Source organism: Bacillus sp. FS02 (assembly GCF_024398395.1).
Classification (GTDB): Bacteria; Bacillota; Bacilli; order Bacillales; family Bacillaceae; genus Bacillus; species Bacillus altitudinis.
Genome location: NZ_CP074101.1, coordinates 230,687 through 346,029, shown reverse-complemented (window position 1 = coordinate 346,029; position 115,343 = coordinate 230,687). Strand labels below are relative to the sequence as shown.

Here is a 115,343-nt window from a genome sequence, read left to right as displayed (position 1 = left end):
ACACCGCTTGGTCAAAGAAATCAAGCCATTTTAGAACTACTTTATGCAACAGGTATGAGGGTCAGTGAGTTATGTTCATTAAAAGAATCTGATCTTGATTTATCGATGGATACAGTGCTTGTACATGGGAAAGGCAGCAAACAGCGGTATGTACCTTTCGGATCTTATGCACATGAAGCGCTCTCCACATATTTAGAGGATGGAAGGCAGAAGCTGAAAGTGAAGGGAAAGGATCGTGCTGATTCACATGTGTTTTTGAATCAGCGCGGAGCTCCTCTTACAGATAGAGGCGTTCGATTCATTCTAACTGAATTAATGAAAAAGGCGTCTGGCACATTACATATCCATCCACACATGTTAAGGCACACCTTTGCTACGCATCTTTTAAACGAGGGAGCGGATTTAAGAAGTGTTCAAGAACTTCTCGGTCACTCAAATTTATCATCAACACAGGTGTACACGCATGTATCAAAAGATTCTTTAAGAAAAACGTACATGTCTCATCACCCAAGGGCTTTTAAACGATCCTAAAAGGAGGTTTTTTCATGTCATCATTTCATGCAACCACAATCTTTGCCGTTCAACATAAAGGAAAAAGTGCGATGGCTGGAGACGGTCAAGTCACTTTTGGGCAGGCTGTCGTCATGAAACACACAGCAAAAAAAGTGCGCCGTCTTTTCGGAGGCAAAGTACTCGCAGGTTTTGCTGGTTCAGTTGCAGATGCATTTACACTCTTTGAGAAGTTTGAAACGAAGCTTGAAGAATACGGTGGTAACCTAAAACGAGCAGCTGTAGAACTGGCGAAAGAATGGCGGAGTGACAAGATGCTCAGACAGCTTGAGGCCATGCTTATCGTCATGAATAAAGAAAGCATCCTGCTCGTATCTGGAACAGGAGAGGTCATCGAGCCAGACGATGGCATTTTGGCTATCGGGTCAGGCGGCAACTACGCGCTTAGCGCCGGGAGAGCACTCAAAAAACATGCAGGTGACCATCTCTCAGCTCGAGAGATTGCAAAGGCGGCTCTTGAAACGGCCGGAGAAATCTGTGTCTACACGAACGATCAAATCACTTTAGAAGAGCTTGAATAGAAAGGACATGAGACGTATGGAGAAAAAGCCGTTCACCCCAAGAGAGATAGTTGAAAAGCTCGATCAGTACATTATTGGTCAGCTTGATGCGAAAAAAGCAGTGGCGGTGGCTTTAAGAAACCGTTACAGAAGAAGTCTTTTACATGATAAGCTAAAGGATGAAGTCGTTCCTAAAAACATCTTAATGATTGGTCCGACAGGTGTGGGGAAAACAGAAATTGCCCGCAGAATTGCAAGGATTTCTGGTGCACCTTTCATTAAAGTGGAAGCGACGAAGTTTACTGAAGTTGGATATGTCGGACGTGACGTAGAATCAATGGTCAGAGATTTAGTGGAAACAGCAATCAGACTAGTCAAAGAAGAAAAAATGAAGGATGTTCAAGAAGAAGCGGAAAAACAAGCAAACAAACGGCTTGTTCATCTACTTGTTCCTGGAAAGAAAAAAAGTCAGTCTGTGAAAAATCCTTTTGAGATGCTGTTTGGTGGTTCTGATGCTGATGAAAGTGATCGAGATCACTCAAGTGAAGAAGTAGAGCTTGAGTCGACGAGAAAACGCATTGCGCACCAGCTGGCGATGGGTGAACTTGAAGACCATTACGTCACGATTGAAGTTGAAGAGCAGCAGCCTTCCATGTTTGATATGCTTCAAGGCTCGGGTATGGAGCAAATGGGTATGAACATGCAGGATGCGCTTAGCAATCTCATGCCTAAAAAGAAAAAACGCAGAAAGCTGACCGTCAGAGAAGCGAGAAAAGCGTTAACTGCTGAGGAAGCTTCAAAACTGATTGATATGGATGAAGTCGGTCAGGAAGCCGTGCAAAAAGCAGAGCAGCAAGGAATCATCTTTATCGATGAAATCGATAAAATTGCCAAAAGCGGTGGTGCATCGTCTGCAGATGTTTCTCGTGAAGGGGTTCAACGTGATATTTTACCGATTGTAGAAGGTTCCACTGTGATGACGAAGTATGGGGCTGTGAAAACAGATCATGTTCTATTTGTAGCAGCAGGCGCTTTTCATATGGCGAAACCCTCGGATTTGATTCCAGAGCTTCAAGGGCGCTTCCCAATCCGTGTAGAATTAGATAAATTAAGTATAGAAGACTTTGTGAAAATCTTAACGGAACCAGATAACGCGTTATTAAAGCAATATAAGGCTTTACTTGAAACAGAAGGTATATCTCTTGAATTTTCTGACGATGCTATTCATAAGATTGCCGAAGTGGCTTATCACGTCAATCAGGAGACGGATAACATCGGTGCAAGAAGGCTTCACACCATACTTGAGAAGCTGCTAGAAGAGCTCTCATTTGAGGCGCCTGATATTACAATGGAAACAGTGACTATTACCCCTCAGTATGTAGAAGAGAAGCTAGGAAAGATTGCAAATAACAAAGACTTAAGTCAATTTATACTTTAACAAATGAATAAAGTAATCTAGGAGGATCATTATTATGGCGTTACTACAAAAAACAAGGATTATTAACTCGATGCTGCAAGATGCAGCGGGGAAACCGGTTAATTTTAAAGAAATGGCAGAAACACTGAGAGATGTCATTGATTCAAACATTTTCGTATTAAGCAGAAGAGGGAAGCTTCTTGGCTACTCCATTAACCAGCAGATTGAAAATGCACGTATGAAAAAAATGCTGGAAGATCGTCAGTTCCCTGAAGAATATACAAAAAGCTTATTCAATGTCCCTGAAACATCTTCAAACCTTGACATCAACAGTGAGTACACAGCTTTCCCGATTGAGAACCGTGATTTATTCCAATCAGGTTTGACAACGATTGTGCCAATCATCGGAGGCGGAGACCGCTTAGGGACGTTAATCCTTTCTCGTTTGCAAGATACATTCACAGATGATGATTTAATTCTTGCTGAATACGGCGCAACAGTTGTTGGAATGGAGATTCTTCGCGAGAAAGCGGAAGAAATTGAAGAAGAAGCAAGAAGTAAAGCGGTTGTTCAAATGGCGATCAGCTCTCTTTCATATAGTGAGCTTGAAGCGATTGAGCATATCTTTGAAGAACTTGATGGAAACGAAGGGCTGCTTGTGGCAAGCAAGATTGCTGACCGTGTAGGAATCACTCGTTCAGTGATCGTAAACGCACTTCGTAAATTAGAAAGTGCAGGCGTTATTGAATCTCGTTCTCTTGGAATGAAGGGAACATACATCAAAGTATTAAACAACAAATTTTTAATTGAACTTGAAAATTTAAAATCTCACTAATCAAAAAACCCTTTTCGGCCGAAATAAACGCTGAAAAGGGTTTTTTTGTATAAAAAAAGAGGATTTGTCCGAAAAATGACACTCTTTTTTCCAAGAAACCCCTTACAATTCTGTAGTGCTTTGAATCTAGGTCTTTATACCTATTCGTAAAATAGATATATATTACGAGTTTTTTTTACAATTACATCATAGACTTTAATCCTATTATTTCTTACAATGAACATATGGTTTTACAAATCTCGACATGATTAAATGGAATGAAATACATATGATTGGAGGTATATGGTTTTGGATATATTTTCTGGAACGATAAGCAACCTTGAGAATGCCTTGGGCAGAGCGAATGTTAAGCAAAAAGTCATAAGCAATAATATCGCGAATATAGACACACCGAACTACAAGTCTAAAAAAGTTGCATTCCACGACATGCTAAATGATGCGTCAATCAAATTAGATGCTAAAAAAACATACCAAGGTCACATTGATTTTTCTAAAACAGGGTCTAATTATTCAGTTGTTTCGAGTAACCGTACTTCTTATCAAGAAAACGGAAATAATGTCGATATTGATCAAGAGATGAGTGAACTCGCTAAAAACCAAATTCAGTATAATGCGTTGGTTGAAAGAATGAGCGGAAAGTTCAATTCTCTTAAAACAGTTTTGACAGGAGGTAAGTGATGTCAATTTTTTCAGGCGTTAACGCTTCGGCCTCAGCATTAACAGCACAGAGGCTCAGAATGGACGTTGTATCCTCGAACCTTGCGAATATGGATACAACAAGAGCTAAACAGGTTGATGGCAAGTGGGAGCCTTATAGACGCAAGCTCGTCACATTACAGCCGTCAGGTGAATCATTTTCATCTATATTGAACTCAAGCATGAATTCGAGCGGCAAATTAGGAAACGGCGTCAAAGTAACAAAAATTACTGAAGACGAAACTCCATTCAACCTTCAATATGATCCTACAAATCCCGATGCCAATGAAAATGGATATGTTCAAACACCAAACGTTGATCCATTAAAGGAAATGGTTGATCTCATCAGCAGCTCAAGGTCATATGAAGCAAACGTGACTGCGCTGAATGCGAATAAAAGCATGCTGATGAAAGCTTTAGAAATAGGAAAGTAAGGTGAAAAGAATTGGTTAACGCAATATCTCCTTTCCAGCTTCAAACCGCTCAGCAAGCAAGTGAATTGACGAATGCGTCGTCTGTGCAGGCGGCTGCACCTAAAAGTCAAACGAATTTCTCTGATGTGCTGAAGAATTCCATTGAGGCATTAAATCAATCACAGCTGAAATCAGACCAGTATACGAATGCTCTCGCACAAGGGAAAGATGTCAATCTCGATGAAGTCATGATTGCTTCACAAAAAGCGAGTGTGACACTCACAGCTGCAACCGAGTTTCGGAATAAAGCAGTCGAAGCGTACCAAGAGATTATGAGAATGCAGATGTAGGAGGTGCTGGTGGACAAAAAATAGACTGAATGGAATGACCGGGGGTTAAGATGAATCGTACTTTAATGCAATTAAGAACAAAAACAGTTGAGTTTTGGCGAAATCGATCAAAATTACAAAAAATACTCATGATTGGCGGCGTAGCTGCCCTAGCAATCATTATTACGGTTGTTAGCATCTTTGCTTCTTCTGAAAAAATGGTTCCGTTGTTTAGAGATTTGTCTGAGGCAGAAGCAGGACAAATCAAACAGGAACTGGATGGCAAAAACGTTAAATCGGAACTTGCAAATAACGGAACGACTATTTTAGTTCCAGAAAAGCAAGCAGACACTTTAAAAGTCACACTCGCATCAGAAGGACTTCCTAAAACGGGGAATATTGACTACTCCTTCTTTGCGAACAATTCCGGCTTCGGTTTAACAGATAATGAATTTGATGTTCTGAAAGTAGACGCAACTCAGACAGAACTATCCAATCTGATCAACACGATTGATGGGATTAAAGATTCAAAGGTTATGATTAACCTGCCAAAAGATTCCGTTTTTGTTGGAGAAGAGCAAAGTAATGCATCAGCATCAATTGTGCTGCAAGTTCAACCAGGCTACACGCTTACTCAGCAACAAGTAAAAGGCCTTTATCATCTTATTTCAAAAAGTGTGCCGAATTTAAAAACAGAAAACATTGTCATTATGGACCAAGATTCCAACTACTATGACTTAAACAGCAGCTCAGATTCCTATGCAAGTGGAATGGATGCACAGCAGCAGAAAAAAGAGGAGATTGAAAAGAATCTTCAACGAAAAATTCAACAGCTGCTTGGAACGATGATGGGTCAAGAGAAAGTTGCCGTATCGGTCACTACAGACATTGATTTTACTGAAGAAAAAAGAAAAGAAGATCTTGTCGAACCAGTTGATCAAGAAAACATGCAAGGAATTGCTGTCAGCGCTGAAAAGATTGCTGAAACTTATTCAGGTAATGGCGCAGCAGCTGGAGGCACCGCTGGAACAGGTGACGATGATGTCACAAATTATCAAGGTGCCGATGGAACGAATGGAAGCGGAGATTACGAAAAGAGCGAAGATCGTATCAATTATGAAGTCAACCGCATTCATAAAGATATCAAAGAAAGTCCTTATAAAATCAGAGACGTTGGCATTCAGGCACTAGTTGAACCGCCTACTGCAAACGATCCGAACTCATTAACTGCTGAAAGGCAGGATGATATCAAAAAAATTCTTTCAACCATCATCAGTACATCGATTGATAAAGAATACACAAACGGTCAAGCACTCACTCAAGCTGACTTAGATAACAAAATCGTTTTATCTGTATCAAAATTAGACGGTAAACAGCAAACGGCAGCAGAAAACCCTTCAAACAATATTCCGATTTGGGTTTATATTGTTGGCGGTGTGCTACTACTCGCCATTATCGCTCTCATCATTCTTCTCGTACGTAAGCGAAGAAAAGAAGAGGAAGAAGAGTTTGAGTTTGATGAACGTACACCAATCCATGTTCCTGATATCGATACTGAGCCAGAAACAGAAGAAATGGTGAGAAAAAATCAGCTTGAAAAAATGGCAAAAGATAAACCAGAAGACTTTGCTAAATTGCTACGCAGCTGGCTGTCCGAGGATTAGGAGGAATACACATGTCGAGAAAAGATCCAAATCGACTAACAGGCAGACAAAAAGCAGCAATCCTAATGATTTCCTTAGGGCTAGACGTGTCAGCATCTGTATACAAACATCTGTCTGAAGACGAAATAGAAAAATTAACATTAGAAATTTCAAATGTAAGAAGTGTAGATACTGCTAAAAAAGATGAGATCATCGAAGAATTTCACAGCATTGCCATCGCGCAGGACTACATATCACAAGGCGGCCTTATGTACGCAAGACAAGTGCTTGAAAAAGCGCTTGGTGAGGACAAAGCGGACAGCATCTTAAATCGCTTAACATCCTCACTTCAAGTGAAACCATTTGATTTTGCTAGAAAGGCTGACCCAGAGCAAATTTTAAACTTTATCCAGCATGAGCATCCACAAACCATTGCGCTCATTCTTTCCTACCTAGATCCAGTACAGGCTGGACAGATTTTATCTGAGTTAGGCGAGGAAGTACAAACCGAGGTTGCAAGAAGAATTGCTTTAATGGACCGCACATCTCCAGAGATCATCAATGAGGTGGAACGTATTCTTGAACAAAAGCTTTCTTCAACCTTTACGCAAGATTATACCCAAACGGGCGGAGTCGAAGCGGTAGTTGAAGTCCTGAATGGTGTAGACCGTGCAACGGAGAAAACCATTTTAGATACACTGGAAATTCAAGATCCTGAGCTTGCTGATGAAATTAAGAAACGTATGTTTGTCTTTGAAGACATTGTCACTCTTGATAGCAGAGCCATTCAGCGCGTGATTCGAGATGTTGAAAATGACGATTTACTACTTGCACTCAAAGTGGCAAGCGAAGAAGTCAAAGAAATTGTCTTCCGCAACATGTCGCAACGTATGGTCGAAACGTTCAAAGAAGAAATGGAGTTTATGGGACCTGTTCGGCTTAGAGATGTCGAGGAAGCACAGACTCGTATTGTCAGCATCGTAAGACGACTTGAAGAGGCTGGAGAAATCGTCATAGCTCGAGGTGGAGGAGACGATATCATTGTCTAGGATTATCAAACATGAAACATCTGTTATTCCTGAACAAGGCCGTCAAACCATTCCCTTGCAGCAAGTGGAATTCAAAAGAGAACATCACGAAGAAGAGCCTGTCAACGAAACAGAAGCATCTCAACTTGTATTAAGTGATGCACAAGATGAAGCAAGCCGCATTTTAGAACAAGCAAATCGTGAGCTGGAACAAACAATGGCTGAAATCAATCAGCGGCGAGCTGATTTTGAAGCAGAAAGAGTACAGCTCATTGAAGAAGCGAAACAAACAGGATATCAAGATGGTTTTCAAAAGGGCGAAGCAGATGCGAATTTACAGTATCAATCGATTCTTGATCAAGCGAATGACATTGTCAGCCTTGCAAAGCAGGACTATGAAGCAAAAATCGAAAGCTCTGCTGAAGAAATTGTCGAACTTGCCTTTGAGCTCGCTAAACGAGTATGGAATGCAGCTGAGGACACAAAAGAACAATTTTTAACGCTAGTGAAGCAGGTCATTTCAGAAGTGAAAGAATATGACGATATTTCCATCTATGTCGACCCTGCACATTACGAACATGTGATGGAATATAAAGACGAATTAAATAGAATCCTTCAAAAGAATACACATCTTGCCATTTACTCGGATGAAAAAGCACCAAAAGGTACTTGTTACGTCGAAACAAGCTTTGGAAAAGTGGAAGCGAGTGTTGATACCCAAATGAATCAGTTAAAAGAAAAGTTATTAGAAGTCATTGATTCAGGTGATCACAAATGAACATAGATGTGCTAAAAGAAACGATTGAAACCGCCGATCCTTATAAACGTTTTGGTAAAGTCAATCGAGTTGTTGGACTGATGATCGAGTCCAAGGGGCCAGAAAGCTCAATCGGTGATGTATGTCTGATTCACAAAAAAGGGAGTAAGAATCATCCGATCAAAGCAGAAGTCGTTGGTTTTAAAGATGAAAACATTCTGCTCATGCCCTATGTAGAAGCCTCTAACATCTCACCAGGCAGTCTTGTTGAAGCAACAGGTGAGTCGTTAAAGGTCAAAGTAGGAACTGGTTTAATCGGGCAGGTTGTTGATGCCTTCGGTGATCCACTGGATGGCAGCATGCTTCCTAAAGGACTTGCACCTGTCTCAACAGAACAATCTCCTCCAAACCCGATGGACAGACCGCCTATTCGTGAAAAAATGGGCGTTGGTGTCAGAGTGATCGACAGCTTGCTCACAGTCGGCACTGGTCAAAGAATTGGCATATTCGCGGGAAGCGGTGTTGGTAAAAGTACCTTGATGGGGATGATTGCCAAGCAGACAGAAGCGGATCTCAATGTCATTGCACTTGTTGGAGAGCGTGGACGTGAAGTTCGCGAGTTTATCGAAAAAGATTTAGGAGCTGAAGGACTGAAGCGTTCGATTGTTGTTGTCGCAACTTCAGATCAGCCCGCACTGACAAGATTAAAAGCAGCCTATACAGCAACAGCTATTGCCGAATATTTCAGAGACAGAGGAAAAAATGTCATGTTTATGATGGATTCTGTCACAAGGGTCGCCATGGCACAGCGGGAAATAGGACTTGCAACCGGTGAACCGCCAACAACAAAAGGATATACGCCTTCAGTGTTCGCTATACTGCCAAAATTGCTAGAACGAACTGGTACAAATCAACTTGGTTCCATCACAGCGTTTTACACAGTGCTTGTTGATGGTGACGATATGAATGAGCCGATCGCTGATACAGTGCGGGGGATTTTAGATGGTCACATAGTACTTGATCGTGCACTGGCCAACAAAGGACAGTTCCCAGCTGTCAATATTCTGAAAAGTATCAGTCGTGTCATGAGTAATATCGCAAGTCATGATCACAAGGAAGCGGCTAACCGGTTCCGCCAGCTTTTATCCACATATCAAAACGCTGAAGACCTCATTAACATTGGAGCATATAAAAAAGGCTCCTCTAAAGATATTGATGAGGCCATGCAAGCTTACCCACAACTGATTTCATTTTTGAAGCAGGACGTTGAAGAGGCTGTATCGATTGAAGACAGCGTGAGGATATTGCTCAGTTTGATGAATAGAGAGGATTGACAAAAACAGTGAGATATCAATACAAATTTCAAAAGCTCTTAGAATTGAAAGAAAGTGAAAAAGACAAATCACTCGCAGCGTATCAACAATCCGTTTCGGCATTTGAGCAAGCCGCTGAAAAACTCTATGAAAATATGAGTAAAAAAGAGCTAATGGAAAAGAGCAAAGAAGAAAAGCTGAGAAGTGGGATGAGTGTTCAAGAAATGCGTCATTACCAGCAATTTGTGACGAACTTAGATAACACCATTCATCATTATCAGCAGCTTGTGATCATGAAACGCCATCAAATGAATGAAAAACAATCTGATTTAACAGAAAAAAATATTGAGTTTAAAAAGTTTGAAAAAATGAAAGAAAAGCAATTTGAAAAGTTCTCCCTTGAACATAAGGCAATTGAAATGAAAGAAATGGATGATATCTCTATCAGCCAATTCATGTTTCAAGGACATTAGGAGTCGAGATGAATGCCTAAGAAGGAAAAAACAAAGGAATCAAGTGGCGGCGGTAAATTTCAATGGATCTTGTTTATTGTCATTATCCCATTGGTTGTGCTTGTGATCGTGACGGGCACAATCCTTTATATGGCGGGTTATGATCTAAAGAAACCGCTCCAAAACATTCCGGGGATTAGCAGCTTGGTTGGATCAGATGACACATCAAAAACGTCATCTTCAAATAACGATCAACGTGATACAGAGTTGAAAGCGTTGAAAAAGACGATTAAAGAACAAGAGAATGAACTTGAAATTGCTCAAAAAGACTTGAAGACAAGTGATGAAGAGATTAAACGATTGAATCAAAAAATCAATTCACTTGAAAAAACATCTGATAAAGAGAACACGTCAGCAAGTGACAGTTCATCAAACAGTACATCATCAAGTAATAACGCATCAGGATCTTCCTCTGATTCGTCAGCATCTTCTAATCAGCAATCAAAAGGAAAGGTCGCCAGCATTTATGAAAGCATGGATGCAGGGAAATCTGCCAAAATTTTATCAGAGCTAAGTGATAAAGAAGCTTTGAAGATCCTTGAAGAGCTGAGTAAAAATAAGCTGACGGACATATTAGCAAAACTGACACCTCAGAAGGCAGCAACGTTCACGAAGGAGCTTGCCAAAAAAGAAGAAAGTGAAAATGGGGGTGGACAATAAGTGAAGCTATTGGACATTGGAGCCTTACAGCAATCTTCCCAAAGTCTCTCGGGACTAAAGGGAGAGGGGGCAGTATCTGCTCGCGGCCTGTTTAAACAATTGTTAAATGGCGCAGGTATTCAAAGTGGTCCAGCTATTTCTCAGCCAGCGGAAATCACTCTATCCATGAATGATGCGATGCAAATCATTGAAAGATGGATGCAATCACCTGAAGAAGGAATAGATGGAGATCTTCTTGCGGCACTTCAGGCGCTGCAAGGTCAAAAGCTTGAAGGGGCTGACTTAAAGTCACTTGAAGAGCTATTTCAAAAGATGGAATCGGTTATCTATGGCGATCAGGATGAGAAGCCAGTTGCTGAACATAGTGAACAGCTCATACAAGTCCACTTTTTCTTATATCAAATACTGAATCAGCAGCCGGTGAGCTTTGATGCAAAACTTGTACAGGATATTCAAGCAAAAGGTGAAGATTTCATCAAGTTTCTAACGAAAAACGGAGCAGATGAAAAGCTCATTCAACAAGTAAAAGAGCAGTTCTTCTCGCAAGGATCGGCACCTAAGCTGAATAATATGTCGCAAAGCGAGCTGAAACACTTTAATCAGTTAATCGATCATATGATGGCGAATGCGAAAGGGTCAGATAAAGAATGGAAAATTTCCTTAGGAGAGTTAAAAGAAATGGTTGCTCCAAGGCAAGAATCTTCCTTCTCATCTCCAGCAAAAGGTGCTGCCTCACTTGAATGGCTTATGAAGAAAGAAGTCATCAAAGGTCAAGGCACTGCGGCACCTGCTTCTGAAAAAACAATCACCCATACGCTGCTTCCAGGGCATAAACAGTTTTTCCAACTGCAATCAGCTGCTCCTATGCAGCAGACGCAAACAACTGACGAAAAGCCAGGCACGGTTGATCAGCAGATTTTAAATACGTGGAAACAAATGAAGTTCACACCATTTGGCAATTCAAGCGGACGGTTTACCGTACGATTAAATCCAGAAAATCTCGGGTTTATTACCATCCAGCTAACGAAACAAAACGGGATGTATGCGAGTAAAATTACAGCTTCAACGCAAGCAGCTAAAGAGCTGCTCGAGCATCATCTGCCGCAACTCAAGCAGGCGCTACCGAATATGTCGGTTCAAGTTGACCGTTTCCATATACCGCTTCAGTCAAATGAGCAGCCGTCTTTTGGACAATTTAATGAGGAAGGCAAGCAGCAGCCATCAAAAGGACAAAGTTTCCAGCAGCCTGATGAACAGGAAGCTGAATTCCAAGATGTACTAGATGCGCTTGTTGGATCAGAAGAAGAAGAAGAGGAGGAGATCTAATGGCAACTGTTGATGCGACGAATAGAACAGCCGCACAAGCGGACACTTCTTCAAACGCAGCAAAGAAAACAGATACACTTGGCCGAGATCAGTTCTTGAAAATCTTGCTTACGCAGCTTCAAAACCAAGATCCGACAAACCCGATTGATGACCGTGAGTTTGTCACACAGCTTGCAACATTTTCTTCTTTAGAACAGCAAATGAATATGAATGAATCAATCACCAAAATGAATCAGATCATGTCTACATTTGTTGCACACCAAGATCCATTTACGACATATGTAGGCTGGATTGGTAAAGAAGTAGCGGGTAAACAAGATGATAAAGACATATCTGGCACTGTGAAGTCTGTGAAAAACATAAACAATGAATACTTCCTATATTTAGAAGATGGAACGAAAATCAGCCCTTGGGACGTTACAACTGTTGGAGAAAAATCGTAAGCAAATCGAGGAGGAAAATAAATGTTACGCTCACTTTACTCAGGAATTAGTGGAATGAAAAACTTCCAATCAAAATTAGATGTTGTAGCCAACAACGTAGCCAACGTCAACACACACGGATACAAAAAAAGCCGTATCACGTTTAAAGATATGGTCAGCCAAACCATTGGAAGTTCTGGTGGGCCAACGAACAACTCTGGTTCAATCAACTCAAAGCAAATTGGTTTAGGGTCATCTTTATCTTCAATCGATAAAATCATGTCAGCGGGATCTTCTCAAAATACAAATGAACCTTACGACTTCTATATCAATGGAGATGGGTTTTTCCGTATTGAAGTTCAAGGAGAAGTTCTTTATACAAGAACAGGAAATTTCGACACTGATTCAGAGGGAAGCTTAGTCACCCCTGATGGAAATTATCTACTTGGAATGAATGGACAAAAGATAACGATTCCAGACGGTGTTTCAAGTGTAAGTGTTGGTCCAGATGGAACGATTTCGGTTGTTGAAAACAATGTATCAAGAACCGTTGGTCAAATATCACTCGTATCTTTCCGTAACGCAGGAGGGCTAGACAAAGTTGGTGACAACCTTTACCGCCAAACGTTAAGCTCAGGTGCTCCAAGTAATCCAATCGTACCAGGTGAACAAGGAACGGGCGTCGTCCAAACAGGTAAACTTGAAATGTCAAACGTTGATTTAACAGATGAGTTTACAGAAATGATTATCGCACAGCGTGGATTCCAATCGAATGCAAAGACGATCACAACATCTGATGAAATTCTGCAAGAACTTGTGAATCTGAAACGATAGGAGGTAGGAGGAGCGGTTTATCGCTTCTCTGCTTAATATGATTGAAGTGACAAGATTAAATGGCAAAGGATTTATGCTCAACGCTCTCCATATCGAGCAAATCGAAAGCTTTCCAGACACGACCATTACACTCGCCAATGGAAAGAAATTCGTTGTGAAAGAAGATGAAGAGCAGCTTCAGGAGAAAATCATTTCTTTCTATAGAAAAATCCAAGTCATTTCATTGAATCAAGGAATAGAGGAGTTTGAATGAAGAAGAAATTAGTCGTAGTAATGCTAATCATGATTATTGCTATCGTCGGAATTGGAGCAGGTATTGTCTTTCTGGTGAATGGGTCAGACGAAGCAAAAGCAGAAAAAGAGCCAACAGCAGATGAAGTCGTAAAAGCTTCTGTTGAAATTCCTGAGATTGTGACCAATTTAAAATCTGAAGGAAATGCGGTCAAACTTGTACTAAATATTGAAACAGATTCAGAAAAAGCCAAAGAAGAGCTTGAAAAAAGAAGCTTCCAAGTGAAGGATGCTGTGATCGACATTTTATCAGACACGAATGCAGATGAACTTGATGGCAAAAAAGGCAGAGAACATTTTAAAACACAGGTCAAAAACAAAGTGAATAACTATTTGCAAGATGGCAAGGTGAAAGAAGTTTATATAACCTCCTTTAATCTGCAATAGAGGCGATTAATTGACACGATGGAGGTGAAGAAATGTCAGGAGAAGTGCTTTCCCAGAATGAGATCGATGCATTATTATCCGCCATATCAACAGGCGAAATGGATGCAGAAGAGCTGAAAAAAGAAGAAACGACGAAAAAAGTGAAAGTGTATGACTTTAAACGTGCACTGCGCTTTTCAAAAGACCAGATTCGAAGTTTAACAAGAATTCATGATAACTTCGCTAGACTGCTTACCACACACTTTTCAGCGCAGCTAAGATCATATATTCAAATTTCTGTCAGCTCGGTTGACCAAGTGCCATATGAAGAATTTATTCGTTCGATTCCTAATATGACATTATTAAACTTATTTTACGTCAGCCCGCTTGAAGGAAGAATCATGCTTGAAGTGAACCCAACGATTGGCTATGCCATGATGGATAGGCTGATGGGTGGGATTGGCATTAGTCATAATAAGACAGAATCACTGACAGAAATCGAAACAAAGATTATCTCAAACATGTTTGAGGGAGCTTTGGAAAACTACAGAGAAGCGTGGCAGTCCATAACCGACATCGAGCCAGAAATGGCAGATTTCGAGGTAAATCCCCAGTTTGTTCAAATGGTGTCACCAAACGAAACAGTTGTCGTCATTTCTCTTAATACACAAATTGGTGAGGTAAGCGGGGTTATTAACCTCTGTATTCCTCACGTAGTATTAGAGCCTATTATTCCGAAGCTGTCTGTACACTACTGGATGCAATCGGAACGAAATGAACCGAAACAAGAAGAAACAAAGGCCATTGAAAAACGGATTATGACGGCGAAAATACCGGTAGTCGCAGAGCTTGGACAATCGGAAATGACGGTGGAAGAGTTTTTGAATTTGGAAATTGGTGATTGTATTGCCTTGGACAAACCAGTAAATGCGCCTCTTACTGTTATGGTCGGAAATAAACCGAAATTCTTGGGACAGGCCGGCCGCGTGAATCGGAAACAGGCGATTCAAATTCTAGATCACGACATAAGAGGTGAAGAAGATGGAGAATAACGGAAGTAAATTATCACAAGATGAAATCGATGCGCTCCTTAAAGGAGGCAGCAATGACGATATAGAGCCTGATACACTCCTTTCTGCAATGGAACAAGATGCCATTGGGGAAATCGGAAATATATCATTTGGAAGCTCTGCAACAGCACTTTCAACCCTATTAAGTCAAAAAGTGGAGATTACAACTCCAACTGTCACAGTGATTCAAAAAAGCAAGCTGAATGAGGAATTTCCTCATCCGTATGTCGCAATTGAAGTGAATTATACGGAAGGCTTCAGCGCTAGTAACTTGCTTGTCATCCAGCAAACCGATGCGGCAGTCATTGCGGATTTAATGATGGGCGGAGATGGAACAAATGCTGACCCGTCGTTAAGTGAAATTCACTTAAGTGCAGTACAAGAAGCGATGAACCAAATGATGGGTTCAGCAGCGACGTCCATGTCAACAGTCTTTAATAAAAAGATTGATATTTCTCCGCCTCGCGTTGAGCTGCTTGATGTGAAAGAAGGAGAAGGCACAGACCGCATTCCAGCTGAAGAGATGCTTGTCAAAGTGTCCTTTAGATTAACGATAGGTGAACTCATAGATTCAAATATTATGCAGCTTTACCCTATTACGTTTGCGAAAGATTTGATTGCAGAATTAACAGACCCAGCGGAAGAAGAGCCGGTTCAAGAAGCACCTCAGAGTGCACCTGAACCACAGCAGGCTGCTCCGCAAGCACAATCTGCTCCTATGCAGCAATCGGCACCGCCGAAAAGACAGGCGAAGCCAAAGCCGGCAGAACCTGTCAATGTGGCGCCAGTTGAATTTGAGGCATTTAGTGAGCCTCAGCATACAACAAGTCAGCTCGGTAATCTTGATATGCTGATGGATATTCCACTTTCCATTACAGTGGAGCTTGGAAGAACGCAGCGCAGTGTGAAAGAAGTACTTGAACTTTCCGCTGGAAGTATCATTGAACTGGACAAACTTGCAGGTGAGCCAGTCGACATTCTGGTCAACAAACGAATCGTCGCCAAAGGAGAAGTTGTTGTCATTGATGAGAACTTTGGTGTACGTGTGACTGACATTTTAAGTCAGTCTGAAAGACTTTCTAATTTAAAATAAACAAACATATAGGGAGAGAATAAGTAAATGGCTACTAAGGTATTAATCGTAGATGATGCAGCATTCATGAGAATGATGATTAAGGATATTCTTGTAAAAAATGGATTTGATGTAGTAGGAGAAGCAGAAAACGGCGCACAAGCTGTTGAAAAATATAAAGAAACATCTCCTGATCTAGTCACAATGGATATCACAATGCCAGAAATGGACGGGATCACAGCATTAAAAGAAATTAAACAAATCGATGCTTCTGCAAAAATCATTATGTGCTCAGCGATGGGACAACAATCAATGGTTATAGATGCCATTCAAGCAGGTGCAAAAGACTTTATCGTGAAGCCATTCCAGGCAGACCGTGTACTTGAAGCAATTAATAAAACGTTAGGCTAAAAAAGGGTGTAAGACTTGTTGAAAAAACGTTTGATATTTATAGCAATGATCAGTTTTATGCTTTTCTTGACAGCGCAGCCCGCCTCACTGTTTGCTGAAACAAAAGATCCTGAAAATGGCATGGTGAATGATTGGATCAAAGATGAGAAAGAAAGCAAAAAGGATACAGAAAAGAAAACCACTGACAATCAAACGAATCCGGCAGAAGAAGTTCCCTCTTCTTCTGTCTCCATTATGGATTTTGTCAAAATGATTGGTGCCTTACTTTTTGTCATCCTGCTCATTTACGGATTGGTGAGATTTGTTGGAAAGCAAAACCGCTTACTCAAGCCATTTCGCTATGTTGAAAATATTGGCGGAACGACGGTTGGTCAAAATCGTTCAGTTCAGCTAATCAAAGTGGGCAAACGAGTGTTAGTTGTTGGTGTAGCAGACTCAATCCATCTGCTAAAAGAAATCGATGATGAACAAGAATGCGAAGCGATTGTGAAACAATACGAAGAAGCGATGGAAAGTAAGACTGACTTACCGAAAATGATGCAAAAATTGACATCGCAAGTGAAGAAACACGATCAGCCGACCACTTCTTCTTTTTCAGCCAATTTAAAGGCGCAGCTAGCCGAATTGAAAAAGACCCAATCAGAAGTCAGAAAGAAAGGCCCGAAACAAAATGAATGAGTTTATCGATTTATTTAATTCCAGTGGCGCAGGGAATATTAGCACATCTGTCCGTCTTCTTTTATTGTTAACTGTATTTTCAGTTGCACCAGGCATTCTGATTTTAATGACCTGTTTTACACGGATTGTGATTGTTCTTTCGTTCGTCAGAACATCACTTGCAACCAACTCAATGCCGCCAAACCAAGTGCTTGTAGGACTTGCTTTGTTTCTCACATTTTTTATTATGGCACCCACGTTCTCAGAGATTAATAAAGAGGCACTCACGCCGCTTTTAAATGATGATATTACGTTAAATCAGGCCTATGAAAAAGCCGAAGTGCCAATTAAAGAGTTTATGAGTAAACATACGAGACAGAAAGATTTGGCTTTATTTCTTAGTTACGCAAAAATGGATACCCCTGAATCGATTAAAGATATTCCCTTAACGGCGATGGTACCAGCATTTGCAATTTCAGAATTAAAGACGGCATTTCAAATTGGTTTTATGATTTTTATTCCATTTTTAATTATTGACATGGTGGTCGCAAGTGTCCTGATGTCGATGGGGATGATGATGCTTCCGCCGGTTATGATATCGCTCCCTTTCAAAATATTGTTATTTGTATTAGTTGATGGATGGTATTTGATTGTTAAATCTTTGCTGCAAAGCTTTTAGAGTAGGTGCTTAAAACATGAGTTCAGAATTTGTCATTACGATGGCTGAAAGATCAGTGTATGTTGTTTTACTTGTCAGCGGGCCGCTTCTTGCGCTCGCACTAATCGTGGGACTAATTGTCAGTGTGTTTCAGGCGACAACCCAAATCCAAGAACAGACGCTTGCGTTCATTCCAAAAATTGTTGCAGTGCTCATTGGACTTGTTGTGTTTGGTCCGTGGATGCTTTCAACAATTGTGTCATTTACAACAGAGCTGTTCTCGAATTTAGATCGATTTGCAGGTTAATCAGAGATGTCAATCATAGAATTATTTCCTGCCTTTCTTCTCGTTTTCATTCGGATCACCGCTTTTTTTGTGACAGTGCCGCTATTAGCGCATCGAACGATACCAGCAGTTCACAGAGTTGGTTTTTCACTGTTTTTGGCTGTCATTAGTTTTAGCACCATTAAAGAACCGCCAGCACTCGATATCGACGGTCTTTACATGATGCTTGCCGTGAAAGAAGCAATGGTCGGACTTCTTCTTGGACTGATTGCATATATCATGGTGTCCGCAGTTCAAATTGCCGGCTCATTCATCGATTTTCAAATGGGTTTTGCGATCGCCAATATTATTGATCCACAAACAGGGGCGCAAACGCCGCTGATGGGGCAGTTTTTTTATACGGTGACCTTGCTGCTGATGCTGGCAACAAATGCACATCATTTGCTGCTTGATGGAATCTATTACAGTTTTCAATATATTCAAGTTGATCAGTATGCACTGAACTTCGGTAGTGAATCCTTTGCTTACTTTATTGCAAAGAGCTTCAACCAAATGTTCATCATAGCCTTTCAAATCTCAGCACCTGTTGTGGCTAGTTTGTTTTTAGTCGATTTGGCATTAGGAATTGTGGCACGTACAGTTCCGCAAATGAACGTATTTGTCGTTGGACTTCCCATTAAAATGGGCGTGAGTTTTATTATGATCATCATTTGTATGGGTGTCATCTTCGGGGTCGTCCAAAATACATTTGAAACGATTGTGCTCACCATGAGGAATTTCTTAGCATTGGTCGGTGGTTCGTCATGACGACAAGACTTAGACTCGACTTGCAATTTTTCGCAGGTGAAAAAACAGAAAAAGCAACACCGAAAAAGAGACGGGATTCACGTAAAAAAGGGCAGGTTGCCAAAAGTACCGACGTCAATACAGCCATCTCATTTCTACTAATCTTTTTATCATTCTTTTTTATTGGGCCTTTTATGAAAGAGCGTATTATTGCGCTCATTGAACGTTTTTATTCAACAACGATGCTAATGAAGGTTAGCACATCTAATATTCACCAGTTATTCTTGGAATTGCTTCAAGAGACAGGTCTCCTCCTCATGCCAATTCTTGGTGTTGGGATGCTGGCAGGGATCATCAGTAACTATTTACAAGTTGGATTTCTCTTTTCAACTGAAGTGATCAAGCCCAAATTAGAAAAGCTTGATCCAATCAAAGGGTTTAAACGAATATACAGTATTCGAGCACTCGTTGAGCTATTAAAATCCATTTTAAAAATTGGTTTTGTTGGTTTTGCGACATTTATCGCTCTATGGATGCACTTTGACGAAATCTTGCGGCTCCCTCTACTCACTGCAGAGGAAACCCTTCATTTCGTGGCAAATATGACCTTGATTATGGGGCTATATGCAGCAGGTGCTCTTCTGATCTTAGCCGGGCTTGACTACATGTATCAGAAATTTGATTATGAAAAAAACTTACGGATGTCTAAACAAGACATCAAAGATGAGTATAAAAAATCAGAGGGTGACCCGCTCATAAAATCAAAAATTAAACAGCGGCAAAGGGAAATGGCCATGAGACGGATGATGCAGGAAGTCCCAAAAGCGGACGTCATCATTACAAACCCGACCCACTACGCAATTGCCTTGAAATATGACGAAGAAAAGATGGACGCGCCGTTTGTTGTGGCAAAGGGAACAGATATTTTGGCTTTGAAAATTAGAACAATTGCGAAAGAACACGATGTCATGACTGTAGAGAACCGGCCGCTCGCCCGTGCTCTCTATGATCAAGTGGATATCAACCAAGCGGTGCCGGAAGAATATTTTAAGGCGATCGCAGAAATTTTGGCTTACGTATATAAAACGAAACAAAAGATTTTATGAATTTTTGGTTTTAAAAGGAGAGAACAGGCATGTCAGCAAGAGATTTATCTGTTTTATTCAGTGTTATTTTAATCGTGGCGATGCTGGTCATACCGTTTCCGCCCGTCCTATTAAGTATTTTAATTATTATTAATATTTCTCTTGCGCTTATCGTGCTTCTCACCACAATGAACATGCAAGAACCACTGCAATTTTCCATTTTTCCATCGTTACTTTTGCTCTTAACACTGTTTCGTTTAGGGCTTAACATCTCTACAACCCGTTCTATTTTATCAACTGGAGATGCTGGTAAGGTTGTAGAAACGTTTGGATCATTTGTTGTTGGGGGCAATATACTCGTTGGTCTGGTTGTCTTCCTTATTCTGATCATCATTCAGTTTATTGTCATCACCAAAGGGGCGGAGCGTGTATCAGAGGTTGCGGCCAGATTTACACTCGACGCGATGCCAGGTAAACAAATGAGTATTGACGCAGATTTGAATGCAGGAATGCTGACAGAAAGTGAAGCTAGAAACCGCCGTGAAAAAGTAGCAAGAGAAGCAGACTTTTATGGTGCGATGGATGGTGCAAGTAAGTTCGTTAAAGGGGATGCCATCGCAGGTATTATCATCGTTATTATCAATATTATTTTTGGCATCATTATTGGGATGATTCAGCAAGGAATGTCGATTCAAGAATCAGCTTCCCACTTTACTCTTTTAACAGTAGGGGACGGAATTGTGTCGCAAATCCCTGCACTTCTCATCTCAACAGCGACAGGGATTGTTGTCACGAGAGCGGCTTCTAACGGAAACCTTGGTTCAGACATTACGGGTCAGCTCTTTGCCTTCCCTGCCATGCTTTACGTCACAGCAGGTACGATCTTCCTGCTTGGATTGTTTACGCCAATTGGCGTACTTTTGACAGGGCCGATCGCAGGTTTACTTGCACTCGGTGCGTACATGATGTCGAAAAACAAACAGGATCAAGAAGAGATTGAAGAAGTACTGGAAGAACAGGCAGAGGTAGAAGAGATGAAAAGTCCAGAAAGCGTCATTCATCTCCTGCAAATGGATGCCATTGAATTTGAATTTGGCTACGGGTTGATCCCGCTTGCAGATGCCAATCAAGGCGGAGACCTGCTAGACCGAATTGTCATGATCAGAAGGCAGCTTGCTCTTGAACTAGGTCTTGTTATTCCAGTTGTCCGTATTCGAGACAACATTGCGCTGAACCCGAACGAATACAGGCTCAAAATAAAAGGGAACGAAGTGGCAAAAGGAGAGCTGCTGCTCGATCATTACTTAGCGATGTCTCCAACGCCTGATGATGATCCGATTGAAGGAATTGAAACAATCGAACCATCCTTTGGCCTGCCGGCAAAATGGATATCAGAAGCAGAAAAAGATCAGGCTGAAATGCTTGGGTATACAGTGGTCGATCCAGCATCTGTTGTGTCTACCCACATCACAGAGAAGATTAGACAAAACACCCATGAACTGCTTGGACGCCAAGAAACGAAGCAATTAATCGATCATCTGAAAGAAAGTTATCCAGTTCTAGTAGATGAGGTAACACCGAATCCACTAGCGGTCGGGGATATCCAAAAAGTACTTGCAAAGCTTCTGAAAGAAAAGGTCTCCATTCGAAACCTTGTGACCATTTTTGAGACCCTTGCAGACTACGGAAAATTAACGACTGATACAGACTTGCTAACAGAGTATGTTAGACAGGCACTTGCAAGACAGATTACTGCACAGTATGCAAGAGAAAATGAATCACTGAAAGTCGTGACATGCTCAGGCCGAGTCGAAAAGGTGATTGCAGACAGCGTGCAGCAAACAGAGCATGGGAACTACTTATCGTTAGATCCAGAATCCTCTGAAAGTGTGATTCAATCAGTGGCGAGAGAAATTGAACAGCTTTCGCTTCGTCAGGAAACGCCGGTTCTATTATGCTCACCTCCTATAAGAATGTACGTCAAACAGTTGTTAGAAAGATATTTCCCAGATTTACCGGTACTATCTTATAACGAACTAGAAGCAAATGTGGAAGTACAGAGCATCGGAGTGGTGGATATCTAATGAAAATGAAAAAAATCACAGCGAATTCTATGCAGGAGGCAACGATCCAAATCAGGCAGCAGCTTGGGAAGGATGCCGTCATATTAAATTCGAAAACCGTTGTCAAACGAAAGCTGTTCGGTTTAAAGAAACAGCAAATGGTCGAAGTGATTGCAGTGCTGGATCAAGATTTTGAAGAAAGAGCCGGCAAAGGATTACAACCAGCAGCTGCGCCTATCCCGGTGTTACCGAAAAAGGAGCAGACTCAACACCTTACACAAGAGCTGCCGGCTGCTGCTCAAGCAGTCAAAGCAGCGCCTTCTCATTCTCAGCCTATAGAATATGCAAGAAACGAACGCCATGCCGGGATCTTGCCGGATTCTCTCATGAAAATGGATCAAAAGCTAAAGGATCAAGGTCTTGATGATGAGATTCGAGATGAATGCTTAAAGGGTCTTTTAACAAAGGGTGCTGTGAAAGAAGAGCAGATTGAAAAAGAACTTGAAAAATTACTCACAGGGATGCTGCCGGCTCACACTTCTGATGAGCCGATGATTCGTTCGAAATACATTGTGCTGTTTGGTTCAACTGGTGCTGGTAAAACGACAACGATTGCAAAGCTGGCTGCGAAAACGGCTATTCAGCAGCAAAAGAAAATTGCTTTTATCACAACAGATACGTACCGGATTGCAGCGATTGAACAACTAAAAACATATGCTGAACTGCTGAATGCACCTCTTGAGGTTTGTTATTCAAGAGAGGACTTTGTGAAAGCACAGCAGACCTTTAAAGACTATGATCATATTTTCATCGATACAGCAGGCCGTAACTTTAAAGAAGAGGCGTACATCAAAGAGCTGACAGATATCATTCCATTTGATGAAAGCATTCAAAGTTTTCTTGTCATGAGTGCGACATCGAAATATCAAGATATGAAAGCCATGGTCAAACGTTTTGAACACGTTCCAATCGATCAATTTATTTTCACAAAAGTTGATGAAACAGACACGATGGGAACGATCTTTCAAATCATTGCAGAATCTCAAATCGGGCTCGGGTTTTTAACAAATGGTCAAAATGTGCCTGAGGATATTCTTGAGAGTTCCCCCCTTGATTTGACAAGGATGGTCTTACAATGATGAAGCCTGACCAAGCCGAAGGTTTAAGAAAGCTTGTTCAGCAGAACCAACTGATTGTACCGAACTCTCTTCGTGCGAATGGACAAGCGAAAACCATTGCTGTCATGAGCGGTAAAGGCGGAGTAGGTAAATCGAATTTGACGCTGAATATGGCACTGTCTATCGCAAGTACGGGCAAGCAAGTGCTCATCATCGACCTCGACTTTGGCATGGGGAATATTGATATTTTACTAGGGAAAACATCGACCAGCTCTATATTAGACGTGCTTGTTAGGAAAAAATCCTTCCAAGCGGCTATGACAAAAGGAACGGACAATCTGTATTACATTTCTGGCGGAAGCGGGCTTGAACAGCTGTTTTCTTTAGACAAAGATCAATGGTCGTTCTTTTTAGAAGAGATGGAGAAAATATTGAATGACTTTGATTGTATATTCTTTGATATGGGTGCAGGCTTGTCAAAAGATCAACTCCCTTTTGTCTTATCGGCAGGAGAAGTGGTTGTTGTGACAACGCCAGAACCAACATCCATCATGGATGCCTACAGCGCAATTAAGCACTTAGCCATTCATCAGTTTGAACAGTCTGTTCAAATCATTGTCAACCGGTGTAAAACCCCTTCGGAAGGATCTGAAACGTACCGGAAATTAGCAGGAGTGGTGACGTCCTTTCTACACCGAAAGCTTGTATTTGCTGGTGCGGTACCTGATGATCCTGCTGTTCCTAAAGCAGTCACTGAACAAATGCCATTTTATATGAAGCAGCCTCATTCAAGGCTAAGTAAAACCATTAAAATGCTGGCTGAAACGCTTTATCATCAGCAGATAAGAGAGGCACAGAGAGAGCAGCATACGTTTATAGATAAGTTGTCCTCTTTTTTTAAAAGGAGGAAGGTGGACTCATGATTAGAGTGCTTGTAGTAGATGACTCGGCTTTTATGAGAAAACTCATCAGTGATTTCCTAAGTGCCGAGCAAGAAATTGAAGTCGTCGGAACGGCGCGAAATGGAGAAGATGCCTTAAAGCGGATTAAGGAATTGAATCCAGATGTTGTCACACTTGATGTGGAAATGCCTGTTCTAAATGGAACAGAAGCATTAAAACAAATTCTGGCTGAACACGACCTTGCTGTGATTATGGTGTCAAGCCAGACGAAGCAAGGGAAGGAATTAACCATCCATTGCTTAGAACTCGGTGCTTTTGACTTTGTGACAAAGCCTTCAGGAAGTATTTCGCTCGATTTACACAAAGTAAGAGGTCAAATTGTAGAGCGGGTACTTGCGGCAGGCCTGTCGAGAAAACGTACTGAGAAACAAGTTTCTCCTAAGCCGTTCATGAAGCCGCCAAGTCCAATTCCAGCGGCCGCTCCCCGCCTGCAAGAAGTAAGAAGCGGCTCATCACTCCGAAAGATTATTTCAATCGGAACTTCTACGGGAGGGCCTAGGGCGCTTCAACGAGTCGTCACGAAGCTGCCAAAAGACATAGAGGCGCCGATTTTGATTGTGCAGCATATGCCGGCAGGATTTACGGCATCGCTGGCTACTAGATTAGATCATTTATCACAAATTACAATCAAAGAAGCTCAAGATGGAGACATCGCTAAAAATGGAGTGGCTTACATAGCTCCTGGTGGATTGAATATGTCACTTCATGAACAAGGGGCAGCTTTAGTGATCAGGCTGTCCCCAGAAGACACTGACAGCCGTCACAAACCTTCTGTTAACTATTTATTTGAATCCATCAGCAACATAAAAGGTTACGAGAAAATCGCTGTCATTATGACAGGAATGGGTAGTGATGGCACAGAAGGTGTCAAAAAAATGGTCGCAAGCGGTCATACAAAAGTCATTGCAGAAAAAGAAGAATCATGTGTTGTTTTCGGAATGCCTAAATCAGTCATTAAAGCAGGCCTTGCACATGAAACAAGGCATGTGGATGACATCGCACATGCAATTATAAGCTCCATGAAAAAAGAGAGGGCGTGAACACGTTGGATGTAAACCAATACTTAGATATCTTTTTAGATGAAAGCAGAGAACACTTACAAACTTGTAATGAAAAACTTCTTGAATTAGAAAAGAACCCAACAGACTTGCAGCTAGTGAATGATATATTCAGAGCCGCTCATACACTGAAAGGCATGAGTGCAACGATGGGCTTTGATGATATGGCTCAATTAACACATCATTTAGAAAACATGTTTGATGCCATCAGAAACGAACAAATGATTGTCACTCCTGAATCAATGGATACGATGTTTGAAGCACTCGATCACCTTGAAGCAATGGTTCAATCGATTGCAGAGGGCGGGGATGGAAAACGTGATGTCACGGAGATTAGTAAAAAACTAGATGTGACAGGAAGCCATGCAGAAACAGCATCTGCCGTTGAGACAGCTGAAGCATCATCAGCTGCAAGCGACCTAAATTATAACGAATTTGAGCGTACAGTTCTTGATGAAGCAAGAGAACAAGGCTTTAAATGTTATGAGCTGACCGTGACATTAAGTGACGCATGCTTATTAAAAGCCGTTCGTGTCTATATGATTTTTGAAAGACTGAACGAAGCAGGAGAAGTTGTCAAAACGGTTCCGAATGCAGAACTTTTAGAATCAGAAGATTTTGAATCTGAATTCAGCATTTCTTACTTATCGAAACAGCCGATGGAAGAAGTGAAAAAAATCGTGACAGCGATCTCAGAGGTTGAACAAGTGGAGATTTCTGAAGTCTCTGCCTTTGAAGAAGCGGCTCCGGCTGAAACAAAAGCAGCGAAACCTGAGCAGAAAAATGAAGAAGCCACAGTTCCTGCCGCTAAAGCGCCAGCAAACGATGCGCCAAAAGCAAATGGCAATAACGGTGCAGCTGCCGGCGGAACGAAAACGATCCGTGTCAACATCGATCGTCTAGATTCACTTATGAACCTGTTTGAAGAGCTTGTCATAGATAGAGGACGTTTAGAACAGATTGCCAAAGAACTTGAAAACAACGAACTCACGGATACAGTGGAAAGAATGTCCCGTATTTCTGGAGACCTGCAATCGATCATCTTGAACATGAGAATGGTACCTGTAGAAACGGTGTTTAACAGATTCCCACGTATGATTCGTCAATTGACGAAAGAGCTCAATAAGAAAATTGAACTGATCATTGAAGGTGCTGAGACAGAGCTTGATCGAACAGTGATCGATGAAATTGGCGATCCGCTCTTACACTTACTTAGAAACAGTCTCGATCACGGGATTGAATCACCAGAAGAACGTGTGAAAAAAGGCAAACCAGAAAAAGGAACCGTTCTATTAAAAGCGTATCATAGCGGAAACCATGTCTTCATTGAAGTAGAAGATGATGGCGGCGGGATTAACCGTAAAAAGGTCCTTGAAAAAGCATTAGAGCGCGGGGTTATTACAGAAAGAGAAGCGGAAACGCTTGAAGATCACCAAATTGATTCATTGATCTTTGCAGCAGGGTTCTCTACAGCGGATACGATTTCTGATATCTCGGGCCGAGGTGTAGGTCTTGACGTTGTGAAAAACAAGCTGGAATCATTAGGTGGTTCTGTGAGTATTAACTCAACAGAAGGTCAAGGCTCACTTTTCTCAATTCAGCTTCCACTCACATTATCGATCATTTCCGTACTTCTTGTGAAACTAGAGGAAGAAACATTTGCTATTCCGATTTCTTCTATTATAGAAACGGCTGTCATTAAGAAGAGTGACATCCTTCAAACGCATGATCGTGAAGTCATTGATTTCCGCGGATTTATCGTACCGGTTGTGTACTTGAAGAAACAGTTCAACGTACCAAATGCGAATGATTTAGAAGAAGAACTGCACATTATTGTTGTCCGTAAAGGAGACAAGCTAACAGCATTTGTGGTCGATTCGTTTATCGGTCAGCAAGAGGTCGTATTAAAATCACTTGGAGATTACCTACCAAACGTATTTGCGATATCAGGCGCAACAATCTTAGGTGACGGTCAGGTTGCACTCATCGTTGACTGTAATGCACTGATTAAGTAAAAAACAATAGAGGAGCGGTCTGAAATGAGTACAGATATCAAAACTGGCGAAAAGATGATTGTGTTTATCGTAAACAAAAAAGAATACGCCATTTCAGTATCAGAAGTAAAGTCCATTGAAAAATGGCAGCAGCCGACAAGAGTTCCTGGCGTTGCCCCTTATATATGCGGTGTCATTAATCTACGTGGTGTCGTGACACCTGTCATTGACCTTAGAGTGAGACTTGGATCAACTGACAACGAGATTACAGACGAAACAAGAATGATTATTGTACAAGTTGGTGACATTGAAGTCGGCTGGATTGTTGATGAAGCAAATGATGTCATTACTGTTCATCAGGAAGAGGTAGAATCTTCTACTGATACAGCTGAAAAAGAAGGACTGTCATGGGTGACAGGTATTATTAAGCATGATCAGCGTCTATTCAATATCATTCATGCTGGTGCGGTCCTCGACAAGAGCGTGCAAGATGCACCTGTTCATTAAGGGGGATGTGAGATGAGCATTTTCAATGAAATTAAAGATGAACAGCTAGATATATTAAGTGAGGTTGGGAATATCGGAGCAGGCCATGCAGCGTCTGCTCTTGCCAGCCTATTGAATCGCAAAATTGATATGGCTGTTCCTTTTGTCAAAGTTCTCTCGTTTGAAGATTTAATGGATTTCTTTGGTGGAGCAGACCTTCCAGTTGCCAGTATCTTTTTGCGAATGGAGGGTGATCTTACCGGTTCAATCTTTTTCATTATGCCGTTTGAACAAGCTGAACAATTTGTAAGAGAGCTTGTTCAGGACCCAGCATTTGATATTGATACGATTCATGAACACATGCTAGGAACATCAGCGCTTCATGAGTTAGGAAATATTTTAGCAGGCTCTTATTTATCAGCACTTGCCGATTTAACAAAACTGCAGCTTCACCCAAGTGTTCCAGATGTCACGCTCGACATGTTTGGGGCTGTCATTAGTGAAGGATTAATGCAGTTTAGCCCTCTCGGCGATCAGGCGATTGTGATTGATACATCTATTTTTGATGATCAAAATCAGCAAGAGCTGAAAGGAAATATGTTTCTATTACCAGACTTTGAATCGTTTGAAAAACTGTTCAAAGCATTAGGTAACCTATAATGAACGTGCAGATTCCGGCAGTTGTAAAGGTTGGTATAGCGGATGTTCAGCTTGTGAAAACACCGGACCGTATTCGGACATCCGGTCTCGGTTCTTGCGTAGGACTTGTCCTTTTTGACCAAGAAAAAAAACTGGCAGGACTTGTCCATGTCATGCTTCCAGACTCCTCTCTTTCAAAAGGAGCGGTAGAGAACTTGGCTAAGTATGCAGATACAGGTGTCAAGCATACAATTGATCTGCTCTTAAAAGAAGGAGCGCGCAAACATGCGCTAAAAGCGAAGCTTGCTGGCGGCGCAGAAATGTTTAAATTTAAGTCAACCAATGATCTGATGAGAATTGGACCTAGAAATGTATCAGCTGTGAAAGAACATCTGTCTCTTCATCATATCCCGATCATTAGTGAGGACACGGGCGGAAACAATGGACGCACGATTGAATTCGATCCGCTTACAACAGAACTTGAGATCCGCACTGTGAAACAAGGCATTATGAAGATATAACTAAGGAAGTATAGGGGGAGAAAGATGCAATCCTTAAATTACGAAGATCAGGCGCTATGGGCTAGATGGAAAGAGTGGAAGGACCCAGCTGCTGGAGATGATCTTATGCGCCGCTATATGCCGCTCGTCACATATCATGTTGGAAGAATTTCCATCGGTCTCCCGAAGTCAGTGCACAAAGAAGACTTGATCAGTCTAGGGATGCTCGGTTTATATGATGCCCTTGAAAAATTTGACCCCGGAAGAGATCTGAAGTTTGATACATATGCATCCTTCAGAATTCGTGGGGCCATCATCGACGGTCTTCGTAAAGAGGACTGGCTGCCTCGTACATCAAGAGAAAAAACAAAAAAAGTAGAAGCGGCAATTGAAAAGCTTGAACAGCGATATTTACGAAATGTGACACCAACAGAGGTTGCTGAAGAACTCGGCATGAGTGAACAAGATGTGGTCACAACGATGAATGAAGGGTTCTTTGCGAATTTGCTCTCGATTGATGAGAAGCTGCATGATCAAGAAGACGGAGAAAACGTTCAAGTCATGATTCGCGACGAAAAGACTGTGACACCTGAAGAAAAAATGCTGAAAGATGAATTAATTGAACAGCTTGCCGAAAAAATGACAGAGCTTTCGGAAAAAGAAAAGCTTGTGATAAGTCTTTTCTATAAAGAGGAATTGACGTTAACGGAAATTGGTCAAGTGCTTAATTTATCGACCTCCCGCATTTCGCAAATTCATTCAAAGGCATTGTTCAAGCTTAAGCATCTGCTTGATAAAGCCATTCAATCTTAAAGAGTTAGTGAGTGAAAAAATATGCTATGGCTGATTAGCTTTATGCTTCATGCTGCACTTATTTATTTTGTGATCATTTTATACACGAGAATGAATTCGCTGAAGGCAACAGAACAAAAGCAGCGAGAGCTTTTAGAAGAAACGGAAAATACCCTGGCTGCATTTTTGATGGAAGTCAAAGAAGAGAATGAAAAACTATCAAAAGCTGCAGCCACTTCCCCTGATTTTTCTGCTGAAGAGCTGAAATCGGATCTTCAGACACCAAAGCAGCCACAACCACCAATTGAATCCCTGCAATCGGTAGAAAGTGAAGATCCAGTTCCAGAGCACCTGTCGACTCTCCTTAGCGAAGTTGAGGTGCAGGAAGAGAAGGTAAACGAACCCGTTTCAAGTCTCGAAACAGAAGCTTCTACGCCTTCTGAAAGTGAAATAGAAGAAACATTCGAGGAACAAGTAAAGGCCTTATATGATCAAGGGCTATCATTAGAAGAAATAGCGAAAGAATTAAAAACGGGCAAGACAGAAATCGAACTTTTATTAAAATTTAGCGGAAAGCTGTAAAGGATTCTTGATTGTCAGTCCATCATGTGTTATATTATTTCTTGGTGTTAAATACACACGCTTAATGATTCGTATGAAGGTGCTGCCGTGGCGCAGTTTTATGTGAACATGACTTAAGCGGAGGAAAAAAAACCATTATATTAGGAGGCAACAACATGTCAGTTATTTCTATGAAACAATTGCTAGAAGCTGGTGTTCACTTCGGTCACCAAACACGCCGTTGGAACCCAAAAATGAAGCGTTACATCTTTACAGAGCGTAACGGTATCTACATCATCGATCTTCAAAAAACGGTGAAAAAAGTAGAGGAAGCTTACAACTTCACGAAAAACCTTGCTGCTGATGGAGGAAAAATCCTTTTCGTTGGTACGAAAAAGCAAGCACAAGATTCAGTGAAAGAAGAAGCAATCCGTTCTGGTATGTTCTATGTAAACCAACGCTGGCTTGGTGGAACGTTAACAAACTTTGAAACAATCCAAAAACGTATCAAACGTTTAAAAGATATTGAAAAAATGCAAGAAAACGGTACGTTCGAAGTTCTTCCTAAGAAAGAAGTCGTTCAACTGAAAAAAGAATTAGAACGTCTTGAAAAATTCCTAGGCGGAATCAAAGACATGAAGGGTCTTCCAGATGCACTTTTCATTATCGACCCTCGTAAAGAGCGTATTGCAGTTGCAGAAGCTCGTAAATTGAATATCCCAATTATCGGTATCGTTGACACAAACTGTGATCCAGACGAAATTGATGTTGTGATCCCTGCAAACGATGATGCAATCCGTGCTGTAAAACTTCTAACTGCTAAAATGGCAGATGCGATTCTTGAGTCTAAACAAGGCGAAGAAGAAGCTGTTGTAGAAGAAACGACAGAAACTGAAACAACAACTGCGTAACCTATTCAAAAGGTGATAAGAGGGAACTGCCTTTTATCACCTTTTTTTCACCTAGTAATCCGTGTTTTAACATAGAAGGAGGAAATGTAAAATGGCAATTACTGCTCAATTAGTAAAAGAACTGCGTCAAAAAACTGGTGCAGGTATGATGGACTGTAAAAAAGCGTTAACAGAAACTGATGGTGACATCGATAAAGCAATCGATCTTCTAAGAGAAAAAGGGATCGCAAAAGCTGCGAAAAAAGCAGACCGTATTGCGGCAGAAGGATTAACTCTTATTAAAACTGACGGCAACACTGGCGTTATCCTAGAAGTGAACTCTGAGACTGATTTCGTTGCGAAAAACGAAGGATTCCAAAATCTTCTTAACGAACTTGCTGATCATTTACTTGCTGCGAAACCTGCAACAATTGAAGAAGCACATGCTTCTAAAATGGAAAATGGTTCAACAGTTGAAGAACATATTACTTCTGCAATTGCGAAAATCGGAGAAAAAATTACGCTGCGCCGTTTCTCAGTCATCACAAAAGAAGATAACGCTGCATTCGGTTCTTACTTACACATGGGCGGACGCATCGGTGTATTAGCGGTTCTTAACGGAACAACTGATGAAGAGCTTGCGAGAGACATCGCAATGCACGTTGCTGCTGTAAACCCTAAATACATTTCTCGTGACCAAGTGTCTGAAGAAGAAGCAAACCGTGAGCGTGAAGTATTAACACAACAAGCGCTTCAAGAAGGAAAGCCTGAAAATATCGTTGCTAAAATGGTAGAAGGCCGTCTAAACAAATTCTTCGAAGAAATTTGCTTACTTGACCAAGCATTCGTTAAAAACCCAGATGAAAAAGTGAAACAAGTTGTAGGTGCGAAAAACGCAACTGTTCAAACTTATGTTCGCTATGAAGTGGGCGAAGGTATCGAAAAGCGTCAAGACAACTTTGCTGAAGAAGTTATGAGCCAAGTGAAAAAATAATGTTTGAAAAGCTCTCTGGGGCTTTTTTAGGGAGCACAAGCACTGTGTTCCCTATTTTTTAGAGGATATTGATTTACAAAAGGCGGTTTCTTACGCATAATAAGAGACGGTATAGTTTACACTTGGAGGTTATCATGAGCAAACCGAAATATAATCGCATTGTACTGAAGCTAAGTGGAGAAGCACTAGCTGGTGATGCTGGAAATGGAATTAACCCAACTGTCATTCAATCAATTGCAAAGCAAGTAAAAGAAATTGCAGAACTTGATGTTGAAGTTGCAGTCGTTGTAGGTGGAGGAAACCTTTGGCGTGGTAAGACAGGCAGTGACTTAGGAATGGACCGGGCAACAGCAGACTATATGGGGATGCTTGCAACAGTGATGAATTCATTGGCATTACAAGACAGCCTAGAAACGCTTGGCATTCAGTCTAGAGTACAAACCTCTATCGAAATGAGACAGGTTGCAGAGCCATACATAAGAAGAAAAGCGATCCGCCACCTTGAGAAGAAACGTGTCGTGATTTTTGCTGCAGGTACTGGTAACCCTTATTTCTCTACTGATACAACAGCAGCACTTCGTGCAGCTGAAATTGAAGCAGATGTCATTTTAATGGCGAAAAACAATGTAGACGGTGTCTACAGTGCTGATCCTCGTACAGATGCGGATGCAGTAAAATATGATAAGCTTTCATATCTTGATGTACTAAAAGAAGGGCTTGCTGTAATGGATTCTACTGCGTCCTCATTATGTATGGACAATGACATTCCATTAATCGTCTTCTCTATTATGGAAGAAGGAAATATTAAACGTGCCGTCAATGGCGAATCAATCGGAACGATCGTGAGGGGGAAATAACGTGTCAAAAGAAGTGTTGAACCAAACAAAAGAAAAAATGGAAAAAGCCGTTCAAGCATACGGACGTGAACTAGCAACTGTCCGTGCGGGCAGAGCTAATGCTTCCCTTTTAGACAAAGTAACAGTGGATTACTATGGTGCGCAAACACCACTAAACCAAATTGCGTCAATTACAGTGCCAGAAGCACGTATGCTGATTATCACACCTTACGATAAAACAGCGATCGGTGATATCGAAAAGGCGATCCAAAAGTCTGATCTTGGTATCACACCAACAAGTGACGGAAACGTGATCCGTATTGCGATCCCAGCACTAACAGAAGAAAGACGTAAAGAACTTGTAAAAGTTGTGAGAAAATACTCAGAAGAAGCAAAAGTAGCTGTTCGTAACGTTCGTCGTGATGCAAACGATGAATTGAAAAAGCTAGAGAAAAATGGGGAGATCACTGAAGATGAATTAAGATCATCTACAGAGGATGTTCAAAAATTGACAGATGAATATGTCGCTAAAATTGATGAAGTGACAAAAGATAAAGAAAAAGAAATCATGGAAGTTTAAGAAAAAACTATGTACAATAGATAATAGTGAAAAGACCCTCTTCATGTTTACAGGGGGTTTTTTTGTTAATACTGTTGAGGACTATATTATTAGCGGGAACGCAACCTTTTTGGGTGATGGAGGAATCTCATGCTCAATATACTCAAAAATTGGAAGAATCAGCAAACAGCAGCTTCCAACTTAGAAAGCCTGACAAAAGAAGACATATTAAATGGAGAAATTCCTGAACATATCGCCATTATCATGGATGGGAATGGAAGATGGGCGAAGAAACGTGCGCTTCCACGGGTAGCAGGACATCATGAAGGTATGAAAGTTGTCAAGCGCATGACCAAGCTTGCAAATGAGCTGAATGTCAAAGTGCTGACTTTGTATGCTTTCTCTACAGAAAATTGGAAACGTCCAAAACTAGAAGTAGACTTTTTAATGAAGCTTCCTGAAGAGTTTCTAAACATCTATCTGCCTGAACTCATCGAGGAAAATGTCCGTGTACGTTTAACAGGTGATCCAGACGGCCTCCCGCAGCATACGAAAAAAGCGGTAGAGAACGCAGTGAAGAGTACGGCGAATAATGACGGACTCATTTTAAATTTTGCGCTCAATTATGGAGGACGGACAGAAATTATTTCTGCATGCAGACAAATTTCTGAAAAAGTCAAAGAAGGCAAGCTTCGAGCAGAAGACATCACAGAAGAGATGTTTTCAGCTTATTTAATGACAGAATCTCTTCAAGATCCGGATTTGCTTATTCGTACGAGTGGAGAAATTAGATTAAGCAACTTTATGCTTTGGCAAATTGCATACAGCGAGTTTGTCTTTACGGATGTGCTTTGGCCTGACTTTTCTGATGAGCATCTCATAGGCGCTATCGGAGAGTACCAGCGCCGCGGCCGGAGGTTCGGTGGAATTTAGAGGGTGGTGCAGATGAAACAAAGAATTTTGACGGGTGTTCTGGCAGCTGCAGTGTTTTTACTTGCAGTGATTTATGGACAAATGCCATTTACCCTGCTGATTTATTTAATGGGAAGTGTCGCTCTCTTTGAGCTCCTTAGAATGAAAAAGATTTCGATTTTCAGCTTTCCTGGCATTGTCAGCTTAATATTGCTTTGGCTTTTAATGGGCGGAGAAAATAGCTTCTTCCCGAACGTAGACGCATCAAAAATGCAGATTGCTTTATTTGCAGTCTTAATCCTTTTAACTTATACAGTTCTGAGCAAAAACTCTTTCACATTCGATGAGGTTGCTTTTGTTATATTAGCCACATTATATATTGGCGTTAGTTTCTATTATTTTATTCAAATTAGAGGCTTGTATGGCATGAGTGCGATCTTCTTCGCAGCGGTGATTATTTGGTCCACTGACTCAGGTGCCTATTTTATTGGGAAATCTATGGGGAAACGAAAGCTTTGGCCAGAGATCAGCCCAAACAAAACAGTAGAAGGATTTATCGGCGGAATCGTCACAGCGGTCGTGCTGTCACTTGTGTTCCAGGCGGTTACAGGATTTTTGCCATCATATCTGCTTGTTATGTTTATTACTCTTTTGCTCAGTATTTTTGGACAGCTTGGCGACCTTGTGGAATCTGCTTTAAAGCGTCATTACCATGTGAAGGATTCAGGGACAATACTCCCAGGTCATGGCGGAATTTTGGACAGGTTTGACAGCTTTTTATTCGTTCTGCCGTTTTTATATTTATTGCTGGCCACGTTTGCTAGCTAACCTCATAGAAACTAATTGAACGAGAGAAGGAGTGGCAATTTGAAATATATTTCGCTATTAGGCGCAACAGGATCAATCGGAGAACAAACATTAGATGTGATCAGGCAGCATCCAGACAAATTCAAGTTGAAAGCGATGACGTTTGGCAGAAATATAGACAAGGCCATCCCTATCATTGAACAATTTCAGCCTGAATTTGTTGGATGTGTAGACGAAGCGACCTATCGCACGTTAAAAGGTCATTCATTTCAATACGATGTTAAAATTGCTGCGGGTGATGAAGCGAACATCGAAGCAGCGACCTATGATGCAGTGGATGTTGTGGTCAATGCACTGGTAGGGAGTGTCGGACTTGTGCCGACATTAAAAGCCATTGAACAAAAAAAGACGATCGCACTTGCAAATAAGGAAACACTTGTGACAGCTGGTCATATAGTAAAAGAGTACGCCAAAAAGTATGACGTGCCTTTACTTCCTGTCGATAGTGAACACTCCGCTATTTTTCAATCCCTGCAAGGTGAACAAGCTAAAAACATTGAACGCTTAATCGTCACAGCTTCAGGCGGCAGTTTCCGAGATAAAAAACGCACGGAGCTTGAAGGTGTAACGGTTGAAGAAGCGCTGAATCATCCGAACTGGTCTATGGGCGCAAAAATCACGATCGATTCAGCGACCATGATGAATAAGGGGCTTGAGGTGATTGAGGCGCATTGGCTGTTTGATATCCCATACGATCAAATTGATGTGCTGTTACATAAAGAGAGCATCATCCATTCCATGGTGGAATTCCATGACAAAAGTGTCATGGCTCAGTTAGGTACACCTGACATGAGGGTTCCGATTCAATACGCGCTCACTTACCCTGATAGAGCGCCATTAAAAGAAGCGAAATCATTAAACCTTTGGGAGATTGGACAATTAAATTTCCAAAAAGCGGATTTTGACAGGTATCGCTGCTTACATTTTGCTTATGAATCAGGTAAAATAGGAGGGACAATGCCTACTGTGCTTAATGCAGCCAATGAAATAGCTGTTGATGCATTTTTAAAAGGCAAAGTAACGTTCCTGCAAATTGAAGAATTGATTGAAAAGGCACTGAACAGACATCATGTGATTTCAACGCCTAGTTTGCAAGATATCCATGAAGTGGACAAAGATACACGAGACTTTGTTCAATCAATCCTCGCATAAGGTGGTATGTTCGTGAATACAGTGATTGCGTTTATTATTATTTTTGGAACGCTCGTTTTTTTCCACGAGCTTGGCCATTTAATTATGGCGCAGCGCGCAGGCATTTTATGCCGCGAGTTCGCAATTGGTTTTGGACCGAAGATTTTCTCCTTTAAACGAAAAGAAACCGTCTATACCATCAGACTTCTGCCAATCGGCGGATTTGTTAAAATGGCTGGAGAAGATCCTGAAGTCATTGAAATTAAACCGGGTCATACAGTGGGGCTCTTATTCAATGAGCAAAATGAAGTAGAAAAAATCATTTTAAATGATAAAGAGAAATATCCTGATGCACTTGTCATTGAAGTTGAACAAATTGATTTAGATCATGCGATGAGAATTTCAGGATATGAGGCTGGAAATGAAGACATCCTGACTGGCTACAATGTAAGCCAAACAAGCTTCTATATTGCAGATGGTGAAGAAATTCAAATTGCGCCATACAACCGTCAGTTTGGTTCAAAAACAGTATGGCAGCGTATTAAAGCCATTGCAGCTGGACCGATTATGAACTTTATCTTGGCATATGTGATTCTAGTGGCTTTAGGATTTATTCAAGGTGTAACCGTGGATGATCCTGTACTTGGTAAGCTGACAAAAGACGGCCAGGCAGCGCAAGCTGGGCTTATGCAGGGAGATCATATCGTTTCAATTAATGGGGATAAAATGAATTCTTGGACAGATGTTGTTCAAACGGTTCAAAAGAACCCAGATAAAAAAATGAATGTCGTCATTGACCGAGATGGCAAAGAAAGCACCATTCAAGTTGTACCGGAAGCTGTGAAGGCCGAAGGAAAAACCATTGGCCGTTTTGGCTCTTATCCGCCAACGGAAAATGGCTTTCTCAAAGTCATTTCATCCTCAGGCACTACAGTGATATCTACAGCAGGTCTCATCTTAACGAACTTGCAAAAGATTGTCACAGGACAATTTTCATTAGATATGCTTGCAGGTCCTGTTGGAATATATGACATGACAGGAGAAGTAGCGAAACAAGGTGTGTTAACATTAATGCAGTTTGCTGCGTTTCTTAGTATCAACTTAGGGATCGTGAATTTATTACCGATTCCTGCATTAGACGGAGGAAGATTACTTTTCCTATTCGTTGAAGCCATTCGCGGCAAACCAATTAATCGTGAGAAAGAGGCACTTGTTGTCTTCATTGGTGTTGCGTTCCTCATGCTATTAATGCTAGTAGTGACATGGAATGACATCCAGCGATTATTTTTATAAAAACCATTGTCTCTTGTTTCTCATTCTGGGAAACAAGAGTTTTTGTGAGAAGTCCTATTTCTTAAATGAGGTGTAACGACATGAGACAATCCCTGACTTTCATTCCAACTCTTCGAGAGGTGCCGGCAGATGCTGAGGCAAAAAGTCATCAGCTATTAGTAAGAGCTGGATTTATTAGACAAAACACGAGCGGTATCTATCATTACCTGCCTTTAGCACATAAAGTGATTCAGCACATTCAAGCCATTGTTCGCAAGGAAATGGAAAAGGCGGGAGCAGCTGAGCTGTTAATGCCAGTGCTGCAGCAAGCAGAAATGTGGCAAGAGTCAGGAAGATGGTATACATACGGTCCAGAACTCATGCGTATGAAAGATCGCCACGGCCGCGAGTTTGCACTTGGCCCAACACACGAAGAAGTGATCACATCACTCGTACGCAGTGAAGTCAAATCGTATAAAAAGCTTCCTTTGACACTGTATCAAATCCAATCTAAATTCCGTGATGAACAAAGACCTCGCTTTGGGTTATTGCGCGGACGTGAATTTATTATGAAGGACGCCTATTCATTCCACTCTTCACCAGAGAGCCTTGATGACACATACAACAAGATGTTTACAGCTTACTCGAATGTCTTTTCAAAAGTAGGTCTTAACTTTAGACCCGTCATTGCCGATTCTGGGGCAATGGGAGGAAAAGATACACATGAGTTTATGGCGCTGTCAGAAGTAGGAGAAGATACAATCGCATACTCTGACACATCTTCCTACGCTGCGAACATTGAAATGGCTGAGGCTGTGTATCACGGAGAAGAAGCAAACCCTGCGGACTTCAAAGAACTCGAGAAAGTACACACGCCGCAGGTGAAGACGATACAAGATGTTGCGTCATTCTTTGAAGTGGCTCCTTCTAAATGTATCAAATCTGTCTTGTTTAAAGCGGATGATGCGTATGTACTTGTCCTGACAAGAGGCGATCATGAAGTAAATGATGTGAAAGTGAAAAACTTAGTTGGAGCACAGCTTGTAGAGCTTGCTTCACGTGAGGAAGTACTAGACGTGATCGGAACAGAACCAGGATTTGTTGGACCAGTGAAGCTTGAAGCGGAAGTAACGATTTATGCAGACCACGCTGTAAAAGGAATGACAAATGCAGTTGCAGGTGCAAATGAATCGGATTATCACTATGTCAATGTTAATCCTGCTCGTGATCTGTCAGTGAAGGAATATACAGATCTTCGCTTGATTCAAGAAGGGGACGTTTCTCCAGATGGAGAAGGCACGATCCAGTTCGCAAAAGGAATTGAAGTAGGACAAGTCTTTAAGCTAGGCACGCGTTATTCAGAGGCAATGGATGCAACATACCTCGATGAAAATGGACGTGCGCAGCCAATGATCATGGGCTGCTATGGCATCGGAATTTCTAGAACCCTTTCTGCGATTGTTGAACAGCATCATGATGACAAGGGGATTATTTGGCCAGAAACAGTTGCGCCATATGATCTTCATCTACTTGCCTTAAATATGAAAAACGATGCACAAAAGGAACTGGCTGAAACGCTGTATGAGCGTTTACAGGAAGAGGGCTATGAAGTCCTTTTCGATGACCGCCAAGAGCGTGCAGGCGTCAAATTTGCCGACAGTGACTTAATTGGACTGCCAATTCGCATTAGCTGCGGGAAACGTTCAGAAGAAGGTATTGTCGAAGTGAAATTCAGAAAATCAGGTGAATCACACGAAGTATCTGTTGATGAACTGATTTCATTTATACGCCAAGCATAAAAAACGAACAAAAAAATGAAGGTACCTCCTGCAAAAAAGAGGTACCTTTCTGATTTACAAAAGGAGGGTCCTGTCTTGGATGAACAATTACCGATTACCCGGCGGCAATTTCATATATTACTCAATCAGATTCAAATGACAGATGATGACCTCAGTCGTTACTTTGAAGAAGGCGAGATCGTCAAATTGACGGTGCATAAGGCGGCAAAAACATGGCATTTCCATTTTAAATTTAAGGCGCTTTTGCCTTACCAAGTATATGCAATGTTTTTAAGCAGGCTGACAAATGCATTTTCTCATATCGCACAAGTCACTTGTACGATTGAAGTCAATGATCCGCACATATCTGAAGAGCTCGTTCAATCGTATTGGTCCCATTGTGTGGAAGAGCTTCAAGGAATTTCTCCCCCAATCATCAGCTTGCTTCAACAGCAAAAACCAGCGCTGTCTGGACATAAGATCATCATCAAAACAAAAAGCGAAACTGAGGCTCTGGCCATCAAGAAGAAATATAGCCCAATGCTTCAGGCTGCATTTAAACAAGTTGGTTTTCCAGAACTTCAATTTGATACAGAAATTTTTGTATCAGATCAAGAGATTCAGAAGTTCAGAGAACAAAAACTTGCTGAAGATCAAGAAAGAGCCATGCAAGCCCTTGTTGAGATGGAGAAGAAGGAAAGTGAGGATCAAGAGGAAGCTCCTTCTGGCCCTCTGATGATTGGCTATCAAATCAAAGACAATGAAGAAATACGTACGCTTGATAGTATTATGGACGAAGAAAGACGAATCACCGTCCAAGGGTACGTGTTTGATGCAGAAACGCGCGAACTAAAAAGCGGCAGAACCCTTTGTATCTTTAAAATTACCGATTATACGAATAGTATTTTGATCAAAATGTTTGCGAGAGAAAAAGAAGATGCTCAGCTCATGAAATCCTTGAAAAAAGGGATGTGGGTCAAAGCAAGAGGAAGCATTCAAAACGATACGTTTGTGAGAGATCTTGTCATGATCGCAAATGACGTCAATGAAATGAAACCTCAGCTGAAAGAAGATACTGCACCAGAGGGAGAAAAGCGTGTTGAGCTTCATTTGCATTCGCCAATGAGCCAGATGGATGCTGTCACTGGCATCGGTAAACTTGTTGAACAAGCAAAAAAATGGGGGCATGAGGCCATTGCCCTGACAGATCACGCCGTTGTACAATCCTTTCCAGATGCGTATGCAGCAAGTAAAAAGCATGGCATCAAAATGATGTACGGGGTGGAAATCAATTTAGTCGACGACGGGGTACCGATTGCGTATAATCCAGAGCACCGCTTGTTAGAAGATGCGACGTTTGTCGTATTTGATGTTGAGACAACAGGACTCTCTGCTGTGTATGATACGATCATTGAGCTTGCAGCCGTGAAAATCAAAGGCGGGGAAATCATTGACCGCTTTGAGGCATTTGCAAATCCTCATCATCCGTTATCAGCAACAACCATTGAACTAACCGGTATCACGGACGACAGGGTGAGAGATGCACCAGATGTGGTCGATGTGGTTCGGGATTTCAAAGAGTGGATTGGACAAGATATCCTTGTTGCTCACAATGCGAGCTTTGATATGGGCTTTTTAAATGCAGCATATAAGCGACTGTTAAAAACAGATAAAGCGTCAAACCCTGTCATCGATACACTAGAACTCGGCCGATTCCTTTATCCAGAATTTAAAAATCACCGGCTGAACACGCTGTGTAAAAAGTTCGATATTGAACTCACGCAGCATCACCGGGCGATTTATGATGCAGAAGCAACTGGTTACCTCATGCTGAAGATGCTAAAAGATGCGGCTGAAAAAGAGATTGCTTACCACGATCAATTAAATGAAAACATGGGGCAGTCCAATGCGTATCAGCGCTCACGTCCTTACCATGCAACCGTGATTGCACAAAATGAGACAGGTCTAAAGAATTTATTTAAGCTTGTTTCACTTTCTCATATTCATTATTTCTACCGCGTGCCGCGTATCCCTCGCTCACAGCTTGAGAAATATCGAGAAGGTTTAATTGTTGGGTCTGCTTGTGATAAGGGTGAAGTGTTTGAAGGGATGATGCAGAAGTCACCTGATGAGGTAGAAGACATTGCCGCATTTTACGACTATTTAGAAGTTCATCCGCCAGAAGTGTATCAGCATTTACTCCAGCTGGAGCTTGTTCGGGATGAACGTGCATTAAAAGAGATCATCACAAACATTGTAAAACTTGGTGAAAAACTGAATAAACCAGTCGTGGCGACTGGAAATGTGCACTACCTGCATCCAGAAGACAAAATTTATCGCAAAATCTTAATTTCATCACAAGGCGGGGCGAATCCACTCAATCGTCATGAACTGCCAAAAGTTCATTTTAGAACAACTGATGAAATGCTAGAAGCCTTCTCTTTTCTTGGAGATGAGAAGGCGAAAGAGATTGTCGTGACGAATACGCAAAAAGTATCTGAGATGGTCGAAAGTATTAAACCAATCAAAGACGATCTTTATACACCAAAAATTGAAGGTGCAGATGAAGAAATTCGGGAAATGAGCTATAACATGGCTCGCAGCATCTACGGTGACGATTTACCGAAAATTGTAGAAGACCGGATTGAGAAAGAATTAAAGAGTATTATTGGTCACGGTTTCGCTGTTATTTATTTAATTTCTCATAAGCTTGTTAAGAAATCACTTGATGATGGATATCTAGTTGGTTCAAGGGGGTCAGTTGGTTCATCTCTCGTTGCGACATTAACAGAGATTACAGAAGTGAACCCGCTTGCGCCGCACTATGTATGTCCAAGTTGCAAGCACTCCGAGTTCTTTAATGATGGATCGGTTGGCTCAGGATTTGACCTTCCTGATAAAGACTGTCCTGAATGCGGGACGCCGTATAAAAAAGACGGACACGATATTCCGTTTGAAACGTTCTTAGGTTTTAAAGGAGATAAAGTGCCCGATATCGACTTAAACTTCTCAGGAGAATATCAGCCGATTGCCCATAACTATACGAAAGAGCTGTTTGGTGAAGAGTATGTATACCGCGCAGGTACAATCGGTACCGTTGCAGAAAAAACGGCATATGGTTATGTGAAAGGCTACGCAGGAGATCATAACCTTCATATGAGAGGTGCTGAAATTGACCGGCTTGTACAGGGCTGTACGGGGGTCAAACGGACAACGGGCCAACATCCAGGCGGTATTATCGTCGTGCCGGATTATATGGACATTTACGATTTCTCACCAATTCAATATCCAGCAGATGCGACAGGTTCTGATTGGAAAACGACACATTTTGATTTCCATTCAATCCATGATAACTTGCTGAAACTAGATATTCTTGGACACGATGATCCAACGGTCATTCGGATGCTTCAGGACTTGAGCGGAATTGATCCAAAAACGATTCCGACAGATGATCCTGAGGTCATGAAAATCTTCCAAGGAACGGAACCTCTCGGTGTCACAGAAGAACAAATTGGATGTAAAACGGGAACACTTGGGATCCCAGAGTTTGGCACAAGGTTTGTTCGTCAGATGCTTGAGGATACAAAACCGACCACCTTCTCGGAACTTGTTCAGATCTCTGGTCTATCTCACGGTACAGATGTATGGCTCGGCAACGCCCAAGAGCTGATTCATAATAAAACGTGTGAACTAAGCGAAGTGATTGGATGTCGTGATGATATTATGGTCTATCTGATTTATCAAGGGTTAGAGCCGTCACTTGCCTTTAAAATTATGGAATCTGTTCGTAAAGGGAAGGGACTTCCTCCTGAATGGGAAGAAGAAATGAAGAATAATAACGTACCGAACTGGTACATTGATTCTTGTAAAAAGATTAAATACATGTTCCCTAAAGCCCATGCGGCTGCTTATGTATTAATGGCTGTTCGGATTGCTTATTTCAAGGTGCACCATGCACTTCTGTACTATGCGGCTTATTTTACCGTTCGTGCTGATGATTTTGATATCGAAACGATGACAAAAGGATCGAATGCGATTCGAGCGGTCATGGACGATATTAACTCAAAAGGTCTTGATGCATCACCGAAAGAGAAGAACCTATTAACTGTACTAGAGCTTGCACTTGAAATGTGTGAAAGAGGCTATCACTTTAAAAAAGTAGACCTATACCGATCAAGTGCCACTGAGTTTATCATTGATGGAGACGGGCTAATCCCGCCATTCAACTCCATCCCTGGACTCGGAACAAACGTTGCGTTAAATATTGTACGCGCACGCCAAGATGGTGAATTCCTTTCAAAAGAAGATTTACAAAAACGAGGAAAAGTGTCTAAGACCATCCTTGAGTATTTGGATCGTCAAGGCTGCTTAGAAGCACTTCCTGATCAAAACCAGCTTTCTTTGTTCTAATGTGAAAAATGAAGAGCGCCCTTAAAGGGCGTTCTTTTTATATATACAATAAATTTATTATGTAAACTAAAATATTTTAACTGGAATTATTTTCTTGTTGGTTCATATATCTTGATTTAACGTCGTGTTTTGAGAGAAGAGATTGTATGTCATTCTTTCTACCCAAATAGAGCAAAAAAGAGAATTTAGCCGTCTGAAATGTTCTCATACGACATATGATCATTTTGGGTACAGTCACATGAAGAATCAGGAGAAAACCTTCGGTGAGCGTCAAGCTGATGGCTGTTTACTATGCACATTTTTGAAACACGCTTGATTCTTTTCAACACTGTACAAAACACGTACGGAATGACAAGGAGGTGGTCATTTTTTGTTCAATGTTTCACGTTTAAGAAAAAAGAAGGGGTGAGAAGTAGGTACATGTCAGATTACAACTATGTAGAGGTGCTTCAAAAATCCATTTTGTTTTACGAAGCCCAGCGTTCCGGAAAGCTTCCTGAAAGCAATCGTCTTAACTGGCGAGGGGATTCTGGACTAGAGGATGGGAAAGATGTTGGTCATGATTTAACAGGCGGCTGGTACGATGCTGGTGATCATGTGAAGTTCGGACTTCCGATGGCTTACTCGGCAGCCGTGCTTGCATGGACAGTCTATGAATACCGAGAAGCTTACGAAGAGGCAGAGCTGCTTGATGATATGTTAGATCAAATCAAGTGGGCAACCGATTATTTTTTGAAAGCCCATACAGGTCCAAATGAATTTTGGGCACAAGTAGGCGATGGGAACGCGGATCATGGCTGGTGGGGTCCAGCAGAAGTGATGCCGATGAACCGGCCGGCATTTAAAATTGATGAACATTGTCCAGGAACAGAAGTAGCCGCCCAAACCGCAGCCGCTTTAGCAGCAGGTTCAATTATTTTTAAAGAAACTGATGCGCCTTATGCAGCAAAGCTTCTCACCCATGCAAAGCAGCTTTATGCATTTGCTGACCAATATCGCGGTGAGTATACAGATTGTGTCACCAATGCGCAGCCATTTTATAACTCTTGGAGCGGCTATATGGATGAGCTCATTTGGGGTGGAATATGGCTGTACTTGGCGACAAATGACCAGACCTATTTAAACAAAGCACTAAAAGCAGTAGAAGAATGGCCGAAGGATTGGGACTATACGTTTACGATGTCGTGGGACAATACCTTTTTTGCTTCGCAAATTTTACTTGCGAGAATCACAAAGGAGAAAAGGTTTATCGAATCGACGGAGCGTAATCTCGATTACTGGTCGACGGGTTTTGTTCAAAATGGAAAAGTAGAAAGAATCACTTATACGCCTGGCGGACTAGCGTGGTTAGATCAATGGGGTTCACTTCGTTATACAGCAAATGCTGCATTTTTAGCGTTTGTGTACGCAGATTGGGTCTCTGATCAAGAAAAAAAGAATCGATACCAAACGTTTGCGATCAGGCAAACACACTATATGTTAGGGGATAATCCGCAAAATAGAAGCTATGTCGTTGGGTTTGGCAAAAATCCGCCGATGCATCCACACCATCGAACTGCACATGGCTCATGGTCTAATCAGCTGACAACTCCTTCTTCTCATCGGCACACGCTTTATGGAGCGCTTGTTGGTGGGCCTAATGCACAGGATCAGTATACCGATGACATCTCTGACTATGTATCAAACGAGGTAGCAACAGACTATAATGCCGCCTTTACTGGAAATGTAGCCAAAATGGTGCAGCTGTTTGGTCAGGGGCAGTCAAAGCTGCCGAATTTTCCGCCTAAAGAAAAAGTGGAAGATGAGTTTTTTGTAGAGGCAGCTGTCATGAGTAACGATACAACATCTACTCAGATCAAAGCCATTCTATACAATCGATCAGGCTGGCCGGCAAGAAGTAGTCAATCACTTTCTTTTAGATATTATGTCAATCTGAGCGAGATATTTGCGAAGGGATTCACTGATAAAGATATTCAAGTGACAGCTGTCTACAATGAAGGCGCTTCCTTATCTCCGTTAACGGTGTATGACGCATCATCCCATATCTATTTTACAGAAATCGATTTTACTGGCGTAGCTATTTTTCCAGGAGGCGAATCGCTTCATAAGAAGGAAATACAGTTCCGGTTATCTGCGCCAAATGGTGCGAATATATGGGATGCCTCAAATGATTATTCCTTTCAAGGATTAACATCCAATATGCAAAAAACAGCGAGAATTCCTGTTTTTGATCAAGGTGATTTAGTATTTGGTACGCTTCCGAATAAATAAATATAAAGGGTGAGGACATGACAAATAAAGAACGGTTTTTAACACTTTATCATCAAATGAAAAACGAGACGAATGGATATTTTTCAAAAGAAGGCATTCCGTATCATTCCGTTGAGACACTCATTTGTGAGGCACCTGATTACGGGCATATGACAACTTCAGAAGCTTACAGCTACTGGTTATGGCTTGAAGTATTGTATGGGCATTACACAGGCGATTGGAGCAAACTAGAAGCGGCTTGGGATAATATGGAGAAGTTTATCATTCCAGTAAACGAAGATGGACATGACGAACAGCCGCATATGAGCTCTTACAATCCATCTAGCCCAGCCACATACGCTTCAGAAAAACCATATCCAGATCAATATCCGAGCCAGTTGACGGGTGCTCGCCCTGCTGGTCAAGATCCAATTGATCATGAACTGAGGTCAACTTACGGAACGAATGAAACGTATTTAATGCACTGGCTTCTTGATGTAGACAACTGGTATGAATATGGGAATTTGCTCAATCCATCACATACAGCCGCATATGTAAACACATTCCAGCGGGGGCCGCAAGAATCCGTATGGGAGGCCATCCCTCATCCATCACAAGATGATAAAACGGCCGGAAAGCCCAATGAAGGTTTCATGAGCTTGTTCACAAAAGAAAATCAAGCGCCAGCCGCCCAGTGGCGCTACACAAATGCGACGGACGCTGATGCACGTGCGATACAGGCAATGTATTGGGCAAAGGAACTTGGCTATAATGGTTCAGCCTATCTTGATAAAGCGAAAAAGATGGGGGATTTCCTTCGTTACGGAATGTACGATAAATATTTTCAAACAATTGGAAGCGGCAAGCAAGGTAATCCGTATCCTGGAAATGGAAAAAGTGCATGTCATCACTTAATGGCATGGTATACCTCTTGGGGCGGGGGACTTGGAGAATATGCGAATTGGTCATGGCGTATCGGAGCGAGCCATTGTCATCAAGGGTATCAAAACCCAGTCGCTGCCTACGCTTTATCCTCAGATAAGGGAGGCTTAAAGCCATCGTCACCGACTGGTGCAAGTGATTGGGAAAAGACGTTAAAGAGACAGCTTGAATTTTACGTCTGGCTTCAATCAAAAGAGGGAGCGATTGCAGGAGGTGCTACCAACAGCTGGAATGGAGACTATAGCGCTTATCCAGCAGGAAGAAGCACATTTTATGATATGGCTTATGAAGATGCGCCTGTTTACCATGATCCTCCGTCCAATAACTGGTTTGGAATGCAAGCATGGCCGATTGAGCGTGTAGCAGAGCTTTATTATATCTTTGCAAAAGATGGCGACAAAACATCTGAAAATTTCCAAATGGCCAAATCTGTCATCACAAAATGGGTCAACTATTCACTAGATTATATTTTTATTGGCACTCGTCCTGTGTCGGATCAAGATGGGTATTTTTTAGATGGTCAGGGTCAAAGGATTCTAGGGGGACAAATGTTGCTGTTGCTACGACGAGTGCACCTGGAGATTTTTGGATTCCTGGGAATATAGAATGGAGCGGCCAGCCTGACACTTGGAGCGGGTTCCAATCTGCAACAGGTAATCCAAATTTAACGGCAGTTACAAAAGATCCTACTCAAGATACTGGTGTACTGGGCAGTCTAATCAAAGCACTCACATTCTTTGCTGCTGCAACACAGAAAGAGACAGGAAACTACACAGCACTTGGCATAAGAGCAAAAGAGACAGCGGCACAGCTCCTTGAGGTCGCTTGGAATTACAATGATGGTGTAGGGATTGTGACAGAGGAAGACAGAGAAGACTACCACCGTTTCTTTAAAAAAGAAGTGTACTTCCCAAATGGCTGGAACGGAACATTTGGTCAAGGAAATCAGATTCCTGGTTCCAGCACCATTCCTTCTGACCCGCAGCGAGGAGGTAACGGAGTGTATACGAGCTTTGCAGATCTTCGTCCGAAAATCAAGCAAGACCCAGCTTGGTCAGCCCTGGAGAGTAAATATCAATCATCTTTTAATGAAGCAACAGGCAAATGGGAAAACGGAGCGCCAAGTTTCACCTATCACCGTTTCTGGTCGCAAGTTGATATGGCTACGGCTTATGCAGAATACCATCGTCTCATAAACGAATAGAACGTAGTACAGCTGCCGGCTTTTTTAGTCGGCGGTTTCCTAATAAGATAAATGAAATGAAAGCAAAGGTGATGTCATCATGGTTAATAAGAAAGAATTTATGAATCATTCATCGAATGGCGGATCACAGGAACAAGAAAATCAAAGCTGGAGAAAAGAAGCAAATAATCGAATCTTACAACATAGACAAAGAGAGCTTGTCATAAACGTCATCAATAAGGAACAAAAGCCAGTTGCCGGAATAGAGGTGGAAATAAAACAAATCAGACATGAATTTGCATTTGGTTCAGCAATGAATGACCAAGTTCTATTCAATCAAACGTATGCTGATTTTTTTGTTCAACATTTTAATTGGGCTGTGTTTGAAAATGAGGCAAAATGGTATGCAAATGAGCCTGAAAGAGGGAAAATAACCTACGAAAAAGCAGATGCCATGCTGAATTTTGCCAATAGACACCAAATTCCAGTGAGGGGGCACGCCTTATTTTGGGAGGTAGAGGATGCCAATCCAAACTGGCTGAAATCATTACCGAATCATGAAGTATATGAAGCCATGAAAAGGCGGCTTGAGCATGCAGGCAATCATTTCAAAGGGAAATTCCGTCATTGGGATGTAAACAACGAAATGATGCATGGTTCATTTTTTAAAGACCGGTTTGGGAAACAGATTTGGAAATGGATGTATGAAGAAACGAAAAAAATTGATCCTCAAGCCTTGCTGTTTGTCAATGATTATAATGTAATCTCATACGGCGAACATCACGCATATAAAGCACATATCAATGAACTTCGTCAGTTGGGGGCACCAGTTGAGGCCATTGGAGTTCAAGGTCACTTTGAAGATCGAGTGGATCCAGTTGTTGTAAAACAAAGACTAGATGTGCTTGCTGAGCTTGGTCTACCGATATGGGTGACAGAGTATGACTCTGTTCATCCGGATGCCAATAGACGAGCGGATAACTTAGAAGCTTTATATCGGGTTGCCTTTAGTCATCCAGCCGTAAAAGGTGTGCTGATGTGGGGATTTTGGGCGGGTGCTCATTGGAGAGGTGAGCACGCAGCCATCGTGAATCATGATTGGTCGTTAAATGAAGCAGGCAGGCGTTATGAAAAGTTACTGCAGGAATGGACGACACAAAGAGTGGAAAAAACAGATGCGAATGGCCAAGTGACATGTCCAGCGTTTCACGGGACGTATGAGGTTCGAATTGGTGAAGAAAGTAAAATGTTGCAGCAGCAGACGATTGAACTTGACTCAACCAAACATACACCTCTTCAACTAGATATCATCGTACCAGTAGAATAAGAGATTGTGAGGAGAATGGAATGAAAAAATGGGTTCAACGGGTGGCTTGTTTTATGCTGCTGATCACTTTATGGGCGGGTTGGTTCACTCTGACCGTAAAGGCCTCCTCCTATGTGCAAACATCTGGTACACATTTTGTATTGAACAACCACCCATTTTACTTTGCTGGCACAAATAATTATTATTTCCATTACAAATCAAAAAAGATGGTAGATGCTGTTTTTGACGATATGAAGGCAATGGATTTAAAGGTTATTCGTATTTGGGGATTTCACGATGGCACCCCTCAAGAAAATTCAGTCTTACAATCTCGTCCAGGTGTTTATGAAGAATCCGGTTTTCAAAAACTAGACTATGCGATTCATAAAGCAGGGCAGGAAGGAATCAAGCTGGTCATCCCGCTCGTGAACAATTGGGATGACTTTGGCGGGATGAATCAATATGTGAAGTGGTTTCAGGCAGGATCACATGATCACTTTTATACAGATCCTCGGATTAAAACAGCTTACAAAAACTATGTGCGCTATGTATTAGAGAGAACCAATACGTACTCAGGTGTTCAATATAAAGATGATCCTGCTATTATAACATGGGAGCTCGCCAATGAGCCGCGCGCTCAGTCAGACCCTTCGGGAGATATACTAGTAAACTGGGCAGATGAAATGAGTGCATGGATCAAATCAATTGACTCGAATCACCTTGTTGCAGTAGGAGACGAAGGGTTCTTTCGCATGACAGGTCATGATGATTGGTTTTACAGTGGAGGAGAAGGTGTTGATTGGGATCGTTTGACTGCTCTCCCTCATATTGATTATGGAACCTATCATTTATACCCGGATCACTGGAATCAGTCTGCTGCATGGGGAGTGAAATGGATCAAAGATCATATCACCCGAGGAAACGCAATCGGAAAACCTGTTGTATTAGAAGAGTTTGGCTATCAAAATCAAACAGCCCGTCCTGATGTATATGATAGCTGGCTGAAGACAATTGAACAGCTCGGAGGCGCAGGTAGCCAATTTTGGATTTTAACAAGCATTCAAGACGATGATTCCCTCTACCCGGATTATGATGGTTTTCGAGTTTTAAAGGAGAGCCGGGAGGCAGGAATCATTCGTGAACACGCCAAAAGAATGAATGAAAAGAACTGATGAAGAATGCCTGTTTATAAGGAACTTCATTTGCATAAAAAAATTGGATATGGTATAGTTTTTATGGAAATGCTAACGATTACCGAGACAAGAGTGGGGAAACCCGCTCTTTTGTATTGAACAGGCAATTTTTGTCTCGACATTATTCATCCGTTTTCTGCTCCCCCTGCTCACAATAAAGCAGGGTTTTTATGCAGAATGATTGATAAGAGCGTTTATCGAAAGCACAAGGAGGAAGAGAATGAGCAAAAAAGTAGTGGATATCGTAAGCGACATGGTGCAGCCAATTTTAGATGGCTTACAGCTTGAACTCGTTGATGTTGAATTTGTCAAAGAGGGTCAAAACTGGTTCCTTCGCGTATTTATTGACTCTGATAAAGGCGTCGATATCGAGGAGTGTGCCAAAGTGAGCGAAGCCTTGAGCGAAAAGCTTGATGAGGCAGATCCAATTAGCCAAAACTACTTTCTTGAAGTGTCCTCTCCTGGAGCGGAGCGCCCATTAAAGAAAAAAGCTGATTTTGAAAAAGCACTTGGAAAAAATGTTTTCATGAAAACATACGAACCAATTGATGGTGAAAAGGCATTTGAAGGTGAGCTTACAAGCTTTGATGGTGAGATTGCAACAGTGACAGTGAAGATCAAGACAAGAAAGAAAGAGATCAATATTCCATACGAAAAAATCGCTAACGCAAGATTAGCAGTTTCGTTCAATTAACCTTTTCATTGATATAAGGGGGAACCATAAAAATGAGTAGTGAGTTGTTAGATGCCCTGACTGTTCTTGAGAAAGAGAAGGGCATTAGTAAAGAAATTATTATTGAAGCGATAGAAGCTGCACTCATTTCTGCATACAAGCGTAATTTTAATCAAGCACAAAATGTGCGTGTTGATTTGAACCGTGAAACGGGAACGATTCGCGTATTCGCAAGAAAAGATGTTGTAGATGAAGTGTATGATTCTCGCCTTGAAATCTCTGTAGATGATGCAGCAAATATGAACCCGAATTACATGGTTGGTGACGTGGTTGAAATTGAAGTCACACCAAAAGATTTCGGACGCATTGCAGCTCAGACAGCGAAACAAGTCGTGACGCAGCGAGTGAGAGAAGCAGAGCGAGGTGTGATTTACACTGAGTTTATCGATCGTGAGGAAGACATCATGACGGGAATCGTTCAGCGAATTGACAGTAAATTCATTTACGTGTCACTTGGCAAAATCGAAGCCCTTCTTCCGGTCAATGAACAAATGCCAAATGAGGACTACAAACCACATGACCGCATTAAAGTGTTCATTACGAAAGTAGAAAAAACAACAAAAGGACCACAAATTTATGTATCAAGAACACACCCAGGTCTTTTAAAGCGTTTATTTGAAATCGAAGTGCCAGAAATTTATGATGGTACTGTAGAGCTTAAATCTGTCGCTAGAGAAGCAGGGGACCGTTCTAAAATATCTGTTCGTACAGATGATCCTGATGTTGATCCAGTTGGTTCTTGTGTAGGACCTAAAGGTCAGCGTGTACAAGCAATTGTCAATGAGCTGAAAGGCGAAAAAATTGACATTGTTCATTGGTCTAATGACCCTGTTGAATTTGTTGCCAATGCGTTAAGTCCATCAAAAGTTCTTGATGTCATTGTAAATGAAGAAGATAAGGCGACAACTGTCATTGTCCCTGATTATCAGCTGTCATTAGCCATTGGCAAAAGAGGTCAAAATGCGCGTCTTGCAGCGAAATTAACGAGCTGGAAGATTGACATTAAAAGCGAAACAGATGCAAGAGAACTCGGTATTTTCCCAAGAACTGAAGACTCTGAATCTCTTTTCTTAGAGGCTGAACCAGTAGCTGAGGAATCTGACGAATAAGAGGTGATATAAAAGGTGAAAAGCCGAAAAAAAATCCCGCTTAGAAAATGCGTCGTGACGGGAGAAATGAAACCAAAGAAAGAACTGATTCGCGTTGTTCGTTCAAAAGAAGGTGAAGTGTCTGTTGACGCAACCGGAAAAATGAACGGGCGCGGCGCTTACCTTTCTCTCGATAAAGAAACCATTCTTGCGGCGAAGAACAAACGTAGTTTACAGCAGCAATTTCAGACACAGATTGACGAACACATTTTTGAAGAATTACTAGAACTAGCTGAAAAGGTGAAAAAACCTAATGACTGAATCTGAATGGTATCCTTTGCTTGGTCTAGCAAATCGAGCTCGTAAAGTCGTGTCAGGAGAAGATCTGGTGATCAAAGAAATTAGACATGCGCGTGCTAAGCTGGTTCTTCTTGCAGCAGATGCCTCATCCAACACAGAGAAAAAGGTATCTGACAAATGCAAATTTTACAATGTTCCGGTTAGAAAAGTTGAAGACCGTTCCGTTCTCGGACGTTCTATAGGGAAGGAAGCTCGCGTAGTTGTCGCTGTCACTGACCAAGGCTTCGCTAAGAAGCTCATAAGCTTGCTCGATTAATTTATTTGGGGGTGAACGAATGGCTAAAGTGAGAGTATATGAATACGCAAAAGCCATAGATGTTTCAAGTAAAGATATTATAGCAGCGCTTAAGGATATGAACGTGGAAGTGAACAACCACATGGCGACGCTTGAAGACGACACTGTGAAAAAGCTAGACGCTATCTATAAAAAAGCCAAAGCAAAAGAGACAGCTAACGAGAAACCCGCAGAACAAAAAAAACAATCATCTAACAAAAACAATGATAGAAAGAAGAATGACGTGCAGAATAATCAATTTAATAAAAACAAAAAAAACAACAACCAAAACAAAAACAAAAATAAACGCGGCGGCAACAACAAGGCGCAGCATCAGCAAGCAAGACCTGTGAAGCCGAAAAAAGAGCTTCCTGAAAAAATTGAATTTATAAATTCAATGACAGTCGGCCAGCTTGCTGACGAGCTTGGCAAAGAAACTGCTGAAATCATCAAAAAACTGATGATGCTTGGTGTCATGGCTACGATCAACCAAGAGCTCGATAAAGATACAGTCGAATTAATTGCTTCTGAATATGGTGTTCCAGTAGAAGAAGTCATCATTTTAGAAGAAACTGAACTTGAAAAGTATGAAGTTGAAGATAAAGAAGAAGATATGCAAGTACGCCCTCCAGTCGTAACGATCATGGGACACGTTGACCACGGGAAAACAACGCTTCTTGACAGCATTCGTAAAACGAAAGTTGTTGAAGGCGAAGCGGGTGGAATTACGCAGCATATTGGTGCATACCAAATTGAAGAAAACGGTAAGAAAATCACGTTCCTTGATACACCAGGACACGCAGCTTTCACTACGATGCGAGCACGCGGTGCTGAAGTAACAGATACGACGATCTTGGTCGTTGCAGCAGATGATGGTGTCATGCCGCAAACGATTGAAGCGATCAACCACGCAAAAGCGGCAGAGGTGCCAATCATTGTGGCTGTCAATAAAATTGACAAACCAACAGCGAACCCTGACCGCGTGATGCAGGAATTAACTGAGCATGGTCTTGTACCTGAGGCTTGGGGCGGCGAAACCATTTTCGTTCCTTTATCTGCAAAAACAGGCGAAGGCATTGACGAATTGATCGAAATGATCCTTCTTGTCAGCGAAGTAGCAGAACTAAAAGCCAACCCAAATCGTGCGGCAAAAGGAACTGTGATCGAGGCTGAGCTTGATAAAGGAAGAGGTTCTGTTGCAACCCTTCTCGTTCAAACTGGTACACTTCAAGTAGGTGACCCAATCGTTGTCGGAAATACATTTGGCCGTGTACGTGCAATGGTCAATGACATCGGACGCCGCGTGAAAACAGCAGGACCATCTACACCTGTTGAAATCACTGGTTTAAATGATGTACCGCATGCAGGGGATCAGTTCCTCGTATTCAAAGATGAAAAAACAGCTCGTCAAGTCGGTGAGGCGCGTGCGTCTAAACAACTTGATGAACAGCGTTCAGACAAAGCGAAATTATCTCTCGATGACCTATTTGAGCAAATCAAACAAGGTGATGTGAAAGATATCAACTTAATCGTAAAAGCAGACGTACAAGGTTCTGCTGAAGCACTGACGGCAGCTCTTCAAAAAATTGAAGTAGAAGGCGTCAAAGTGAAAATCATCCATACGGGTGTTGGAGCGATTACAGAATCTGATATCATTTTAGCAAGTGCTTCTAATGCGATTGTGATTGGATTTAACGTACGTCCTGATGGCAATGCGAAGAGCACAGCTGAAACAGAAAACGTAGATATCCGCTTACACCGCATCATCTACAAAGTCATCGATGAAATTGAAGCTGCGATGAAAGGGATGCTTGACCCTGAATATGAAGAAAAAGTCATCGGTCAAGTTGAAGTTCGTCAAACGTTCAAAGTATCAAAAATCGGTACAATTGCTGGTGGCTATGTCACTGAAGGTACCATTACTAGAGACAGTGGTATCCGCTTAATTCGTGATGGCGTCGTCATCTTTGAAGGCGAAGTCGACGTATTAAAACGATTCAAAGACGATGTGAAAGAAGTTTCACAAGGCTATGAATGTGGTATTACCATTAAGAAATACAATGATATCCGTGAAGGTGATGTCATGGAATCATTCGTTATGCAAGAAATCGAAAGAAAATGATCGGTTATACCGAGTGTGAGTGTATGATCTATGATGCATCCTCACTGAAGGAAAAACGTGCGGTTCTGCAGCGTATCATGACAAGAACGCGCCATAAATTCAATGTGACCATTGCTGAAATGGACTATCAGGATACATGGCAGCGTACTTCGATCGGAATCGCCGTCATTTCCTCCTCCCGGGTTCAAGTGGAAAAGGAACTTCAGCGTGTGTTAAGCTTTATTGATTCTTTTCCGGAAATTGAACGAACGATCACGAAAACTGAGTGGTTTTAACTAGAGGTGATAAGATCATGAGTATGAGAGCAACCCGTGTGGGTGAGCAAATGAAAAAAGAATTAGGCGACATCCTTGGCAGAAAGCTAAAAGATCCAAGAATCGGCTTTTTGACTGTAACGGATGTTGAAGTATCCGGTGATTTACAAATTGCCAAAGTCTACATTTCTGTTCTTGGCGACGAGAAGAAAAGAGAGGAAACCTTAAAAGGCCTTGCAAAGGCAAAAGGGTATATCCGCTCTGAAATTGGCAATCGAATCAGACTTCGCAAAACACCAGAGCTTCACTTTGAATTCGATGAGTCTGTAGATTACGGTAACCGAATTGAAAGCCTGATTGCTGAACTAAACACAAAAGATCACGAATAAGACGTTGAAATAAGGATAGGCGATGATCGTCTGTCCTTTTTCATCGTTTATGAAAGGAGAGAACGCAGGTGCAAAACGGTGTTCTTTTATTACATAAAGAAAGAGGCATGACCTCTCACGACTGTGTGTTTAAAGTGAGAAAGATTTTACACACAAAAAAAGTGGGACATACAGGGACACTCGATCCAGAGGTTTCAGGTGTTCTGCCTATTTGTATTGGACGAGCGACAAAAATTGTGGAGTACTTAACAGATAAATCGAAAACGTATGATGCGGAAATCACCATTGGATTTTCTACAACGACAGAAGACCAAACAGGTGAAGTAGTAGAAGAAAAAAAGGTGCCGGTACCGATGTCAGAAGATGACATTGATGCTGCGTTGAAACAATTTGAAGGAACCATTGAACAGATCCCTCCGATGTTTTCTGCTGTGAAAATTGGCGGAAAAAAGCTCTATGAATATGCAAGGCAAGGCATTGAAATTGAACGTCCAAGCCGTGAAATTACCATTCATCGCATCGAGCGGACAACATCTGTCACATTTGAAAATGGTAAGGTATCCTTTAGATTCACCGTACTGTGTTCAAAAGGCACATATGTGAGAACGTTAGCCGTCGATATCGGAAAAAAACTTGGGTTTCCAGCCCACATGTCTCACCTCATTCGCATAGGATCTGGTGACTTTACGTTAGATGAATGTATCACTCTTGATGAGTTGAGGGAGATCAGTGAGAAAGGAACGGTTGAGGAACATCTTGTGCCGATCGAGCGTGCGCTCAATCATTTGCCGAAATGGGAGATAAATGATACATTAGCAAGTAAAGTGGAAAACGGTGCAGTCCTACCTATGCCTGATGAATTTGCTCATTTTGCAGAGGAAGATCGTGTCGCTGTCTTTGCTCCTTCAGGCCGTTGTATGGCGATTTATATGAAGCACCCGACCAAACAGAACCTGATGAAGCCGGCGAAGATTTTATCACAGGACAAGCAATCTTAAAGAAAAGGTGACCATCTCGTGAAGACTATACATATTTCACACCCACATACATTGAATCAAAAGGATCAAGTCCCGTCTGTGATGGCTTTAGGGTATTTTGACGGTGTTCACCTCGGACACCAAAAAGTGATTGATGCAGCGAAAAACATTGCGGAAAAAGAGGGTTTAGCTCTAGCTGTCATGACTTTTCATCCGCATCCATCACATGTTCTGCAAAAAGCACGTGAACCAAAAGACTTAATCACACCGCTTGAGGATAAGATTGATTTTATCGAACAATTAGGTGCTGACTACTTATACATTGTGCAATTCAGCGAAAGCTTTGCAGCACTGTCTCCTCAAGAGTTTGTCGATCAATATTTGGACGAACTGAATGTGAAGCATGCAGTCGCTGGTTTCGATTTTACCTTCGGCCGGTTTGGCGCAGGCACAATGGAAACGTTTGATGAATATGGGAAAGGGCGGATTGCTGCGACCATTGTACCTAAGCTTTCCAACCAAGAGCGGAAAGTCAGCTCGACCCTTATACGTTCCGCATTGAAAAATGGAGACGTTGAATATGTGAGTGAGCTTTTAGGGAAACCGTATCAGCTGCGAGGCATTGTCATTCATGGAGATAAACGAGGACGCACGATTGGCTTTCCAACCGCCAATGTTGGTTTATCTGCTGAATACATCATCCCGCCAACAGGCGTATATGCAGTGAGAGCGGAAGTGAAAGGCAAGGTGTATGACGGTGTTTGTAACGTTGGCTACAAACCAACATTTTACGAAAAACGTCCTGACCAGCCTGCGATTGAAGTGAACCTTTTTGATTTTAACGAAGAAATTTATGGTGAACCGATTAAATTACAGTGGTACAAACGGATTCGCAGTGAACAAAAATTTAACGGTATCCAAGAATTAACGGCTCAAATTAGTCAAGATAAAGAAGAAGCGATTCAGTTTTTTCAAGATCATCTTCATTGAACAAAAAAATCGCAGAAAAACCGCTCTATCATTTGCAAAATCGGCATATTTTTAGTATGATAATTCCTGTAGCTTTAAAACCACTTACTTGGCAGGCCGACTTCACCGACGGTTGCGAGGTAGATGGGGCTAACATGATTTGGAGGTGAAACAGGATGGCTATTACTCAAGAGCGTAAAACTCAATTAATTAATGAGTTCAAAACACACGAATCTGATACTGGATCTCCAGAAGTTCAGATCGCTGTCCTAACAGAATCAATTAACAACTTGAACGAGCATTTACGTACTCATAAGAAAGATCACCACTCACGTCGCGGTCTTTTGAAAATGGTAGGTAGACGTCGTAATCTTCTTACGTATCTACGTAATAAAGACGTAACTCGTTACCGTGAGTTAATTAACAAACTAGGCTTACGTCGATAATCGTAAAAAGCGGGAGGATTCCCGCTTTTTTATCGTATAATCACTAATATTTTATGGTTAAAATGTTGAAAGAATGGCAAAAACCCTTCTACATACAGCTTTCACATTGATATGTGAAAATCATTTTGTTCATAATAAGAAATAACCTAAAAACTTTACGACGAGAGAGGAGTTTATCTCAGAATGGGACAAGAGAAACAAGTCTTCACCATAGACTGGGCTGGACGTCAACTGACAGTTGAAACTGGCCAGCTTGCAAAGCAAGCAAACGGAGCGGTTCTCGTACGCTACGGAGATACGGCTGTGCTTAGCTCAGCAACAGCTTCTAAAGAACCAAAACCACTTGATTTTTTCCCGCTCACTGTAAACTACGAAGAAAGATTATATGCAGTTGGTAAAATTCCTGGTGGTTTCATTAAAAGAGAAGGCCGCCCAAGTGAAAAAGCAATCCTTGCGAGCCGCTTAATTGACAGACCGATCCGTCCACTATTTGCAGACGGATTTAGAAATGAAGTACAAGTCATTAGTATTGTCATGAGTGTGGATCAAGATTGTTCATCTGAAATGGCTGCAATGTTTGGCTCATCTTTAGCTTTATGTGTGTCTGACATTCCATTTGAGGGACCAATCGCTGGCGTGACAGTAGGACGAGTAGATGGAAAACTCATCATCAACCCAAATGTTGAGCAGCTTGAACAAAGCGATATCAACCTTGTTGTAGCTGGAACAAAAGATGCAATCAACATGGTAGAAGCTGGTGCTGATGAAGTACCAGAAGAAACAATGCTTGAAGCTATCATGTACGGCCATCAAGAGATCAAACGCTTAATCGAATTCCAAGAAGAAATTGTAAAAGCTGTCGGTAAAGAAAAAATCGATATTCCTTTATATGAAGTCGATCAAGCATTAGCAGAGGAAGTAAAACAACTTGCTGAAGCGGATCTACTGAAAGCGATTCAAGTACATGAGAAGCATGCTCGTGAAGATGCCATCAGTGCTGTGAAAAAAGCTGTTGTTCAAAAATTTGAAGAAGAAGAGCGTGACGAAGCAACGATTAAACAAGCGAAGGATGTCTTAAACAAGCTTGTGAAAAACGAAGTTCGCCGCCTTATTACTGAAGAGAAGGTACGTCCAGATGGACGCGGCGTCGATCAAATCCGTCCACTTTCTTCAGAAGTAGGACTTCTTCCAAGAACGCACGGTTCAGGATTGTTTACAAGGGGCCAAACACAGGCACTCAGTATTTGTACATTAGGTGCACTTGGTGATGTACAGATTCTTGATGGTCTTGGTGTTGAAGAGTCTAAGCGATTCATGCACCATTATAACTTCCCACAATTCAGTGTTGGTGAGACCGGCCCAATGCGTGGTCCAGGCCGTCGTGAGATTGGACATGGTGCGCTAGGCGAACGTGCATTAGAGCCAGTCATTCCATCTGAAAAAGATTTCCCTTATACGGTTCGCCTTGTGTCTGAGGTGTTAGAATCAAACGGTTCTACTTCACAAGCAAGTATTTGTGCGAGCACACTTGCGATGATGGATGCAGGTGTTCCAATTAAAGCACCAGTTGCAGGGATTGCAATGGGACTTGTTAAATCTGGTGAATACTACACAGTGCTGACAGACATTCAAGGAATGGAAGATGCACTTGGAGATATGGATTTTAAAGTAGCAGGTACATCTAAAGGTGTAACAGCGCTTCAAATGGACATCAAAATCGATGGTCTATCAAAAGACATTTTAGAAGAAGCACTTCAACAAGCGAAAAAAGGAAGAATGGAAATTTTAGATAGCATGCTGTCAACGATTCCAGCTTCTAGAGGAGAATTGTCACGTTATGCACCAAAAATCTTAACGATGACAATCAATCCAGATAAAATTCGCGATGTCATTGGACCAAGCGGTAAACAAATCAATAAAATCATTGAAGATACCGGTGTGAAAATTGATATTGAACAAGACGGTACAATCTTTATCTCTTCTACTGAAGAAGACATGAACCAAAAAGCGAAGAAAATCATTGAAGATCTTGTCAGAGAAGTTGAAGTTGGCCAACTTTACTTAGGTAAAGTGAAACGAATTGAAAAATTCGGTGCCTTCCTTGAAATCTTCAGCGGCAAAGATGGACTTGTTCATATTTCTGAGCTTGCACTTGAACGTGTTGGCAAAGTAGAAGATGTCGTGAAGATTGGTGATGAACTCCTCGTCAAAGTCACTGAGATCGATAAACAAGGCCGTGTGAACCTTTCTCGTAAAGCTGTTTTACGTGAAGAAAAGGAAAAAGAAGAAAAGCAGTCTTAATGAGAACAAATAAAATGTGTTAGAAGCCAGGTATCCGTGCCAGGCTTCTTTCTTTTCTTGCGCGTAACAATAGTTCTAGCTTGTTTCTCCCCATCATAATTTGTGGTAAAGGGGAGGGACAACCATTGAAAAAAACGATACCATTCTTTGTGTTTGTATTTTTACTGCTCGTGTCATATCAAACGATGAAGCAGCCGGCTGCTGTTACATATATGAATTCAATGAAAGAGCACGCCGAGGTAGCATCTGTTTCAAAAGATATTCTGTATCAAGAGATCGAATCGAAGTCTTCTGACTATGAAGAGAAGCCGCAAAATGCTAAGATTGATAAAGTGTGGAAAAAGATGCCTGGTTTAAATGGACAGACAGTCGATATCGATGCTTCTTACGAAAAAATGAAAAAACAGGGCTCTTTCGATGAAAAGCTGCTTGTTTTTAAAGAAACAAAACCCTCTGTCCATTTACATGAACTTGGTGCTGAACCTATCTATAAGGGACATCCAGACAAAAAGATGAATGCATTCCTGATCAATGTAGCTTGGGGCGACGAGCATTTAACAAAGATGTTGAATACACTAGAAAAGCATCAAGTGAAGGCAACCTTTTTCTTAGAAGGCAAATGGGTGAAAAACAGTCCAGACCTTGCTAAAAAAATCGTGGCAGATGGTCATGAAATTGGAAATCATTCATACAATCACCCGGATATGCGCACACTGACAAGAGAACGAGCATTAGAGCAGATGATTAAAACAAATCGCCAAATTGAAGAATCCCTTGGGAAAAAACCGATATGGTTTGCGCCTCCAAGTGGCAGCTTTAAAGAAGAAACAGTAAAGCTTGCGAAACAAGAAGGAATGGAAACCATTATGTGGACAGTAGACACGATCGACTGGCAAAAACCATCACCAGCTGTATTACAAAAACGAGTGCTTGGGAAAATTCACAATGGGGCGATGATATTAATGCATCCAACAGACGCAACAGCGAGAAGTCTTGACGCACTTATCACTCAAATCAAAGAAAGAGGATATGAATTAGGAACGGTTTCTGACCTCCTAAGTGAAAAAAGACATCCGTGATGCGATCTGTTTGTTGAATAGGAGGAGCAAAACTTGGTCAAAACGTATACATGCCAAAACGGAGTAAGAATTGTACTTGAAAACAATCCCACTGTAAGGTCTGTCGCAATTGGCGTCTGGATTGGAACAGGTTCTAGACATGAGACACCAGAAGTAAATGGGATCTCACACTTTTTAGAGCATATGTTCTTTAAAGGAACAAAGACGAGATCTGCACGTGATATCGCAGAATCCTTTGACCGCATTGGTGGTCAAGTGAATGCCTTTACGTCAAAAGAATATACTTGCTATTATGCAAAGGTACTTGATTCACATGCTGGGTATGCCCTCGATGTGTTGAGTGACATGTTTTTCAACTCTGCTTTTGACGAAGAAGAGCTGAAGAAAGAAAAAAATGTGGTCTATGAAGAAATTAAAATGTATGAAGATACTCCTGATGACATCGTTCATGATTTGTTAAGCAAAGCCATTTACGGTGATCATTCATTAGGTTATCCGATTTTAGGGACAGAGGAAACACTCTCTACTTTTAACGGTGATTCCCTTCGAAAATATATGGACGAATTCTATACGCCGGATCGCGTCGTCATCTCTGTTGCAGGGAACGTCGATGACACCTTCATTCGTGAGGTCGAAACATTATTTGGCTCGTATGAAGGAAAGGGGAAAAAGCAGCCTGTCGAAGCCCCGCAATTCCACTATGACAAACTGACACGCAAAAAGGAAACAGAACAGGCGCATCTTTGCATGGGCTTTAACGGACTTCCTGCTGGAGATCAGGGCATCTATGACTTAATCGTCTTAAATAATGTTCTAGGCGGTAGCATGAGCAGCCGGTTGTTCCAAGACGTAAGAGAAGATAAAGGACTTGCGTATTCTGTATTCAGCTATCATAGTTCATTTGCAGATAACGGAATGCTGACGATCTATGGTGGAACTGGAGCGAAGCAGCTAAATCTGCTATCTGAAACCATCTTACAAACATTAGACGTCTTAAAACGTGAGGGAATTACGCAGAAAGAACTTGAAAACTCTAAGGAGCAAATGAAAGGCAACCTCATGCTCAGTCTTGAAAGCACAAACAGCAAGATGAGCCGAAATGGTAAAAATGAATTACTCCTTGGCAAACATCGTACGCTTGATGAAATTATTGATGAAATCAATCGCGTCTCATTAGACGGCGTGAACAATTTATCGAAAAGAATCTTTACAGAAGATTATGCGCTCTCGCTTATTAGTCCGACGGGTGATCAGCCATCATAATGTAAACAACACGGCAGACTTCTCAAGAGGTCTGCCGTTTATTGTATACCAAGAAGAAAGGGGCCCTGCGTTCATGAAACACGAAAAACTGAAACAGCTATCTCCGCTTCTTAAACAAGCCATCTCTTTCCAGCCGATGACATCTGGATTTTCGGGAGACCGCACCTTTTTGGTCATAACGCCTAGTGAAAAGCTAGTACTCAAGCTATCAGACATTCAGAAATATTCCAGTTTGAAAAAGAAAGCGTCCATTCAGCAGAAGTTAAAAAATCGAGGCGTTATTTGTTCTGAAGTGATGGAGGTCGGAGTGAGTGCTGAACAAAACTGTACCTTTCGTATTTTTCCATTTATCGAAGGAGAGATTGCTAGAGCATCCATTCATCTGCTCACAGAAGAAGAGCAGTATGAAATCGGAAGGCGGGCAGGCAGAGACTTGAGTATCATGCATACATGCGATGCCCCTTTTTATGCAGCCCCCTGGGATAAGAAGGTATTAGCGAAACATGAACGGTATGTACATGCCTATCAATCAAGCGGAGTGACCTTTTCCCATGATCAGTTCGTATTAGATTTTATTCAGTCACATGCTGATGCGGTAAAAGGGAGGCCAAACCAGTTCCAGCATGATGATTTTCATTTAGGGAATATCATTATACAGCGTCATCAATATGCTGGGGCGATCGACTTTGATCAATCCGACTGGGGCGATCCGATTCATGACTTTTATAAACTGTCTTTATTTAGTCGAGAAAGAAGCATTCCATTTTCAGCCGGGCAATTGGATGCCTATATAAGTACGCAGACAACACATGATTTTTGGCTTCTTTTTTCCATCTATACAGCCATGAGCTGTTTTTCTTCTATTGTTTGGACGTTATCCTATGACCCGGGGCATGTAAAAGACATGGTGAATCGAGTGGAGAGAATGCTGACAGACCATAAGCGTTTTACTCAACTGACGCCAGTTTGGTATACAGATTGGCTTCATTCGTGACGTGTAGAACGGGACGGTCTATTCCCCCTCCCTGCTGCATATATGATATGGAAGGGGAGTGATGCGATTTTGAGGCTGAGTGAGCTGTCAGGAAAAGAGATCGTCGATATTAAAAGAGCGGAGCGGCTTGGCGTGCTTGGACAAACCGACCTTGAAATAAATGAACAGGACGGTCAAATTACAGCACTCATCATACCTTCCGTCAAATGGTTTGGCTTTCGAAAACAAGGAAATGACATCCGCGTTCCGTGGAATCACATTCAAAAAATAGGATCAGATATGATCATTCTCGATGTGCCTGAAGAACTTCAGCCGCACGGGGAAAAAGAGCACCCATCATAAAAGGGTGCTCTTTTTCTTTTCTCTCCCCGATTTGTTCACAGGCTGAATCCTCTCCTCATATGCTGAAAGGGAGATTCGGAAAATATTACAGACTTTTTTAAATAAAGAAGGTGAACGGTCAGTATGTTGAGCGGTTTAACGGTTGCGGTGATCGGGGGAGATGCTAGGCAGCTTGAAATCATTCGCAAGCTGTCACAGCAGCATGCCAAAGTGTTTTTGGTCGGATTTGATCAGCTGGATCATGGATTTATTGGTGCTGAAAAGCTGAAAATGTCAGAGCTTCCATTTGAACAAGTGGATAGTATGATCCTTCCGGTATCAGGTGCTACAGACGAAGGGGTCGTTGCCACCGTTTTTTCAAATGAGAAGGTCGTGCTAGAAGCTAAATATTTAGAAAGAACCCCTGCACATTGTACCTTGTACTCAGGTATTTCTAATATGTACTTAGACAATATGGCAAAGCAGGTGAACCGGAAGCTTGTGAAGCTGTTTGAGCGAGATGATATTGCCATATATAACTCTATTCCAACAGTTGAAGGGATTATCATGATGGCCATTCAGCAAACGGACTATACGATTCATGGGTCACATGTCGCTGTTCTCGGACTTGGTCGAACAGGGCTCACCATTGCCCGCACATTTCGGGCGCTAGGTGCGGAAGTGAAAGTTGGTGCTGCGGATACAGCCCATTTAGCGCGAGCCTTTGAGATGGGACTTGATCCATTTTCAATGGACCGTTTAAAAGATGAAGTAACGGATGTCGACATCATCATCAATACGATTCCAAGCTTAGTATTAGATTCATCTGTCATCGTCAGCATGACACCAAAGACACTCATTTTGGATATCGCCTCCCGCCCAGGTGGAACAGACTTTGATTTTGCACAAAAGCATGGAGTGAAGGCACTTCTTGCACCAGGACTTCCAGGGATTGTGGCACCAAAGACAGCCGGGCAGATCATTGCAAAAGTGCTATCTGGTCTCTTATGTGAACTTGCGGAGGAAAAAAGGGGGATGGAATCATGACTACACTAAAAGGGAAAAGAATTGGCTTTGGTTTAACAGGATCTCACTGCACGTACGAAGCTGTTTTTCCGCAAATCGAATCACTCGTGAAAGAAGGGGCAGAAGTGCGTCCTGTCGTGTCGTATACGGTGCAAAATACAAATACGAGATTCGGAGAAGGAGCGGACTGGATTGAGCGGATTGAGAAGCTGACAGGATTTCAAGCGATTGACTCAATCGTCAAAGCAGAGCCACTCGGGCCTAAACTTCCACTTGATTGTATGGTCATTGCGCCTTTAACAGGCAATTCAATGGCGAAATTTGCAAATGCACTGACAGACAGTCCAGTCTTAATGGCTGCTAAGGCGACCATTCGTAATCATCGCCCTGTCGTTTTAGGCATTTCCACCAATGATGCATTAGGTTTAAATGGTACAAATCTCATGAGACTCATGTCGACAAAGAACATTTTCTTTATTCCATTCGGCCAAGATGATCCATTCAAAAAACCGACTTCCATGGTAGCGCATATGGATCTACTGACGAAAACGGTAGAAGAGGCGCTCGAGCATAGACAAATTCAGCCCATTTTAATTGGATCAAACGAATAATAGATTCACTAGAAAATCATGAAAGATTCAAAAAAGGTACTTCAAGCCTTGCTTTTCTATGGTAAAATAAAATGTAAAAAGTCATAGGATGGCCATCCGAAAGAAAAGAATCATGGATGGGTCGGAAGGAGTTTTACTGATGGGAAGAGGATTGCATGTAGCTGTAGTTGGAGCGACTGGAGCTGTCGGTCAACAAATGTTAAAAACACTAGCTGACAGAGATTTTGAAATGGATACACTGACTCTACTATCCTCAAAACGTTCTGCTGGAACAAAAGTGACATTCAGAGGTCAAGAGTATACCGTTCAAGAAGCAACACCTGAAAGCTTTGAAGGGGTCAATATTGCACTATTCAGTGCGGGAGGAAATGTTTCCAAAGCGCTAGCTCCTGAAGCAGTCAAACGAGGTGCAATTGTTGTCGATAATACAAGTGCTTTTCGTATGGACGAAAATACCCCTCTTGTCGTACCAGAGGTAAACGAAAAAGATTTGCATGACCATCAAGGGATCATTGCAAACCCTAACTGTTCAACGATTCAAATGGTGGCGGCGCTAGAACCGCTTCGTCAAGCGTATGGCATGAAAAAAGTCATTGTGTCTACTTACCAAGCAGTATCAGGTGCAGGACATGAAGCCATTGACGAACTGTACAGCCAGTCGCAAGCCATTCTAAATAAAGAAGATGTGAAACCAGAAGTCATGCCTTATCAAATTGCCTTTAATGCGATTCCGCAAATTGATAAATTCCAAGACAATGGCTATACATTTGAAGAAATGAAAATGATCAATGAAACGAAAAAAATCATGCATTTGCCAGAGCTGGAAGTAGCGGCAACATGTGTGAGACTGCCAATTGAAACGGGTCATTCAGAATCAGTTTACGTTGAACTTGAATCAAATGACGCAACGGTTGATGACATCAAGTCCCTCCTAAAAGATGCACCAGGCATCACATTACAAGATGATCCGTCTCAGCAAATTTATCCAATGCCTGCAGATGCTGTTGGTAAAAACGACGTATTTGTCGGCCGCATTCGGAAGGATTTGGATCGTCCAAATGGCTTCCATATGTGGATTGTATCTGATAACCTGCTAAAAGGCGCTGCATGGAACTCCGTTCAAATTGCAGAAAGCTTACGAGCATTAAAATTAGTTTAACATTCAATGGATGATGAGGACGAATAGAAGAGAGTTAGGCATCTTTCGCCTACTCTCTTCTGTTACGTCAGAATGAACTTGGAGTGAAAACAGTGAAAATAATTGTCCAAAAATTTGGCGGTACATCTGTCAAAGATGATCAAGGGAGAAAAAGGGCACTTGCACATATCTTATCTGCAAAAGAGAAAGGCTATAAATCGGTCGTTGTCGTGTCTGCGATGGGACGAAAAGGCGATCCTTATGCGACAGATACGCTGCTTGGTCTGCTTTATGGCAGTGCGCAGCATATGACAAACCGAGAAAAAGATTTACTCGTGTCTTGCGGAGAAAATATTTCAGCTGTTGTTTTTTCAAGTATGCTGAATGAAAACGGGCTAAAGGCTGTTGCGATGACAGGATCACAGGCAGGCTTTGTGACAGATAAAGAACATACAAATGCGAAAATTATTGACATGAAGTGTGAACGTCTTGAGGCGGCACTTTCAGAGCATGACGTGGTTGTCGTAGCTGGATTCCAAGGCGCTGCAAAAAATGGAGACGTGACAACAATCGGACGAGGCGGTAGTGATACGTCAGCTGCTGCGTTAGGCGCTGCATTGCAGGCAGATTTCATCGATATTTTTACAGATGTAGAAGGGGTCATGACAGCAGATCCTCGTATCGTAGAAAATGCAAAACCACTGAGAGTCGTGACATACACAGAAATTTGTAACCTCGCATACCAAGGGGCAAAAGTCATTCACCCTAGAGCTGTTGAAATTGCCATGCAAGCTAAAGTACCAATGAGGGTCCGTTCAACATACTCTGATGATGAGGGCACACTCGTGACATCACACTACTCAGATAAAATGAGTCATGATGTGTACGACCGCCTGATTACGGGTATTGCACATGTCAATGATGTCACACAAATCAAAGTCCCAGCTAAAGAGGGACAGTACAGCGTACAAACAGAAGTCTTTAAAGCAATGGCAAATGCCCAAATCAGTGTCGATTTCTTCAACATTACACCGAGCGAAATCGTTTATACGGTGACAGGTGCAATGACTGAAAAAGCAACGGCGATCCTAAAAGATCTAGGCTATACGCCGATTGTCACGACAAACTGTGCAAAGGTATCAGCTGTTGGAGCAGGCATTATGGGTGTACCAGGTGTCACATCTAAAATTGTATCTGCACTATCTGAGCAAAATATTCCGATCCTACAGTCCGCTGACAGTCATACGACGATTTGGGTGTTAGTGAACGAAGAAAACATGAGAGCGGCTGTCAATGCCCTTCATGAAGTGTTTGAACTTTCAAGATAAATGTGATTGAATCATGATGAGGTGAAAAAAATGAATTTCGGAAATATCGCAACAGCTATGATTACACCTTTTGATAAAAAGGGCAACATTGATTTCCAAAAGCTATCAATTCTCATTGATTATTTGTTAAAAAACGGCAGTGACTCTTTAGTCGTTGCAGGGACAACAGGCGAATCGCCAACTTTATCGACTGAAGAAAAAGTCGCTCTTTTTCAGCAATCGGTGAAATTAGCAAATGGTCGTTGTAAAATCATTGCAGGAACAGGCAGTAATAACACAAATGCGTCTATTAAACTAACGAAAAAAGCAGAAGAAGCGGGCGTTGATGCAGTGATGCTTGTCGTACCTTACTACAACAAGCCATCACAGGAAGGCATGTATGCACACTTTAAAGCAATTGCCGAGTCTACATCTCTTCCTGTCATGCTTTACAATGTACCAGGAAGAACGGTTGCTTCATTAGCACCAGAAACAACGATTAAGCTTGCGCAAATACCGAACATTGTCGCAATTAAAGAAGCAAGCGGTGATCTAGATGCCATGACAAAAATCATTGCAGAGACACCAGAAGATTTTGACGTTTACTCTGGTGACGACAGCCTAACGCTTCCTGCGGTTGCGATTGGTGCAAGAGGAGTCGTCTCTGTTGCTTCTCATATTGTAGGCCTAGATATGCAGCAAATGCTAAAAAGCTACGCTTCAGGACAAACAGCGAATGCGGCATTGATTCATCAAAAGCTGGTGCCGATCATGAACCAGCTGTTCTCAGCGCCAAATCCAACGCCTGTCAAAACAGCTCTTCAGCTGAAAGGATTAGATGTCGGATCCGTTCGACTCCCGCTTTTACCTTTATCAGAAGAAGAAAGACTGAATTTAAGCAGCGTATTAAACAGCTGATCAAAACAAAAAAATTCGTAAGCGGTCATTCTCAGATGTCCCTGAGTATGACCGTTTTTTATACATAAACACTTTCTTAAAATGTGACTTCATCTTGTTTTCTAAAATTAGATTCAGTTATAATAGCATTAAGCGATGATGGACGGGCTTGAGACTAGGAGGATAAGAATTTTGAAAAAGAAAAATACAGAGAACGTAAGAATTATTGCACTGGGAGGCGTTGGAGAAATCGGGAAAAACTTATATGTCATTGAGATTGATTCTGACATATATGTTGTAGATGCAGGACTCATGCATCCAGAAAACGAAATGCTAGGCATTGACGTGGTCATTCCTGATATCTCTTATTTAACAGAACGAGCTGATCGGGTGAAAGCAATTTTTCTTACCCACGGACATGATGAAGCAATCGGAGGCGTATTCCATTGCTTAAGCAAATTGTCTGTACCAGTTTACGGCACGAAGCTGACCCTTGCGTTACTTCGAGAAAAGTTAAAGCAATACGGCTTCAATCAAAAAGCTGATTTGCGAGAGGTTCATGCAAAGTCAGTCATTACATTTGAAACAACAAAGGTATCGTTCTTTAGAACGAATCACAGTATTCCTGATTCAGTCGGAATCAGCTTCAAAACATCTCTTGGTTCAATCGTATGCACAGGTGATTTTAAATTTGATCAAACCCCAGCGCTTAACCAAGCCTGTGACATCGGAGAGATTGCGAAAATTGGAAACAATGGCGTTTTAGCACTTCTTTCAGACAGTGCAAATGCTGAAAAACCAGGCTATACACCTTCTGAGGCGCTCGTCCAAGACGAAATCTCAAATGCGATGTACAATGCTGAAAATCGTGTGATTGTCGCTGTATCTTCATCAAATATTAACCGTGTACAGCAAATCATTAATGCCACAAACCAAAATGGCCGTAAGCTTGCAGTAGCAGGAAAAAATATGATGACAACGCTTCAGCTTGCGATCAAACTTGGTTATGTGACAGCAGACGAAGAATTATTTGTTCCAGTCCAAGAAGTGAAAAAAATGGCGAAAAACAGTGTGGTCATTCTCACAGCAGGAAGCCACGGTGAGCCTCTCGCTGCTTTAACAAAAATGGCGAAACAAAATCACAAACAGCTTCATATTGAAAAAGATGACACGGTTGTGATTGCGTCTACACCTCTTCCGGGACAAGAACTCACCTATTCAAAAACGGTGGATTTCCTTACAAGAAGCGGAGCACAAGTGATTTTTGCTCAAAAACGAGTGCATGTATCTGGACATGGCTGTCAAGAAGAGTTAAAGCTCATGCTGAACTTACTGAAGCCGAAGTATTTAATTCCTGTAAATGGGGAATATCGCATGCAAAAAGCACATTCTCGTATTGCTGAAGAAGTGGGCATGAAACGAAGCGACATTTTCTTAATTGATAAAGGGGATGTTGTGGAATTTAGAGGTCAAAACGTCAAAATCGGTGAAAAAGTACACCAAGGGAACATTTTGATCGACGGTCTTGGCGTTGGTGACATCGGGAATATTGTCTTACGTGATAGACGCCTATTGTCTCAAGATGGCATCTTGATTGTAGTCATTACACTCGATAAACAAAAGAAACAATTAATTTCTGGACCTGAGATCATCACAAGAGGATTTGTTTATGTAAGAGAATCCGAAGAGCTGATTGTGAAAGCAACAGAAATGGTCAAAGGGATTGTGAAAGAGCAAACGGAAAACTCAATTGTTGAATGGTCAACACTGAAACAATCCATGCGCGATGTACTAAATCAATTCCTATATGAAAAAACTAAACGTAAGCCAATGATCATTCCAATTATTATGGAAGTGTGATGAGAAAAGCCCAAGGAGCACAAGCTCTTTGGGCTTTTTTGATGTGACATGATGAATGCGGATGGAATGTGACGATCTTGTTCATAATAGGAGGAGAGTTTTTAGGAAAGGATGGAGACAAATGGACGAACAGAATGAACAGCAGCCTGAGCGAAAACCAGAAGAAAAAGATAGCATTATGAGCAAAATACAACAGCTTGGTGAAACAGCCGTCCCGCAGTTGTCACAAGATACAAACATACATTGCCTCACCATTATTGGACAAATTGAAGGGCACATGCAGCTGCCGCCACAAAATAAAACAACCAAATACGAACATGTCATTCCACAAATCGTAGCAGTTGAACAAAACCCAAAAATTGAAGGACTTCTAATCATTTTAAATACAGTCGGCGGCGATGTAGAAGCAGGACTAGCCATTGCGGAAATGCTCGCTTCTTTATCCAAACCGACTGTATCCATTGTGCTTGGCGGCGGCCACTCTATTGGGGTCCCAATCGCCGTATCGTGTGATTATTCATACATTGCCGAAACAGCAACGATGACCATTCACCCTGTACGCTTAACCGGTCTAGTCATTGGTGTTCCGCAAACCTTTGAATACTTAGATAAAATGCAGGAAAGAGTCATTAATTTTGTCACGAGTCACTCAAACATTACAGAAGAGAAATTTAAAGAGCTTATGTTCTCTAAAGGCAATTTAACAAGAGACATCGGGACAAATGTCGTTGGTCATGAGGCGGCTGAATACGGACTGATGCATGAAGTCGGCGGCGTTGGACAAGCGATTAAAAAGCTGAACGAGCTTATTGGCGAACGGGCTGCACAAAACGAGGGGCTGATCCAATGATTTTATATACAACTATGCCTTATGAAGCCATTTACGCTGAGGAACAAGGAGAGCGCAAACTCCAGCAGGTATACATTCAGGGCGTGCCAGTGATGGTTGAAATGAAAGAAGATGAAGCGGAAATCGTTCAAGTAATGAGTACCAATCCAATGGACTTTTTGAATCAAGAGCTTGCACCAGGTAAGCGATTGAAGTTACATTTAGGCACCAATCAAACCGACTCATATGAATGATTCTATGCTATAATAAAGGGAAAACTTACAACAAGATGCAGCCAAAACCAGGCTGCTTTCTTTCTGATCTTTTCGTAGGTTATATTTTCTTTTGTAGTAAGGTGATGAGTATGGCGAAAAAGAGAAAACGTAAAACAAGAAAAAAACAAAATAAACAGCTAAAACTGAAATACGAACTAAATGGGTTAGTCTGTATTGCCATAGCGATCATTGCCATTTTACAGCTAGGTGTAGTTGGACAAACCTTTGTACATCTATTCCGATTCTTTGCAGGTGAATGGTTTATTCTCTGCCTTATCGGATTATTTCTTTTTGGTGTGACGATCTTTTGGAAAAAACAAATTCCTGATTTACTGACAAGAAGAAAAGCAGGTTTATACTGCATCATTGCGAGTATCTTGCTTTTGTCCCATGTGAAGCTTTTTCAGCATCTTTCAGCTGCAGGCGTGATAGGTTCTCAAAGTGTAATCAGAAATACGTTTGAGTTATTCTTAATGGATATGAAAGGTGAGACAGGCTCGCCCGATTTAGGAGGCGGTATGATCGGTGCTGTATTATTTGCGGCCTCCTATTTCTTGTTTGCACAAGCAGGGTCGCAAATCATGGCCATTGTGCTAATGCTGATCGGCATTGTGCTGATCACAAACCGGTCACTGCAAGAAATGGTCAAAAAAGTAACGCTGCCTGTATCACAATTTTTGGTGAAGCAGTGGAAAGCATTTATTGAAGATATGAAAGGCATAAGGCAGGCGAAAAAGAATGCACCTGCGCAGAAAACAAGTGAAAAGAAAAAGCGTTCACGCTTGCAAGAAGAGGCCGAAGAAGATCATGATCATATCTTGATCGAGGAAGAAGAGCAGGCTTCTGACAATCGTCAGCCGATTATCTCAAGTTTTGCTGATCGAGATGACATGCTCACACCGCAAGTTCAAAAAGATCAGCCGGTCAATGAGCCAGATCCTCTTCAAGAAACGGTACAAGGCGCTCCGTCTCATGATACAGGAGATGAACCAAAAGAAGCTCCGCCTATGACGTTTACGGAGCTTGAAAATAAGGATTATGAGCTGCCATCGCTTGATATTTTAGCTGAGCCGCAGCATTCAGGTCAGCAAACAGATAAGAAGAATATTTATGAAAATGCAAGAAAGCTTGAAAAGACCTTCCAAAGCTTTGGTGTAAAAGCAAAAGTGACACAAGTTCATTTAGGGCCGGCCGTCACAAAATATGAAGTATACCCTGATGTCGGCGTGAAGGTAAGTAAGATCGTCAACTTGAGTGATGATTTAGCCCTTGCATTAGCTGCAAAAGACATTCGAATTGAAGCGCCGATTCCTGGTAAATCCGCCATCGGAATTGAAGTGCCCAACGCAGAAATTGCGATGGTTTCTTTAAAAGAGGTTTTAGAATCGAAACAAAATGACCGCCCAAATGCCAAGCTACTCATCGGACTGGGCCGAAATATTTCTGGTGAAGCTGTGCTGGCTGAAATGAACAAAATGCCGCATTTACTTGTGGCTGGCTCGACAGGAAGCGGAAAGAGCGTATGTATCAATGGCATTATCACAAGCATTCTCATGAGAGCAAAACCTCATGAAGTAAAGATGATGATGATTGACCCGAAAATGGTTGAATTAAATGTTTATAACGGCATCCCGCATCTGTTGGCTCCAGTTGTGACTGATCCTAAGAAAGCCTCACAGGCACTTAAAAAAGTGGTTAGTGAAATGGAGCGCCGTTATGAATTGTTTTCGCATACGGGCACAAGAAATATTGAAGGGTACAATGATTACATTAAACGAATGAATCAATCAGAAGAAGCGAAGCAGCCAGAACTCCCTTATATTGTCGTCATTGTAGACGAGCTTGCTGATTTAATGATGGTTGCTTCTTCTGATGTAGAAGATTCCATTACAAGGCTTTCTCAAATGGCACGTGCTGCAGGGATTCATTTAATTATCGCCACACAGAGACCTTCGGTTGATGTCATTACTGGTGTCATTAAAGCCAATATTCCATCCCGTATTGCATTTAGCGTATCGTCACAAACCGATTCAAGGACCATTCTTGATATGGGAGGCGCAGAAAAATTGCTGGGCAGAGGGGATATGTTGTTTTTACCGGTCGGTGCGAACAAACCAGTTCGTGTACAAGGCGCCTTTTTATCAGATGAAGAAGTGGAACATGTCGTTGATCATGTCATCACACAGCAAAAAGCACAATATCAAGAAGAAATGATCCCAAGTGAAGAAACGCAAGATCAGCTTGGGGCTGTGGACGACGACTTATATGATGAAGCAGTTGAACTGATCATTGGCATGCAGACGGCCTCTGTTTCTATGCTGCAAAGGAGGTTCCGCATCGGTTATACCCGTGCTGCACGTCTTATTGACGCAATGGAAGAGCGCGGGGTTGTCGGACCATATGAAGGCAGTAAACCGAGAGAAGTCCTCCTCTCAAAAGAACAACATGACGAGCTCTCTTCATAATTCGAAGAGAGCTTTCCTAACATGAAGTTAACGATATATTGATTATGTTAACTGGAAGTCAGACTATTTATTTATTTGCAAAAACATGATATAGTTATGTTCATCTTATCTCGGAATAGAGATTTCTCATCTTATCATTTGCATTGATTAGACGGAGGGAAAACATGTCGACCAAAACAGACAATCGCCATTTATATTTGAAAGTGATTGACCGTATTAAAGAAGATATTCAAACAGGTGTATATGCCGAAAAAGAAAAGCTCCCTTCTGAGTTTGAGCTCTCAAAGCTTTTAGGCGTTAGCAGAGCGACCCTTCGTGAAGCCCTTCGTATATTAGAAGAAGAGAAGTATTTAATTAGAAGGCATGGTGTGGGAACTTTCGTCAACTCAAGACCGCTTTTTTCTACTGGCATTGAACAGCTGACAAGTGTCACAAAAATGATTGAACAGGTCAATATGACGCCAGGTACCATCTTTTTGTCCTCACAAGAAGGAGAGCCGACAGAGAATGATGTCATTCGTTTTCAGTGTGATGAATCCGAGAAGGTTTTTTCAATGGAACGCGTTCGAACAGCAGATGGACAGCCAGTCGTCTATTGTTTAGATAAAATTCCGGTCAAACATCTTCCCGCTTCTTTTACTCATGAGGAAGAATCGCTTTTTGAGCTGTTTGGCAGAGAACCGCACAGCGGAATTAAATATGCAGTGGCAGACATCGAACCGATTGGTTATCACGATCAGGTTTCACCGATACTAGAATGTGACCCAGAAACAGCCTTACTATTACTGAAACAAATGCACTATGATCAAGATGATCAGCCGGTCTTATACTCGCTCAATTATTTTCGAGCGGATAAATTCAGCTTCCATGTCATACGTAAACGATTTTAACAAAGCAGTCGCTTCCATAGGCGGTTGCTTTTTGTTTGCCCATACATAAAACCCGTGAAACATGCCACACTAATACGTAACAGTATATAGAATTGGGTGAATGATGTTGGGCGAGAAAACTGTCAGTAAAAAGAATATTATTGCATTATCATCAGTGCCTCTAATCATGACACTTGGGAACTCGATGCTAATCCCCGTATTACCAGAGATCGAAAAGAAACTCTCAATCACTTCCTTTCAAGTGTCACTCATTATTACGGTATACTCCGTTGTGGCGATTTTGTGTATTCCGATTGCCGGTTATTTATCTGACCGAATTGGGCGAAAAAAGGTGCTTTTGCCGTGTCTTTTAATCGCAGGACTTGGAGGAGCTGTGGCAGCTGTTGCCTCAACCATCATGAAAGAACCCTATATGTGGATTCTATTTGGAAGGGTCCTTCAAGGAGTTGGCTCAGCCGGGGCAGCACCTGTCGTCATGCCGTTTATTGGCGATTTGTTTCACGATGATGAAGAGGTAAGTGCGGGACTTGGAGCCATTGAAACTTCTAATACAGCTGGAAAGGTACTAAGTCCTATTATTGGGGCACTTCTCGCTTCTTGGTTTTGGTTTGTACCGTTTTGGTTCATTCCATTCTTTTCAATCATCAGCTTTGTGATGGTACTGTTTATGGTTGAATCCGCAAAGAAAGAGGAAGATCCGCCTACATTTAAGGAGTTTTTAAAATCAACAAAGACGATTTTTAAGCATGAAGGACGCTGGCTTTATGCCATTTTTGCTATTGGTGGTTTTATTATGTTTCTTCTTTTTGGCGTGCTCTTTTATTTGTCAGATAACCTAGAAGCAGCGTATCAAATAACGGGTGTCAAAAAAGGCTTACTGCTAAGTATCCCGCTCCTTTTCTTATCAATCAGCTCGTACATTGCGGGGAAAACAATCGGGAAAGAAAAGGGGAAAATGAGGATATTTCTCATCGTTGGTATGGCTCTTTTATCACTTTCGTATATATTTTTATGGTGGAATCACAGTTTTTACGTGTTGTTTGTCTGCTTAAGTATTGGCGGCGTAGGGATCGGCATTGTTCTTCCAGCACTTGATGCGTTGATAACAGAAGGGATTGAAAAAGAGCAGTGCGGAACCATTACGTCATTTTATAGCAGCATGCGGTTTATCGGTGTTGCTTTAGGACCTCCAATTTACGCATTTCTTATGGATAAAGGAGACTCCATCGTTTTTATTCTATCGACCATATGTAGTCTCATTTCATTATTTTTGGTCATCTTTTTCATCCAGCCAGATGAAAAGGATGAAAGTGAACAATTGAAAACGGTTTAAACATAGAAAAAAGACGGTATTTTGCCATCTTTTTTCTTTTTTATAAATTGACATGTAAAATTTTGATAGTTAAACTAATGTATAGTAATATCTTTTAAATTATCCCAAATAGGAGGTGTTCAAAAACATTCATTTTCTGTCTTTGTTTTAAGTCAGAAATTGAGCTCGTGGCTGATGATGGATATGTGTTTCTTCAACACGAAAGGACAATTGAATAGGTCATCCTGCCATTAGCACGTTGAAGGAGACGAAGTCAGCACTTCAGACACGCTCAAAAACAGCAAATTGATTGATGAACTAGAAGGAGCTTGAAGCAGCTATGTTGCAAATAATTAAAGCAAGATGGATTGTATTAATGGTGTGGATGATAACAGCTGTGATTCTGTTTATTACTGCGCCCAATTTAGAGGAATTAACAAGAGAAAAAGGGCAGTTAAAGGTTCCAGAGGGGACACCAACAGCTGAGGCACTTCACTTATTGGATAAGCTTTCAGATCATAATGGGAAAAAAGATACTGGTGTGATTGTATTCTCCGAACAACATTTGTTCCCTGCCAAAGAGCAGGAATTAAAAAAGGCTTTAGCTGCACTCATGACACATGCCCCAGAACTCCACATTGACGGAATTACTTCGTATTTTCATGTAGAACGTGACATTCAAAAACAACTTTTATCAAAGGATAAAAGTACACTTCTTGTTCCATTCAAATTCGACCACTACGAAACAAAAGCTGTGAAGGTTAAAGAACGAATTGAGGAAGTTTTAAAGCCCTACAACGTCTCATATGAAATGACAGGTCAAAAATTTGTGGACTCAGATGTCATTAAAAGCTCTCAACAAGGTCTGAAGAAAACTGAACTTATTACGATGATTTTTATTTTCTTTATTTTAATAATTGTATTCAGATCGATACTGGCACCTGTTGTTCCGCTTATTACGATTGGCATTTCTTATGCTGTCAGCCGGTGTATTGTGGCTTTTCTCGTAGAATATACACCATTTCCTCTGTCTAATTTCACTCAGATTTTTATGGTAGCTATTATGTTCGGTATAGGAACGGATTATTGTATATTACTTTTAAGCCGTTTTAAAGAGGAGATTGGTCAGGGGCGTGATGTCAAAGAATCAATTATCATCACGTATCAATGTGCAGGGAAAACGGTCTTTTTCAGCGGCTTAGCTGTGTTAGTCGGCTTCTCAAGTATTGGTTTCGCAAAATTCCAATTGTACCAATCAGCCGTCAGCGTTGCCGTAGGCGTTGGCATTCTGCTCATTGCACTTGTCACAATCGTTCCCTTTTTTATGTCGGTTTTCGGAAAATCCCTTTTTTGGCCGTCTAAAAGAGAAAACATTCGTCATCCACAAAGTAAGATTTGGGAATGGGCTGGGCGCTTTTCATTTAAAAGACCGCTCATCAGCTTAGGGGTAGTTGCACTCATCACTGTTCCTCCAATTCTGATGTATGACGGCACTCTTTCTTATAATAGTTTAAATGAGATTGGGACAAAGTATGAGTCAGTGTCTGCATTTAATACGATATCTGAGCAATTTGGCTTTGGTGAAGCGCTGCCGCTGAATGTGCTTGTCGAAAGTGACAATGAGCTCGATAATCAAGAAAAGATCGTCATGATTGAAAAACTGACCCGTAAGTTAAGTGACATTGAGGAAGTAAAAGCGGTTCGCAGTGTCACTCGCCCAGTTGGAGACGGGTTAAGTCAGCTCTACGTTACCTCTCAAGCGAAAGAGCTGGGAGGAGAGCTTGGGAAAGGTCATGAGGGCATCGGGAAAATTACAGATGGCTTGACCGAAACAAACTTAGCACTTCTCAAACAAAAACCAAAAATTGAAGAATCCGCTAAAGGGATTGATCAATTGATTGATGGGACAAAAGCCATCAAAGGCGGGATCGGAGAAGTGAGGAAATCACTCATTTCTTTAGAGGATGGTGTGAGGCGCAGTAAAGAGGGCGTAGGAACCATTCGCACTGAAATCAAACAAGCGAAAAAAGAATTAGAGCAAGAATACCGCAGAAGTGAAACCATGATTCAAGACCTTGAACGAGTCGTAAGCACACTCGAAGGTCACGCAACATCAAATGAGCAACTGATGACAACGATTAAGAAAGTGAAACAATCCTATGAAAACGTATCATTTGAAGGACTTGAAAACCGGCTTCCAGAAATCAAAGATATGAATGAATATAAAGAAATCAAAAAAGTATTCAAAGACACAAAAGGAATGCTCGATCAAGCTGGAGAGCAAATGAGCGTCTATGAAGAGGAAGCATCTGCCTTTAAACAAAAGATCAAGAAAGCAGATCAAGTCATTCAAACGTTCTCAAGCAAGCAAAAAGAAATCAAACAACAAGTAAAGGCGCTGATGACAGGTCTAGATCAAATTTATGATGGTCTTGATGAAACGAATAAAGGACAAAAACAGCTCATCAAAGAAATGCCTAAAATTGAAGATGGTGCAGATCAACTGACTGATGGCCAAAAAGCCGTGAAAAAAGGGTTTAACCAGCTATCATCTAAACTCTCACTATTAACAGATGGATTAGATGAAAGTATTTCCGGACTTGAGCAAGTAAAAAGCGGCTTTACCGAGGCGGACAGCTACTTAAAACAGCTTCAGGAAGCACCAGATGAAGAAGTAACGGGCTGGTTTATACCAGAAGAAGTACTGAAACGCCATGAATTTAAGAAAATATTTAATACGTATATGTCCCCAGATCGTAAATTAACAACCTTTGAAGTGATTTTAAATGTAAATCCATACAGCAATGAAGCAATGAAAGGTGTAGCAAAAATTGAAGAAACCCTTGATCAATATTTACCTGTAAGTGGTTTGAAAAACGCCAACTACGGTGTATCTGGTATCTCCAGTTTAAATGTTGACTTAAAAGAAACGTCAGACGGTGACTTTATTAGAACGGTTATTTTCATGTTAATTGGTATCTTTATTATTTTAGTTATATTATTAAGGTCAATCGTCATGCCGATATACTTAACACTGTCACTCATATTAACGTATTTTACATCCATTGGCTTAACAGAATGGATTTTCAAAACATTCTTTGGCTACGATGGTGTCAGCTGGGCTGTTCCATTTTTCAGCTTTGTGATCCTTGTGACCCTCGGCATTGATTATTCGATCTTCCTCATGGATCGTTTTAATGAATGGAAGGGAGAGCATGTTCAAGCATCCATGATATCAGCGATGAGAAATATGGGGTCGGTCATTATTTCAGCAGTTGCTATTTTAGCGGGTACTTTTGCTGCGATGCTGCCCTCGGGTGTATTATCATTAGTTGAAATTGCAACGGTCGTACTCATTGGACTTTTATTATATGCTTTTGTTGTTCTACCACTCTTTATCCCGGTCATGGTTCGCATCTTTGGAAAATGGAATTGGTGGCCGTTTAGAATGAAATAACAACCTGCGTCTCTGCTTTTAGCAGAGGCGTTTTTATTTCCTATCCTTTCCTCTGATTGATATAATGACTATTAAATGGCTGTTTCACGTATATATCAGCTATGTTCTAATACATAATAAATAGGATGAACAAAGGAGGTTTCTCATGACGTACTTACAAGAGAAGACATTTGATACACCTGGTCTTCATACTCATATTGTCAAAACAGAAAAATTTAAAACCGTGACGATCCTTTTTAAAATGCTTGCGCCTTTATCCAAAGATGACGTCACCATGCGTTCTCTTTTCCCGCATGTGCTATTAAGAGGAACAGAAAAAATGCCGAAAACGGGAGAGCTTCGTGCTTATTTCGACGAGCTCTATGGGGCGACCGTTTCCGCAGACATGGCGAAAAAAGGTGAAAATCACATCATTACCTTCCGTCTAGAAATGGCGAATGAAAAATATTTAAAGGATCAAACCCCTTTACTAGAAAAAGGGATTGCCTTACTTTCTGAACTATTATTCCACCCGTACGTGGAAAACGGGGTATTTCATGAATTGTACGTTGATCAAGAAAAACGAACATTGAAACAGCGCATTCAAGCCGTTTATGATGACAAAATGCGCTATTCAAACTTAAGACTTGTGCAGGAAATGTGTAAAGGTGAGCCATATGCACTGCACGTCAATGGTGAAATGGAAGACGTCGAAGCGATTACGTCAGAAGCGCTCTTTAAAGCATACGAGCATGCACTTCAGTCCAACCAGCTGGATCTCTATGTTGTGGGAGACGTTGATGAACAAGACATCAATCGAATGGTCTCGCAATACTTTAAAACAAGTGAAAGAGAGCCGGTCAAACAAAATACCGAATCATCAAGATCACAAATAGAGCCAAAAGAAGTCATTGATGAAGAGGATGTAAAACAAGGAAAGCTGAACATTGGCTTTCGCACACATACAACGATAGCGGATGAAGATTATCCGGCGCTGCATTTGTTTAATGGCATATTCGGCGGCTTCTCTCATTCAAAGCTATTTATCAATGTGCGGGAAAAAGCAAGTCTTGCGTACTATGCTGTCTCTAGACTTGAGAGCTTTAAAGGTTTGATGATGGTCATGTCAGGAATTGAAGTCGGCAACTATCAGCAGGCAGTAGACATCATCAAAGAACAATTTGATGCCATGCAAAAAGGCGATTTTTCTGATGAAGCAATTGAACAGACAAAGGCTGTCGTCAAAAACCAGTTGCTCGAAACCATTGATACGTCTTATGGAACAGCGGAATACTTATATCAGCATGCCGTCGTGCCAACAGGGGAGAGCCTCGATTCCTTTTTAGATGCGTTAGACAGAGTGACGAAAGAGGACATCATCAAAGTGGGTCAAAAAATCGAATGGGATACGACCTATTTTCTTAAAGGAACGGAGGGTGCTTCATGACAGTGAAAACAATTCAATTCGATCAGCTGCAAGAGACGGTGTATCACGAAAAAATGGACAGCGGACTTGACGTCTATGTGCTGCCAAAACAAGGGTTTAACAAAACATATGCAACCTTCACAACAAAATATGGCTCTGTTGACAATGAATTTGTGCCGCTTGGCAAAGAAGACATGATCCGAGTGCCTGATGGAATTGCCCATTTCTTAGAGCATAAGCTGTTTGAAAAAGAAGATGGTGATGTGTTTCATACATTTAGTAAACAGGGAGCAGCCGCAAACGCATTTACGACGTTTACGAGAACGGCATACTTATTTTCAAGCACGGCCAATGTCGAACAGAATCTTGAAACACTCATTGATTTTGTGCAAGAGCCTTATTTTACTGAAAAAACGGTCGAAAAAGAAAAAGGCATCATTGGTCAAGAAATCAACATGTATGATGACAATCCAGATTGGCGTTTATTCTTTGGTCTGATCGAAAACCTCTATCAAGAGCACCCAGTGAGAATTGATATTGCTGGAACCGTTGAAAGCATTGCGCCAATTACGAAAGACCATTTATATGAATGCTACGAAACGTTCTATCACCCAAGCAATATGCTTCTTTTTGTAGTGGGTCCTGTTGATCCGGCGCAAATTTTAGACCAAGTAAGAGCGAATCAGGCAAAAAAACCATTTACCGATCAGCCGGATATTCAGCGGAAAGAGATCAATGAACCTGATCGTGTATACCGAAAAGAATACGAACTGAAAATGAATGTACAAGGTTCTAAATGTATGTTTGGTTTGAAAACGAAAAACCCGCATAAAAAAGGAAAACAGCTCCTCAAACATGAGCTTGGCATGAATCTTATTTTAGAGACATTGTTTGGTAAAAGTTCTCTGCAATATGAGCGTATGTATGAAAAAGGCTTGATTGATGAGACATTCAGTTACGATTATACGGAAGAAGGCGGTTTTGGCTTCACTTCAGTTGGCGGAGACACAAATGACCCTGATCAACTCGCAGATGAATTAAAAGAAACGCTTCTTCAAGCAAAAAGCCTGATCACAGAAGAAAAGATTGAACTTGCTCGCAAGAAAAAAATTGGCAGCTTTTTAAAAGCGATGAACTCCCCGGAGTACATCGCCAATCAATTCACTCGATACGCATTCTTAGAAATGAGCTTATTTGATGTCGTGCCAGTACTGGAGCAAATCCAATTAACAGATATTCAGCAAATCTTAGACGAAGAAATTGATGAAGAAAGAATGTCAGTTTTTAAAGTCGTACCGAAAGCAAAATAAATGAAAAAAAGACAAACTCAACGTATAAGAGTTTGTCTTTTTTGTGTCCAGCTAAAGAAAGCGCTTTATATGCGAAGATATTGATTGACAATTGTTTTGGGTATTAGTTAAACTCTTTAATAGTTAAACAATCAAACTAAAGGAGCAGCATATGGTACAAAATAAAATTGCCCAGCTCATCCAGAGATATGCGGACGTCTATCTCATGATGGAGAAAAAAGTATCGAGTATGATCACGGAAAAGCTCGATAAAGAACTGACACTTGATCAATATTACTCGCTTCGATACATCAATTTACACCCAGGATGTACATCAACAGACCTTGCCATCGAATGTAATGTCAACAAAAGTGCTGTGACATCCATGACCAATCGTCTTTTTAATAAAGATTATATTTATCGAGAGCATGATCAAGCTGATCGAAGAAACGTTCATCTTTATGTGACACCCGAAGGAAAAGAAGTGGTCAGCCGAATGGAAAAGCAGCTTCAGGATCTTGTTCGGTCATATTTAGAAAAATTTGATGAAAAAGAAATCGAATCATTTATTCAAACATATGAAAAGATTTATCAAATTATCATCGAAGAGGAGGCACAACATAGTAATGAGAGCAATCATAAAGGGTAGATGGCTGATCACGATCCTTTGGGTCGTACTAGCGGCTGTATTATTAATCACCGCCCCTAATATGGCGCAATTAACAAAAGAAAAAGGGCAGATTTCTGTTCCAGATGGTTATCCCTCTTCCTACGCCGATCAATTATTAAAGAACATGTCTGAAAATGGGGATACGGAAAAATCGATCGTCATTGTCTTTCAAGGAAAGGATATCGTCAAAGAAAGAGAAGCCTCTTTAAAGAAAGCGATGGAGATTTTAGAAAAGGATCAAGATCTCCATGTGGAAGACATCACTTCTTATTTTGATGCAAACAAAGATATCAAAAAACAGATGCTCTCTAAAGATCAAACAACACTTCTTGTTCCAGTTACATACGACTCGAACAAAATCAAAGCATCCGATTTTAAAGAAAGAGTCAATGAAAAGCTTAAGAGCCTGAACCTGAAATTTGAAATGACAGGGCAGCCGCTAATTGACGATGATGTCATCACAAGCTCACAAGAAGGTCTGAAAAAAACAGAATTCATTACAATTGGGTTTATTTTAATTGTTCTTGTGCTTGTCTTTAGATCCGCAGTGGCACCGTTCGTTCCTTTAGTGGCCGTGGCGCTTTCCTATTTGGTCAGCCAATCAATTGTGGCTTACCTAGTAAAGTATGTTGATTTTCCGCTCTCGACCTTTACCCAAATTTTTATGGTCGCCATCATGTTTGGGATTGGAACCGACTACTGCATCCTGTTGCTAAGCCGGTTTAAAGAAGAACTATCTCACGGAAAAGATAAGATTGAGGCGATTATTACAACATATAAGACGGCAGGCAAAACCGTTTTATTCAGCGGAATTGCTGTCCTCATTGGTTTTACGTGTATCGGTTTAGCCCAATTCCAACTGTATAAATCAGCTGTAGCCGTGGCGGTTGGTGTCGCCGTGTTAATTGTGGCACTGCTCACTGTCGTTCCATTCTTTATGGCGGTTTTAGGAAAAGTGTTATTTTGGCCGATCAAAGGCGATATTGCCCACCCGCAATCGAAAATGTGGGAAACAGCCGGTCGTTTTTCATTTAAGAAACCATTTCTCAGCTTGCTAATCGTTGCAATTATTACCCTTCCAGCGATTCTTATGTATAAAGGAACACTTTCATATAACAACCTAGACGAAATCGGCAATAAATACGAATCCGTCAATGCATTTAATACGATCTCTGACAAATTTGGACCAGGTGAAGCCCTTCCAGCAACCGTTGTCGTGAAATCATCCGATCTTTTAGACAATAACGAAGGCCTGATTGCTGTTGAAAAACTAAGCCGCGCCATTGAACAAACAGATGGCGTGAGTAAAGTAAGAAGTGCGACACGCCCTGTTGGAAAAGGACTAAATGATCTGTACGTGAAATCTCAAGCCAAAGAGCTAAATAGCGGGCTTGATAAAAGTAACGAAGGGTTGAAAAAGATCCAAGATGCTCTTACAACCATGAGTAAATCAATCGAGGATCAAACACCACAAATTAAATCATCTGGAAAAGGCATTAACAAATTGATTTCTGGAACCGAATCCGTAAAATCAGGTATTCAAAACGTCGAAAAAAAGATGAGAGATCTGCAAAACGGAATTGATCAAAACAAAAAAGGTGTTTCTGAAATTAAAGAAAGAATAAAGGGTGCAAAAAAGGAATTAACAGATCAAGTCGCACAAGTGAATCAGCAAGTGGCACTGTATAAAAGCATTTCCAAAGAATTAAAAGCAGCATTGGCACAAGTCGATACGTCATCCTCTGCCGCAGCGGATGTGAAAGCTTTGATCAGTCAAGCGAATAAACAGTTCAGTACACTTGAGCAGCAAATTCCGCAAGTGAAAGAAAATCAATCATATCAAGCCATCAAAGCTTCATATAAGGAACTTTCTACTACCTTGCAAGAAGGAGCCAAACAGGCTGACAGCTATGCAAAACAAGCAAAAGAAGCAAAAAAACAGCTTGAAGCAGCAGATGCTTTTATCGCAAAAGCTTCAGAGCAGCAAAAAGTGTTTACAAATCAAATTGATGAGCTGATTGCTGGCTTAGAAGCCATTGAAAACGGGCTAGATCAAACGTCTAAAGGCCAAGGACAGCTAGCTGATAGTATGCCTAAACTTGCAAATGGAGCCGGCGACATCATTAATGGTCAAAAACAAATGAAAGAAAAAATTGGCGGCTTTGGTGACGATCTGACCAAGCTGACAGATGGTCTAAACAAAAGTGTCGACGGACTTGAGAAAATTTCAAACGGCTTAATGGGTGCAGGAGACTACTTAGATGAACTGAAAAACGCACCAGATCAAGACATGGCCGGTTGGTTTATTCCAAAAGATGTTCTAAAAAATAAAGCTTTCAAGCAAGTGTTCGATTCCTATATGTCGGATGACCGCAAAATGACAAAGATTGACGTCATTTTAGAAGACAATCCATATGGAAACGACGCCATGAAAACAATTAAACAAGTAGAAGCTTCGGTCAAACGTGCACTTCCTGAAACAAACTTAAAAGATGTTTCATTTGGCGTATCTGGTGTATCAAGTATGAACGCTGATTTAAAACAGCTGTCAGACCAAGACTTCAATAAGACGGTTCTTTACATGATGATCGGTATTTTCTTAATACTAGTAATTCTCTTCCGTTCTCTCGTGATGCCGCTTTACTTAGTTGGATCGCTGATTTTAACGTATTTTACCGCCATTGGTGTAACAGAATTTATTTTTACCCATTTCTTCGGATATCCGGGCATCAACTGGGCTGTTCCATTCTTTGGCTTTGTCATCTTAATGGCGCTTGGAGTCGATTATTCGATTTTCTTAATGGAACGCTTCAATGAATACAAAACAAAAGACATCCAGTTTGCCATGACTGAATCAATGAAAAATATGGGATCTGTTATTATGTCTGCTGCCGTCATTTTGGCAGGAACATTTGCAGCGATGCTGCCATCAGGTGTATTGTCACTCTTACAGATTGCAACACTTGTTCTCACAGGGCTTTTATTGTATGCGCTCGTTGTGCTACCATTGTTCGTACCTGTGATGGTCAAATTGTTCGGATCAGCGAATTGGTTCCCATTTAAACGAAAAGAATAAGGATTCCATAAAGAAAGTAGGAACAAAGTATGAGTCGTTGGGCACTGATTACTGGTGCCAGTGGCGGAATTGGGCAGGCGACAGCCAAAAAGCTTGCCCAAGAAGGCTGCCATCTGATGCTCCATTATCATCAAAATGAACAAGCGGCTAATCGTCTTTCCGCCGATCTCAAAGAAACATATCAAGTAGAAACGTACGTCGTTCAAGCTGATTTAGCGAAAACAGGCGGAGCAGCAGAGCTTGTCAGCCGCCTGCCGCTTGATCCAGATATTCTTGTTTTAAATAGCGGAAAGAGTCATGTTGGTTTAGTGACAGATACTGAAAAAGAAGTTCTAGCCAGCATGGTGCAGCTTCATGTGACAAGTCCATATGAGCTTACCCAATCCATTTTGCCTGCCATGATTCAAAAAAAGTCAGGACATATTATTGCGGTTAGCTCAATATGGGGGGAAACGGGTGCCTCGTGTGAAGTACTGTACAGTATGGTCAAGGGTGCTCAAAATGCCTTCATTAAGGGGCTTGCCAAAGAGCTTGCCCCAAGTGGAATTAGAGCAAATGCAGTCTCACCAGGTGCGGTTCAGACTGATATGATGAAAAGCTTCACACAAGAAGACCTTGCGATGATGGAAGAGGAGATTCCACTAGGCCGTCTTGCCGCACCTGAAGAGATAGCCGATGCCATTTGGTTTCTTGCCTCCAAGCAGTCAAGTTATATCACAGGTCAAATTTTATCTGTCAATGGCGGCTGGTACTGTTAAAAAACGTGTATAATTCGTCTCTCCATGACAAAAGCTATGGCTGTAATTCATCTTTTCGAATGGAGGAATCGACATGTCTGTACTTGAGAGCTGGGACCATTGGAAAAACTTTTTAGGTGACCGTTTAAATCATGCACAGGATAAAGGTTTATCAGATGATACCATCAATAACCTTGCGTATGAAATTGGCGGATACCTGGCTAATGAAGTTGAAGCAAAGAATGAGCAAGAAAGAGTACTTTCTGACCTTTGGAGCGTTGCATCAGAAGATGAGCAGCGTGCCATTGCAAACATGATGGTCAAGCTAGTTGAAAATAATAGCTCGCACTAAACAAAAAGAGAGGTCGTTTGTGCCTCTCTTTTTATTTTAACCGTTTAGCAACATTGTGCTTTCTAAAAATGTGAAAATGCTTTATGATAAAGGAAGGTAAAAATTTGCCACAATGAAGGGGGTAATATCATTTGGCAAAGCTCGAATGGTATTTTGAATATGAGATACAGGTGAACCGTCCCGGACTTTTAGGAGACATTTCTTCTTTAATGGGGATGCTTTCAATTAATATTGTGACAATTAATGGTGTTGATGTATCAAGACGCGGCATGCTTCTTCGATGTGACCACACAGACCAAATTAAGCGGCTTGAATCAATTTTAAATACAATGGAAACGATAAAAGTAACGAAACTAAGACAGCCAAAACTTCGTGACCGTTTAGCTGTTCGTCATGGAAGATACATTCAGCGTGATGCGGATGACAAAAAGACGTTCCGTTTTGAAAGGGACGAGCTTGGTCTACTTGTCGATTTTATGGCTGAATTATTTAAAAAAGAAGGACATAAATTGATTGGAATTCGCGGAATGCCGCGGGTTGGAAAAACAGAATCAATTGTTGCTTCAAGTGTATGTGCAAGTAAGAGGTGGCTGTTTGTATCGTCGACTCTTTTGAAACAGACCATTCGCAGTCAGCTGATTGCAGATGAATACAGCCCAGATAACGTCTTTATTATTGATGGGATTGTGTCGACAAGAAGAGGTTCTGAAAAGCACTTGCAGCTTTTAAGAGAAATTATGAGACTGCCTGCTACAAAGGTGGTAGAGCATCCAGATATCTTTATTCAAAATTCAGAATATACAATGGATGATTTCGACTACATCATTGAATTGCGTAATAGTGCAGACGAAGAAATTACATACGAGCACGCAGAAGAACCACAAGTATTTGATCATTCTGGTTTTTCTGGCTTCGATTTTTAATATGGTAATGGTAGGTGTTTGTTTTGACTGAATTGGGAAAACGGCTCGTTGAGGCCAGAGAGGAAAAAGGGATGTCGCTGGAGGATTTGATGGCGGCTACCAAAATCCAAAAGCGCTATTTGCTAGCAATAGAACAAGGAAACTATGATATCATTCCAGGTAAATTTTACGTCAGAGCGTTTATTAAACAATATGCCGAAGCCGTTGGACTGAATCCTGAACAATTGTTCGAAGAGTTTCGTAAAGATGTACCAAGCACGTATAACGATGAAGTGTCTGATAAATTATCAAATATTAAACCGCAACGAGAGCTGCCAAAGCCTGCCTCAAAGGTACTGGAGCTGCTTCCGACGATTTTAATCATTGGAGGGATCCTTGTGGTGATCGCTATCATTTATGTGATCGTTCAAGCGGTTAATCATGATAGCGGACAAAAAAATAATCAGGCGGCTCCTCAGCAATCAGAATCAAAATACGAAGTGTCTAAGGATTCATCGCTTGCAAAGGATCAAAAGAAAAAGGAAAAAGCTTCGTCAGATGATCAAGAAAAATCATCTGAAAAAGACGATTCCTCAAAGGATTCATCTAAAGACGATGAAGATGTTTCTTTGAAGGCGACGAATACAGAGGGTTCTACGACAACGTATGAAGTATCAGGTGCAGAAGAGATGGAGCTAACCATTTCTGCCTCACAAGCTTCATGGCTTCGTGTGAGAGACGAATCTGGAAAAGTGCTGAAGATGGGTGAATTGAAAGATGGCGAATCGTTTAAAACAGACTTGACTGATCTTTCCCAAGTCGATATTCGCTTAGGAAATGCATCGGGAATCGATATTAAAGTCAATGACGAAACGCTGAAGTACGAATTAGACCCTAAAAACACCATGACACAAAACATTGTGATTGTGAATAAAGGAAAGGAAAAGTCATCTTAAGCAAGTAGATGACTTTTCTTTTGTTCCTACTATTATATACATAAAAAAATGCCTTATTGGAGGATTGGAATTCATGTTTAACTTACCGAATAAAATTACTCTTTCTAGGATCGCCTTGATTCCTGTGTTTATGTTGATTATGCTTGCTCCATTAGATTGGGGTGTTGCGCGCTTTGGTGACGTCAGCATCGAAGTCACTCACCTTGTTGGAGCGATCTTGTTTATTGTCGCTTCGACAACCGACTGGATTGATGGTTACTATGCACGTAAGCTCAATTTAGTCACAAACTTTGGTAAATTTTTAGATCCGCTTGCAGATAAATTGCTTGTTTCAGCGGCTTTAATTATACTTGTTCAATACAATCTCACACCGGCATGGATGGCAATTGTGATCATTAGCCGTGAATTTGCTGTAACAGGCCTAAGGCTTGTCTTAGCTGGAGGCGGTGAAGTGGTCGCAGCCAATATGCTTGGAAAAGTGAAGACGTGGGCGCAAATCATTGCGATTTCGGCACTTCTTTTGCATAACCTGCCGTTTGAACTTGTATCATTCCCATTTGGTGATCTTGCTATGTGGGTAGCGGTGTTCTTCACTGTTGTCTCAGGCTGGGATTACTTTGCGAAAAACTGGGAAGCCTTAAAGAATTCTAACTAAAAAGGACGTGTACGCTTTGAAGTCAGAGAGAAAAGCAGAAATTATTGCAGTCGGTTCCGAACTTTTGCTAGGGCAAATTACGAATACGAATGCACAATTCATCAGCAAACAACTAGCTGAAATTGGTGTGAATGTTTATTACCACACAGCAGTTGGTGACAATCCAGAGCGTTTAAAAAGGGCCATTCAAGTGGCACAGGAAAGATCGAATTTTATTATCTTCTCAGGGGGTCTTGGACCAACGAAAGATGATTTAACAAAAGAAACCATTGCGAGTACGCTCGGTAAAGAGCTTGTGCTAAATGAAGAAGCATTTGAGTCTATTCAAGAATACTTCCGTAAAACCGGACGTGATATGTCACCGAACAACCGTAAACAGGCGCTCGTTCTAGAGGGATCTGATGTGCTCGTAAACCGTTTCGGAATGGCACCTGGTATGTTTATACAAGAGGGAGATACGTTTTACATTCTGCTCCCTGGACCGCCAAGTGAATTGCATCCGATGTTTGAAAACGAAGCGAAGCCGCTTATTTCTGAAAAACTCGGCCTAAAGGAAAAAATCGTGTCTGTTGTCTTGCGTTTCTTTGGCATCGGTGAATCTCAGCTGGAAACAGATCTTGAAGATTTAATTGATGCACAGACCAATCCGACGATTGCACCGCTTGCAGCTGACGGGGAAGTGACGCTAAGGCTGACAGCCAAGCATGAGGATGAAAAAGAAACAGAGCGTCTGTTAAAAGAAACAGAAGCACAAATTTTAGAACGGGTCGGCGAGTACTTCTACGGATATGGTGATACATCTCTTGCCTTTGAAGCTTCAAAGGCCTTGCATGAACACGGGAAAACAGTAGCAGCAGCTGAAAGCCTGACTGGTGGTATGTTTTCAGAGTGGCTGACAGATCTCGAAGGGCATCATCCATTTTAAACGGTAGTGTGGTTTGTTACACAAATCAAGTCAAGCAGCAAGTGCTGGGCTGCCGTGAAGAAACATTGTCTTCTCATGGTGCTGTCAGCAAAGAGTGTGCGTTAGAGCTCGCAGAAGGCGTTAGAAAACTGACGGGAAGCGATATCGGTATTAGCTTTACAGGTGTGGCAGGTCCTGAACCACACGAAGGACAGCCGGTTGGAAAAGTATTTATCGGGCTATCGACAAAAGATCAGACAGACGTGTTTGAATGGATGTTTACTGGCAGCCGATCAGGCATTCGCAAGCGTGCTGTGAAATATGGTTTGCACCACCTTCTCAAATTATTAAAAGAAAGTTAATTTTGGTTTTTATGAGGTTTACACCTTTATAAAAGAGCGTTTTTTCTAATAGAAACAGCTCTTTTCTTAAATAATCTGCCAAGAAAAAATCGAATATGTGTTCGTTTTTTTCTTGGCAAATGACGTAAAACAAGGTATAGTATAGATAGTGGAATTGATAAAGGAGGAAACAATAGAATGAGTGATCGTCAAGCAGCCTTAGATATGGCTCTTAAACAAATAGAAAAACAGTTTGGTAAAGGCTCTATTATGAAACTAGGAGAGCAAACAGATACACGTATTTCAACAGTACCTAGTGGTTCGTTAGCACTTGATACTGCGCTTGGAATAGGTGGATACCCTCGCGGCCGTATTATTGAAGTATATGGTCCAGAGAGTTCTGGTAAAACGACAGTAGCACTTCATGCGATTGCTGAGGTTCAGCAGCAGGGAGGACAAGCTGCATTTATCGATGCGGAGCATGCGCTAGATCCAGTTTACGCTCAAAAATTAGGTGTCAACATTGATGAGTTATTGCTTTCTCAGCCGGATACAGGAGAACAAGCACTTGAAATTGCAGAAGCACTTGTTCGTAGTGGTGCAGTTGATATTGTTGTCATTGACTCAGTAGCTGCTCTTGTACCAAAAGCAGAGATCGAAGGAGACATGGGAGATTCACACGTTGGTCTTCAAGCACGTTTGATGTCTCAAGCACTTCGTAAACTATCTGGTGCTATCAACAAATCAAAAACAATTGCGATCTTTATTAACCAAATTCGTGAAAAAGTAGGGGTTATGTTTGGTAATCCTGAAACAACGCCTGGTGGACGTGCACTTAAGTTCTATTCATCTGTTCGTTTAGAAGTACGCCGTGCTGAACAGTTGAAACAAGGGAACGACATCATGGGGAACAAAACGAGAATTAAAGTTGTGAAAAACAAAGTGGCACCGCCATTCCGTATTGCCGAAGTAGACATTATGTACGGTGAAGGGATCTCGAAAGAGGGAGAAATCATCGACCTTGGAAGCGAACTAGATATCGTACAAAAGAGCGGGGCTTGGTATTCTTATCAAGAGGAACGTCTTGGACAAGGACGTGAAAATGCGAAGCAATTCCTAAAAGAGAATAAAGACATTCTTCTTATGATTCAAGAGCAGATCAGGGAGCACTACGGTTTGGATACAAACGGAGTGAAATCAACTGACGAAGAAGGACAAGAAGAATTGGAATTGAATGACTAAAAAGACGCTGAAAAGCGTCTTTTTTTTACAATTACATAACAGCTAGCGGGTCAAAAGTTCTGTCTTTGCTTGAAATAACGACTTACGCCTTAGTCTGACTAGCTTGACAAGTATTTCCGACACAATTACAATGGGAATGTATCACTTGTTTTTCTTAACATGATTGATAACTAATTTAAACTTGACAAGGGCAGTGAGGATCTCATTCCCTGTGAAGGCCCTGTATGTTGAGACACAAAACAATGTACATGCCGACACTTTATTTGTAAAACCAAGTTCATAGCAAGAGGAGGTGAAAATATGTCGCCTACGATGTTTACGATCATCTCCATTTTGCTGAGCCTAATCTGTTTAGTTGTTGGCTACTTTGTTCGTAAAACCATTGCAGAAGCAAAAATATCCGGCGCAAGAAACATGGCCGAACAAATTGTTGAGGATGCAAAGCGTGATGCGGAAGCATTGAAGAAAGAAGCACTCTTAGAAGCGAAAGATGAAATTCATTCGTTTCGTGTAGAGGCGGAGCAAGAAGTTCGTGAAAGACGTAATGAGCTTCAAAGACAAGAAAACCGTTTACTTCAAAAAGAGGAAAACCTTGATCGCAAGGACGAATCTTTAGATAAACGGGAGTCCCTGTTGGAGAAGAGAGATCATTCTCTGAATGAACGACAACAACATATTGAAGAGATGGAAAGCAAAGTGGATGATATGATTCGTTTGCAGAAAGCTGAGTTGGAGCGTATTTCTAGTCTAACTCGAGATGAAGCGAAACAAATCATTCTGGATCAAGTTGAAAATGAGCTTTCCCACGACATTGCAGTCATGACGAAAGAATCTGAAAACCGGGCGAAAGAAGAGGCTGATAAAAAAGCGAAAAACATTCTTTCACTTGCGTTACAGCGTTGTGCAGCTGATCATGTAGCTGAAACAACAGTATCTGTAGTCAATCTTCCAAATGATGAGATGAAAGGTCGTATTATCGGACGTGAGGGACGAAATATCCGTACGTTAGAAACGTTAACAGGTATTGACCTGATCATTGATGATACACCTGAAGCTGTCATCTTATCGGGCTTTGATCCGATAAGACGTGAAACAGCGAGGATAGCTCTGGACAAGCTAGTCCAGGATGGACGTATTCATCCTGCACGAATTGAAGAAATGGTGGAAAAATCACGCCGTGAAGTCGATGATTATATCCGCGAGATGGGTGAGCAAACGACATTTGAAGTCGGAGTTCACGGTTTGCATCCGGATCTCATCAAAATTCTCGGTCGCTTAAAATTCCGTACTAGTTATGGACAAAATGTCCTGAAGCATTCAATTGAGGTTGCACATCTTGCAGGTCTCATGGCTTCAGAGCTTGGAGAAGATGCAAAGCTTGCAAAACGAGCAGGTCTTCTGCATGACATTGGAAAAGCCATTGATCATGAAGTAGAAGGAAGCCACGTGGAAATTGGCGTTGAGCTTGCGACGAAATATAAAGAGCATCCTGTTGTCATCAACAGTATTGCATCTCACCATGGTGACCAAGAACCGACATCTATTATCGCTGTTCTTGTTGCGGCAGCCGATGCATTATCTGCAGCACGCCCTGGTGCAAGAAGTGAGACGCTTGAAAATTACATTCGGAGACTTGAGAAATTAGAAGACATCTCTGAATCTTATGAAGGTGTTGAAAAATCGTTTGCGATACAAGCTGGACGTGAAGTGCGTATTATGGTGAAGCCAGATTCAATTAATGATCTTGAAGCTCACCGTCTAGCAAGGGATATTCGTAAGCGGATTGAGGACGAGCTCGATTACCCTGGTCACATTAAAGTGACAGTTATTCGAGAAACTCGCGCAGTAGAGTATGCAAAATAGAGCGGTGCGCTTAGCGCCGCTTTATTTTTTTGTGTAAATATGCAACACTGATAAGAAGATCATTTTATAAGAGAAAGGGTTCAAAACGTATGAAAATATTATTTGTTGGAGATATCGTTGGTTCACCTGGCAGAGATACACTGAAAGAATACTTGCCAAAGCTAAAGAAAAAATATCAGCCACACTTTACGATTGTCAATGGAGAAAATGCGGCTCATGGGAAAGGTCTTACTGAAAAAATCTATCATGAGCTGCTTCAAGCTGGGGCTGATGTGCTCACGATGGGGAACCATACATGGGATAAAAGAGACATTTTCGATTTCATCGATGATGCACCCCATATTGTTCGTCCGGCAAACTTCCCGCAAGGTACACCAGGGAAAGGGCTCACTTTTATTAAAAAACAAGGTAAAGAACTAGCTGTCATCAACTTGCAAGGCCGCACATTTTTACCTCCGATTGACTGCCCATTTCAAAAAGTAGATGAGCTCATAGCAGAAGCTTCAAAACGTACACCGTTTATTTTTATTGACTTTCATGGTGAAGCCACAAGTGAAAAGCAAGCAATGGGTTGGTATACAGATGGTCGTGCATCATGTGTCGTTGGAACGCATACACATGTTCAAACAGCAGATAACCGCGTCTTGCCAAAAGGAACTGCTTATATTTCGGATGTTGGCATGACTGGTCCTTATGACGGTATTTTAGGTGTTGATCGGGAAACGATTATTAAACGATTTAAAACAAGCCTCCCTGTCCGTTTTGAAATTGCAGAAGGCCGCACGACATTAAGTGCAGTGATCGTAGAAATTGACGAATCGTCGAAAAAAGCTGTCAAAATTGATCGAATTTTGATAAATGATGACCATATTTTCTTTGAATAAATATTCACATATTTATTTCAGAAAAATATTAATCAGAAAGAAGGAATATGCGCCCTCTATCGTGAATATAGTAAAAATGGTAGGTAGCCTGCTATTTTTGAAAAACATTTTGGGGATGGATTTTCAAAAAAATAGCAACATCTAACAAAGATTGTTCTAATGAACACTCACTTATCCATTGTAAATTTAAGGGGGAGCAAAAATGGAAATTTTAAAAGTTTCAGCAAAGTCAAATCCAAATTCAGTAGCAGGAGCATTAGCCGGCGTTTTACGTGAACGCGGTGCAGCGGAAATACAGGCTATCGGCGCTGGAGCACTGAATCAGGCGGTCAAGGCTGTCGCCATTGCAAGGGGATTTGTTGCGCCTAGCGGAGTGGATTTGATATGCATTCCAGCCTTTACTGACATTCTTATCGATGGAGAAGAAAGAACAGCAATCAAACTGATTGTTGAACCACGATAATTCTAATTTTATTATTTTCAACCTGCTTACATCATGTAAGCAGGTTGTTTTTGTTTACCGCTATACATTTCTCATATAACATATTTCTTTCACAAAATAGATAGAAAATGACATATTAGAGCTTGCATTTTTTCACCATGATGATAAATTAAGATTAAGTTGAAAATACTTCATCAAAAATAAATATTTAAGTAGGTGAAATAATGATCGAAGCTTTTTTAAAAAGAGGAAAGCTTGTTTTTATTTTATTTTTTATCGTTCTCATTGCTGGAGGTTATTTGTTTACACAGCTTCCTAAACGAGAACTGCCAGAGTTTCAAGCAAATATTGTAACCATTTCGACTGTTTTCCCTGGTGCTGATGCAAAACAGGTAGAAAGTGATGTCACCAATAAGCTCGAGTCGGCCATTTCTGATATCAATGGTGTAGAGAAGACAAGCTCTGTTTCTGCTATTGGTTTCTCAAATATTGTGCTTGAAATTGATGATCAAGCCGATTTTCAAAAGGTGGCAAGTCAAATCAAGAGTGAAACCACAAATGCCGCCTCTTCTTTTCCAGATGGTGTGATGGAGTCAGATGTAAAGGATGAGTTTGGCAATGTGCCAGTTGGTTCTTATATGATTGTAGCAAGTAACTCATCTGATTTAGCAAAAAGTCAGAAATCGCTGCGTGCGTTAAAAGAAAAAGTGGAGGACATCAAAGGTGTTGATGGAGTTGTCATCAAAGGATTCAATGACAAACAAGCAATATTGAACTTGGATTCAAGTAAACTGGAGGATAACGGGTTAAACGTGACCGATGTCACAAATGCCATCAATCAAGAATTTGGCACATCCCCTCTAGGTGACGTCCAGGCAGATGGAGAAAAGGTCAAGCTGTCCATTGATGCCTATGATCGTTTAGATCAAATCAAAAAGATTGAGATTTTCTCAAAAACGAGCCGCAAGCCTGTTACAATCGGTCAGCTTGGTCGTTTAAAAGAAGTAGAAAAAGAGAAAAGTGATATCGTTTCATATAACGGAAAGCCAGCCTATTCATTTACAGTCAATATCAAGCCGGGACTGGATATTCCTAAAATGTATGACAAAGTCAGTGCGGTCATTGAAAAAGAGAAAGAGCTGCCAAATGGTGTGGATTGGATAGACTACTATTCACAAAAAAGTGAAGTAGATGCTATTTTTAACGATTTAATCAAAGAAGCGATCGTGGCCGTCATCGCCGTCATTGTCGTCACCACACTTGGTCTAACCATTGGTGGTGCGTTTATCGTTTCACTTGCGATTCCGCTATCCATAACGATCGGAACCATCCCGCTGCCGTTTTTACAAGTGGACCTTAATCAAATTTCAATTATTGGCTTTATCATTGCGCTAGGGATACTTGTAGATGACGCCATTGTCGTCAACGATAATATTTTGAGGCAGATGAAAAAATACGAAAGTCCGCTTAAAGGAACAATTGCAGGTGTAAAAGAAGTGGCTGGATCCATTTTGACGTCAACACTGGCTGTTGTCTTTGCCTTCTTGCCGCTTGTTTTCCTTTCTGGTGCGAACGGTTCATTTATTCGAGCGTTACCGTCTGTTCTAGTCACAACTGTACTTGCGTCAATGGTCATTTCATTGACACTTGTGCCAGTGTATCAATATACAGCAAACCGAAAAAGAAAGAACAAGAAGATTCAAAAAGAACCGGGTTTTTTAGGCAAACCATTAAAAAGATTAGCTGATTTTTATGCAGATCGAGTACTGACAAACATCGTGAAGCGACCACTTCTCATTGGATTAAGTGGTTTGCTCGTTGCCACACTTGCCTTTTTGCTTATTTTCGCCACACCATTTGAGTTTTTCCCTGCGGCGAATAAGAAAGAGGTTGTTGTCACTGTGACACTTCCGAGTGAAACAACCTTAGATAAAACAAATGACACATTAGAGAAAATAGAACAAGAGATCAAACAGCAAAAAGGCATTGAAGAGACGGCCATTTTTGCAGGCGGCGGTGTGCCGAACTTGTTTAATGAAAGTATCTCAAACGCAAGTGATCATACTGGTCAGATTGTTGTCAGAGTTGACAATAATCAGATGACAAGCAAAGCATTGATCGATCGTATGACAGAGCCATTGCGAAAGAAATTTAAAGATGCTGATATCTTTATGAAAACCATTGTTCAAGGTCCGCCAACTGGAGCGCCTGTGACCGTCACTGTTGCAGGAGAACAATTTTCAAAACTCGTTGATGTGAAAGAGAAGCTCACAAAAGAAATGAAAGAAAGCGGAGCGAGCCTGATCACAGACGATGTCAATCAACCGGTGAAAACCATTTCATTTGAATTGAATCGTGACCGAATGGCAGAGGATGGGCTCACTGCTCAGTTTGTCAGCAGACAGCTTGGCCTTGTTACAGAAGGAATTCCATTAGGCACCTTTAAACAAGGAACAGATGACATCGACCTCGTAGTGAAACAAGACATGAGCACACATCAAAACGGACTGAAGCTAAAAGACATCAAGGTGCCTGTGAGTCCAAATGAGGGTGGCATGCCTCAACTTGAGCCGCTTAGCCGATACGTAAAGGAAAAAGAAACAGAGCAGTATGAAAGCATTCCGCATGAAAACGGGATGCCGACTATCACGTTAAAGGCATATCCTGGCACATCAGATACGTTTAAAGACGATATGACAGAAGTCATAAATGAAGTTGGGAAAAGCGATGCAGCGAAGAATTTGACCATTTCTCAGGGCGGAGAAAATGAAGATCAAACCCAATTCTTTATTGAAATTAGTCTCTTATTTGGGGTAGTCCTGCTGCTCATTTATGTGACCATCGCTTTCCAGTTCAATTCACTCATGCTGCCGCTTTTAGTTCTTGGAACGGTTTACTTAGCGATATCCGGAGCCATTATTGGACTATTTGTCACTCAAACGCCGTTTAGCTTTATGGCCACAATGGGGATTGTCTCATTGGCAGGTATTGTTGTCCGAAATGCGGTCGTTTTGTTTGAATTTATTGAACAGCGGCGCAAGCAAGGTCTCGATCAACAGGCAGCTGTGATTGAAGCGGGGAGAGCAAGGATTAGACCTATTTTGCTGACAGCATTTACAGCACTTGTCGCTCTTATGCCTGTTGCTTTAAGTAATGATCCGCTCTTTAAGCCGCTAGCGATCTGCATCGTATCAGGTGTCTTTTTCTCAACGATTCTGACACTACTGATTGTGCCGGCTTTATATGTAGCCGTTTCAAAAAAACGCTGACAACTTAAAAGCAAATCTCCGAATAAAAGGAGATTTGCTTTTTTTTTTTAGAAAAATATCTAAAAAAATATGTGGAGTGTTCATTTGTCTTCTCCTGAAAGACAGCGGTATTTACGTCTAAAATAAGACATGATAAGATCGGATTGGGAGAAGTTTTTTAACAAAGGGGTTGTACGTCATGTGTGGAACGATGAAAGCGATTGTTAAAAAAGAAAGCGCTTACGGAGCGGCGATGATGGAAATGCCGATTCCAGAAATAAGGAATCATGAAGTGCTTATCCAAGTAAAGGCTACATCGATATGCGGAACGGATGTGCATATTTATAATTGGGATGATTGGGCGAAGGGGAGAGTCAAAGCACCGTACATTTTTGGTCATGAATTCACAGGGGAAGTTGTCAAAACGGGGAACCAAGTCTCACGAGCAAAAGTAGGGGACTTTGTATCGGCTGAGACGCATATTGTCTGTAATCAGTGTTATATGTGTTTAACGGGTCAGCAGCATTTGTGCAGCGAAACGAAAATTTTAGGGGTCGACATTGATGGCTGTTTTGCTGAATATGTCAAAGTACCAGAACAAAATGTGTGGCATAATCCAGCTCAAATGCCAGTGGAACTTGCATCTATTCAAGAACCGCTTGGAAATGCTGTTCATACAGTTCTGCATACACCTGTTTCAGGAAAGTCAGTGGCGGTTTTTGGCTGCGGGCCCATTGGTTTAATGGCGATTGCGGTTGCAAAAGCCTCCGGGGCTGTCCAAGTGTTCGCTGTTGATAAAAATGAATACAGACTGGATCTTGCCCGTAAAATGGGTGCAGATCATATCGTGGATATCGGAAAAGATGATCCTGTTGCCATGATCAAGCAGCTCACGCGGATGGAAGGGGCAGACGTGATGTGTGAGATGTCAGGACATCCCGTTGCGATTAATCAAGCACTCGAAGCTTGTGCAAATGGAGGGAAAGTGAATATACTAAGTTTGCCAGAGCGGCCGGTAACCATTGACATTACGAATCAAATTGTTTTTAGGGGATTAACCGTGCAAGGGATCACGGGGAGAAAAATGTTTGAGACGTGGCGTCAAGTATCTGAACTTTTAAGAACGAATACCATTGATGTAAAGCCGGTTGTCACCCATACGCTGCCATTTGAAGATTTTGAAAAGGGATTTGAACTCATGAGAAATGGTACGTGCGGGAAGGTTGTACTGATCATGCCATCATATCAAAGGGGACGAAATGATGAAAGAATTTACGTATTTACAAGATGAATTAGACACAATGAAGCAGCAAGGCACCCATCAAACACTGAAAGAAATCGATTCCAAACAATCTTCCACGGTGACATTAAATGAACAATCCGTCATACAACTCTCTTCAAATAACTACTTAGGTCTCACCTCACATCCAAGGCTGATGAAAGCGGCAAAAGAGGCGATTGATGAATTCGGTGCTGGAACAGGATCTGTACGAACCATTGCTGGAACGATGACAATGCATGAACGGCTTGAAAAAAAGCTCGCTGCTTTCAAAAAGACAGAGGCAGCCCTTGTATTCCAATCAGGCTTTACGACCAACCAAGGGGTCTTATCCAGTATTCTCACAAAAGATGATATTGTCATTTCAGATGAGCTGAACCATGCATCAATCATCGATGGGATTCGCTTAACAAAAGCAGATAAAAAAGTATATGCTCATTCTAATATGGAAGAGCTTGAGAAAATATTAAAGAAATCGATGAATTACCGCGTCCGTCTTATCGTGACAGATGGTGTGTTCTCAATGGATGGAGATATTGCACCGCTTCCTGAGATTGTAAGACTTGCAGAAGCATATGATGCCTTTGTGATGGTAGACGATGCCCATGCGTCTGGAGTACTTGGTGAAAATGGCCGCGGAACAGTGAATCATTTTCAACTTGACGGCAGAGTGCATATTCAGGTTGGCACACTTAGTAAGGCAGTTGGTGTGTTAGGCGGTTACGTAGCTGGTTCTGCCGTTTTAATCGATTACTTAAAGCATAAAGCAAGACCGTTTTTATTCAGCACCTCACATCCGCCGGCTGTCACAAGAGCCTGTGAAGAAGCCATTGAAGTGCTGTTAGACGAACCGGAGCGCATTGAAACACTTTGGGAGAACGCGGCCTATTTTAAAGAAAAAGTCATCGGTCTTGGATTTGAGGTGGCACCAACAGAAACGCCTATTATTCCAATGATGATTGGAGACGAGGCACTCACTTTCCGGTTTTCAAAAGCATTAATCGAGCGCGGCGTTTTCGCTCAAGGCATTGCTTTTCCAACTGTAGCGAAAGGAAAAGCGAGAATTAGAGCCATCATCACAGCAGAGCACACAAAAGAAGAGCTTGACCGTGCACTGACAATCATCGAAGAAGAAGCAAAAAAACTGAATATACTTAATTGAGAGAGCTGAGGCTCTCTTTTCTTTTGCGCTAATCTTTCCATATTTCATCAAATCTACCGTTTGTTATGTATAATGTATGTAAAAAGATCTATTGAGGTAAGTGGTGAGGCAAATGTTATTTAATAAAGAAGATTTTCATGAACAATTTTTAGATTATAAAAAGAATACAAATACGGATAAAGATCACCCTTTTCACAACTTATTTAACAAAGAAATTCCAAACAAGCTTCGTCAAGAATTACAAAAACTTGGTATGAGAAATTTGGATAGAATTGATATTAAGGCATCTACAGGACATGGGAAAGTTGCAGAGTCTATTTGGATCGCATTCCTAGACAAACTTTTAACTTTGAACCATAAAACAAACAGAACAACAACACAAAAAGGATTATATATAGTCATTTTATTTGCTAATAACGGAAAGGACTTTTATTTATCCATTGGATTAGGTACTGAAAATTTATCTCTGGAAAAGATTAAAGGTGAAGCGGATATATGGCGAGAGCGACTAAGACCTCAATTGAAGCATAGTCCTAATTTAAATGGGTTTGAAACAGGTGACTTTTACCTAGGAGAGTCTGATAGACCAATAAAGTATGCAGCAGGTTCATTGGTATTTAAAAGGTATAACATCGATACACTAAATCAACAAGAATTTTTAAAAGATATATACACTTTGAATGAATTTTTTTATGATTTTATTTTCGAAGTATACTCTAATCCGGATATTGTGATGGACACAAAAGATAAAAAAAGCAAAAAACGAAAAAGAATCATTCATAGAGATGTTTATAAACAATTAAGAGAAGAAAGGTCAAAGCAAAACGAAGAGACAGGTAGAATAGCAGAGAAATTTGTTTATTATAAGGAAGTAGAACAATTAAAAGCAATAGGACGGGACCAATTAGCGGAAGCTGTCGATTGGGTAGCTGAAACAGAAGATGGTCACGGATTTGATATCAAATCTTATTACCCCGATGGAAAAGAGAAGCTTATAGAAGTAAAAGGATCTAAGCTGACTCACCATGACTTTCCATTCTTCTTATCTGAACAAGAAAGAATCGTAGCAGAAGAAGAAAAAGAATCATATGTAATTACTTTAGTTGAGAGTGTCGGTACACAGCAGATGAAGATTGTCAAAGAAATACAAAATCCTTTAGGAAAAGACGATCTCCATCTGAAGCCTACTCAATATTCATGTAAAATTCGTGTTGATTGAAAAGTGTGGACACATATGAATTTATTTTCATTTCACGACAAAATAGTCTATACTGTAGGGTGGAGCTTGGTTTGAAAGGAGTACAAATTCATGAATGAAGAGCAGAGAAAAGCGAGCGGACAAGTAAGTTCATCGGACAAAAAATCCGAGAAGGACTACAGCCAGTATTTTGAAGCTGTGTACATTCCGCCTTCCTTAAAAGATGCAAAAAAACGGGGTAAAGAAGAAGTCGAATACAATCAATTTCAAATTGACGAGCGTTTTCAAGGGTTAGGAAACGGCCGCAAGTTTTATATTCGCACATATGGCTGTCAAATGAATGAGCATGACACAGAAGTGATGGCTGGTATTTTTATGGCGCTTGGTTATGAACCAACAAATTCGACTGAAGATGCGAATGTCATCTTATTAAACACTTGTGCCATTCGTGAGAATGCAGAAAACAAAGTGTTTGGAGAGCTTGGTCATTTAAAAGCATTAAAGCGTGAAAAGCCAGATTTAATCTTAGGCGTCTGCGGATGCATGTCGCAAGAAGAATCGGTCGTTAACCGTATTTTAAAGAAACACCCATTTGTTGACTTGATTTTCGGTACCCACAACATTCACCGCCTGCCAGAGCTATTATCTGAATGCTACCTTTCAAAAGAAATGGTCATTGAGGTTTGGTCTAAAGAAGGCGATGTGATTGAAAATCTTCCGAGAGCCCGCCAAGGAAAAATTAAGGGCTGGGTGAATATTATGTACGGCTGTGATAAATTCTGTACATACTGTATCGTCCCTTACACGCGCGGTAAGGAAAGAAGCCGCCGTCCGGATGAAATTATTCAAGAGGTCAGACGCTTAGCAGCAGAAGGATATAAAGAAATTACCCTTCTTGGTCAAAACGTGAATGCGTATGGAAAAGATTTTGAAGACATGGAATATGGTCTTGGTCACCTAATGGATGAGCTGCGTAAAATCGATATTCCACGTATCCGTTTTACAACAAGCCACCCGCGTGACTTTGATGATCACTTAATTGAAGTGCTTGCCAAAGGCGGAAACCTTCTCGATCATATTCATTTGCCGGTTCAATCAGGAAGTTCTTCTGTGCTGAAACTCATGGCAAGAAAATACGACCGTGAACGTTACCTTGACCTAGTGCGCAAAATCAAAGAGGCAATGCCAAATGCTTCATTAACAACGGACATTATCGTTGGGTTCCCAAATGAAACAGATGAGCAGTTTGAAGAGACGCTTTCCCTCTATCGTGAGGTTGAGTTTGATGCGGCTTATACGTTCATTTACTCTCCAAGAGAAGGAACACCAGCAGCCAATATGAAAGACAACGTGCCAATGCGTGTCAAAAAAGAACGTCTGCAGCGCCTGAATGCACTCGTAAATGAAATTTCTGCGAAAAAAATGAAGGAATATGAAGGGCAGACTGTCGAAGTATTAGTAGAGGGTGAAAGTAAAAACAACCCTGAGATCCTAGCCGGATATACAAGTAAAAGCAAGCTTGTGAATTTTAAAGCACCAAAAGAAGCGATTGGCAACATCGTCAAAGTGAAAATCACACAAGCCAAAACTTGGTCTCTTGACGGAGAGATGGTTGGAGAAGCTATCGAGGTGAATTAAAATGACGCTTTATTCAAAGAAAGAGATTGTCGAGCGCGCAAGAGAGCTCGCGAAAATGATTTCTGAAACAGAAGAAGTTGATTTCTTCAAAAAAGCAGAAGCGCAAATCAATGAAAATACAAAAATTGCAGCGATCATTAATCAAATTAAGGCGCTTCAAAAGCAAGCTGTGAATTTAAAGCATTATGGCAAACATGAAGCCTTAAAACAAGTGGAAGAAAAAATTGATGCCCTGCAAGAAGAACTGGATGAGATCCCAGTGATTCAAGAATTCAAAGAATCACAAACAGAGGTTAATTCCTTGCTTCAGCTTGTAGCGCACACAATTTCTAATCAAGTAACGGATGAAATCATTCTTTCAACCGGCGGTGACCTCTTATTAGGAGAAACCGGTTCAAAAGTGAAAAACTCATCCCCAAGTTGCTCCATTAAATGAGAAAACCCCGCAGATGCGGGGTTTTTTGTTTTCTGATGTAAGAATTGAATACCTTCTTTCTCCTTCAGCTTCCATCAACCCCAATCTCTCACTCTCCAACTTTTCCAATTTTCAAGGCAAGTTTATGGGCGACCATGCATACACTGAAACAGAAATGAATTTAATTGAACATGAGACTCAAAATCGTGACACACTAGACGAATGCCCAGCATAAGATAAAACGATCAAGAACAAGGAGGCATGCCGGAATGTCTGAATACAGAGAAATTATTACAAAAGCGGTGGTTGCAAAAGGGAGGAAATTTACCCAAAGCACACACACCATTTCTCCATCGCAAAAACCAACCAGCATCCTAGGCGGTTGGATCATTAATCATAAGTACGATGCTGAAAAGGTCGGTAAAACAGTTGAGATTGAAGGTACATTTGATATTAACGTGTGGTATTCTTACGCAGACAACACGAAAACCGAAGTGGTCACAGAACGTGTAAAATATGTAGATATCATCAAACTGAGATATAAAGATAAAAACTTCCTTGATGATGAGCACGAAGTGATTGCGAAAGTCTTACAGCAGCCCAATTGCTTAGAAGTCACCATTTCTCCAAATGGCAATAAAATTGTCGTTCAAGCAGAGCGTGAATTCATTGCTGAAGTAGTAGGGGAAACCAAAATTGTTGTAGAAGTCAATTCAAGCTGGAAAGAAAAAGATGATCACGAATGGGAAGAAGAAGTGGATGAGGAATTAGAAGATATTCATCCAGAATTCCTCGCGGGTGATCCAGAAGAGTAATTGATGACTAGGGCGCATATCCCCCTAGTTTTTTTGTGCCTTGATCTAGGGAAAAAAGGTGAATTTTTATGCTATAATGAAAGATGGTATGAATTCGAAAGTAATATAGTGAGGGATTAGAAATATGGCAAGTTATACGCCCATGATACAGCAATATTTAAAGATCAAGGCAGATTACCAAGATGCCTTTTTATTTTTTCGCTTAGGCGATTTTTATGAAATGTTTTTTGATGATGCAAAAGAAGCAGCACAAGAATTAGAAATTACGTTAACAAGCAGGGATGGCGGGACGATTCCAATGTGTGGTGTTCCTTATCATTCTGCGTCTGCATACATAGAACAACTGATAGAAAAAGGCTATAAAGTCGCCATTTGTGAGCAGGTGGAAGACCCTAAAACGGCAAAAGGTGTGGTCAAAAGAGAGGTCGTTCAACTGATTACACCAGGTACGGTCATGGACGGCAAAGGACTGAATGAAAACGAAAATAACTTTATCGCGTCTGTTTCCAGCTTTCAAAATGGCTACGGTCTTGCGCTTTCCGATTTATCAACAGGTGAAAACATGGCGGCTTTCATTGAACGGTTAGATGAAGTTGTGTCTGAAATTTATTCTGTCGGTGCAAAAGAGATTGTGGTATCAAAGCAGCTCGATGAAGAAACGGTGAAAACCCTGAAGGAACGCTGCCAAGCGACCATCTCATACGAAGATAGCGCTGAATTAATAGATGAAGCTGAACGACTCGTTGCTCATCTTGACGAACATCTGAAAATAGCATTTTTAAAACTCTATGCATACTTAAGAAGAACGCAAAAAAGGAGTCTTGATCATCTTCAGCAAGTTCAAGTGTTTCAGCTTGAACAAACGATGAAAATTGATCTTTACTCAAAAAGAAACCTTGAATTAACAGAAACCATCCGTTCAAAAAGCAAGAAGGGTTCTTTATTATGGCTCTTAGATGAAACAAAAACGGCAATGGGCGGAAGATTGCTGAAGCAATGGATCGATCGTCCGCTCATCCGCCTTTCACAAATCAAAGAACGCCAGGAAATGGTGCAAATTCTGATGGAACATTTCTTTGAGCGAGAGGATCTGCGAGAACGTTTAAAGAAAGTGTATGATCTTGAACGTCTAGCAGGCCGTGTGGCATTTGGAAATGTGAATGCTCGTGATCTTATTCAATTGAAAGAATCTCTCAAGCAAGTGCCGGCTATTAAAGAGCTTGTCCATTCTCTCCCGGAGGAAATGGCGAAATCTAGAGCAAATGACATTGACCCATGCGGTGATTTACTTAATTTATTAGAAGATGCTCTTTATGAGAATCCGCCGATGACGTTAAAAGAAGGCAATTTGATTAAAGATGGCTACAATGCAAAATTAGATGAATATCGTGATGCGAGCCGAAACGGGAAAGATTGGATCGCTCGTCTTGAACAGCAAGAAAGAGAATATACAGGCATTCGATCGTTGAAAGTCGGCTTTAATAAAGTGTTTGGCTACTATATCGAAGTGACCCGTGCAAATACGCATTTATTAGAAGAAGGCCGTTATGAAAGAAAACAAACCCTTGCCAATGCAGAGCGGTATATTACACCTGAATTGAAAGAAAAAGAAGCCCTTATTCTTGAGGCGGAATCAAATATTAGTGAATTGGAATATGAACTATTTTCTGCGCTTCGGGAACAAGTAAAAGCGTATATTCCTAGATTACAGTTGCTTGCAAAACAAATGAGTGAGCTTGATGCGCTGCAATGCTTTGCCACTGTGAGTGAAAAACGGCGTTATGTTCGCCCTGAATTTTCATCAGATGAAGTGGAAGTCATTGATGGTCGTCATCCTGTTGTTGAAAAAGTGATGGATCATCAAGAGTATGTGCCGAATGACTGCCAAATGGGCAAAGGGAGACAAACCTTGCTCATTACTGGTCCGAATATGTCAGGGAAAAGCACATATATGAGACAAATGGCATTGATCTCGATTCTTGCGCAAATCGGCTGTTTTGTGCCAGCATCAAAGGCAACCCTTCCGATTTTTGATCAAATCTTTACACGCATTGGGGCGGCAGATGATTTGATTTCTGGTCAAAGTACTTTTATGGTAGAGATGCTTGAAGCAAAAAATGCGATGGTACATGCGACAAAGAACAGTTTGATTTTATTTGATGAAATTGGACGCGGGACAAGCACTTATGATGGAATGGCTCTTGCACAGGCAATCATTGAATTTGTGCATGATCATATTGGTGCCAAAACCCTTTTCTCCACTCATTATCATGAACTGACGGTACTGGAATCCCAATTAAGCGAACTGAAAAATGTCCACGTACGAGCAGAAGAACATGAAGGGACAGTTGTTTTCTTACATCAAATCAAAGAAGGAGCAGCGGATAAAAGCTACGGCATCCATGTAGCGCAGCTTGCTGAACTGCCTGATGCGATCATTGATCGAGCTCAGACCATCTTGACGGAGCTTGAGAGCGGATCACATGAAGTGATTCCGAGCGTCTCTAAAGCCCCGAAAAAAGAAATGGCTGAGGAAAAACAGCAGCTTTCTTTCTTTGAAGTGGAAGAAAAAACGCAAACAAAACCTGTGCTGAAAAACAAAGATCAAGCAGTGATCGAAGAATTGAAGTCATTTAATTTAATGGATATGACACCGCTTGAAGCGATGACAAAGCTATATGAATTGCAAAAGAAATTATAATGTAAGGTGAGGTGAGCAAGAAATGGCAAAGATTATTCAGTTATCCGATGACCTATCAAATAAAATTGCAGCTGGTGAAGTGGTCGAACGCCCGGCTTCTGTTGTGAAGGAGCTCGTGGAAAATGCGATCGATGCTAGTAGTACTGTCATTGAAATCGATGTAGAAGAAGCAGGACTTTCTTCTATTAGAATTATTGATAATGGGGTGGGAATCGATGCTGAAGATTGTAAGCTCGCCTTTCAGCGTCATGCGACGAGTAAAATCAAAGATGAAAATGATCTGTTTCGTGTCAGGACGCTCGGTTTCAGGGGGAGGCGCTGCCAAGTATTGCCTCCGTCTCTCACTTAGAAATGAAGACAAGTACCGGTGAAGGTGCTGGAACACACTTAGCTCTCCAAGGCGGGAAGATCATTTCGGAGAAAAAAACCACTGGCCGTCGCGGCACCGAAATTGTGGTCACCAACTTATTTTATAATACGCCAGCCCGTCTAAAATACATGAAAACTGTTCATACGGAGCTTGGCAACATTTCTGATGTTGTGAACCGAATTGCACTTGCTCATCCAGAAGTGTCGATTCGTTTGCGACATCAAGGAAAAGTGCTGCTTCAAACAAATGGAAACGGAGATGTGCGGCATGTGCTTGCGTCCATTTATGGAACGGCAGTGGCCAAAAAAATGCTGCCACTACATGTACAATCACTTGATTTTGAAGTAAAAGGCTATATTTCCTTACCAGAAGTGACAAGGGCATCACGTAATTATATGTCTTCTGTTGTCAACGGCAGATATGTCAAGCATTTCCCGCTGGTGAAAGCCATTCATGAAGGATACCATACACTCCTCCCGATCGGACGCCATCCGATTACATTTATTGAGATGAAGATGGACCCAATTTTAGTCGATGTGAACGTACATCCTTCTAAACTTGAAGTAAGACTAAGTAAAGAGCAGGAACTTCATGAATTGATCAAACAAGGGATTAAGGACGTCTTTCAAAAGCAACAGCTCATTCCAAGTGCTTCAGTGCCAAAAAAAGCACCAATGCCAGCAGTGAAAAATGAGCAACAGTCCTTATCTTTTGATTCTAAACAAACAATGAAAAGCCGAATGGAAACACCTGTTTCCTATGAGCCGGACTCGCTTGAATCGGCTGTATACGAGACCAGTCAGAACGACACATACGGGGTGCGTGAACCGGAAAGTACGGAAGCGCCTTTACCAGCATCGTCTGAAGAAACGTTTGACCATGTATATGTAGAGGAATCTGCAGCTTCGCATGAACAACATGACGAAGTGATACTGGAAGAGAGTGCAGCCCAGCATCAGGCTGAAAGTGAACGTGTCCCTGTGATGTATCCGATTGGACAAATGCATGGAACGTATATTTTGGCCCAAAATGAACGCGGTCTTTATATCATCGATCAGCACGCTGCCCAAGAGCGAATCAAGTATGAGTACTTTCGTGAAAAGGTAGGAGACATTGAACAGGAAGTGCAAGAAATGCTTGTTCCATTAACCTTTCACTACTCAAAAAACGATATGTTGATTATTGAAGAGCATATCGATATTTTAGCAAAAGTAGGGGTCTTCTTAGAGCCATTCGGATCAGGTAGCTATATCGTTCGATCGCATCCGCAGTGGTTTCCTAAAGGGGAAGAGGCTGAACTCATCGAAGAAATCATTCAGCAAGTACTTGATGAAAAGCGTGTGGATATCAAGAAACTGAGAGAAGAAGCGGCGATCATGATGAGCTGTAAAGGCTCGATAAAAGCAAATCGTCATTTGCGTAACGATGAAATCAAAGCCTTATTAGATGAACTCCGGCAAACACAAGACCCATTTACATGTCCGCATGGCCGGCCGATTATGATTCATCATTCCACTTATGAAATGGAAAAGATGTTTAAACGGGTGATGTAGCAGGATTTTAGCTGGTGGGTGAATCGGTTTGCCCACCAATTAATTTTTCAATCCGATAGTTTGGTTCCTGTTGTTGTGATGTGAAGATAAACATCCGCTGTCATGTTGTAAGGATAACCCCTTTCCTCAAATGGATAGGGGTTTTTGTTATTTGGTTATACGATTAGGTGTAGCGTGATATGATTGTAAAAAGGAGGGAATATGATGACATTCAAAAAAGCGTTCAATATAGGTTACTTTGTTTTGCTCTTATCTTTTTTTGTCGTATATTTTTTGCTTCCAGTCGACCAACTATTTACCGCAATGATGATTCTAACCTTACTATTTGGCGTATATCAATTTGTGATTTTAAAAAACTAAAAGAGCAAAAATAATAATAAAAAACGCCATATATGGGTTTGCCAACTAAATGATGACAGACCATAATGAGATATGGTGTAACAAATGAGATATGGTGTAACAATTATATAAAATGCAGTAAGCACAGCGGCAAGGGTTGTGATGAATGAGAAAAAGCGCTCTAAGAGCGCTTTTTTGTTTAGCATCCGCAAGGATTTGGCGGTGTGACGACAACTGGCCGTTTATTAATATCAATCGTATCCTCTGCATAAAATGTGGAACCAATGCTGATCGCACGATTTTCTGCGCGGAACGTATATGTACCTGCAGCAGGAAGTACTTTATGAGAAAGTTGTAATGTATATTGGGAACTTCCGAATAAATCGAAACGAGCTGGAATGCGGACAGTTTTTCCGTTGTTCAAAATGTAACTGTCTTTTAATGCTTTTCCGTTGATAATATCCTTTGTTGTGGCTTGAAAACCTGCTGGTAAAGTAAATTCAACTGCACCAATACTAAGAACAGAATTTGGACGGTAAGTCAGGTCAATGTCAGAAAAAGACCATTCCTGTTTACTTGCTCCTGTGATTTTTGCATAAAGTGCAGCTGGTCGTGCATTTGTTGAAGCTTTGCCTTCCTCTGTTTTAGCCCCTTCAGCTGATGCGGCTAGCGGTACTGAGAGTGCCATGACCAATGTAAGCATCCCCATCATAATGATTGTCCATGTTTTCTTCATTTCTTCCTTCCCCCTTGGTTGATTATAGGTAAATAATAGATGATTACATCCATTATTTACCTATAAGATTACCATATTCCTATATGTCATTAAATGGTATTTTATACCCTTATTTTGCTTGTTTTTTAGTAATAACGGGGTAGGAATGCATTTGGTTGGTTCATTCCGTAAGCATTTCCTGTCATATGATGATTTGCCGGCATCATCATCTGCATATCATGATAGCCATATGGCTGGTAGGGAGCCATACCATAATTGCCGTAGTGATCGAAGTGATGGTGATCGTTCATCTGTACATTTGAATAGGGTTCATACTGCTTCATAAAAGGGGAATAGGCTGAATGATGATGCGGATGGTGTCCGCTATAAGCATCTTTTTTACCGGTATGATAATGATTTGGCATATTCATAGGGTCATGCATGTTTGGTGCGATCATATGCTCATGATTGGCTGTATACACATTTTCAAACGTGTGATAGGGATTTCCTTGATGGTAATGGTTGGTTTGGTTATTCATATTGTTCATTTTGTATCTCATCCTTTTTTTCAGGTTGCCATATCTTATGAACTGCACCTGTTTCATGAGCCTATCCATATGAAAGAAAAGAACAACATGCAACAAAAAAACCGGCTTTTCAGCCGGGAAAACAAAAAGCAGGTGTAGCGTCAAACACTAAAATGAGAAGCTATGTCTTTTTCTGCGACGCTTCTTACATCTGCTGCAGACACTTTTAGGAAAATAATGGGGATCGTAGCTTCTTGAAGTATCCCAAAAATCGCTCTCAAACCAATCATCTTTTTTATGATAAAACTTCTTTTTTTCACACGGATCAATATGGTGATGATCGTCATGCTTTTTATAGCATTTTGAGTGGGAATGTTTGCTCTTGCATTTGCACATTGTCATCCCTCCTAAATGTGACTCAATGCTAGTATATGCAAGAAAGGTGTACGAGGACTGGATGGTGGCGCTCCTTTTGTAAAAAAAGGCTAATTCTTTAAAAACTCAAATAAAAAGAATTGACTAGTGCTAAATTAACATGATAAAATATAAATTTTTATCCTCTGCTGAAATGTGTTATAATGATATTGTGAATACTTTCGGAGGTGGCGGATTTGTTTCAAATAGGTGATAAAATTGTTTATCCAATGCATGGAGCCGGTGTGATTGAAGGAATGGAAGAAAAAGAGATTTTAGGTAAGACGCAGGAATATTTTCTGATTCAAATGCCGAATATGCAGATGATGGTCCCAAAAGGCAGAATCAATCAACTAGGTATACGTCCGGTAGCTGATCAAGCTACGCTGAAAGTTGTGATGAACAATTTTGCAGAAGAAACAAACGACGACACGCTTACTTGGAAGCAAAGATATGATGAAAATCTGAAAAAGCTAAAAACAGGTTCGATTGAAGATGGCGCAGACGTTGTCAAAGATCTGATGAGACGTAATCAGAAAAAAGCCTTAAATTCTAGTGAAAAGAAGATGCTTGAAGATGCACGGGGCATGTTAGTGAGCGAAATTTCACTGGCACAAGGCATGTCGCAAGATGAAGTGCTGACAGCATTAGAGAATGAATTAAGAGTTTAATGCTGGATATACAGAGACTGGCTGTAAACAGAAGGAGATATTCCTTTTGTTTACAGCTTTTTTATTTGAAAAAAGATGAAAATTCCCAATTTTGTAGGTGTTTTTGACTAAAACTAAAATGAGGTCATAGGATTTAGTTTTTACTTGCACAAGAACCGTTTTAAAGAAGCCGAAAATACCTAGGGCAACATAAAAAAACAGGTAAGTTCTCCTGATTCATGAAAAGGAGCCGGACATTCTTTGAATTCTTTTAGCGATTGATAGTAAAATAATGCGATAAGATGACATCGAAGAGAATGAAAAGGAGCGGTGAAATGAAAAGACTACTCATAAGTGGATTCATCTTTCTCATCCTGTGTGCTCTTTTAATGGTGAAATGCAGCCATTCTATCCAAGAAAATAAAGAGCAAAAACAACATCATGAAGAAGTAGAAAAGTATAAGAAAGAGCGAAAAAAAGGGGATCAATATGAAAGTTTTAAACAGCTTATACGGCATGAAAGAGACGGCTATGAGATAGAGTTTCATGAAAAAGGGGGAAGTGACTTACTTGTCTTTTCTCCTCACGGCGGTGAAATTGAGCCAGGAACAAGTGAAATTGTAGAAGCATTTGAAAAGAAGTACTCTACGTATTTATTTGAAGGGACAAAACAAGACAACAATCGTGATTTGCATATCACTAGTACAAAATTCGATGAACCGATTTTGGTTCAAATGATTAAAACATATCCCTTTTCTATATCTATCCACGGCTATAAAAGTGATAGAAGACATACACTTGTGGGCGGGACAAACGAAAAAATGCAAGAAGCGGTTGTGCGAGAACTAAAAGACAGGGGCTTCTCCGCAGAGCTCGTGCAAAAAGGCGAGCGCCTCTCTGGAACGGATCCAAACAACATTAATAATCAAAATGCAAGTGGCGAAAGTGTCCAATTAGAAATTAGTACGGCGCAGAGAAAAGCCTTTTTTGACAACTTTGATACGAGAAAAGGAAAGAAAAAAGCATTTAGTCGCTATGTCAGTGGTTTAAAAGAAGTGCTTAGAGAATTCGACCCTTCTTCGTAGAAAAAAGGTTTTGATGGGCAAAAGTACTCTCTTTAAACTTGGTAAAAAAGATAGAAATGTGCAAAATCAACATAAAATATGAAATAAATGACAATTTGCCTTAAAATCATAAATTATGTAAAATAATAGTTATCAGTTTGATATGATAGAATGGGGCTGAAGTGGATGGCACACAAAATACCATCTTCCGAAGTAGGTGTAAAAATCAATCAATGGTACACACATATTTGCAAATTTGAAGTTGATCAGGCAAACGATATGAAGCGCCTTGTTGAAGAAGACATTCATGAGATGGAAGAAGATCAAGATTTATTACTCTATTATTCTCTCATGGATTTTCGCCATCAAATGATGCTTCAGCACTTAACGCCAGTCCATGCAGGGAATGAATCGCTTCAAGCGGTTTCTTTTCCAAAAGAAATTGAAGAGGCAGAAGATGAGATGACGGGTTTATTGGGTTATTACTTTCATTTTTTTCATGGAATGTATGCATTTACCCAGCACCGGTATATCGAAGCCATTTCCTATTATAAGCATGCGGAACATCAGCTGATCTTAGTGACAGATGAGATCGAAAAAGCGGAATTTTATTATAAAATTGCTGAAGTATACTATCATATGAAACAAACCTATTTTTCTATGCATTATGCGAAAAAAGCGAGAGACATCTATAAGAAACATCAGCTTTATGGAAAAAGAAGCATTCAATGCGATTTTGTGATGGCAGGTAATTGGATTGATGTAAGTCAGCATCAAAAAGCGCTCCCGTATTTAGAAAAAGCTTTAAAAGTGTGTGAAGCAATGGAAAGAAAAGAATGCACATCTTATTTTAAGGCGATGGCCCTCAATAACTTAGGAACTTGTCATTATAGTATGGGAACCTATCATACAGCGACGGTCTTCTTTGAACAAGCCATTTCACTTTATCAAAAAGATCAAGCTGCAACGATGATCAAATCATTGTTTTCACTGGCTCTTACTTGTTTTAAACTCGAAGATATGGAGCGAGCGAGTGAGGCTATAAAGGAAGGCATGAATCAGGCATCTATATTGGGAGATGAAATTTATCAATTGAAATTCCAATTTTTACAGGCACTCTATATAGAAACAGACAGCTCTGAACAATTGAGATCAGCCCTTTTGGGACTACGAAACAAAAAAATGTTTGCTGATTTAGAGGAATTGGCACTTGATGCGGCTAATTATTATAAGGAACGCGACATGTACAAGGAATCTTCCACTTTTT

Annotated in this window: 102 protein-coding genes and 3 pseudogenes (2 of these 105 running past the window's edge); 103 read left to right on the top strand and 2 right to left on the bottom strand. The window is 41.1% G+C overall.

The genetic code is table 11. From position 1 onward, the window contains the following. From xerC to mutL, 100 genes and pseudogenes are all read left to right on the top strand, one after another. Positions 1–531: the 3' portion of a tyrosine recombinase XerC gene (gene xerC, locus KFQ09_RS01760; protein WP_007499616.1), read on the top strand. It extends 387 nt beyond the left edge of the window; the window shows 531 of its 918 coding nt (coding positions 388–918); its start codon lies beyond the left edge, outside the window; the stop codon is at positions 529–531. Positions 532–545: 14 nt separating this feature from the next. After that, positions 546–1,091, top strand: a complete 546-nt coding sequence (gene hslV / locus KFQ09_RS01755) for an ATP-dependent protease subunit HslV (RefSeq protein WP_007499614.1) — start codon at positions 546–548, stop codon at positions 1,089–1,091. Between the two features lie 16 nt (positions 1,092–1,107). Next, positions 1,108–2,508 (top strand): ATP-dependent protease ATPase subunit HslU, encoded by a 1,401-nt coding sequence (gene hslU, locus KFQ09_RS01750; protein ID WP_008344818.1) that lies wholly within the window; start codon positions 1,108–1,110, stop codon positions 2,506–2,508. Positions 2,509–2,542: 34 nt separating this feature from the next. Further along, positions 2,543–3,322 (top strand): GTP-sensing pleiotropic transcriptional regulator CodY, encoded by a 780-nt coding sequence (codY, locus tag KFQ09_RS01745; protein ID WP_007499612.1) that lies wholly within the window; start codon positions 2,543–2,545, stop codon positions 3,320–3,322. Positions 3,323–3,610: 288 nt separating this feature from the next. Then, positions 3,611–4,000, top strand: a complete 390-nt coding sequence (flgB, locus tag KFQ09_RS01740) for a flagellar basal body rod protein FlgB (protein WP_017359092.1) — start codon at positions 3,611–3,613, stop codon at positions 3,998–4,000. Continuing rightward, positions 4,000–4,452: a flagellar basal body rod protein FlgC gene (gene flgC, locus KFQ09_RS01735; protein ID WP_007499610.1), complete on the top strand. Its 453-nt coding sequence runs from the start codon at positions 4,000–4,002 to the stop codon at positions 4,450–4,452. The genes flgB and flgC overlap by 1 nt, the downstream gene beginning before the upstream one ends. A gap of 11 nt (positions 4,453–4,463) precedes the next feature. Then, positions 4,464–4,781 carry a flagellar hook-basal body complex protein FliE gene (gene fliE / locus KFQ09_RS01730; protein ID WP_007499609.1) on the top strand — a complete coding sequence of 106 codons (318 nt, stop codon included), beginning with the start codon at positions 4,464–4,466 and terminating at the stop codon, positions 4,779–4,781. 50 nt (positions 4,782–4,831) lie between these two features. Further along, positions 4,832–6,424 (top strand): flagellar basal-body MS-ring/collar protein FliF, encoded by a 1,593-nt coding sequence (fliF, locus tag KFQ09_RS01725; RefSeq protein ID WP_017359091.1) that lies wholly within the window; start codon positions 4,832–4,834, stop codon positions 6,422–6,424. An 11-nt stretch (positions 6,425–6,435) separates the two neighbouring features. Next, positions 6,436–7,452: a flagellar motor switch protein FliG gene (gene fliG / locus KFQ09_RS01720; RefSeq protein WP_008344808.1), complete on the top strand. Its 1,017-nt coding sequence runs from the start codon at positions 6,436–6,438 to the stop codon at positions 7,450–7,452. Continuing rightward, on the top strand, positions 7,445–8,209 hold the full coding sequence (gene fliH, locus KFQ09_RS01715; protein WP_008344806.1) for a flagellar assembly protein FliH: 765 nt from the start codon (positions 7,445–7,447) through the stop codon (positions 8,207–8,209). Before fliG ends, fliH begins: the two co-directional genes overlap by 8 nt. After that, complete coding sequence (gene fliI, locus KFQ09_RS01710) at positions 8,206–9,522, top strand: flagellar protein export ATPase FliI (RefSeq protein WP_008344803.1); 1,317 nt, start codon at positions 8,206–8,208, stop codon at positions 9,520–9,522. The genes fliH and fliI overlap by 4 nt, the downstream gene beginning before the upstream one ends. An 8-nt stretch (positions 9,523–9,530) precedes the next feature. Further along, positions 9,531–9,974: a flagellar export protein FliJ gene (fliJ, locus tag KFQ09_RS01705; RefSeq protein ID WP_024720352.1), complete on the top strand. Its 444-nt coding sequence runs from the start codon at positions 9,531–9,533 to the stop codon at positions 9,972–9,974. A gap of 12 nt (positions 9,975–9,986) precedes the next feature. Next, complete coding sequence (locus KFQ09_RS01700) at positions 9,987–10,673, top strand: MotE family protein (protein ID WP_017359089.1); 687 nt, start codon at positions 9,987–9,989, stop codon at positions 10,671–10,673. Next, the gene (locus KFQ09_RS01695) at positions 10,674–11,999 is read left to right on the top strand and encodes a flagellar hook-length control protein FliK (RefSeq protein WP_017359088.1); all 1,326 of its coding nucleotides are present in this window, start codon (positions 10,674–10,676) and stop codon (positions 11,997–11,999) included. Next, positions 11,999–12,442, top strand: a complete 444-nt coding sequence (gene flgD / locus KFQ09_RS01690) for a flagellar hook assembly protein FlgD (protein ID WP_017359087.1) — start codon at positions 11,999–12,001, stop codon at positions 12,440–12,442. Before KFQ09_RS01695 ends, flgD begins: the two co-directional genes overlap by 1 nt. A gap of 21 nt (positions 12,443–12,463) precedes the next feature. After that, on the top strand, positions 12,464–13,255 hold the full coding sequence (flgG, locus tag KFQ09_RS01685; protein ID WP_017359086.1) for a flagellar basal body rod protein FlgG: 792 nt from the start codon (positions 12,464–12,466) through the stop codon (positions 13,253–13,255). Positions 13,256–13,292: 37 nt separating this feature from the next. Continuing rightward, a complete protein-coding gene (locus tag KFQ09_RS01680; protein ID WP_008344794.1) occupies positions 13,293–13,508 on the top strand; it encodes a swarming motility protein SwrD in 216 nt (71 codons plus the stop codon). Further along, positions 13,505–13,933 (top strand): flagellar basal body-associated protein FliL, encoded by a 429-nt coding sequence (gene fliL, locus KFQ09_RS01675; RefSeq protein ID WP_007499592.1) that lies wholly within the window; start codon positions 13,505–13,507, stop codon positions 13,931–13,933. The genes KFQ09_RS01680 and fliL overlap by 4 nt, the downstream gene beginning before the upstream one ends. Positions 13,934–13,965: 32 nt before the next feature. Continuing rightward, positions 13,966–14,964 carry a flagellar motor switch protein FliM gene (gene fliM / locus KFQ09_RS01670; protein WP_008354483.1) on the top strand — a complete coding sequence of 333 codons (999 nt, stop codon included), beginning with the start codon at positions 13,966–13,968 and terminating at the stop codon, positions 14,962–14,964. Then, positions 14,954–16,075, top strand: a complete 1,122-nt coding sequence (gene fliY, locus KFQ09_RS01665) for a flagellar motor switch phosphatase FliY (protein WP_007499588.1) — start codon at positions 14,954–14,956, stop codon at positions 16,073–16,075. The genes fliM and fliY overlap by 11 nt, the downstream gene beginning before the upstream one ends. 27 nt (positions 16,076–16,102) lie before the next feature. Next, positions 16,103–16,465, top strand: a complete 363-nt coding sequence (locus KFQ09_RS01660) for a chemotaxis protein CheY (protein WP_007499584.1) — start codon at positions 16,103–16,105, stop codon at positions 16,463–16,465. Positions 16,466–16,483: 18 nt separating this feature from the next. Then, positions 16,484–17,143 carry a flagella biosynthesis regulatory protein FliZ gene (fliZ, locus tag KFQ09_RS01655; protein ID WP_046343533.1) on the top strand — a complete coding sequence of 220 codons (660 nt, stop codon included), beginning with the start codon at positions 16,484–16,486 and terminating at the stop codon, positions 17,141–17,143. Then, positions 17,136–17,801 carry a flagellar type III secretion system pore protein FliP gene (fliP, locus tag KFQ09_RS01650; RefSeq protein WP_007499580.1) on the top strand — a complete coding sequence of 222 codons (666 nt, stop codon included), beginning with the start codon at positions 17,136–17,138 and terminating at the stop codon, positions 17,799–17,801. Before fliZ ends, fliP begins: the two co-directional genes overlap by 8 nt. Before the next feature lie 16 nt (positions 17,802–17,817). Further along, a complete protein-coding gene (gene fliQ, locus KFQ09_RS01645) occupies positions 17,818–18,087 on the top strand; it encodes a flagellar biosynthesis protein FliQ (protein WP_003211206.1) in 270 nt (89 codons plus the stop codon). 6 nt (positions 18,088–18,093) lie between these two features. After that, entirely contained in the window at positions 18,094–18,873 is a 780-nt protein-coding gene (gene fliR, locus KFQ09_RS01640; RefSeq protein ID WP_007499578.1) for a flagellar biosynthetic protein FliR, read from the top strand. Further along, on the top strand, positions 18,870–19,958 hold the full coding sequence (flhB, locus tag KFQ09_RS01635; RefSeq protein ID WP_007499576.1) for a flagellar biosynthesis protein FlhB: 1,089 nt from the start codon (positions 18,870–18,872) through the stop codon (positions 19,956–19,958). The genes fliR and flhB overlap by 4 nt, the downstream gene beginning before the upstream one ends. Positions 19,959–19,987: 29 nt before the next feature. Further along, positions 19,988–22,021 (top strand): flagellar biosynthesis protein FlhA, encoded by a 2,034-nt coding sequence (flhA, locus tag KFQ09_RS01630; RefSeq protein WP_035392063.1) that lies wholly within the window; start codon positions 19,988–19,990, stop codon positions 22,019–22,021. Next, a complete protein-coding gene (flhF, locus tag KFQ09_RS01625) occupies positions 22,021–23,139 on the top strand; it encodes a flagellar biosynthesis GTPase FlhF (protein ID WP_017359083.1) in 1,119 nt (372 codons plus the stop codon). Before flhA ends, flhF begins: the two co-directional genes overlap by 1 nt. Continuing rightward, complete coding sequence (locus KFQ09_RS01620; protein ID WP_035392057.1) at positions 23,136–24,041, top strand: MinD/ParA family protein; 906 nt, start codon at positions 23,136–23,138, stop codon at positions 24,039–24,041. Before flhF ends, KFQ09_RS01620 begins: the two co-directional genes overlap by 4 nt. Continuing rightward, a complete protein-coding gene (locus KFQ09_RS01615; protein WP_008344775.1) occupies positions 24,038–25,120 on the top strand; it encodes a protein-glutamate methylesterase/protein-glutamine glutaminase in 1,083 nt (360 codons plus the stop codon). The genes KFQ09_RS01620 and KFQ09_RS01615 overlap by 4 nt, the downstream gene beginning before the upstream one ends. Positions 25,121–25,125: 5 nt before the next feature. Then, positions 25,126–27,153, top strand: coding sequence for a chemotaxis protein CheA (locus tag KFQ09_RS01610; protein WP_035392054.1), 2,028 nt, complete (start codon positions 25,126–25,128; stop codon positions 27,151–27,153). Positions 27,154–27,177: 24 nt separating this feature from the next. Continuing rightward, complete coding sequence (locus tag KFQ09_RS01605) at positions 27,178–27,639, top strand: chemotaxis protein CheW (protein ID WP_007499568.1); 462 nt, start codon at positions 27,178–27,180, stop codon at positions 27,637–27,639. 12 nt (positions 27,640–27,651) lie between these two features. Beyond that, the gene (locus KFQ09_RS01600) at positions 27,652–28,278 is read left to right on the top strand and encodes a chemotaxis protein CheC (RefSeq protein ID WP_007499567.1); all 627 of its coding nucleotides are present in this window, start codon (positions 27,652–27,654) and stop codon (positions 28,276–28,278) included. Beyond that, positions 28,278–28,778: a chemotaxis protein CheD gene (locus KFQ09_RS01595; RefSeq protein WP_007499566.1), complete on the top strand. Its 501-nt coding sequence runs from the start codon at positions 28,278–28,280 to the stop codon at positions 28,776–28,778. The genes KFQ09_RS01600 and KFQ09_RS01595 overlap by 1 nt, the downstream gene beginning before the upstream one ends. Positions 28,779–28,802: 24 nt before the next feature. Continuing rightward, positions 28,803–29,570 (top strand): FliA/WhiG family RNA polymerase sigma factor, encoded by a 768-nt coding sequence (locus KFQ09_RS01590; protein WP_007499565.1) that lies wholly within the window; start codon positions 28,803–28,805, stop codon positions 29,568–29,570. Positions 29,571–29,591: 21 nt separating this feature from the next. Beyond that, positions 29,592–30,131 (top strand): hypothetical protein, encoded by a 540-nt coding sequence (locus tag KFQ09_RS01585; protein ID WP_017359079.1) that lies wholly within the window; start codon positions 29,592–29,594, stop codon positions 30,129–30,131. 155 nt (positions 30,132–30,286) lie between these two features. Further along, the gene (rpsB, locus tag KFQ09_RS01580; RefSeq protein WP_007499561.1) at positions 30,287–31,021 is read left to right on the top strand and encodes a 30S ribosomal protein S2; all 735 of its coding nucleotides are present in this window, start codon (positions 30,287–30,289) and stop codon (positions 31,019–31,021) included. Between the two features lie 91 nt (positions 31,022–31,112). Beyond that, positions 31,113–31,994, top strand: a complete 882-nt coding sequence (gene tsf, locus KFQ09_RS01575; protein ID WP_007499558.1) for a translation elongation factor Ts — start codon at positions 31,113–31,115, stop codon at positions 31,992–31,994. A gap of 134 nt (positions 31,995–32,128) precedes the next feature. After that, positions 32,129–32,851 (top strand): UMP kinase, encoded by a 723-nt coding sequence (pyrH, locus tag KFQ09_RS01570; protein ID WP_008344767.1) that lies wholly within the window; start codon positions 32,129–32,131, stop codon positions 32,849–32,851. A gap of 1 nt (position 32,852) precedes the next feature. After that, positions 32,853–33,410 (top strand): ribosome recycling factor, encoded by a 558-nt coding sequence (gene frr / locus KFQ09_RS01565; protein ID WP_008344764.1) that lies wholly within the window; start codon positions 32,853–32,855, stop codon positions 33,408–33,410. A gap of 129 nt (positions 33,411–33,539) precedes the next feature. Further along, on the top strand, positions 33,540–34,322 hold the full coding sequence (locus tag KFQ09_RS01560; protein ID WP_007499552.1) for an undecaprenyl pyrophosphate synthase: 783 nt from the start codon (positions 33,540–33,542) through the stop codon (positions 34,320–34,322). 12 nt (positions 34,323–34,334) lie between these two features. Next, the gene (locus tag KFQ09_RS01555) at positions 34,335–35,129 is read left to right on the top strand and encodes a phosphatidate cytidylyltransferase (protein ID WP_007499550.1); all 795 of its coding nucleotides are present in this window, start codon (positions 34,335–34,337) and stop codon (positions 35,127–35,129) included. Between the two features lie 39 nt (positions 35,130–35,168). After that, complete coding sequence (gene dxr, locus KFQ09_RS01550) at positions 35,169–36,320, top strand: 1-deoxy-D-xylulose-5-phosphate reductoisomerase (RefSeq protein ID WP_041090509.1); 1,152 nt, start codon at positions 35,169–35,171, stop codon at positions 36,318–36,320. A gap of 6 nt (positions 36,321–36,326) precedes the next feature. Further along, positions 36,327–37,592 (top strand): RIP metalloprotease RseP, encoded by a 1,266-nt coding sequence (gene rseP / locus KFQ09_RS01545; RefSeq protein ID WP_117590920.1) that lies wholly within the window; start codon positions 36,327–36,329, stop codon positions 37,590–37,592. Between the two features lie 80 nt (positions 37,593–37,672). Next, positions 37,673–39,370, top strand: coding sequence for a proline--tRNA ligase (locus KFQ09_RS01540; protein ID WP_041090505.1), 1,698 nt, complete (start codon positions 37,673–37,675; stop codon positions 39,368–39,370). A 135-nt stretch (positions 39,371–39,505) separates the two neighbouring features. Next, positions 39,506–43,759 (top strand): PolC-type DNA polymerase III, encoded by a 4,254-nt coding sequence (locus tag KFQ09_RS01535; RefSeq protein WP_255836259.1) that lies wholly within the window; start codon positions 39,506–39,508, stop codon positions 43,757–43,759. 420 nt (positions 43,760–44,179) lie between these two features. Then, complete coding sequence (locus KFQ09_RS01530) at positions 44,180–46,030, top strand: glycoside hydrolase family 9 protein (protein ID WP_048002822.1); 1,851 nt, start codon at positions 44,180–44,182, stop codon at positions 46,028–46,030. A 17-nt stretch (positions 46,031–46,047) separates the two neighbouring features. Beyond that, positions 46,048–48,155 (top strand): annotated as a pseudogene (locus KFQ09_RS01525) (glycoside hydrolase family 48 protein). A 79-nt stretch (positions 48,156–48,234) separates the two neighbouring features. Next, positions 48,235–49,461 carry an endo-1,4-beta-xylanase gene (locus tag KFQ09_RS01520; protein WP_255835993.1) on the top strand — a complete coding sequence of 409 codons (1,227 nt, stop codon included), beginning with the start codon at positions 48,235–48,237 and terminating at the stop codon, positions 49,459–49,461. Between the two features lie 20 nt (positions 49,462–49,481). After that, positions 49,482–50,612 carry a glycoside hydrolase 5 family protein gene (locus KFQ09_RS01515; protein ID WP_255835992.1) on the top strand — a complete coding sequence of 377 codons (1,131 nt, stop codon included), beginning with the start codon at positions 49,482–49,484 and terminating at the stop codon, positions 50,610–50,612. Positions 50,613–50,853: 241 nt separating this feature from the next. After that, positions 50,854–51,327: a ribosome maturation factor RimP gene (gene rimP / locus KFQ09_RS01510; protein ID WP_008344744.1), complete on the top strand. Its 474-nt coding sequence runs from the start codon at positions 50,854–50,856 to the stop codon at positions 51,325–51,327. 32 nt (positions 51,328–51,359) lie between these two features. Beyond that, positions 51,360–52,475, top strand: coding sequence for a transcription termination factor NusA (nusA, locus tag KFQ09_RS01505; protein WP_003211013.1), 1,116 nt, complete (start codon positions 51,360–51,362; stop codon positions 52,473–52,475). A gap of 15 nt (positions 52,476–52,490) precedes the next feature. Then, on the top strand, positions 52,491–52,775 hold the full coding sequence (rnpM, locus tag KFQ09_RS01500) for an RNase P modulator RnpM (RefSeq protein ID WP_008344742.1): 285 nt from the start codon (positions 52,491–52,493) through the stop codon (positions 52,773–52,775). Beyond that, positions 52,768–53,070 carry a YlxQ family RNA-binding protein gene (locus KFQ09_RS01495; protein ID WP_007499528.1) on the top strand — a complete coding sequence of 101 codons (303 nt, stop codon included), beginning with the start codon at positions 52,768–52,770 and terminating at the stop codon, positions 53,068–53,070. The genes rnpM and KFQ09_RS01495 overlap by 8 nt, the downstream gene beginning before the upstream one ends. A 19-nt stretch (positions 53,071–53,089) precedes the next feature. Next, entirely contained in the window at positions 53,090–55,210 is a 2,121-nt protein-coding gene (gene infB / locus KFQ09_RS01490) for a translation initiation factor IF-2 (RefSeq protein WP_255835991.1), read from the top strand. Further along, positions 55,207–55,485, top strand: coding sequence for a DUF503 domain-containing protein (locus KFQ09_RS01485; protein WP_017359071.1), 279 nt, complete (start codon positions 55,207–55,209; stop codon positions 55,483–55,485). Before infB ends, KFQ09_RS01485 begins: the two co-directional genes overlap by 4 nt. A 17-nt stretch (positions 55,486–55,502) precedes the next feature. Continuing rightward, positions 55,503–55,853, top strand: coding sequence for a 30S ribosome-binding factor RbfA (gene rbfA / locus KFQ09_RS01480; protein WP_007499525.1), 351 nt, complete (start codon positions 55,503–55,505; stop codon positions 55,851–55,853). Positions 55,854–55,921: 68 nt separating this feature from the next. After that, complete coding sequence (gene truB, locus KFQ09_RS01475; protein ID WP_048002817.1) at positions 55,922–56,851, top strand: tRNA pseudouridine(55) synthase TruB; 930 nt, start codon at positions 55,922–55,924, stop codon at positions 56,849–56,851. An 18-nt stretch (positions 56,852–56,869) separates the two neighbouring features. Beyond that, positions 56,870–57,820, top strand: coding sequence for a bifunctional riboflavin kinase/FAD synthetase (ribF, locus tag KFQ09_RS01470; RefSeq protein WP_212360374.1), 951 nt, complete (start codon positions 56,870–56,872; stop codon positions 57,818–57,820). 155 nt (positions 57,821–57,975) lie between these two features. Beyond that, positions 57,976–58,245, top strand: coding sequence for a 30S ribosomal protein S15 (gene rpsO, locus KFQ09_RS01465; protein ID WP_008354438.1), 270 nt, complete (start codon positions 57,976–57,978; stop codon positions 58,243–58,245). Positions 58,246–58,428: 183 nt separating this feature from the next. Further along, entirely contained in the window at positions 58,429–60,546 is a 2,118-nt protein-coding gene (pnp, locus tag KFQ09_RS01460) for a polyribonucleotide nucleotidyltransferase (protein ID WP_007499522.1), read from the top strand. A 125-nt stretch (positions 60,547–60,671) separates the two neighbouring features. After that, positions 60,672–61,625, top strand: a complete 954-nt coding sequence (locus KFQ09_RS01455; protein WP_017359068.1) for a polysaccharide deacetylase family protein — start codon at positions 60,672–60,674, stop codon at positions 61,623–61,625. A gap of 33 nt (positions 61,626–61,658) precedes the next feature. Continuing rightward, entirely contained in the window at positions 61,659–62,888 is a 1,230-nt protein-coding gene (locus KFQ09_RS01450; RefSeq protein ID WP_007499520.1) for a M16 family metallopeptidase, read from the top strand. Positions 62,889–62,961: 73 nt separating this feature from the next. After that, a complete protein-coding gene (locus tag KFQ09_RS01445) occupies positions 62,962–63,882 on the top strand; it encodes an aminoglycoside phosphotransferase family protein (RefSeq protein ID WP_129548287.1) in 921 nt (306 codons plus the stop codon). A 69-nt stretch (positions 63,883–63,951) separates the two neighbouring features. Continuing rightward, positions 63,952–64,224, top strand: a complete 273-nt coding sequence (locus tag KFQ09_RS01440) for a YlmC/YmxH family sporulation protein (RefSeq protein WP_008344726.1) — start codon at positions 63,952–63,954, stop codon at positions 64,222–64,224. Between the two features lie 123 nt (positions 64,225–64,347). Further along, on the top strand, positions 64,348–65,250 hold the full coding sequence (gene dpaA, locus KFQ09_RS01435; RefSeq protein WP_017359065.1) for a dipicolinic acid synthetase subunit A: 903 nt from the start codon (positions 64,348–64,350) through the stop codon (positions 65,248–65,250). Continuing rightward, on the top strand, positions 65,247–65,840 hold the full coding sequence (dpaB, locus tag KFQ09_RS01430; protein ID WP_017367267.1) for a dipicolinate synthase subunit B: 594 nt from the start codon (positions 65,247–65,249) through the stop codon (positions 65,838–65,840). The genes dpaA and dpaB overlap by 4 nt, the downstream gene beginning before the upstream one ends. 139 nt (positions 65,841–65,979) lie before the next feature. After that, complete coding sequence (gene asd, locus KFQ09_RS01425) at positions 65,980–66,999, top strand: aspartate-semialdehyde dehydrogenase (protein ID WP_255835990.1); 1,020 nt, start codon at positions 65,980–65,982, stop codon at positions 66,997–66,999. Positions 67,000–67,091: 92 nt separating this feature from the next. Continuing rightward, positions 67,092–68,306, top strand: a complete 1,215-nt coding sequence (dapG, locus tag KFQ09_RS01420; RefSeq protein WP_025207348.1) for an aspartate kinase — start codon at positions 67,092–67,094, stop codon at positions 68,304–68,306. Positions 68,307–68,336: 30 nt separating this feature from the next. Further along, entirely contained in the window at positions 68,337–69,203 is an 867-nt protein-coding gene (gene dapA / locus KFQ09_RS01415) for a 4-hydroxy-tetrahydrodipicolinate synthase (RefSeq protein WP_019744174.1), read from the top strand. 171 nt (positions 69,204–69,374) lie between these two features. Next, positions 69,375–71,042, top strand: a complete 1,668-nt coding sequence (rnjB, locus tag KFQ09_RS01410; protein ID WP_008344715.1) for a ribonuclease J2 — start codon at positions 69,375–69,377, stop codon at positions 71,040–71,042. Between the two features lie 121 nt (positions 71,043–71,163). Then, a complete protein-coding gene (locus KFQ09_RS01405; RefSeq protein WP_008344713.1) occupies positions 71,164–71,892 on the top strand; it encodes a ClpP family protease in 729 nt (242 codons plus the stop codon). Continuing rightward, complete coding sequence (locus KFQ09_RS01400; RefSeq protein ID WP_041090415.1) at positions 71,889–72,125, top strand: YlzJ-like family protein; 237 nt, start codon at positions 71,889–71,891, stop codon at positions 72,123–72,125. The genes KFQ09_RS01405 and KFQ09_RS01400 overlap by 4 nt, the downstream gene beginning before the upstream one ends. Before the next feature lie 110 nt (positions 72,126–72,235). After that, positions 72,236–74,611 carry an FtsK/SpoIIIE family DNA translocase gene (locus KFQ09_RS01395; protein ID WP_076821700.1) on the top strand — a complete coding sequence of 792 codons (2,376 nt, stop codon included), beginning with the start codon at positions 72,236–72,238 and terminating at the stop codon, positions 74,609–74,611. Positions 74,612–74,775: 164 nt separating this feature from the next. Next, positions 74,776–75,501, top strand: a complete 726-nt coding sequence (locus tag KFQ09_RS01390) for a GntR family transcriptional regulator (protein ID WP_008344706.1) — start codon at positions 74,776–74,778, stop codon at positions 75,499–75,501. A 103-nt stretch (positions 75,502–75,604) separates the two neighbouring features. Next, positions 75,605–76,834 carry a bacillibactin exporter BcbE gene (locus KFQ09_RS01385; protein ID WP_235632410.1) on the top strand — a complete coding sequence of 410 codons (1,230 nt, stop codon included), beginning with the start codon at positions 75,605–75,607 and terminating at the stop codon, positions 76,832–76,834. Positions 76,835–77,153: 319 nt separating this feature from the next. Continuing rightward, positions 77,154–80,270: an MMPL family transporter gene (locus KFQ09_RS01380; protein WP_035392025.1), complete on the top strand. Its 3,117-nt coding sequence runs from the start codon at positions 77,154–77,156 to the stop codon at positions 80,268–80,270. A 145-nt stretch (positions 80,271–80,415) separates the two neighbouring features. Further along, positions 80,416–81,696 carry an EF-P 5-aminopentanol modification-associated protein YfmF gene (yfmF, locus tag KFQ09_RS01375; RefSeq protein ID WP_255835989.1) on the top strand — a complete coding sequence of 427 codons (1,281 nt, stop codon included), beginning with the start codon at positions 80,416–80,418 and terminating at the stop codon, positions 81,694–81,696. Beyond that, complete coding sequence (yfmH, locus tag KFQ09_RS01370) at positions 81,693–82,985, top strand: EF-P 5-aminopentanol modification-associated protein YfmH (RefSeq protein ID WP_008344700.1); 1,293 nt, start codon at positions 81,693–81,695, stop codon at positions 82,983–82,985. The genes yfmF and yfmH overlap by 4 nt, the downstream gene beginning before the upstream one ends. Positions 82,986–83,136: 151 nt before the next feature. Next, positions 83,137–83,613, top strand: a complete 477-nt coding sequence (locus KFQ09_RS01365; protein ID WP_024720380.1) for a MarR family winged helix-turn-helix transcriptional regulator — start codon at positions 83,137–83,139, stop codon at positions 83,611–83,613. Continuing rightward, positions 83,591–86,710, top strand: a complete 3,120-nt coding sequence (locus KFQ09_RS01360; RefSeq protein WP_255835988.1) for an MMPL family transporter — start codon at positions 83,591–83,593, stop codon at positions 86,708–86,710. The genes KFQ09_RS01365 and KFQ09_RS01360 overlap by 23 nt, the downstream gene beginning before the upstream one ends. Before the next feature lie 29 nt (positions 86,711–86,739). Then, a complete protein-coding gene (ymfI, locus tag KFQ09_RS01355; protein WP_046526665.1) occupies positions 86,740–87,468 on the top strand; it encodes an elongation factor P 5-aminopentanone reductase in 729 nt (242 codons plus the stop codon). 73 nt (positions 87,469–87,541) lie between these two features. After that, the gene (locus tag KFQ09_RS01350; protein WP_008344693.1) at positions 87,542–87,799 is read left to right on the top strand and encodes a DUF3243 domain-containing protein; all 258 of its coding nucleotides are present in this window, start codon (positions 87,542–87,544) and stop codon (positions 87,797–87,799) included. Positions 87,800–87,930: 131 nt separating this feature from the next. Beyond that, entirely contained in the window at positions 87,931–88,722 is a 792-nt protein-coding gene (locus KFQ09_RS01345) for a DUF3388 domain-containing protein (protein ID WP_003211480.1), read from the top strand. A gap of 23 nt (positions 88,723–88,745) precedes the next feature. After that, on the top strand, positions 88,746–89,657 hold the full coding sequence (locus KFQ09_RS01340) for a helix-turn-helix domain-containing protein (protein WP_008344690.1): 912 nt from the start codon (positions 88,746–88,748) through the stop codon (positions 89,655–89,657). A gap of 73 nt (positions 89,658–89,730) precedes the next feature. After that, positions 89,731–90,312 (top strand): CDP-diacylglycerol--glycerol-3-phosphate 3-phosphatidyltransferase, encoded by a 582-nt coding sequence (pgsA, locus tag KFQ09_RS01335; protein ID WP_008344688.1) that lies wholly within the window; start codon positions 89,731–89,733, stop codon positions 90,310–90,312. A gap of 16 nt (positions 90,313–90,328) precedes the next feature. Then, positions 90,329–91,578: pseudogene (locus KFQ09_RS01330) on the top strand (competence/damage-inducible protein A). 177 nt (positions 91,579–91,755) lie between these two features. Continuing rightward, positions 91,756–92,799 (top strand): recombinase RecA, encoded by a 1,044-nt coding sequence (recA, locus tag KFQ09_RS01325; RefSeq protein ID WP_007499478.1) that lies wholly within the window; start codon positions 91,756–91,758, stop codon positions 92,797–92,799. 300 nt (positions 92,800–93,099) lie between these two features. Continuing rightward, positions 93,100–94,662, top strand: a complete 1,563-nt coding sequence (gene rny, locus KFQ09_RS01320) for a ribonuclease Y (RefSeq protein ID WP_003211958.1) — start codon at positions 93,100–93,102, stop codon at positions 94,660–94,662. Between the two features lie 89 nt (positions 94,663–94,751). Next, positions 94,752–95,546, top strand: a complete 795-nt coding sequence (locus tag KFQ09_RS01315) for a TIGR00282 family metallophosphoesterase (protein WP_008344680.1) — start codon at positions 94,752–94,754, stop codon at positions 95,544–95,546. 202 nt (positions 95,547–95,748) lie between these two features. Further along, entirely contained in the window at positions 95,749–96,009 is a 261-nt protein-coding gene (gene spoVS, locus KFQ09_RS01310; RefSeq protein WP_003211281.1) for a stage V sporulation protein SpoVS, read from the top strand. Between the two features lie 203 nt (positions 96,010–96,212). Continuing rightward, complete coding sequence (locus tag KFQ09_RS01305) at positions 96,213–99,257, top strand: efflux RND transporter permease subunit (RefSeq protein WP_144610109.1); 3,045 nt, start codon at positions 96,213–96,215, stop codon at positions 99,255–99,257. Positions 99,258–99,435: 178 nt separating this feature from the next. Then, entirely contained in the window at positions 99,436–100,527 is a 1,092-nt protein-coding gene (gene tdh, locus KFQ09_RS01300) for an L-threonine 3-dehydrogenase (RefSeq protein ID WP_255835987.1), read from the top strand. Next, a complete protein-coding gene (locus tag KFQ09_RS01295; RefSeq protein WP_155923899.1) occupies positions 100,496–101,677 on the top strand; it encodes a glycine C-acetyltransferase in 1,182 nt (393 codons plus the stop codon). Before tdh ends, KFQ09_RS01295 begins: the two co-directional genes overlap by 32 nt. 112 nt (positions 101,678–101,789) lie before the next feature. Further along, positions 101,790–102,896 carry an MrcB family domain-containing protein gene (locus tag KFQ09_RS01290; RefSeq protein ID WP_216942333.1) on the top strand — a complete coding sequence of 369 codons (1,107 nt, stop codon included), beginning with the start codon at positions 101,790–101,792 and terminating at the stop codon, positions 102,894–102,896. Between the two features lie 90 nt (positions 102,897–102,986). Continuing rightward, a complete protein-coding gene (gene miaB / locus KFQ09_RS01285) occupies positions 102,987–104,513 on the top strand; it encodes a tRNA (N6-isopentenyl adenosine(37)-C2)-methylthiotransferase MiaB (RefSeq protein WP_007499471.1) in 1,527 nt (508 codons plus the stop codon). A 1-nt stretch (position 104,514) separates the two neighbouring features. Next, positions 104,515–104,949 (top strand): regulatory iron-sulfur-containing complex subunit RicA, encoded by a 435-nt coding sequence (locus KFQ09_RS01280; RefSeq protein ID WP_008344661.1) that lies wholly within the window; start codon positions 104,515–104,517, stop codon positions 104,947–104,949. A gap of 248 nt (positions 104,950–105,197) precedes the next feature. Next, on the top strand, positions 105,198–105,743 hold the full coding sequence (gene cotE, locus KFQ09_RS01275) for an outer spore coat protein CotE (RefSeq protein WP_007499466.1): 546 nt from the start codon (positions 105,198–105,200) through the stop codon (positions 105,741–105,743). Positions 105,744–105,867: 124 nt separating this feature from the next. Beyond that, positions 105,868–108,444 carry a DNA mismatch repair protein MutS gene (gene mutS / locus KFQ09_RS01270; RefSeq protein ID WP_255835986.1) on the top strand — a complete coding sequence of 859 codons (2,577 nt, stop codon included), beginning with the start codon at positions 105,868–105,870 and terminating at the stop codon, positions 108,442–108,444. A 22-nt stretch (positions 108,445–108,466) separates the two neighbouring features. Beyond that, a pseudogene (gene mutL, locus KFQ09_RS01265) lies at positions 108,467–110,367 on the top strand (DNA mismatch repair endonuclease MutL). Positions 110,368–110,905: 538 nt separating this feature from the next. On the opposite strand, the gene bslA reads toward mutL, so the two are convergent. After that, positions 110,906–111,442, bottom strand: a complete 537-nt coding sequence (bslA, locus tag KFQ09_RS01260) for a biofilm surface layer hydrophobin BslA (protein ID WP_017359045.1) — start codon at positions 111,440–111,442, stop codon at positions 110,906–110,908. 125 nt (positions 111,443–111,567) lie between these two features. Continuing rightward, positions 111,568–111,969 carry a hypothetical protein gene (locus KFQ09_RS01255; protein WP_255835985.1) on the bottom strand — a complete coding sequence of 134 codons (402 nt, stop codon included), beginning with the start codon at positions 111,967–111,969 and terminating at the stop codon, positions 111,568–111,570. Positions 111,970–112,559: 590 nt separating this feature from the next. On the opposite strand from KFQ09_RS01255, the gene KFQ09_RS01250 reads away from it, so the two are divergent. From KFQ09_RS01250 to KFQ09_RS01240, 3 genes are all read left to right on the top strand, one after another. Beyond that, positions 112,560–113,033: a CarD family transcriptional regulator gene (locus tag KFQ09_RS01250; RefSeq protein ID WP_007499456.1), complete on the top strand. Its 474-nt coding sequence runs from the start codon at positions 112,560–112,562 to the stop codon at positions 113,031–113,033. Positions 113,034–113,347: 314 nt separating this feature from the next. Beyond that, on the top strand, positions 113,348–114,097 hold the full coding sequence (locus KFQ09_RS01245) for a poly-gamma-glutamate hydrolase family protein (RefSeq protein WP_008344021.1): 750 nt from the start codon (positions 113,348–113,350) through the stop codon (positions 114,095–114,097). Between the two features lie 165 nt (positions 114,098–114,262). Then, positions 114,263–115,343 carry the 5' portion of a Rap family tetratricopeptide repeat protein gene (locus tag KFQ09_RS01240; protein ID WP_039166583.1) on the top strand. 68 nt of this gene lie beyond the right edge of the window, so only the first 1,081 of its 1,149 coding nucleotides appear in the window; it begins with the start codon at positions 114,263–114,265; its stop codon lies beyond the right edge, outside the window.

What these genes read in the sequence shown, in the direction of transcription:
- hslV (WP_007499614.1), top strand. Translation starts at nt 546, where the DNA reads ATGTCATCATTTCATGCAACCACAATCTTTGCCGTTCAACATAAAGGA.
- hslU (WP_008344818.1), top strand. Translation starts at nt 1,108, where the DNA reads ATGGAGAAAAAGCCGTTCACCCCAAGAGAGATAGTTGAAAAGCTCGAT.
- codY (WP_007499612.1), top strand. Translation starts at nt 2,543, where the DNA reads ATGGCGTTACTACAAAAAACAAGGATTATTAACTCGATGCTGCAAGAT.
- flgC (WP_007499610.1), top strand. Translation starts at nt 4,000, where the DNA reads ATGTCAATTTTTTCAGGCGTTAACGCTTCGGCCTCAGCATTAACAGCA.
- fliF (WP_017359091.1), top strand. Translation starts at nt 4,832, where the DNA reads ATGAATCGTACTTTAATGCAATTAAGAACAAAAACAGTTGAGTTTTGG.
- fliG (WP_008344808.1), top strand. Translation starts at nt 6,436, where the DNA reads ATGTCGAGAAAAGATCCAAATCGACTAACAGGCAGACAAAAAGCAGCA.
- fliI (WP_008344803.1), top strand. Translation starts at nt 8,206, where the DNA reads ATGAACATAGATGTGCTAAAAGAAACGATTGAAACCGCCGATCCTTAT.
- KFQ09_RS01700 (WP_017359089.1), top strand. Translation starts at nt 9,987, where the DNA reads ATGCCTAAGAAGGAAAAAACAAAGGAATCAAGTGGCGGCGGTAAATTT.
- flgD (WP_017359087.1), top strand. Translation starts at nt 11,999, where the DNA reads ATGGCAACTGTTGATGCGACGAATAGAACAGCCGCACAAGCGGACACT.
- flgG (WP_017359086.1), top strand. Translation starts at nt 12,464, where the DNA reads ATGTTACGCTCACTTTACTCAGGAATTAGTGGAATGAAAAACTTCCAA.
- KFQ09_RS01680 (WP_008344794.1), top strand. Translation starts at nt 13,293, where the DNA reads ATGATTGAAGTGACAAGATTAAATGGCAAAGGATTTATGCTCAACGCT.
- fliL (WP_007499592.1), top strand. Translation starts at nt 13,505, where the DNA reads ATGAAGAAGAAATTAGTCGTAGTAATGCTAATCATGATTATTGCTATC.
- fliM (WP_008354483.1), top strand. Translation starts at nt 13,966, where the DNA reads ATGTCAGGAGAAGTGCTTTCCCAGAATGAGATCGATGCATTATTATCC.
- fliY (WP_007499588.1), top strand. Translation starts at nt 14,954, where the DNA reads ATGGAGAATAACGGAAGTAAATTATCACAAGATGAAATCGATGCGCTC.
- KFQ09_RS01660 (WP_007499584.1), top strand. Translation starts at nt 16,103, where the DNA reads ATGGCTACTAAGGTATTAATCGTAGATGATGCAGCATTCATGAGAATG.
- fliP (WP_007499580.1), top strand. Translation starts at nt 17,136, where the DNA reads ATGAATGAGTTTATCGATTTATTTAATTCCAGTGGCGCAGGGAATATT.
- fliQ (WP_003211206.1), top strand. Translation starts at nt 17,818, where the DNA reads ATGAGTTCAGAATTTGTCATTACGATGGCTGAAAGATCAGTGTATGTT.
- fliR (WP_007499578.1), top strand. Translation starts at nt 18,094, where the DNA reads ATGTCAATCATAGAATTATTTCCTGCCTTTCTTCTCGTTTTCATTCGG.
- flhB (WP_007499576.1), top strand. Translation starts at nt 18,870, where the DNA reads ATGACGACAAGACTTAGACTCGACTTGCAATTTTTCGCAGGTGAAAAA.
- flhA (WP_035392063.1), top strand. Translation starts at nt 19,988, where the DNA reads ATGTCAGCAAGAGATTTATCTGTTTTATTCAGTGTTATTTTAATCGTG.
- flhF (WP_017359083.1), top strand. Translation starts at nt 22,021, where the DNA reads ATGAAAATGAAAAAAATCACAGCGAATTCTATGCAGGAGGCAACGATC.
- KFQ09_RS01620 (WP_035392057.1), top strand. Translation starts at nt 23,136, where the DNA reads ATGATGAAGCCTGACCAAGCCGAAGGTTTAAGAAAGCTTGTTCAGCAG.
- KFQ09_RS01615 (WP_008344775.1), top strand. Translation starts at nt 24,038, where the DNA reads ATGATTAGAGTGCTTGTAGTAGATGACTCGGCTTTTATGAGAAAACTC.
- KFQ09_RS01605 (WP_007499568.1), top strand. Translation starts at nt 27,178, where the DNA reads ATGAGTACAGATATCAAAACTGGCGAAAAGATGATTGTGTTTATCGTA.
- KFQ09_RS01600 (WP_007499567.1), top strand. Translation starts at nt 27,652, where the DNA reads ATGAGCATTTTCAATGAAATTAAAGATGAACAGCTAGATATATTAAGT.
- KFQ09_RS01595 (WP_007499566.1), top strand. Translation starts at nt 28,278, where the DNA reads ATGAACGTGCAGATTCCGGCAGTTGTAAAGGTTGGTATAGCGGATGTT.
- KFQ09_RS01590 (WP_007499565.1), top strand. Translation starts at nt 28,803, where the DNA reads ATGCAATCCTTAAATTACGAAGATCAGGCGCTATGGGCTAGATGGAAA.
- KFQ09_RS01585 (WP_017359079.1), top strand. Translation starts at nt 29,592, where the DNA reads ATGCTATGGCTGATTAGCTTTATGCTTCATGCTGCACTTATTTATTTT.
- rpsB (WP_007499561.1), top strand. Translation starts at nt 30,287, where the DNA reads ATGTCAGTTATTTCTATGAAACAATTGCTAGAAGCTGGTGTTCACTTC.
- tsf (WP_007499558.1), top strand. Translation starts at nt 31,113, where the DNA reads ATGGCAATTACTGCTCAATTAGTAAAAGAACTGCGTCAAAAAACTGGT.
- pyrH (WP_008344767.1), top strand. Translation starts at nt 32,129, where the DNA reads ATGAGCAAACCGAAATATAATCGCATTGTACTGAAGCTAAGTGGAGAA.
- KFQ09_RS01560 (WP_007499552.1), top strand. Translation starts at nt 33,540, where the DNA reads ATGCTCAATATACTCAAAAATTGGAAGAATCAGCAAACAGCAGCTTCC.
- KFQ09_RS01555 (WP_007499550.1), top strand. Translation starts at nt 34,335, where the DNA reads ATGAAACAAAGAATTTTGACGGGTGTTCTGGCAGCTGCAGTGTTTTTA.
- rseP (WP_117590920.1), top strand. Translation starts at nt 36,327, where the DNA reads ATGTTCGTGAATACAGTGATTGCGTTTATTATTATTTTTGGAACGCTC.
- KFQ09_RS01540 (WP_041090505.1), top strand. Translation starts at nt 37,673, where the DNA reads ATGAGACAATCCCTGACTTTCATTCCAACTCTTCGAGAGGTGCCGGCA.
- KFQ09_RS01535 (WP_255836259.1), top strand. Translation starts at nt 39,506, where the DNA reads ATGACAGATGATGACCTCAGTCGTTACTTTGAAGAAGGCGAGATCGTC.
- KFQ09_RS01530 (WP_048002822.1), top strand. Translation starts at nt 44,180, where the DNA reads ATGTCAGATTACAACTATGTAGAGGTGCTTCAAAAATCCATTTTGTTT.
- KFQ09_RS01520 (WP_255835993.1), top strand. Translation starts at nt 48,235, where the DNA reads ATGGTTAATAAGAAAGAATTTATGAATCATTCATCGAATGGCGGATCA.
- KFQ09_RS01515 (WP_255835992.1), top strand. Translation starts at nt 49,482, where the DNA reads ATGAAAAAATGGGTTCAACGGGTGGCTTGTTTTATGCTGCTGATCACT.
- rimP (WP_008344744.1), top strand. Translation starts at nt 50,854, where the DNA reads ATGAGCAAAAAAGTAGTGGATATCGTAAGCGACATGGTGCAGCCAATT.
- nusA (WP_003211013.1), top strand. Translation starts at nt 51,360, where the DNA reads ATGAGTAGTGAGTTGTTAGATGCCCTGACTGTTCTTGAGAAAGAGAAG.
- KFQ09_RS01495 (WP_007499528.1), top strand. Translation starts at nt 52,768, where the DNA reads ATGACTGAATCTGAATGGTATCCTTTGCTTGGTCTAGCAAATCGAGCT.
- infB (WP_255835991.1), top strand. Translation starts at nt 53,090, where the DNA reads ATGGCTAAAGTGAGAGTATATGAATACGCAAAAGCCATAGATGTTTCA.
- KFQ09_RS01485 (WP_017359071.1), top strand. Translation starts at nt 55,207, where the DNA reads ATGATCGGTTATACCGAGTGTGAGTGTATGATCTATGATGCATCCTCA.
- rbfA (WP_007499525.1), top strand. Translation starts at nt 55,503, where the DNA reads ATGAGTATGAGAGCAACCCGTGTGGGTGAGCAAATGAAAAAAGAATTA.
- rpsO (WP_008354438.1), top strand. Translation starts at nt 57,976, where the DNA reads ATGGCTATTACTCAAGAGCGTAAAACTCAATTAATTAATGAGTTCAAA.
- pnp (WP_007499522.1), top strand. Translation starts at nt 58,429, where the DNA reads ATGGGACAAGAGAAACAAGTCTTCACCATAGACTGGGCTGGACGTCAA.
- KFQ09_RS01445 (WP_129548287.1), top strand. Translation starts at nt 62,962, where the DNA reads ATGAAACACGAAAAACTGAAACAGCTATCTCCGCTTCTTAAACAAGCC.
- dpaA (WP_017359065.1), top strand. Translation starts at nt 64,348, where the DNA reads ATGTTGAGCGGTTTAACGGTTGCGGTGATCGGGGGAGATGCTAGGCAG.
- dpaB (WP_017367267.1), top strand. Translation starts at nt 65,247, where the DNA reads ATGACTACACTAAAAGGGAAAAGAATTGGCTTTGGTTTAACAGGATCT.
- asd (WP_255835990.1), top strand. Translation starts at nt 65,980, where the DNA reads ATGGGAAGAGGATTGCATGTAGCTGTAGTTGGAGCGACTGGAGCTGTC.
- dapA (WP_019744174.1), top strand. Translation starts at nt 68,337, where the DNA reads ATGAATTTCGGAAATATCGCAACAGCTATGATTACACCTTTTGATAAA.
- KFQ09_RS01405 (WP_008344713.1), top strand. Translation starts at nt 71,164, where the DNA reads ATGGACGAACAGAATGAACAGCAGCCTGAGCGAAAACCAGAAGAAAAA.
- KFQ09_RS01400 (WP_041090415.1), top strand. Translation starts at nt 71,889, where the DNA reads ATGATTTTATATACAACTATGCCTTATGAAGCCATTTACGCTGAGGAA.
- KFQ09_RS01395 (WP_076821700.1), top strand. Translation starts at nt 72,236, where the DNA reads ATGGCGAAAAAGAGAAAACGTAAAACAAGAAAAAAACAAAATAAACAG.
- KFQ09_RS01390 (WP_008344706.1), top strand. Translation starts at nt 74,776, where the DNA reads ATGTCGACCAAAACAGACAATCGCCATTTATATTTGAAAGTGATTGAC.
- KFQ09_RS01385 (WP_235632410.1), top strand. Translation starts at nt 75,605, where the DNA reads ATGTTGGGCGAGAAAACTGTCAGTAAAAAGAATATTATTGCATTATCA.
- KFQ09_RS01380 (WP_035392025.1), top strand. Translation starts at nt 77,154, where the DNA reads ATGTTGCAAATAATTAAAGCAAGATGGATTGTATTAATGGTGTGGATG.
- yfmF (WP_255835989.1), top strand. Translation starts at nt 80,416, where the DNA reads ATGACGTACTTACAAGAGAAGACATTTGATACACCTGGTCTTCATACT.
- yfmH (WP_008344700.1), top strand. Translation starts at nt 81,693, where the DNA reads ATGACAGTGAAAACAATTCAATTCGATCAGCTGCAAGAGACGGTGTAT.
- KFQ09_RS01365 (WP_024720380.1), top strand. Translation starts at nt 83,137, where the DNA reads ATGGTACAAAATAAAATTGCCCAGCTCATCCAGAGATATGCGGACGTC.
- KFQ09_RS01360 (WP_255835988.1), top strand. Translation starts at nt 83,591, where the DNA reads ATGAGAGCAATCATAAAGGGTAGATGGCTGATCACGATCCTTTGGGTC.
- ymfI (WP_046526665.1), top strand. Translation starts at nt 86,740, where the DNA reads ATGAGTCGTTGGGCACTGATTACTGGTGCCAGTGGCGGAATTGGGCAG.
- KFQ09_RS01350 (WP_008344693.1), top strand. Translation starts at nt 87,542, where the DNA reads ATGTCTGTACTTGAGAGCTGGGACCATTGGAAAAACTTTTTAGGTGAC.
- pgsA (WP_008344688.1), top strand. Translation starts at nt 89,731, where the DNA reads ATGTTTAACTTACCGAATAAAATTACTCTTTCTAGGATCGCCTTGATT.
- recA (WP_007499478.1), top strand. Translation starts at nt 91,756, where the DNA reads ATGAGTGATCGTCAAGCAGCCTTAGATATGGCTCTTAAACAAATAGAA.
- rny (WP_003211958.1), top strand. Translation starts at nt 93,100, where the DNA reads ATGTCGCCTACGATGTTTACGATCATCTCCATTTTGCTGAGCCTAATC.
- KFQ09_RS01315 (WP_008344680.1), top strand. Translation starts at nt 94,752, where the DNA reads ATGAAAATATTATTTGTTGGAGATATCGTTGGTTCACCTGGCAGAGAT.
- spoVS (WP_003211281.1), top strand. Translation starts at nt 95,749, where the DNA reads ATGGAAATTTTAAAAGTTTCAGCAAAGTCAAATCCAAATTCAGTAGCA.
- KFQ09_RS01305 (WP_144610109.1), top strand. Translation starts at nt 96,213, where the DNA reads ATGATCGAAGCTTTTTTAAAAAGAGGAAAGCTTGTTTTTATTTTATTT.
- tdh (WP_255835987.1), top strand. Translation starts at nt 99,436, where the DNA reads ATGTGTGGAACGATGAAAGCGATTGTTAAAAAAGAAAGCGCTTACGGA.
- KFQ09_RS01295 (WP_155923899.1), top strand. Translation starts at nt 100,496, where the DNA reads ATGATGAAAGAATTTACGTATTTACAAGATGAATTAGACACAATGAAG.
- KFQ09_RS01290 (WP_216942333.1), top strand. Translation starts at nt 101,790, where the DNA reads ATGTTATTTAATAAAGAAGATTTTCATGAACAATTTTTAGATTATAAA.
- miaB (WP_007499471.1), top strand. Translation starts at nt 102,987, where the DNA reads ATGAATGAAGAGCAGAGAAAAGCGAGCGGACAAGTAAGTTCATCGGAC.
- KFQ09_RS01280 (WP_008344661.1), top strand. Translation starts at nt 104,515, where the DNA reads ATGACGCTTTATTCAAAGAAAGAGATTGTCGAGCGCGCAAGAGAGCTC.
- cotE (WP_007499466.1), top strand. Translation starts at nt 105,198, where the DNA reads ATGTCTGAATACAGAGAAATTATTACAAAAGCGGTGGTTGCAAAAGGG.
- mutS (WP_255835986.1), top strand. Translation starts at nt 105,868, where the DNA reads ATGGCAAGTTATACGCCCATGATACAGCAATATTTAAAGATCAAGGCA.
- bslA (WP_017359045.1), bottom strand. Translation starts at nt 111,442, where the DNA reads ATGAAGAAAACATGGACAATCATTATGATGGGGATGCTTACATTGGTC.
- KFQ09_RS01255 (WP_255835985.1), bottom strand. Translation starts at nt 111,969, where the DNA reads ATGAACAATATGAATAACCAAACCAACCATTACCATCAAGGAAATCCC.
- KFQ09_RS01245 (WP_008344021.1), top strand. Translation starts at nt 113,348, where the DNA reads ATGAAAAGACTACTCATAAGTGGATTCATCTTTCTCATCCTGTGTGCT.